Raw genomic sequence first — 112742 nt, 5'->3', positions numbered from 1 at the left:
GCGACCTCTGACGGACGCGGACACGGACGCGAACGGGGCCGCAGCCGCCCCCAGGGCGGCCGCGGCCCCGTAGGGACTGCGGGTCGGACTCCGGCGTCAGACTCCGGCGTACGAGTGCTTGCCGTTCAGCAGGATGTTGACGCCGTAGTAGTTCCAGATCCAGCACGCGAACGCGAACAGCGCCAGGTACGCGGCCTTGCGGCCCTTCCATCCGGCCGTGGCACGGGCGTGCAGGTAGCAGGCGTAGGCGACCCAGGTGACGAAGGACCAGACCTCCTTGGGGTCCCAGCCCCAGTAGCGGCCCCACGCGTCGCCCGCCCAGATCGCGCCCGCGATGATCGTGAAGGTCCACAGCGGGAAGACGGCCGCGTTGATGCGGTACGAGAACTTGTCCAGCGAGGCCGCCGAGGGCAGCCGCTCCATGACCGAGGTGGCGAAGCGGCCCGGCGCGCCGCCGCCCGCGAGCTTGCCCTCGTAGGCGTCGCGGAACAGGTACAGGACCGCGCCGGCCGCACCGATGTAGAAGACCGCGCCGCAGAAGATCGCGGTGGAGACGTGGATGTACAGCCAGTACGAGTGCAGCGCCGGGACCAGCTGGTCGCTGTCCGTGTAGAGCACGGTGGTGGCGATGCCCAGGTCGAGCAGGACCGTGGTGACCAGGAACAGGCCGAGCCAGCGGACGTTCTTCTTCAGCACCAGGAGCGCCAGGTACGCGCCGACGGCCACCGTGGAGAAGGTGATCGAGAACTCGTACATGTTGCCCCAGGGGGCCCGCTCCACGGACATCGCGCGGGCCAGGACGCCACCCGCCGACAGCAGGAAGCCCAGCGTGGTCAGCGAGACCGCGATCCGCCCGTACAGGTCGCCCTGGACGGTGCCGCCGGCCGCGCCGGGGCCGTCCGGGACGTCGCGGGTGCCGGCGGCGCTGCGCGTGACGACCTTCGGCTTGTCGAGGACCGCCGTGCCCCCCTTGCTCCGCACCTGGACCGCGGGCGCGTCCGCACCGGCCTTGGCCGCGGTGAGCGCGGCGGCCGTACGGCCCACCTTGCTGCGGCTGCCGAAGGTCCACTCGGCGATGTGCGCGAAGAAGGCGAGGGTGTAGACCGCCATCGACGCGTAGATGAGGTTGTTGCTGAGGTGGGCCAGACTTTCGTTGGCCGCGGCCGCGAGCTGCATCACGCGCGCTCCCCTTCGACTTCTTCGGCTGCTTCGGCAGGTGGTGCGACAGGTGGGGCGGGCGCCGCGCTCGGCGCCTGCTCGTGGAGCGCGCCGGCCAGCGCCGACAGCTCCTCGGGAAGCTTGGCGGACTCGCTGCGGCCGAGGCCCGCCATCTCGACGACGGTCACGCCGTCCTTCCCGGTGACCGCCCGGACCCAGATCCGGCGGCGCTGGATGAACAGGGAGCCCGCCAGGCCCCCGATGGCGGCGATGGCGCCCGCGAGGGCGAGACCGCTGCCGGGCTGCTGGGTGATCGAGAAGGTGGCCCAGCGCTCGATGCCCTCGAACTTCACGACACCCTCGCCGCCCGGCAGGTTCATCGATTCACCGACGGCCAGCCGCTGCTTGAAGAGGTTGCCGTCCTCGCCCTTGAACATCTCCATCTTGGAGGTGTTCAGCTGGTAGACGTTCTGCGGCAGGCCCGAGTCCACGCCGAGGCTGCCGTGGTACGCGTTGAGCGCGAGCCTCGGCGAGTCCAGCTCCGGGAACTGGGAGAACATCGTGCCGTGGCCCTCGCCCGCGAAGCTCGGCACGAACACGGCCTGGAAGCCGAGCTGCTCGGACTTCCCCTCCTTGTTCTTGTACCCGTCGGTGACCTTGACGGCGCCGGAGGAGGTCAGGTTGCCGTCCTGCGGCAGCATCGGCACGGCGTCCTTGTAGATCACCTTGCCGGTGGAGTCGGTCACCGAGATGACCGGCGCGTAGCCGTGGCCGAGCAGGTAGACCTTGGAGCCGTCCACCTCCAGCGGCTTGTTGACCTGGATCTCGCGCTTCTCCGGCGTGCCGTGCGCGCCGTTGGTGAAGGTGACGTACGCCTTGAAGTCGCGCGGGGTGCCCTTCTGCGGGCCGCTGCGCTCGTAGGTGGCGTCGAACTTGTCCAGGGTGAAGGAGAACGGCGGCAGGTCCTCGGGGTCGAAGAGGCTGCCGGACTTGAAGTCGTCGTACTGGGTGAGCGTGTTCGAGAAGCCCTGGCCGCGCAGGACGAGCTTGCCGCCCTCGGACCGCAGGTACTGGCCCCAGGCGAAGGCGACCAGCATCACGATCAGCGCGATGTGGAAGACCAGGTTCCCGGCCTCGCGCAGATAGCCCTTCTCCGCGGAGACCGAGCCCGTGCCCGCCTCCGTACGGAAGCGGCGGCCGCCGAGCAGGGTCCGGGCGTACGACAGCACCTCGTCCGGGGACTTGTCCGTACGCCACGTCGTGTACGCGGGCATCCGGTCGAGCCGCCGGGGCGCGCCCGGCGGGCGGCCGCGGAGCTGGCCCACGAACTGCCAGGAGCGCGGCAGGATGCAGCCGATCAGCGAGATGAACAGCAGCAGGTAGATCGCGGAGAACCACACCGAGCTGTAGACGTCGAAGAGCTGGAGCTTCTCGGCGAGCCCGGCCCAGGAGGCGTGCTCCTTCTTCCAGGCGGCGACCTTCATCAGGTCGACCTGGTTCTGCGGGACCAGCGAGCCCGGGATGGAGGCCAGGGACAGCAGGAAGAGCAGGATCAGCGCCACCCGCATGGAGGTGAGCTGGCGCCAGAACCAGCGGGCCCAGCCGAACACACCGATGCCCACGGGCCCGCCGGGGGCGTCCTCCAGGGGTGCGGTGGACAGCTGCGCGCCCGCGGCCGCTTCGGCCGAGGCCTCCGCCGAGGCCTCGGCGGAGTCTTGCGGCGCCCCCAGGGGCGCGTTGTCGGTCGTACTCATGTCCGTGTAGTCCTCAGATCCCCACCGTGAAGCCTTGGGTCCAGCTCTGCATGTCGCTGACGATGCTGCTCCACATTCCTGTGACGAGCAGCAGGCCGGTCAGGATCAGCATGCCGCCGCCGATGCGCATCACCCACGCGTAGTGCTTCTTCACCCAGCCGAACGCGCCGAGCGCCTTGCGGAAGGCGAGTGCGGTGGCGATGAAGGGCAGTCCCAGTCCCAGGCAGAACACGACGGTCAGCAGCGCGCCGCGGCCCGCCGTGGCCTGGTCGAGGGAGAGCGTGTTGACGGCCGCGAGGGTCGGGCCCATGCAGGGGGTCCAGCCGACTCCGAAGAGCACGCCGAGCAGGGGCGCACCGACCAGGCCGGCGGTCGGCTTCTTGTGGAAGCGGAATTCGCGCATCGTCAGGCCGGGGATCGCGCCCATGAAGAACAGGCCGAGCACGATGACCAGGCCGCCCAGGACCCGGGAGATGAGGTCCTTGTTCTCGGCGAGGGTCTCGCCGAAGTAGCCGAAGAGCGCGCCGGTGGAGACGAAGACGGCGGTGAAGCCGAGGACGAACAGGCTCGCGCCGCCCAGCATCCGCCCGCGCCGGGCCTCGGCGAGGTCGGCTCCGCCGACGCCGGTCACGTAGGAGAGGTAGCCGGGGACCAGCGGCAGCACGCAGGGCGAGAAGAAGGAGACCAGTCCGGCCAGCAGCGCCAGCGGCAGCGCCAGCAGCAGCGCGCCGTTCAGGACCGTCGTGTTGACGCCGGTGACCCCGGCCTGTTCGGCGGCGAGGACTATCTGGGGGAGCTCGGTGACCACGAGGTCACTTCTCCGCGAGGACGGGCTCGATCATCGAGCGCAGCTGCTCCTCGTTGACCGCCGCCAGGGTGCGTGCGGCGATCCTGCCGTCCTTGTCGAGGACGATCGTGGAGGGGATGGCCTGCGGGTTCAGCGCGCCCTTGGGGAAGCGCAGGATCTGCTTGCCGTCCGGGTCGAAGAAGCTCGGGTAGGTGATCCCGTAGGTCTCTTCGAAGGAGGCGGCGTTCTGCTTGCTGTTGTCGCGGGTGTTGATGCCCACGAAGGCGACGTCCTTGCCCGCGTCCGCCATCTCCTTGGAGACCTTGGCGAAGTTCGGGGCCTCGGCACGGCACGGCGGGCACCAGGAGCCCCAGACGTTGAGGACGACGACCTTGCCCTTGAGGGTGGTGGTGTCCAGTGTCTTGCCGTCGACCGTCTCGCCGTCGAGCTTGGGCGCGTCGGTCCGGTCGGCCTTGGCGACGGTGGAGACGCCGTTGGTTCCGGTCACGTAGTTGCCCCCGGCGGAACCGGAGGCCTTGCTGCCGCCCGAATCGCCGCACGCCGTGAGGGTGAGGGCGCCGGCGAGGGTCATCGCGGTCAGCAGGAGGGCGCGGCCGCTGGTCGAGCGGCGGCTTCTTCGACTGACACGCGCGCGGCTAAGGCTCATGTGAAAAGTTTCGCATGACCGGATTGCGGATCTTCCGCGCCCCCCGAAGGTGTGTTAAGCCGCTGGTCAGGTGCGGGTCAGGCGCCCGTGAGATACGTGGCCCAGCCACCGGTCGGCGACTCGCCTGGACCCAACGTGCGCAGTTTGTCCAGAACCTTGGGGTTCTGGACGTCCAGCCAGTCGGTGAACTGCCGGAAGGATACGAGCCGTACGTCCTTTTTGTCCGCCATGCCCTTGAGCGCCTCCTCGACCGCGTCCATGTAGATCCCGCCGTTCCACTCCTCGAAGTGGTTGCCGATGAAGAGCGGCGCGCGGTTGGTCTCGTAGGCCCGCCTGAAGCCCCCGAGGTAGGCGGCGGTGGCCTGGGAGCGCCAGGCCGGGTAGTTGGACGGGGCTCCGCGGGTGGTGTTCTTGGACTGGTTCGCGAGGATGTTGTAGTCCATCGACAGCACCTCGAAGGAGTGCCCGGGGAAGGGCATCGACTGCAGCGGCAGGTCCCACAGGCCCCCGCGCTTGACCGGCCACTGCTGCAGCCCGCCGGGCGAGCTGGAGTCGTAGCGCCAGCCCAGCTTCCGGGCGGTCGGCAGCAGGCTGTCCTGGCCGAGCAGGCAGGGGGTGCGGGAGCCGGTCAGCTCCTTGCGGTAGTCGAAGGGCAGCGGTTCGAGGTCGGTGAAGCCGGTGTTGGTCCGCCAGTTGGTGACGAACGACACGGCCTGGTCGATCTCGCTCTGCCAGTCCTCGGGGGTCCACTTGCCGACCGAGCCGGAGCCGCCGCAGAAGTGGCCGTTGAAGTGCGTCCCTATTTCGTGGCCGTCCAGCCAGGCCTCGCGCACGCACTTGAGGGTGTTGCGGACGTTCTCGTCCTTGAGGTAGCCGATGCCGGAGGCCCCGACGGGGTTGTTCGGCGGCCGGTAGAGGTCCTTCTTGGACTCGGGCAGGAGGTAGAGGCCCGAGAGGAAGAAGGTCATCCCCGCGCCGTGGTCCTTGGCGAGCTTGAGGAACCGGGGGAAGAGGCCGTTGCCGATCTCGCCCGCGCCGTCCCAGCTGAACACCACGAACTGGGGCGGGGTCTCGCCCGGCTGGAGGGGTACGGGGGCGGGCGGCTGGTGGGGCTGCGGTCCGGTGTCGGCGGTGGAGCCGTCGCCGATCAGCCTGATCTGCGGCTCGCCCGGCTTGACGGTGCCGCCTCCCGCACCGGCCGCGGAGCCCTCGTTCACCTTCGGGCCCGAACCGCCCCGATCGGAACCCCCTACGGATCCGCACCCCGCGACGCCCATCGCGGCGGCCGCCCCCAGGCCGAGGCCGATCGCTCCTCTTCGACTGAAATCGCGCACATCGCTCATGAAAGTCACATAAGCGGACAAAGAGCCGGGAGCTGCCGCGCCACGCGATAACTCCCGACCATTTTGTATGAAATTAGGGCAAAGACGCGCCGTCCTGGGCACAGTCCGGGCGCACCCCGGGCCCGAACTAGCCCGCACTAGGCCCGAACTGGGCCCTTACTAGGCCCCGAACGCCTTGGACTTGCCCTTCACCGGCTTCGCCCCCGCGAGGAGATGCGCCGGGACCAGATCCCGAGCCGGCTCGCTGTAACCCACCGACACCAGCTTGTCGCCCTGGTACGTGAACGAGGTCAGCGAAGCCAGCGTGCACTGGCGGCGACGCGGGTCGTGCCACAGCCGCCGCTTCTCCGCGAAGCTCCGTACGATCCAGATCGGCAGCTGATGGCTGACCGCCACCGCCTCGTGGCCGCGGGCCGCGTCACGGGCGGTCTCGATCGCGCTCATCATCCGGACCACCTGCTCCACGTACGGCTCGCCCCAGGACGGCTTGAACGGGTTCGTCAGGTGCTTCCAGTTCTCCGGCTTGCGCAGCGCGCCGTCGCCGACCCCGAAGGTCTTGCCCTCGAAGACGTTGCCCGCCTCGATGAGACGGCCGTCGGTCGCCAGGTCCAGGCCGTGCGACTTGGCGATCGGCGCCGCCGTCTCCTGGGCCCGCTCCAGCGGGGAGGCCACGACGTGGGTCACGTCCCGGCTCTCCAGGTGCTCGGCGACCCGGTCCGCCATCTTGCGGCCCAGGTCGGAGAGGTGGTAGCCGGGACGGCGGCCGTAGAGGACCCCCTCCGGGTTGTGCACCTCGCCGTGGCGCACGACGTGCACGACGGTGATCTCGGCACTGCCTGCGGTCTTACCCGCGGTGCTGCCTTCGGTGCTCATGCGGTGGCCTCCGCGGCGGCTCGGGCGGCGGCCGGCAGGGCGGCCGCGATCCGCTCGATCGCCTTCTCGTCGTGAGTGGTTGAAACGAACCACGACTCGAACGCCGAAGGCGGCAGGTAGACGCCCTGCGCCAGCATCGAGTGGAAGAAGCCGTTGAAGCGGAAGGCCTCCTGCTTCTTCGCGTCGTCGTAGTTGCGGACCTCGTCCTCCGTGAAGAACACGGAGAACATGTTCGAGGCCGTCTGCAGCCGGTGCGCGACGCCCTCCTTGGTGAGCGCGGCCGTCACCAGCCCCTGGATCTCCTTCGACACCGCGTCGACCTTGACGTACGCCGCCTCGTCCAGCAGCCGCAGCTGCGCGAGACCGGCGGCGGTCGCGATCGGGTTACCGGAGAGCGTGCCCGCCTGGTAGACCGGACCGGCCGGAGCCAGGTGGCCCATCACATCGGCCCGGCCGCCGAACGCCGCCGCCGGGAAGCCGCCGCCCATGACCTTGCCGAAGGTCATCAGGTCGGGCTTGACCCCGTCCACGCCGTACCAGCCGGCCCGCGAGGTACGGAAACCCGTCATGACCTCGTCGGAGATGTACAGGGCGCCGTTCGCCCGGCACAGGTCGGCCAGGCCCTGGTTGAACCCCGCGCCCGGGGTCACCACGCCCATGTTGCCCGGCGCGGCCTCGGTGATCACGCAGGCGATCTCGCCGGGGTGCGCGGCGAAGGCCGCCCGCACCGCTTCGAGGTCGTTGTAGGGGAGCACGATCGTGTCCCCGGCCTGCGCGCCCGTCACGCCCGGGGTGTCCGGCAGCGCGAAGGTCGCGAGCCCGGAGCCGGCGGCGGCCAGCAGCGAGTCCACGTGCCCGTGGTAGCAGCCGGCGAACTTCACGATCTTGGCGCGGCCGGTGAACCCGCGGGCGAGGCGGATCGCGGACATGGTCGCCTCGGTGCCCGAGGACACCAGGCGGACCTGCTCCACGGGCTCGATCCGCGCGACGATCTCCTCGGCGAGCGCGACTTCCCCCTCACCGGGGGTACCGAAGGAGGTGCCGCGGACGACGGCGGCCTGGATGGCCTCCACCACGGCCGGGTGGGCGTGACCGAGAATCATCGGCCCCCACGAGCAGACCAGGTCGACGTACTCGCGCCCGTCGGCATCGGTCAGGTACGGACCGGTACCGGACACCATGAACCTGGGCGTTCCGCCCACGGCGCGGAAGGCGCGCACGGGAGAGTTCACGCCGCCAGGCGTCACGACGGACGCGCGGTCGAAGAGAGTCTGCGAGACTTTGGCTTCATACGGGTACGGGTAGCTCACACCAGCCATGGTCTCATCAGGCCGCGACTGACTTGCGGACGGGCGTTTCACCGCGCCGCCCCGGGGGAGGTCACTGCCATGATGATCAGGCTGCGTGGCGGGGGTCACGGGGCCGGGGCAGGCAAGACCAGTCGGGTGGAGATATGCAACGCGGTGGTGGACCGGGCGAGGGCACGGACGACCTCGATCCGCAGCGCGCCCGCGAACGTCGCCGCGGCAAGCACCGCCGCCGCGTCACGGACGCGGCCGAACCCGTACCGGGCCCCACGCAGGACCCCGACGGCCTCCCCAGGGGCCGCGGCATGGGCGTGACGTACAAGTACTTCGGCGCACCCGACGGCGCGACCGCCGCCCGCGTGCCGGTGACCATGCGGCCCGAGGAGCTGGGCGGGGACGAGCTCGGCATGGGCGGCCTGTTCAGCAAGATCAAGCCTGAAACGGTCGCCGCGATGGTCCTGACCGGCATCGAAGGCATACCCCTGCACAAGGTGCCCCCGCTGGAGCTGGTGGTCCTCCACCCCGACTACGCGGTCGTCAAGCTCCCCATGACCGTGGTCGACCCGCTGCGCGGCATCGGCGAGGAGTCGGTCGGCGCGGCCGCCTTCATCTGGTCCACGGTCCCCGACCGCGGCGGCCCCCGCGACGCCTTCAACGTCTACCAGCTGCTCCACGAGTGGCAGGACTTCTCCCACCGCCTCCACGAGGCCGGCCACCAGCCGTACTGCCTGGTCTGGCCCTGAGCCGTACCGCCTCCGACCCCGACCGTCGAGATCCGGCCATTGGGCCCCGCGACGCGGGTCGAAGGGGCGCTGCGGCGGGGGCGTGGATTCGCTAGGGTCGAAGCATGTCTGACATGTCTTGCCTTTGCTGGTGGCGCTCCTTCTAGGAGCGGCCACGGCATTCACATACCCCTGGGCCGCCGAACGGACGGCCCACCGGTATGCGCTCGTACGCTGCCGCCGTCGCCGGCCGACCCGTTCGGCGGTCTTCGACCGAGCAGCAGGAGAGCACGCATGACGACCACACCGGCGAAGACGACCACCTCGACCTCCTCGACGCCCCAGCAGACCGAGTCGGCCGAGCTGGCCGCGCCGACCGAGCAGGCCCCCCTCGACATCATCGGCGGGGCCCGGCGCCGCAGCGCGGAGCTGGAAGAGCAGATCCGCCTCGATCCCGGGCGGTTCCGGGTCCTGACCGGTGACCGGCCCACCGGCAGACTCCACCTGGGCCACTACTTCGGGACGCTCCAGTCCCGGGTCCGGCTCCAGAACGCCGGCGTGGACACCTTCCTGATCATCGCCGACTACCAGGTCCTCACCGACCGCGACGTCGCCGAGCGGCTCTCGGAGCACGTCGAGGACCTGCTCCTCGACTACCTGGCCGCCGGGATCGATCCGGCCCGCTCCACCGTCTTCGCACACAGCGCGCTGCCCGCCCTCAACCAGCTGCTGCTGCCGTTCCTGTCCCTGGTCTCGGTGGCCGAGCTGGGGCGCAACCCCACCGTGAAGGACGAGATCGCGCACTCCCGCCAGGCGGCGGTCTCGGGCCTGATGTTCACCTATCCGGTGCACCAGGCCGCCGACATCCTCTTCTGCAAGGCCAACCTCGTACCGGTCGGCCAGGACCAGCTCCCCCACCTCGAACTCACCCGGACCGTGGCCCGCCGCTTCAACGACCGCTACGGGCACCACCCGGACGGGGCCGCCGGCGCCGGCCAGGTCTTCCCCGAGCCCGAGGCCCTGCTGTCGGCGGCGCCGCTGCTGCTGGGCACCGACGGCACGAAGATGAGCAAGTCCCGCGGCAACGCCATCGCGCTCGCCGACACCGCGGACCGGACCGCCCGCCTGATCAAGGGCGCCAAGACCGACGGCGAGCGGCACATCACCTACGATCCGGCCGCCCGGCCCGAGGTGGGCAGCCTGCTGCTGCTCGCGGCGCTCTGCCAGGGCCGCGCCCCCGAGGAGATCGCGGCGGAGATCGGCGACGGCGGGGCGGCCGTGCTCAAGAGCGTCGTCACCGAGTCCGTGAACGAACACCTCGCCCCGCTGCGGGCCCGCCGCGCCGAGTACGCCCGCGACCTGGGCCACGTACGGCAGATCCTGCGCGAGGGCAACGAGCGGGCGAACGCGGTCGCCGAAGCCACCCTGGACGAGGTCCGGGAGGCCATGGGGACCCGGTACTGACGCCGACGCCTGCCGGTCCCCCGGCGCCTCCGGGGGCCGCAGGGCGCCTCCGGGCGCCCCCAGGGGCCTCAGGACACCGTCAGGGGCCTCAGGACACCGTCAGGACGATGCGGCCGCGGGCTCCGCCCTCCGCCAGGCGGGCGTGGGCCTTGGCAGCCTCCTCCAGGGGGAAGGTCTCCCCGGCCCGGAGCGTCAGCTCCCCCGCGTCGACCAGCGCCACCAGCCGGGCCAGGTGCTCGCCGTCCGCGGCGACCTCCTGCTCCACCACGCGGACGCCCCGCTCCGCCGCCGGGGCGCCGCCGGGGCGCAGGCCCACGTAGACCCCGCCGTCGCGGACGTGTGCCAGGGCCGCCTCGCCCAGTACCGCCGCATCGACCACGCCGTCCACCGGGCCGGCCGGGGCCGAGCCCCTCGGGACGAAGGCGGCCGCGCCGAGGGCGCGTACGAGGGCCTCGTCCGACTCGCCCGCCAGCGCCGTCACCACGTACCCGGCCCGCGCGGCCAGCTGCACGGCGAGTCCGCCGACCACCCCCGCCGCCCCGGTGACCAGGACCGAGGATCCCGGGGCGAGCCCCAGGAGGTCCACCGCACGGGCGGCGGTCAGCCCGCTCAGGGGCAGCGCGGCCGCGGCGACCGGGTCGGCCGAGGAGGGGGCCGCCGCGATCGCGGAGGCGTCGAGGACCGCGTACTGCGCGTGCGTGCCCAGCGGCTTGACCGGGCCGTAGTGCAGACCCACCACCCGATCGGACACCGTCCGGTCCGTGACGCCCTCGCCGAGCTCGTCGATCTCGCCCGCCACGTCCCAGCCGAAGCCGAGCCGCTGCCCCGCGCCGCCGAAGACCCCGGCGCGGACCGCGCCGTCGACCGGGTTCAGGCCGGCCGCGCGGACCCGTACGCGGACCTGTCCGGCGCCGGGCCGCGGGACCGGGACCCGTACGACCTCGATCTGCTCGGGTCCGCCGAATCCGTCCACGACCACGGCCTGCATGGTCCGGTTCGCTTCAATGTTGCTCATGATCGTTTCTCCCGCTCGCTGGTCGGCTCGTTCCGATGACCACTAACCTAGGGAGAGGTACTGTCGATTCGTAAGTACGCACTTCGAGGTGCGTACCCGACCCGGAAGTGAGCACCCATGGCCACCCGAACCGCCGCCGACCGCCGCGAAGAGGCGCGCACCGCCTACGACGCCTTCCTCAAGGAGTGCCCCACCAGCCAGCTCCTCGCGCGCATCAGCGACAAATGGGTCGGCCTCGTCCTCAGCGCCCTCGCCCAGGCCGAGGACCGGACCCTGCGCTACAGCGACCTCGGCCGCAAGATCCCCGCCGTCAGCCAGAAGATGCTCACCCAGACCCTGCGCTCCCTCGAACGCGACGGCCTCGTCACTCGCACCGTCACCCCCACCGTCCCCGCCCGCGTCGACTACCGGCTCACCGAACTCGGCGCGAGCCTCGGCTGTCTGTTCTCCTCCGTGAAGCATTGGGCCGAGAACCACTTCGACGAGGTCAACGCCCATCGCCAACTCCACGACCGGGCCACGGCGACCCCGTAGACCACCCCGTAGACCACGGGCCGCACCCAACCGGGAACCACCGGCAACCACCACGGACCACCGTCCCGGGGCATCAGCCAAATCCAGTGCCGGGGCCCACCCCGCAATGGCATGCTGGCCCCGTGAACGGACCCGGCATTCAGCTCACCCTCGCCCCCGAACTGCACGTGTTCGCCGCGCCCAGCCGGCGCGGCACGCGCGTACCGACCACGACCGACGGCGCCTCCAGCCTCGGCCACGTCGTCGAATCGGCCGGCGTCCCGCTCACCGAGGTCGGCCGGATCCTCGTCGACGGCGCCGAGGCACCCGTCTCCCACGTGCCCCGGGCCGGCGAATCCGTCGAGGTCTTCGGCGTCGACCGCCCCCAGCAGGTCCCGGGCGTCCCCGCCGTCGCACCGCTGCGCTTCCTCCTCGACGTCCACCTCGGCACCCTCGCCCGCCGCCTGCGCCTGCTCGGCGTGGACGCCGCCTACGAGAACGAGGACATCGGCGACCCGGCCCTGGCCACCCGCTCCGCCGCCGAGCAGCGCGTACTGCTCTCCCGCGACCGCGGACTGCTGCGCCGCCGCGAGCTCTTCGCGGGCGCGTACGTGTACAGCGACAACCCCGACGAGCAGGTACGCGACATCCTGGGCCGGTTCGCCCCCGCCCTCGCCCCCTGGACCCGCTGCACCGCCTGCAACGGCACCCTGCGCGAGGCCGACAAGGACAGCGTCGGCGACCGGCTGGAGCAGGGCACGCAGCGCTCGTACGAGGTCTTCGCGCAGTGCTCCGACTGCGAGCGCGTCTACTGGCGCGGCGCCCACCACGCCCGCCTGGAGCGGATCGTGGACGAGGCCCTCGCCGAGTTCGCCCCGGAGTCGGCAGCCCGGAAGGCATGAGCCGGGGCCGGCGAGCGACGCTCACCGGCCCCACGCCCGCGCCCCACATTCCGCGTCCCCGCGGCCCCGCCGTCCCACGTCAGAACGCGTACGTGTCGCCCGTGTCCAAGGCCAGCACCGAGAGCTCGTTGTTGGCGCGGTTCCGGTCGGTCGCGCCGCCGTTCCACCACGTGTCCACCCGCATCACCACCTCCGACGTGCGCTCCTTCAGCCCCAGCACCAACCCGATGTGCCGCCCCCGCCCGTGCAGCGGCAGCGCCCCGGTCTCGCACATCACCTCGCGCAGCCCGGCCCGCACGCAGCCCTCCGCAAGCTCCTGATGGTCCGCGAGATCCACCGACAGGCGCAGCCGTACGGTGGCGTTCGCCAGCGCCGACGGGCCGTCGTTCTGCGGAACCAGCAGGATCCGCAGCCTCCCGTCCGCCAGCGCGACCCGCCCGTGGTACGCCACGTCGGCCTCCGAACCGGACCGGGAGGACCCGGTCCACGAGGACCCCGCCCAGGCGTGCGCCACACCACCGGCCCCGCCGGCCACCCCTGCAACGCCGAGCACTACCAGCAGCCCGGCCATCACCACACTCCGTACGGCACCTCGGTGCACCGTGACCACCTCCTCGCGCGGACGCTAGCCACCCCACCCGTCCGCCAGTCGGACCATCACACGAATGAGGGCGAGCCCTTCACCCATCTGCCTGCGTAGGCTTCCAGCCATGGTGATCGCCCGCTCCGCCGCCCTCTTCGCCCTCGCCGCCCTCCTGGAGATCGGCGGCGCCTGGCTCGTCTGGCAGGGCGTCCGCGAACACAAGGGCTGGGCCTGGATCGGCGTCGGCGTCATCGCACTGGGCCTCTACGGATTCGTCGCCACCCTCCAGCCCTCGGGCGACTTCGCCCGCGTCCTGGCGGCCTACGGAGGGGTCTTCGTCGCCGGTTCCCTGCTGTGGGGCGTGATCGCCGACGGCTACCGGCCCGACCGCTGGGACATCGCGGGCGCCCTCGTCTGCCTCGTAGGCATGTCAGTGATCATGTACGCCCCGCGCGGCCGGTGACCACCGCCGCGACCGGCCTATGCTGGCGGAGATTCACCCGTACGAACACCCGAACACTTAATCCCCCGAACACCCGACCCACCACCGCACGAGGAGCCAGCTCATGAGCACGGCCACGGCCCCGGCCTCCATCCGAACCGCCGTAGTCACCGGCGCGAGCAGCGGCATCGGCGCGGCCACCGCCCGACAGCTCGCCGCGGCCGGCTACCACGTCGTCCTCACCGCCCGCCGCAAGGACCGCATCGAGGAGCTCGCCGCCGAGATCACGGCGGCCGGCCACCAGGCCACCGCCCACGCCCTGGACGTCACCGACCGCGCCGCCGTCGACGCCCTCGCCGCCTCGCTCGACCGCTGCGACGTGCTGATCAACAACGCCGGCGGCGCCATCGGGGCCGACCCCGTCGCCACCGGCGACCCCGCCGACTGGCGCACGATGTACGAGGTCAACGTCATCGGCACGCTCAACGTCACCCAGGCCCTGCTCCCGGCCCTGACCGCCTCCGGCGACGGCACGGTGGTCGTCCTGTCCTCCACCGCCGGCCACGCCACGTACGAGGGCGGCGCCGGCTACGTCGCCGCCAAGAACGGCGCACGCGTCCTCGCCGAGACCCTCCGCCTGGAGATCGTCGGCCAGCCCGTCCGCGTCATCGAGATCGCCCCCGGCCTGGTCAAGACCGAGGAGTTCGCGAAGACCCGCTTCCGCGGGGACACCGAGCGGGCCGAGAAGGTCTACGCCGGCGTGGCCGAGCCCCTCTCCGCCGACGACGTGGCCGACACCATCACCTGGGCGGTGACCCGTCCCAGCCACGTCAACATCGACCTCCTGGTGGTCCGCCCCCGCGCCCAGGCCTCGAACACCAAGCTCCACCGCGAGCTGTAACACCCGCGTCCTACGGGACGATCCCGGCCGCCTTCAGGTGCGGCACGAGGGCCGCCGGCTTCAGCCCGGCGGCCTTCGCCGCGTCCAGGGCCCGCTGCAGGTCCGCGCCGAGCGTCGGCGTGAAGTGCAGCAGCACGATGTCCCCGGAGTGCAGCTGCGGGGTGATGGGGGTCTCGCTCCACGTCGTGAAGTCGTAGGTCCAGGTGATCAGCGCCTTGACCCCGCACGCCTTCGCAGCCAGCCGGACATCGTCGTTGACGGCCCCGTACGGCGGCCGCAGCAGCTTCGGCGCCCGCCCGAAGGTGGCCGTCAGCTGGTCCTCCGCCCCGCACACCTCGGAGTCCTTGCCGGCGGCGTCGAGCGTGGTCAGGTCGGCGTGGTTGACCGTGTGGTTCTCCACGCTCACCCGCCCCTGCTCGACCAGGCCGGTGAAGTACGAGGTGTCGTACGAGGTCGCCCCCGGCAGCAGGAACAGCGACACGGGAATCCGCTGATCGACGAGGGTCTTGGCGACGGCCGGGTCATGCACCCACCCGTCGTCGATGGTGATGAACACGACCTTCTCGCCGGTCGGCACGTGCGACACGACGGGCGGCAGCCCGACACTCCGCCCGGCGGCGGCCTGAGCGGCGCCGGCGGGAGCCGGATCCCCCACCACGGCATCAGCAGCACCGACGGCCCCGAGGGCGAGCGACAACGACGCGAGCGCGGCAAGAACCACGCGGGATCTCCACATGCCGCACACCTTGGCCTAGACCAACTCCCGGCGTCAATCCCCTAGTAGGGAGTTCCCTCCGCCGAAAGCAACTCCGCACCACGGGAGTTGACCGTCACCACATCCGCCGGCCCCCGCTCCGGAACCTCGATCACCGCCGTCACCGCCCAGCGCCGGTCCGCGACCGACCAGTGCCGGTACCCGCCCATCATCCGCTCGGTGTCGCTCCCCTCCTTGAAGGCGAACCACGTCGTCCCCGTCTTGCCCTCCAGGTGCTCGGACATCACGTACGTACAGGTCACCAGCGAGGCACCGTCCGCCAGCCGCACCACCGGCAGGTCCCCGCCCGTGGGCGCGTAGGCGAAACTGCTCCGCACCAGCCCGTCGACCAGGTTGTCCTTCTCGTTGTACCGGTCGACCGCCCCGCTCGTGAGGTCACCCGACACGAAGTGCTCGCTCTCGCGCTTCCCTTCGGGGGCAGTGAAGCTCAAGTAGTCCCCGTACCGCCCGCAGGCCTTGCGGTCCTCGTCGGCCCGCGCCGAGAACACCGCACCCGCGACCACGTCCACCCCCGGACCCGAGATCTCCTTCTCCCGCATCAAGAGGTCCTTGCCCTCCAGGAACCGCGCCGGGGGCGCCCCCGCCTTGACCGGCGCCCCGAACACCCAGGAGGTCGCGGCCGCCTTCCACTCACCCCCCGCCTCGGCCTGCACGAAGTGGTGCACCGCCGTGGCACGCTCCTCCACGTACCCGTCGGCCTTGCTGAACACGACGAACGAGCGCGGATACCCCGGCTGTTCGCTCTCCGTCGGGATCACGAAGACGGGACGGGCGAAGTCCGTGTCCCCGTCCCTGACGATCGAGTGCAGGTTCTTGCGCGCGTGCCGCGCCTTGCTCTCCTCCAGCAGCGCCCCGGTCTGGATCTTGGAGATCGCCGCGAAATCGGCCTTCCCCTCGGCCACGGAGTTCGCCCACCCGAAGTTGTTGAACACCTTCTCGGCATCGGCAACGGAGATCACCCGCCCCTCGGGAGCGACCACCGCACCGGCCTTCGCATCCGCCTTGGCGTCCGCCCCCGACTTCCCGGCCGAACACCCCGCGACAGCCACCGCGACCACGGCCGCCACCCCGGCCCCCACCACCCGAACACTCCGCCGACCAGCCACAGAACCCACCACGACAGACCCCCCACGGGACACACGAACCGGAACGCCGCAGATCACATCACACCCGCGAACACCCACACCGGGCCACCCCGCAACGAACGCACATGTGACACCCCACCATGCGTTCGAGTGAAGCCGCCTCGAAGGCCCCTACGACGCTGGAGCCCATCCCTACGTTCGGTAACAACACAAACGGCCCCCGCCCGGGATGGCAGTCCCGGCCGAGGGCCTCACCGACGAGGAAAAGGACCTTCCCCATGGCTGACCAGGACCCTAGCGCCCCCGTGCGCTTCATGGACCTCCAAGACCCCCGCTACGCCTACATGTTCGGCTTCCTCCAGGCGGACGGGTACCTCACTCAAGGCAGAGGGCAGAAGAGCCAGCTCGCCACTGAGATCAACGTGCGCGACATCCACATCCTCCGCGAGTTTCAGCGGCTCACGCCCTACTACAGCTCCATCACCGAGCGCGTCCGGAGTACTAACTTCTCCGAACGCCATCACTCGGCGACCTGGTCCGTCTGCTCACTCGAAGCCCGGACCATCGTCAACGAGCTCGGCATCCCCTACGGCAAGAAATCCCTGATCATCAAGCCGCCGCGCATGGACTTCTCACGTCCCGACTACGTCCGCGGAATCATCGACGCGGACGGGTCCCTCGGCTGGACCGCTCAGGGAATCCCCTTCCTCTCCCTGACCTCGGCAAGCACAGCGATCGCCGCCTACCTGTGCCACTACGGCAAGAAGATCACCGGCAAGGAGCGCATCACCTCGCGCAACAAGCGGGATGGCGTGTACAACGTCTGCTACTACAGCGAGACGGCACAGCAACTCGCCGCACACTTCTACTACGACGGCTGCCTCGCACTGACCTGCAAAAAGACAAAGGCAGCCGCAATGCAGGACTGGGTTCGCCCTGTGGACATGAAGCTCGCCTCACCGCGACGCCGCTGGACCGCGCGGGATGACCAGCAACTACTGCGACTGAACGACCCTGGAGCAGCCAGCATCGCCCTGGACCGCACCGAGAAGGGCTGCGCCCTACGTCTGTGGCGCCTGCAAACCGGGCGGGTCTGAGCAGGACAACACTGAGGGCCCCGACCGTCTCCGGTCGGGGCCCTCTTCGATACCCCTGCATCCGGCGCAGGCTTCAGCCCTTGATGCAGATGACCTGCTTGAGCTTCGCCACGACCTCGACCAGGTCGGTCTGCTGGCCGATGACCTGCTCGATCGACTTGTACGCGCCCGGGATCTCGTCCACGACGCCCGAGTCCTTGCGGCACTCCACACCCTTGGTCTGCTCGGCGAGGTCCTTCGCCGAGAAGCGCCGCTTCGCGGCCGTACGGCTCATCTTCCGGCCCGCGCCGTGCGAGGCCGAGTTGAAGGACTTCTCGTTGCCGAGGCCCTTCACGATGTACGAGCCCGTGCCCATCGAGCCCGGGATGATCCCGAAGTCACCACTGCCGGCGCGGATCGCGCCCTTCCGCGTGACCAGCAGGTCCATGCCGTCGTACCGTTCCTCCGCCACGTAGTTGTGGTGGCAGCTGATCTCCTGCTCGAAGGAGACCTTGGCCTTGCGGAACTCCCTGCGGATCACTTCCTTGGACAGGCTCATCATCACGGCACGGTTGTACTTGGAGTACTCCTGCGCCCAGAAGAGGTCCTCGCGATAGGCCCGCATTTCGGGCGTGGCCGCGAGGAACACGGCGAGGTCCCGGTCGACCAAGCCCTGGTTGTGCGAGAGTCCGCGCGCCACTCCGATGTGGAAGTCGGCCAGCTCGTTGCCGATGTTCCGGGAACCCGAGTGCAGCATGATCCACACCGAATCGGACATATCAACGCAAAGCTCCCAAAAGTGGTTGCCTCCGCCCATAGTTCCCAATTGCCGCAAAGCTCGCTCGTGGCGGAACTTTACCGCGTCCGCGAGGTAATCGAAGCGCTTCCACAGGTCCTCGTACCCGTCCACCGAGAACCCGTACAGCCGCCCCGGATCCACCGCCTCCCGGTGCATCCCCGCGCCCACCGGGATCGCCCGCTCGATCTGGGAGCGCAGGCCCGACAGGTCGCCCGGGAGGTCGTTCGCCGTCAGGGAGGTCTTCACCGCCGACATTCCGCAGCCGATGTCGACGCCCACCGCCGCCGGGCAGACCGCGTCCTTCATGGCGATCACCGAGCCGACCGTGGCGCCCTTGCCGTAGTGCACGTCCGGCATGACGGCCAGGCCCTTGATCCAGGGCAGGCCGGCGGTGTTCTGGAGCTGGCGCATCGCGCTGTCCTCGACCGACGCGGGATCGGTCCACATCCGGATCGGGACCTTCGCCCCGGGCACTTCTACATATGACATCTCGGCCTCAATACCCCGTTAACCACAGAAAAGTCTTAATACGCAAAAAGCCTCGCTCATGGGCCCAAATACGACAGGGGACCGGCGCCGGCACCAGCGTGTGCGATAGACATTGTTTCCATCCGCGCCCCAGCCGCGGCAACGCAATTTCCCGAAGGGAGCCGGTGGAACGTGCAGCGCAAGACGGTACGTGGAGTCCTGCCAGGCCTCGCGATCCTGACCTTCCTGACGGCCGGACTCACCGCGTGCACCGACGGGGGCGGCGTCGGGATCACCAGCGACGCCAAGGCCGGGGACAGTGCCGGCTCGGTCGCGCAGCCCGGCAAGTACCGCAACCTGCCGATGCCGTGCAAAGCCGTGGACGCCAAGAAGGTCAAGGCGATGCTCCCGGCCGCCGACACCCTCACCCCCGAACAGCGGGACGCGCTCTACGCCGGCGTCGCGGACGCCTCGTACGACGCCGACCGGCGCGTCGGCTGCCGCTGGACCGCGCAGACTCCGACCGAGACCCGGCTGCTGTCGGTCGGCTTCGAGCGCGTGGTCTCGTACAACAGGGCCACCACCAGCGACGACGACAAGGCGCGGCAGGTCTACATCCGCCAGCTCACCGACGCCCACCTGCCCTTCCCGGGGCCGGTCACCAGCCCGGGTGCGAGCGCGAGCCCCACGCCCAAGCCCACCCCCAGCCCCGCCACGAGCGGCGGTACGAGTCCCGGCCCCGGCGCGTCCGCCTCGCCCTCCGGGTCCGGCTCGCCGTCCCCGTCGGCCCCGCCCGAGCTCGGCTCGCGCGTGCTCGAAGGGCTGGGGAACGAGGCCTTCCTCGACGACAAGCTCAGCGCGGCCGGGGCGACCGCCGTCCAGTCGCGGACGGTCCGGATTGTGTTCCGTACCTCGAATGTCATCGTCACCGTCGAGTACAGCGTCCAGCCCGCGCTGCCCGGCACGGTCCCGCCGAGCGGTGAAACCCAGGACAAAGCACGACAGTTGGCGCAGGCCCTCGTCGACCGGTTCAACGAGTAGCCGGGTCCGCCGGCCGGGGGTCGCGGGGTCCGCGGCCGCCCGGCGTGACGGCGCGCACAGCCGTCGGGGGCCGGGTCGGGCTACCGTTGCCGGGTCCCGCGCCCGTAACGAAGCCCCACAACGTCTGAAGGAATCATGCACCGATCAGCCTCGCGTCTCACCCGTGTCCTCGCCTGCGCAGCCGTTCCGGTGATCCTCACGGTCGCCGGCTGCTCGTCCGACTCGGGGAAGGACTCGGGCAGCGGCAGCTCCAAGAAGGCCGACGCGTCCTCGTCCGCCAAGCCCAGTGGCAAGCCCTCGGCCGCGCTGGAGAAGGCCGTGTACGCCAAGCTGCCCGAGCCGTGCAAGGCGGTCGCCGCGAAGACCATCGAGTCGCTCGTCCCGAAGGCCAAGGACGCCAACGGCACGGCGGCCAAGTCGAACGACCTCTCCAGCATCGCGAGCTGCACCTGGAACGGCCTGGACGAAGCCGGGCTGAAGGGCTCGCAGTACCGCTGGCTGTCGATCTCCCTGGTCCGCTACGACTCGCTCGCCTCGGTCGGCACCGGCAGCAAGCGCGCCGAGGGCGAGTACGCGAAGCAGGTCGAGAAGGCGAAGACCGTCGAGGGCGCGGAGAACGTGAAGGCGGAGGAGGCGGGTGGCATCGGCGACCAGGCCACCTCGGTCACCTTCACCACGAAGAAGGACGGCGACTTCTCCAACAACTCGGTCCTGGCCCGCGTGCACAACGTCGTGATCACCCTGGACTACAACGGTGCGGCCTACGAGGGCTCCGACGCCCCGGACCAGGCCAAGCTGCTCCAGGACGCCCTCGCGGCGATGAAGGAGGCCGTGGCCTCGGTGGACGCCGCCAACCAGGCGAAGGAGCCGGAGCAGTCGCCTTCCCCCTCGGCTTCTCCCTCGGCCTCGTAGCCTTCCCGCGCGGCCCGGCCCCGGGGGGCGGCCGGGGCGGCGGCGGGGTGGCGGGGTGGTGGCGGCGGACCGCTGACGTCCGGTCACCCGTACGCGCGTACGCTGTGCCTGCCGTAGCTCGACAAGGGGAGGGGATCGCGGGTGGCCGCGATGCAGCTGACTCGTACGCACCGGATATTGATCGGTGTCGTGGTCGCCGGAGCCGTAGTCATCGCCGGGATCGGTTTCGCGGGCTCGTACGCCGCCGTGCGCGCGCTCGCGATGCAGAAGGGCTTCGGCAACTTCTCGCTGGTCTTCCCGATCGGCATCGACATGGGCATCTGTGTCCTGCTCGCGCTGGACCTGTTGCTGACGTGGATCCGGATCCCGTTCCCGCTGCTGCGCCAGACGGCGTGGCTGCTGACGGCGGCGACGATCGCGTTCAACGGTGCGGCCGCCTGGCCGGATCCGCTGGGCGTGGGCATGCACGCCGTGATCCCGATCCTGTTCGTGGTCACGGTGGAGGCGGCCCGGCACGCGGTGGGCCGGATCGCGGACATCACCGCCGACCGGCACATGGAGGGCGTCCGCATCACGCGGTGGCTCCTGTCGCCCGTCCCCACCTTCAAGCTGTGGCGCCGGATGAAGCTGTGGGAGCTGCGTTCCTACGAGCAGGCCGTGGGCATGGAGCAGGACCGCCTGATCTACCAGGCCCGTCTCCAGGCCCGCTACGGGCGCTTCTGGCGGCGCAAGGCTCCGGTCGGCGCCCTGATGCCGCTCCGGCTGGCCCGTATCGGTGTCCCCCTGTCCCAGACGGCCCCCGAGGGCCTGGCGGCGGCCGGCATCGACCCGCTGGTCCTGCCTCCGGTGGCGGAGGCGGCGGCCGTGGCCGAGGTGGCCGGGTCGACGGGTTCGGTGCACCCGGCCCTTCTGGCGGGCTCCGGCGGGCCGGTCGACGGTACGGGCGCGGGTGCGGCGCAGACGCTGGAACAGTCGGCTCAGGCGCAGATTCAGGCGCAGATTCAGGCGCAGGCGCAGATGCAGGCCCAGATGCAGGCGCAGTTGCAGGCGCAGTTGCAGGCGCAGTTGCAGGCGCGGATGCAGGCGCAGGCGGCGGGCTTCGCGGTCGGGGGGCCTGGTCTGCCGTTCGGTCCCGAGACCGAGGCCGTGGCCGCGGCGCGTGCCCAGGCGCAGGCCGCGCCCTTCGCGGTGGACCCGACGGCCATGCCGGCCGCGCACAACAGCGCCTGGTTCGCAGCGCCTCTCGCCCCTCAGGCGGCGTACCAGGGCGGCTACAACCCGCAGTACGTCGACGGTCTGGAGCCGACGCCGGTCATGCCCCCGGCCGGCCCGGGTCCGGAGCAGTTCGAGCAGTTCGAGCAGCAGGGCCTGCAGGGGGTTCCGGTCCCGGCCCCCCGTCAGGAGCAGCACGAGGCGGACCTCGCGCGTCCCGGGTCGGAGTCGGAGTTCGGGTCGGAGCCGGGGCCGGAGCCCGACATCGACGACGTGAAGTTCGCCGAGGCCGCGTACGAGGTCTTCCGTGCGTTCCTCGACGAGTACTCCCAGTTCCCGACTCCGGAGCAGGTGGACATACACCTCTCGGACCGGCACGGGATCGTGCATCCGCGCAGTGCTTCGATGATCCGCCGCCTGATGCCGGAGCTGAAGCAGCGCTACCAGCGCGACCTGGAGAACGAGCACATCGCGTAGGCCGTGGGCCGCGTACCCGTAGGCCCGCAGCCCCGTAGACCCGTAGACCCGTGGACGCGGGAAGGGCCCGTACCCCCCGGCCGGGGGGGGGTACGGGCCCTTCTCACATCCGTGCGGTGCCTCAGGCGGCGAGCAGCTTGCGCACCCGCTCCGCCCCTACCGCGAGGAGCAGCGTGGGCAGGCGCGGTCCGGTTTCCCGGGTCACGAGCAGTCGGTAGAGCAGCGCGAAGAAGGTGCGCTGGGCGACCTTGAGCTCGGGCGTGGGCTTGGCGTCGGGCTCCAGGCCGGCCATGACCTTGGGTACGCCGTAGACGAGGGTGGTGAGTCCGTCGAGGGACCAGTGCGAGTCGAGGCCTTCGAGGAGTCGGCGCAGGGATTCGCGGCCTTCGTCGTCCAGGGAGGACAGCAGTTCCACGTCGGCTTCTTCGCGTACCAGCGTCCGCTGGTCGGCGGGTACCTGCGTGGTGATCCAGTTCTCGGCGCGGTCCAGTCGCGGTCGTACCTCGTCGAGCGAGGTGAGCGGCCGGTCCGGCTCCAGGTCGGAGAGGATCCGCAGGGTCTGCTCGTCGTGGCCGGCGGTGATGTCGACGACGGAGGCGAGCGTGCGGTAGGGCATCTGCCGCTGCGTGCGGGGCAGTTCGCCGGCGGCGGTGCGGACGGCGCGGGCGTGCGCGGCGGCGTCGGCCGGCAGCACGGACTCGTCGGCGACCTTGGCCTCCAGCTTGTCCCACTCGTCGTAGAGCCGCTGGATCTCCTGGTCGAAGGCGATCTTGAAGGACTGGTTGGGCTTGCGGCGGGCGTAGAGCCAGCGCAGCAGCTGCGGCTCCATGATCTTCAGCGCGTCGGCCGGGGTGGGGACCCCGCCCTTGCTGGAGGACATCTTGGCCATGCCGCTGATGCCGACGAAGGCGTACATCGGTCCGATCGGCTGCTCGCCGCCGAAGATGTGCACGATCTGGCCGCCGACCTGGAAGGAGGAGCCGGGCGAGGAGTGGTCGACGCCCGAGGGCTCGAAGATCACGCCTTCGTAGGCCCAGCGCATGGGCCAGTCGACCTTCCAGACCAGCTTGCCGCGGTTGAACTCGCTGAGCTTGACCGTCTCGGTGTACTCGTCCTCGGTGCAGACGTAGGTGAGCTCGGTGGTCTCGTCGTTGTAGGACGTCACCTTGGTGAAGTCCTTGCCGCACTGGCCGCAGTACGGCTTGTACGGGAAGTACCCGCCCTCGCCGACGCTGCCGTCGTCCTCGGCGGCGGCGCCCGAACCCTCGGCGGCTTCGAGCTCGGCTTCGTCGACCTGCTTCTGCTGGGGCTTCTTGCCGCCCGGCTTCTGCTTGGTGCGGTACTGGTCGAGGATCGCGTCGATGTCGTTGCGGTGCTTCATCGCGAACAGGACCTGGTCGCGGTAGACACCGGTCGTGTACTGCTCGGTCTGGCTGATCGGGTCGTACTCGACGCCCAGCTCGGCCAGCGATTCGACCATGGCGGCCTTGAAGTGCTCGGCCCACGTCGCGTACGCCGAACCGGCGGGCGCGGGGACGGCGGTCAGCGGCATGCCGATGTACTGGCCGTAGGTCTCGGGGTCCACGCCGGGGATGCCGGCCGGCACCTTGCGGTAGCGGTCGTAGTCGTCCCACGACAGGACGTGCCGTACCTCGATGCCCCGGCGGCGGATCTCGTCCGCGACCAGGTGCGGGGTCATGACCTCGCGGAGGTTGCCCAGGTGGATGGGGCCGGAGGGGGAGAGTCCGGACGCTACGACGACGGCTTTGCCCGGGGCTCGGCGCTCCGCCTCGGCGATGACCTCGTCCGCGAAACGGGAGACCCAGTCGGTCTCGGTGCTGCTCTGGGCGCTCTGAGCCACGACACGTCCTTCTATCTCGAATGCTGGCTTCTCGCCATTCTCCCAGACGGAAGCGGGCCCTTTGAGGTTGCCTGTCAGGCGGAGGTGAGCGGAGTGTCGGGGCTGAGCCGCTGCACGGCGGCGAGGACCTCGGGGCCGGTCGTACGGAGCTGCGCGGGCGCGAAGACGAGGGGGCTGCCGTAGCGCTTGAGGTTGCGGGCGGTGCGGCTCTCGTAGTGGCTGCGCAGGAGGGGGCCGGGGACCGGCGCCAGTACGACCCCCGGGCGGGGTACGAACACCAGGGGTGCCAGGGCTCCGTGCCGCTTGCCCGAGCCCTTGGGCGGCTTGCCCCAGTGGACGGCGCTGAGATCGGTCCACGGGACGGTGGGCTCTCCCTTGACGGTGACGCCTTCCTCGTCGAGGCGCAGCAGGCATCCCAGGGCCCGTCCCCGCAGGCCCACGACGATCGCGACGGCGAGCCCGACGACGACGATGACGGTGTCGACGACGCCGAGGACGAAGTCGGCGGTGCCGTGCGGGCTGATCAGCCTCCTGAAGGCGGGCAGCCCGACCACGACCAGCAGGATGAAGAGCGGCAGGCCGATCCCGGCGGCTCGGAGCTCCAGTGGGGTCCCGGCGGTCGGGCGGGGGGCTATCGACGTCATGATCGGAAATCTAGGGCTCGGCGCGCGCGGAGCGGAAGCCCTCTGGGCTGCGGGTAAATCTCGGATGCCGGACAGTCCTCCCATGGGATACTCGGGGTTTGTCGAACCCGGGCTCGCCCCCGGTACACGCAACCCTCACAGGAACGGCAGCTCATGGCCTCGGTCCCTTCCCTCGCTTCTTCCGTCAACCAGCGCGTCGCCGACGCACTCGCCTCCGCCCTGCCGGACGCCGGTGCGAGCGACCCGCTGCTGCGACGAAGCGACCGGGCCGACTTCCAGGCCAACGGCATCCTGGCGCTCGCGAAGAAGGCCAAGGCCAACCCGCGCGAGCTGGCGACGACCGTGGTCGAGTCCATCCCGACCGGTGACCTGATCCAGGAGATCGAGGTCTCCGGGCCCGGCTTCCTCAACATCACCATCACCGACCGGGCGATCGTCGAGACCCTGGCCGCCCGCGCCGCCGACGACCGCCTCGGCGTGCCGCTGGCCGCGAAGCCGGGTACGACGGTGATCGACTACGCGCAGCCGAACGTCGCCAAGGAGATGCACGTCGGTCACCTGCGCTCCGCCGTGATCGGCGCCGCGATGGTGGAGATCCTGGAGTTCACGGGCGAGAAGGTGGTCCGTCGTCACCACATCGGCGACTGGGGCACCCAGTTCGGCATGCTCATCCAGTACCTGATGGAGCACCCGCACGAGCTGGACCACCAGTCCGATGACGGCGCGGAGGTCTCCGGCGAGGAGGCCATGTCCAACCTCAACCGGCTGTACAAGGCCTCGCGCGGCCTCTTCGACTCCGACGAGGAGTTCAAGACCCGTGCCCGCGCCCGGGTGGTGGACCTGCAGGCGGGTGAGCCGGAGACGCTGGCGCTGTGGCAGCGGTTCGTGGACGAGTCGAAGATCTACTTCTACTCGGTCTTCAACAAGCTGGACATGGACATCCAGGACCCGGACGTCATCGGTGAGTCCGGCTACAACGACATGCTCGTGGAGACCTGCAAGCTGCTGGAGCAGTCGGGTGTCGCGGTGCGCTCGAACGGTGCGCTCTGCGTGTTCTTCGACGACGTCAAGGGCCCGGACGGCAACCCGACGCCGCTGATCGTCCAGAAGTCGGACGGCGGCTTCGGCTACGCGGCCACCGACCTCTCGGCGATCCGCGACCGCGTCGGCGAGCTGGGTGCCTCGACGCTGCTGTACGTGGTGGACGCGCGGCAGTCCCTGCACTTCAAGATGGTCTTCGAGACGGCCCGCCGAGCAGGTTGGCTGAACGAGGACACCAAGGCCGTGCAGCTGGCCTTCGGCACCGTGCTGGGCAAGGACGGCAAGCCGTTCAAGACCCGTGAGGGCGAGACGGTCCGGCTGGTGGACCTGCTGGACGAGGCCATCGACCGCGCCGCGGCCGTTGTGCGGGAGAAGGCCCAGGACCTGACCGAGGCCGAAATCGACGAGCGGGCGACCCAGGTCGGCATCGGCGCGGTGAAGTACGCGGACCTGTCCACCTCCGCCGCGCGCGACTACAAGTTCGACCTGGACCAGATGGTCTCGCTGACGGGTGACACGTCGGTGTACCTCCAGTACGCGTACGCCCGTATCAAGTCGATCCTGCGCAAGGCCGGGGACGCGAAGCCGGCCGCCCACCCGGAGCTGGCCCTGACGCCCTCCGAGCGGGCGCTGGGTCTGCACCTGGACCACTTCGGCGAGCTGCTCGCGGAGGCGGCGCAGGAGTACGCACCGCACAAGCTGGCGGCGTACCTCTACCAGGTGGCCTCGCTCTACACGACCTTCTACTCGGAGTGCCCGGTCATCAAGGCGGACACCCCCGAGCAGGTCGAGAACCGTCTGTTCCTGTGCGACCTGACCGCCCGCACCCTGTCCAAGGGCATGTCCCTGCTGGGCATCCGGACGCCCGAGCGCCTCTGACGCACGTAGGGGTGGGGCCGCGGGGAGCACGAGCTCCCCGCGGCCCCTTTTCCGTTTTCCGGCCGGTCGGCCGCCCACCCCCGTCCGGCCACTGTGACGCGGCGCACAGGGAACCTTCCGTCGTTCCGCCTCCTCTTGTGTGTGTTGGCAGACCACACCGAGGGGGAGTACTCATGGCACACACGACAGCGGCAGGTACGAGGACACGGGCGCCCGGCGCGACGGACACGTTCGCGGTGTCCACGCCGGGCACCGCCACCACACCGCCCTGGCGCAGGCGTTCGGGCACCGCCCTGGCCGCGCTCCTCGCCGTGGACGGCCTGGCGCACCTGTACTGGGCCACCGGCCTGACCTGGCCCGCCGCCGACGAGCGGGCGCTCTCCCTCGCCGTGCTCGGCATGCAGGGGGTGTCCTTCGCCCCGCCCGTGGTGCTGCCGCTCGCCGCGCTCACCCTGACCGGCGCGGCCGCCGTGCTCGCGCACTCCCGCGGCCGTGGCGGCCGGCCCGCCCGCCTGGTGACGGCGGCCGTCGCGGCGGGGCTGGGCGTACGGGGCCTCGCGGGCCTGGGCTGGGCCGCCGGTCTCCTCGACACCCCGCCGGACAGCCCCTTCGGAACCCTCAACCTCGCGCTCTACACCCCCGCCTGCCTCGCCTTCGGCTGGGCGGCCGCCGCACTGGCGCGCTCCCGGTGAACGGCCCGCCCGGACCCGGGACCCCGGCCGGCGGCCCCCTCACCCCCGCCGCCCGCGACCGCGGCGTCGCCCTCGCCCGCGCGGCCCGCGCCGGCAACACCCTGGCGCTGCACGACCTCCTCGACCACCTGACCCCGTACATCGCCCGGATCTGCACGCCGATCGCCCTCGCGGACGGCCCGGACGCCACGCAGGAGGCCCTGCTCGCCGTCTTCCGGGCCCTGCGCTCCCTGCGGGACCCCGAGACCCTGTACGGCTGGGTCCGGTCCATCGCGGTCCGCGAAGCCGTCCGCACCGCCCGGCGCGCGGCCCGCGACCGCCCGGCCGAGCTCGCCGACGTACCCGGCCGCGGCGACCCCCAGCTCGCCGCCGACATCGAGGACGTCCTGGCCCGCCTCTCGCCCGCGCACCGGGCCGTCCTCGTGCTGCGCGACGTCGAAGGCCTGGACGAGGAGTCCGCGGCCGCCCTGCTCGGTGTCCCCCCGGGTACCGCCAAGTCCCGGCTGCACCGGGCCCGTACGAGCTTCAGGAAGGCGTGGTTCTCATGACGTACGCAGTGGACTCCGTGGCCCGGCTGCGCATCATGGCCGCCGCGATCCCCGGCGCCAGGGTCGTGGAGACGGTCCTCCCCGGCCCCTTCGAAGCCGTCTGGGCGGTGATGTCCGACCTGGAAGGCGAATTCGGCCGCTTCCAGCCGGACATGCGCAGCGTCCGCGTGCTCCGCGTGACGGGCGACCGGGTGGAAGCCCTGGCCCGCAGCAAGTACGGCCCCCGCGCCCACTTCCGCGGGGTCCTGCGCCCCGGCTGGTGCTGGCTCCAGAGCCGCTTCCTGATCATCGGCATGGCGGCGGCACCGGCACCGGGCGGCGGCACCCGCATCGCCCTGACGGGCGGGGTACGGGTGCCGGGGCGCGGGGCGATCGTCCCGTTCGGGGCGAAAACGGAGCTGGAACAGGCTGCTTCCCTGCTGAGGGAAAGGACTTCGTGATCCCTCAGCGCCGCAGGGCCTCCGCCGGTTCGATGCGGGCGGCCCGCCAGGCCGGGTAGAGGCCGGCCAGGACTCCTGTGACCAGGCCCAGGAGGGGTGCCACCGCGACGGTGGCCGGGTGGATGACCGGGGTCCAGTCGCGGAGAACGGCGACGGCGACCACCGTCAGGGTGCCCAGCGAGGTGCCGACGAGCCCGCCGAGGGCGCCCAAGGCACCTGACTCCGCGAGGAACTGGGTGGTGATGTGACGGCCCCGGGCTCCGAGGGCGCGGCGCAGGCCGATCTCGCCGGTGCGTTCCAGGACGGCCACCAGGGTGGTGTTGGCGATACCGACGGCGCCGATGACCAGGCAGATCCCGGCCAGGACCAGGAAGAGCTGCTGAAGGTCGGACGTGACCCCGCTGCGCAGGGTCCGCGGGTCGGGCGGCGGTACGGCCTTGAGGTACTCGGGGTGGTCGGGGCGCAGCGCGGTGGGGGCGAGGCGGGCGACCTGCTGGGCGGCGCCGATGTCGGTGGCGATGAGCATGCTGGTACCGGCGCCCTGGGGCGGTCCCCAGAGTTCCTCCGCGGTGGTGCGGGGCACCATGACCGAGAGCAGGAGCTCCGCCTTGCGCTCCACGTCGTCGACGATCCCGATCACGGTGAACGGCTCGGAGCCGATGAAGACGGCCGGGCGGGTGTCCAGGGTGGTGATGCCGAGGCGGGCGGCCGTGCTCGCGCCGAGGACGGCCACGCGCTGCTTGGTGCGGGAGTGGTACTCGTCGTAGAGGCGGCCCTGGGCCATCCTCGCCCCGGCGGCCGACAGGACGCCGGGCGAGGCCGCGACCACCTCGATGCGTTCGCCCCCGTTGGCGCCGCCGACCGGGGCCGAGCGGACGGTGGTGGATCCCCCGAGGCGGACCGTGTAGTAGACGCCCGCGTGCCGGACTCCGTTGAGGTGCTCGACTCGGGCGTCGGCATCGGCCGGGAAGCCCTGTCCGGCGAAGGTGTTCTGCTGCTGGGCCACGTCCTCGACGGACACCTCGGTGGCCGTGAGCAGGTTGAAGCGGCTGTCGATCTGGGACGAGGTGGTGGCGGTCAGGCCGAGGACGGCGACGAAGGTGCCGACACCGAGCACCGTCCCGAGCGCCGTCAGGGCCGAGCGGGCCGGGCGCTGCAGGATCCCGGCGAAGGCCTCGGCGAGGGTGTCGCGGAGGGTGAGGCGGGAGGGTTCGACCTGGACGGCGGCAGCGGAATCCATTCGCCTCATGCGGTTGATGCGGTTGATGCGGTTGATGCGGTTCATACAGGTGCCTGTTCGCGCAGTACGCCGTCGCGTATCGCGACGGTGCGGCCGCCGTGCGCGGCGACCTCCTGGTCGTGGGTGATGACCAGGACGGTCATCCCGTCGGCGTGGAGCTCGTCGAGGAGGGCCAGTACGGTGTCGGCGTTGGCGGAGTCGAGGTTCCCGGTGGGTTCGTCGCACAGCAGCAGCGAGGGCCGGGCGACCAGGGCCCGGGCGATGGCCACCCGTTGGCGTTCGCCGCCGGACAGCCGGGAAGGCACCGCGGCGAGCCGGTGGCCGAGACCGACCCGGGTGAGCGCTTCCCTGGCCCGGGCCGAACGCTCGGTACGGGGCACGCCGTTGTAGAGCATGGCGAGAACCACGTTCTCCAGGGCCGAGCGGTGCGGCAGCAGGTGGAAGGACTGGAAGACGAACCCGATGCGGCGGCCGCGCAATGCGGTCCGGTCGCCGTCGCCGAGTGCGCCGGTGTCGATCCCGTCGAGGAGGTAGCGGCCCTCGGTGGGGGCGTCGAGCAGGCCGGCGATGTTGAGGAAGGTCGACTTGCCGGAGCCCGAGGGGCCGACGACCGTGACGAACTCGCCGCGCCGGATGGTGAGATCACACGGCTTGAAGGCCGCCACCGGCGGGGGGCCCGGGTACGTCAGGCCCGCCTGCCGGAATTCGATGACGGGCGGTGCGGCGTCCTCGTCGGTCATGACCCTCCGCCGCTCGTACCGCCACCGCTCGTGCTGCTACCGCTCGTACCGCCGCCGCTCTTCCCGCCCGTCCCCTTGTTCACGAAGCCCTGGTTGATCCCGGTGACCACCGAGTCGCCCTCCGCGAGGGTGCCCTCCGCGACCGGCCTGACCTCCACGTAGCCGTCGCCGGTGGTGCCCGGTCGGACCTCGACCCTGCGCTGGGTCCCCTTGCCGTCCACGACGGTGAGGACGGTGCGGCCGTCGACTCCCGCGGAGACCGCGGACACCGGGACGACCAGCGCGTTGCCGTCGGTCGCGGCCGCTTCCACGGTGAGCCGCACGTCCTGGCCGACGAGCTTGGTGTCCAGCGGGGCGAGGGGGCGTACGAGGAGCTCGTAGCCGCTCGGCCCACCCGGAGCGGGACCCTGCTGCCCCTGGCCTTGGCCCTGGTTCTGGCCACCGGTGGACCCGGTGCCCTGTCCGGGAGCCGGCGCCGACTGGGGGGCGTCCGCGACCGACAGGACCTCGGCGGCTGCCGTGATCCCGCTGATCTCGGAGAGGATCTCCACCTTCTGCCCGGCGCGGACCAGACCCTTCTGGTGCTCCTGGAGCTGCGCACGCACGACCAGCGCGCCGGAGGAGAGGGTGAGCGCGGTGCCGCTGACCGGGGAGCCCGGGCGAACGGCGACGGAGTCGGCGCGCGCGGGGAAGGACTCCAGGAAGACGACCTCGCCGGCCGGGAGCATCGGCCCGGCCGCCGCGCGGGCCTCGGTGAGGCGCTCGCGGGCCTTGCCCAGGTCCTCCTGCGCACGGGCCACCGACCGGGCGCCGTCCTGGCCGCCCCCCTTGCCGCCGGTGGCGCCGGAGCTGCCGGAGCCACCCGTGGTACCCGTGGCGCCCTTGCCGTCGCCGCCGGTGGCCCCCGCGCCCGTAGAGCCCGTAGAGCCGGAGGCACCCGCGGTCCCGGAACCGCCCGATCCGCTCCCCGATCCGCTCCCCGATCCGCTGTTCGCCGCCGCGCGGGCGTCCTCCACCGCGCGCTCGGCGGAGGTGACCGCGTCCTCGGCGCCCTTCACGGCCTCGCCGCGGTCGGCGACCGCGGGCAGCGGGTCGTAACCGATCGATCGGTAGAAGGAGTTCAGCGCCGCCTTCGTCCCCGCACCGAAGGTGCCCGCCTTGTCGGAGCCCGTGCCGTGGCCGAGCCCGGAGAGGGCCTTCTGCAACTGCTTCACGTCGTCACCGGTGGCTCCCGGCTTCAGGTCCCGGTACACGGGCAGCGCGCCGGGCAGCGCGAAGACGGGACGCCCGGACACCTCCAGCAGCACCTTGCCCGCCACGACCTCCTCGCCCTGCCGGACGGCGACCTTGGTGACCACGGGGGTTCCCGCGCCGTCCCCGCCCCGGGCCGTCGGGGTGAACTGGACGGCCTGGCCCGAGGTGACGGTCCCCCGCACGATGACGGTGTCCCGCAGCACGCGCTTCTCCACGCGCGCGATGAGTACGTCCATGGGCGGCGGCCCGGCCTCGGCCGCGGTCTGCGCCGGCGACTTGATCACCAGCGAGGCCGCGACCCCGGCCGCGGAGAGCAGCACCGCCCCGACGGCCACGGCCGCCACCCACTTGCGGCGCCGGGACAGCCCGGCGGAGGGCTCCTCGGAGCCCTCCGGGGCGTCGGCCGCTGTCGCCGCCACCGTGGACTCACCGGGATCGTCGAGATCCGTGGCCCCCGTCATCCGGCCGCACCGTCACCCATGTTCAGCGACTTGCCCCCGCCGTCGCACTTCTTCAGGGCCTCCATGCCTCCCGGCAGTTGCTTGAGGCCGAAGCCCTCCATGTCGTGCTCGCCGGTCTTCGGATCGGGATCGGGGAACTTCGGGAATCCGTTCGTGCGCATGCACGCGGTGATCTGGTTCGCCTTGGCGAGCTTCTCGGCGGTCGCCGGGGGGACCGACCGGCGGTCGTCACAGGCCGCCTCGGCCTCCTTGACCTTGGCCGGATCAGCCTTGCTCGAATCCACGACCGGAATACCGGAATCGGTTCCCTTCATCGGCAGGCCCTTTTCCTTCAAGCACTGGAAAAAGTCGGCCTGCTTGGGATCTACGGCCCCCTTGGCCTGTCCGGGCGGCGAGGCGGAAGGCGAAGAGGAGGGTGAAACGGAACCGCCCCCGCTGCATCCTGACAGCAGGAACAGGACAGAAAGTAAAGCTGGAACGGCCACGGATCGGGCCCGACGAACTGGCACAGCAGGCCTCCTAGGGCGCCTCGTATCTCCGCACCATAGATCAAAAAGAAGATCAAACGCCCTGTCCTCAGGGACAGTTGTGAACCCCTCTCAAGCGTGATCGACTCCTGCCGGTCAGGGTCGGACCGCAAGCGGCCCGACCCCGGCCACCGAAAGCAACGACGATTACCGAAAGGCAAATCTGATGAAGATGCGTAATTCGCTGCGTGCCGTCGCGGCCGCCGGCCTGGTCCTCGGCGCCGTCGCCGTCAGCGCCGGTTCCGCCTCCGCCGCCGCCAAGGACGGCTGGCTCACCAGCGGGGAGCTCGGCCTGTTCTGCTACACGAACCAGGGGAACTCCGTCTTCGACCTCTACAGCGGAGACGAGAACTTCCAGGACGACTACTTCAAGGGCTCGCAGAGCTGCGCCGGGCACACCACCAACGACTGGACCGAGTCCTTCTCGAACCAGGACTCCTACGTCTGGGACGTGTACTCGGACTGGAAGGGCCAGGGTGACCGCGGCTACATCAACCCCGGTACCCGGGCCAACCTCGGCGACAAGTGGTTCGACAAGGTCTCCTCGGCCTACCCCCGCTAAACACATCCAGCAAGAGCGCAAGCGCACATGAGAAACGGCAGCTCCGCCCGTAAGCGCCGGGCGGAGCTGCCGCTTCCGTCATCCTAGCCGTCCCGCATCGGAGCCACCATGTTCTCGCCGCGTTCCGCCCGCCCCGTCCGCCCCGCCTTCGCGGCCTCCGTGGCCTCCGTGGCCGCACTGGCAATAGTCCTGACCGGGTGCACGCAGTCGGGGGGCGGCGACTCCGGCAAGGAACCCGCGATCGGCCAGGTACCGACACTGCTCGAAAGCCGGAACCTCACCTTCCCGATGACCGCGTACGTCCCGGACAGCCGCCAGCAGGATCTCCTCCTCCAGGCCCAGGACGTGCTCACCGACCAGTGCATGAAGCGCTACGGCTTCCGCTTCCAGATCGCGCGCAAACCCTCACCTCCGGAGGAGTACACCCGGCGGTACGGGCTCTCCGATCCCGCCGAAGTGGCCCAGTACGGCTACGACAACCCGCCGCGGACCTCCTCCAAGTCCCCGCAACCGGCCGCCGGTCCGAACGAGGACCTCGTACTGCACGGGCTGCAGGTGGACCCCTCCGTACAGATCCCGCAGACCCAGGAGGAGGCCGATAAGTCCGACCTGGCGACCACCACCGTCGGCGGGCAGAAGGTACCGGCGGGCGGATGCGCACGCGAGAGCGCCCTCAAGCTCCTGTCACCCACCAAGGACACGGTGGACTACACGGTCCCGCAGACGTTCCGCTCGGACGGCTACGCCCGCTCCCAGAAGGACAGCAGGGTGGTCAAGGTGATCAAGTCCTGGAGCGAGTGCATGCAGAAGAACGGCTTCACCGTCGACAGCCCGATGGGCCCGCCCCCGGGGATCAACGACTCCAACCTGAGCAGCCCCCAGGCGATCTCCACGGCCAAGCAGGACCTGGAGTGCAAGAAGCAGACCAACCTGGTGGGCATCTGGTACACGGTCGAACTCGCCTACCAGAAGCGGGTGATCGAGCAGAACGCCGAGACCCTGGACCGGGTGAAGAAGCAGCTCGACGAACGCATGAAGCTCGCCGCCTCGCTGATCGCCGGCGCCTGACGCGTGAGCAACCGAAAAGCCCGGCCGCCCCGCGCCGAGGCCCGCCGCCGAAGGCGGAACCGCACCCTGGCCACCGCCGCCCTGACGGCGGCGGCCTGCGCCGGAGCGGGGGCCGCACTCGTGTTCCTGCCGCCCTCCCCTGACCCTGCGCGCCGGGCGGCACTGGGCAACGGGCCCACGCCTACGCCCAGTTCGAGCTCGGCCTCACCCTCGCCGCCCCCTCCTACCTCTCCCTCTCCCACCCCGTTGCCGTCGTCGTCGCCGTCACCCTCGCCGTCTTCCGGCACCGCCGTCCCCGACTCGGGACCGGGCACCTTCACGGTCGTACCGACCGAAGGCCGGGCGTACGGACAGGGGCGGATCCGGCGCTTCCGGGTGGAGATCGAGGACGGACTGCGATTACCCGGACCGCAGACCGCACAGGAAGTGGCCGCCGTCCTCGGGGATCCGCGCGGCTGGACGAGGAACACGGCGTACGGATTCCAGCTCGTGTCCTCGGGCCCCGTGGACTTCACCGTCAGGGTGGCCACGCCCACGACCACCGACCGGCTGTGCGAGGTGACCACGCCGGAGAGCCGCGGCGCCGTCAACTGCCGTACGGGTCATACGGTCGTGGTCAACCTGAAGCGCTGGGTCCAGGGGTCCCCGCAGTTCGACGGGCCGATCGCGCAGTACCGGGCCCTGATCATCAACCACGAGGTGGGCCACGAAATAGGCCGCGGTCACGAGGGCTGCGGCGCGCCGGGCGCGCCGGCCCCCGTGATGATGCAGCAGATCAAGGGCCTGGACGGCTGCCTGGCCAACGCATGGCCGTACGACGCGGCCGGCCGGTACGTCCAGGGCCCTCTCGTCCCCTGACCCCGCTCACTGACCGTCGGTGCCCGCCCCGCCGGGAACATGTCCTACGGGGCACGTGGCGATCCGGTGGTGCATGGCGAGCAGGCACATCTGCAGGCGGGAAATTCCCCCCAGCTTGAGCCGGATGTTGTCCAGGTGGAATTTCACGGTCCGGATGGTAATGCCGAGATCGTTCGACAGTTGTTCGTTCGTGGGACCGCAGGCCATTTCATCGAACATCTGAAGTTCGCGGTCGGTGAGCTCCGAAATTTGGAGGAACCCCCGATGAAGCCACTTGATCTCCTTGTCGCGTAACCCTAATTCGCCGCGCTCCAATTTTCCGAGCCTGCAGCACGGGCAGTCATAGCGGTTCTCCCCCGTCGGATCACCGTTGGTGCCGGAACTCACTACAGAATTCAATGCTCTCCTACCCGCACTCAATGAGCCGAGAACGAAACCATCACTTTAGCGCAGGGCTACACCGCAAGCCACACGATGAGAAGGTATCGACACCCGCCTCAAGCCACCTCCATCCATTCCTCCGAAAAGACACTTTCAGCGAACTCGGAACACCGAAGATCGAACACCACCCCACCGGGCCGAGCGGAGCTATTCGAGGCCGACCTCGCACCAGACCACCTTGCCGGGCGACCGGGGCAGCACCCCCCACGCGTCGGCGACCGCCTCGACGAGGAGGAGCCCCCGGCCGCCCTCCACGCCGGGCGCCCGGTTCAGGATCCGCGACAACCCGGGTCCGCTGTCGTGCACCTCGATCCGGACCGTCCCGTCGAAGGTGAGCAGCCGCAAGAGGTAGCCCCGCCCGCGCGGGACCCCGTGGCGCAGCGCGTTGGTCGCCAGCTCGCTCACGCAGAGCAACACGTCGTGCTGCCGGTCGGCCCTCCCCCACACGTCCAAGGTTTCACGTGTGAAGTGGCGCGCAGCTGCGACGGTTTGGGGTGAGCGCAGGTAGAGCCGGTCCTGCACGAGGGCTGGTTGAGTATGCAGATTCACCCGGCGATCGTCGCGTTACGTGACTAACGTGTGGCTCAGCGCCGACCCGTACTCAGCGATGAGTACGGGTCGGCACGGGGTAGTACAGCCGCGAAGGTGGGGAGTCCGCTGTCATGCCACCGAGGAAACGTGCACGGCCGAACGCGACGACCATGAAGATGGTCGGCAAGCAGGTGGCCGCAGCCCGCATCGCCAAGAACCTGACCCAGAAGCGGCTCGGAGAGCTGGTCAACCTGGACGCGGAGACCATCGCGTCGATCGAGCAGGGGCGGCGGGCGCTGATGCCGAACGTCGCGGAGCTGATGGATCACCATCTGGGGCTGCCGGGCGTCCTGACCGTGGCGGCCGAGGGAATGCCTGCCCTGGACGTGACACCGCCGTGGGCCGAGGAGTACATGGACCTGGAGTACAGCGCGATCGCACTCTCCTGGTTCGACAACCAGGTCGTACCGGGCCTGCTCCAGACGGAAACCCATGCCCGAGCCGTCTTCGCCTGCCGCGTCCCGGCCCACCCGGAGGCGGAGATCGAGTCGCTTACCGTCTCGCGCATCGCGCGCCAGCAGATCCTGCGCCGGGCCCATCCGCCGACGCTCAGCTTCGTCGTCTGGGAGGCGGTCCTACGGGACCGGTTGGGCGGGGACGAGGTGTATGCGGAGCAGCTGCGCCACCTGCGCACGTGCGCGGATCTGCCGGACGTCAGCCTCCAGATCATGCCCCTGGGCCGCACCTCTCACGCGGGCCTCAACGGCCCGTTCATCCTCCTGGAAACCCCGGACCACCAGCACCTCGCGTACACGGAAAGCCAGCGTGGCAGCCACCTGATCTCGGACCTGGATGAGGTCAGCATCCTCGCCCGTAAATATGCAATGCTGCGAACTCAGGCCCTCAACACCGAGCAGACGCGGGGCCTGTTGGACCGCCTGCTAGGAGAGCCATGAGCCCCACCACCTCACTGAAGTGGTTCAAGTCCAGCTACAGCGGCGACGAAGGCGGCGCCTGCCTGGAGGTGGCCGTCGCCTGGCGGAAGTCCACGTACAGCGGCAGCGAAGGCGGCCAGTGCGTAGAGGTCGCCACCTGCCCCGGCACCGTCCACGTGCGGGACTCGAAGGTCCCGCACGGGCCCGTGCTCGACCTGACCCCCGCCGCGTGGGCGGGACTCGCTCAGTGGGTCAGCGGATAGGAATGGCGGCCCGTCGCCGCGTCGATCTCGGTGTGGGCCTTCTGCAACATCTGGGAGGCGAGATCCATCAGCGCCCGCGCGCCGGCGATCTCCTCCCCGACTTTCAACTGATCCGGGTCAGAAGGGTGACGCATGGCGTAGCCGCGCGCCCGGACCTCGGACCCGTCTCCGAGCCTCACCAGGGCAGCCGCACTCGTGCGGTGCCCCTCCTCGGTGAATTCGATCTCCACATGCCATCCGACCAGTGTGGACATGGTGCATCGCCTCCAGGGGGTCGCCCCTATCCCTCCAGGGTGCGCTTGCCCGGGACACGATGCGAATCGGGGTGTGGGGTTGGCTTGGGCTGCGGGTGGGTCGGTGGCTTCGGCAGTCCCTGGGGGCGTCCCTCCAGTCCAGTGTCGTTCCGGGCCGGGCCGGTCCCTCAAGGGCGCTCCTGCGTCGCGTCGCTACGCGATGGCCTGCGGCCACCCTTGACCGACCGTCCCGTCCCGGAATGCCACAAGACTTCCGGGATCCCCCCGGGGGATGGCCGGGGGGTGTGAAGGGGAGGGACGGCCGTGGTCAGGGAGGTGCGGGGGCGGTCCCGCCGGTCAGCCGACGCCCGGACGGCCGGGAGGGGCCGCCTGGACAGGGTTGGGGCGCCGGGGAGTTCGGGACACCCACCCGACACCGATCGAGGACCCTTCCCGAGGCCATTGCCCGCCAACCCGCACGTAAGGACGACGACCAGCCCCTCCCACGCCCTGAGGCGCGACAGATCGCTACACAGTCCCACTCGGCTTAGCGACCGGCCGCCGTCTGTGGCTGGACATAAGCCGCCAACGGTCTGGGGGCGGCTGACGTCGAATAGCGACGATCAGACCGTCCGCAGGAGCGGCTGACGTCGTATGGCGACCATTGGACGGTGCGGGTGGGCGGCTGACGTCGAATAGCGACGATCAGACCGCCCGCAGGAGCGGCTGGGGTCACATGGCGACGATCAGACCGCCCGCAGGAGCGGCTGAGGTCATATAGCGACGATGAGACGGTCCGTAGTAGGGGTACAGGCCGCAGGCGATCACTGCCCGCGTCGCCAGGAAGGCGACTGCGGGCGTCATGTCACCTCAGGGTGCCGATCTCGTCCTCACACTCCGAGAGCTGATCGTTTGACTCCCACCCGACACCCAAAGTGGGACAAATGCACCCCATGGGTGGGGTTGGGCATGGACGGTCTGCAGCCGCGCCCCGGGAAGCACACCGGACGGCCGTGGGCGGCCTATGTCCAGCCACAGACGGCGGCCGGTCGCTATGCCGAGTGGCAGTGCGTAGCGATCTGATGCGCCTCAGGGCCCCGGAGGCTCATCTGGTCAACCGTGGGTGCGGGTTGGCGTGCGACGGCCTCGGGAAGGGTCCTCGATCGGTGTCGGGTGGGTGTCCCGAACTCCCCGGCGCCCCCAACCCTGTCCAGGCGGCCCCTCCCGGCCGTCCGGACGTCGGCTGACCGGCGGGACCGGGCCCGGGGCTGCGAAGGGTGCCCGCTCCTCCGTATGTCACCCCCCCGGCCATCCCCCGGGGGGATCCCGGAAGTCTTGTGTCGTTCCGGGACGGGACGGTCGGTCAAGGGTGGCCGCAGGCCATCGCGCAGCGACGCGACGCAGGAGCGCCCTTGACGGACCGGCCCGGCCCGGAACGACACTGGACTGGAGGGACGCCCCCAGGGACCGTCGAAGCCACCGACCCACCCGCAGCCCAAGCCAACCCCCACCCGCAGCCCCGCCCCGCCCCGCCCCCGAACTCACCGCTCAGCACTCACCGCTCACCGCTCACCGCTCAGCCCGCAGCCAGCCCGCGACCTCCGTGGCCCAGTACGTCAGGATCGTGTCCGCGCCCGCGCGCTTGATGCCGAGCAAGGTCTCCAGGATGGCGCGGTCGCGCTCGATCCAGCCCTTCTCGGCCGCCGCCTCGATCATCGCGAACTCGCCGCTGATCTGGTACGCGGCCACCGGGACGTCCACGGACTGCGCGACCCGGTAGAGGATGTCGAGGTAGGGGCCGGCCGGCTTGACCATCACCATGTCGGCGCCCTCCTCCAGATCGAGGGCGAGCTCGCGCAGCGACTCGCGGGCGTTCGCCGGGTCCTGCTGGTACGTCTTGCGGTCGCCCTGGAGCGAGGAGGCGACGGCCTCGCGGAAGGGGCCGTAGAAGGCGGAGGAGTACTTCGCCGTGTAGGCCAGGATCGAGACGTCCTCGTGCCCGGTCTCGTCCAGCGCGTCGCGGATGACTCCGACCTGGCCGTCCATCATTCCGCTCGGGCCCACCACGTGGACGCCCGCGTCGGCCTGGACCTGCGCCATCTCCGCGTAGCGCTCCAGCGTCGCGTCATTGTCCACGCGGCCGTGCTCGTCGAGGACACCGCAGTGACCGTGGTCCGTGTACTCGTCGAGGCACAGGTCGGACATGATGACGAGATCGTCGCCGACCTCCGCCTTCACGTCGCGGATGGCGACCTGGAGCATGCCGTCGGGCTCGGTGCCGGCCGTGCCGCGCGCGTCCTTGTTCTCGTCGGCCGGGACCCCGAACAGCATGATTCCGGAGACCCCCGCCTCGACCGCCTCCACGGCGGCCTTCCGCAGCGTGTCCCGGGTGTGCTGGACCACGCCCGGCATCGCCGAGATGGCGAGCGGCTCGCTGATGCCCTCCCGGACGAACGCCGGGAGGATCAGGTCCGAGGGGTGCAGCCGGGTCTCCGCGACCATGCGCCGCATCGCCGGGGTGGTGCGCAGCCGGCGGGGCCGCGAGCCGGGGAAGGATCCGTACGCGCTCATCTTCAGTCGCCTCTTCGAGCTTCGACAGCAGTCGGGACAAGCCTAGGGCCCTCCCCGCCCCGGCCCGGACGCGCCCGCGGTCGGACGGCCTACGGCAGGTCCAGCAGGGACCGGAAGACCACCACGTTCAGCAGCAGCAGAGCGGGCGCGGCGATCGCGATGCCCACGCGGCGGGCGGCGTTGGCGGTCCGCCACGGCAGGGCCCAGGACCACACCAGCAGCACCAGCCCTACCAGCAGCCCGACCCCGAAGACCGGCCAGGCGATGTCGAAGCTGGCCGCGAAGGCGTGGCCCTCCTCCGTGTCGCAGGAGTCGCAGGCCATCGGCGACAGGAGCGAGTAGACGAGTGACAGGAACGCGATCGGCAGCGTCAGCAGGGTGGACACCAGCGGGGCGATGAAGGCCCTGCGGTCCCGGTCGGGGGCGGGGACCGGAGCGAGGCCGGGGGCGGGGTCGTAGGCGGTCATGGGACCAGCCAACCCCGTCCGCCGCGCGCCCGGAACCCGTACGGCTACTCAGTGCCGTCTGGGTACGACGTGCCCGTGCCCCACCGGTCGGGCTCGTTCCGCCGCTGCCACCGCTCGAACTCCAGCGCCCGGTGGTCCGGCGAGGAGAGTCGGCCGAGCTCCTCCACCCGTGCGTAGGCACGCGGGGTGTCCGGGTGGTCCCGCAGGGCCAGCCCGTAGGCGCCGATCATCCGTGTCAGCCTGTCGTCCGCGTCGAGCAGGGACAGCAGCAGTTCCGTGGTGCCGGTCGTGCGGTCGGCGGACTCCGCCAGGCTGTCCGCGGCCGCGTGCCGCACCGGGCTCAGCGGGTCCCGGGCCAGGTCGCGGACGACGGCGCGGAGCGCGTCCGGATCCTCCCCCGTCGGCAGGAGGTGTTCGACAGCGGTGAGCCGCACCACGTGGTCGGGGTCGCCCGCCAGGACACGCAGTGCTGTGCGCGCCGTACCCGGAGGCGGCACGCCCAGACACTGCACGGCCGCCACCCGCACCCGGGGGTCCGGATGGCTCGTGTATCGGAGGCCGAGGGCCGCAAGCCGCGGGTGTTCCACCTCGTGCTGGAAGAGGGCCAGCAGTACCAGGGCGAGCACCTCGGGGTCCGGCTCCCCGTCGGCCCAGGCGGCGAGGAGCTCCCGGTCCTCCCCGTGGTGCGGATACTCGGCGACCCCTATGCCGAACTGCCTGGAGTACAGCCAGTCGGCGGCGAACAGCCGGTGCTCCCGGGACGGGTGGCCCCACAGCGGCGTCACCGTCTCCCGGGCACCGTCGAGCCCATGCCGCGATGCCGACCAGTCCACATGGGAGGGGTCGGGGTGCCGGACGGCACGGGACACCAGCTCCCCCGGCGGGACCGGCACGCCGAACACCCGCTCCAGGGTGGTCAGGACGGCTCCGTGACCACCCCGCACGGTCCGCCCGCCGAGGGTGAACTCCTCGACCTCGCACCACTCCTCCTCCACCAGCGCGGTCTCCGCCGGGCCCACCGCCCCCGTCAGCCGCCGCAGCTCCGCCTCCGTTCCCGCCGCGTACCACCGTCGGGCCGCGTCCAGCAGCCGTACCCGCTCCGCCTCCGGCAGCCGCTCCTCGGGCTTCGGCAGGAACTGGGACCACAGCAGTGCGCCGACCACTGCGCGAGAGCCGCTCTCGACGGCCCGCAGCAGCGGGGTCGTGCCGTCGGGGAGCGCCCGGTCCGGGTCGGCTCCCGCTCTCACCAACGCCCCCGCCGCCCGCCAGGCGTACGCCGCCACCGCGGCGCACAGCGGTGGAAGTCCTTGCGTGTCCGGGGCGTTCGGGTCCGCTCCCGCCCTCAGCAGCTCCTCCACCGCGTCGACGTCCCCCGACCGAACCGCGTCCCCCAGTGTCGTCATGCCCCGAACATGCCACAGGGCCCGGGCGCGCACCGCGCCCGGGCCCTGCGAAGAACCGGCTGCCTGGAACCGCCGGGCTCACATCACGTCGTACGACGCCTGCGCGCCCCCGGGCGCCGCTCGCTCGGCCGGTACACGCTCTCCCCGGCCTCCTTCGCGGCCTCGCGGCGCGCGGCCCCGTACGCGGCCAGGGCTTCGGCGAGCTTGCCGACGCTCGGCTCCGGCGACAGGACGTCGACCCGCAGGCCGTGCTCCTCCGCCGTCTTGGCGGTGGCCGGGCCGATGCACGCGATCACGGTGACGTTGTGCGGCTTGCCGGCGATGCCCACCAGGTTGCGCACGGTGCTGGAGGAGGTGAAGAGGACCGCGTCGAAGCCGCCGCCCTTGATCGCCTCACGGGTGTCCTGCGGCGGCGGCGAGGCGCGCACCGTCCGGTAGGCGGTGACGTCGTCGACCTCCCACCCGAGCTCGATCAGCCCGGCGACCAGGGTCTCGGTGGCGATGTCGGCGCGCGGCAGGAAGACGCGGTCGATCGGGTCGAAGACCGGGTCGTACGGCGGCCAGTCGTCCAGCAGGCCGGCGGCGGACTGCTCCCCGCTCGGTACGAGGTCGGGCTTGACCCCGAACTCCACCAGCGCGGCGGCGGTCTGCTCGCCCACGGCGGCGACCTTGATGCCCGCGAAGGCACGGGCGTCGAGCCCGTACTCCTCGAACTTCTCCCGTACGGCCTTGACCGCGTTCACCGAGGTGAAGGCGATCCACTCGTAGCGGCCGGTCACCAGGCCCTTGACCGCGCGTTCCATCTGCTGCGGGGTGCGCGGCGGCTCCACGGCGATGGTCGGCACCTCGTGGGGCACCGCGCCGTAGGAACGCAGCTGGTCGGAGAGCGAGGCGGCCTGCTCCTTGGTGCGCGGGACGAGCACGCGCCAGCCGAACAGCGGCTTCGACTCGAACCAGGACAGGTCCTCGCGCCGCGCGGCGGCGCAGTGCTCCCCGACCACGGCTATGACGGGCCGCGAGCCCTCCGGTGAGGGAAGGATTTTGCCCTGCTTGAACACCTGGGCGATGGTCCCCAGGGTGGCGCTCCAGGTGCGCTGGCGCGTGGTCGTGCCGGCCACGGTCACGGTGAGGGGGGTGTCGGGCTTGCGCCCGGCGCTCACCAGCTCGGCGGCGGCCGCCGACACCGTCTCCAGCGTCGCGGAGACGACGAGGGTGCCGTCGCTGGCGCCCACCTCGCTCCAGCAGCGCGCGGAGGCGTTGCGGGCGTCCAGGAACCGGACGTCGGCCCCCTGCTTGCTGCTGAGCGGCACACCGGCGTACGCGGGCACGCCGACCGCGGTCGCGACACCGGGGACGACCTCGAAGGGGATGCCTTCGGTCGCGCAGACCAGCATCTCCTCGGCCGCGTTCCCGTCGAGCCCGGGGTCACCGGTGACGGCACGCACGACCCGCCTGCCGGAGCGCGCGGCCTCCATGACAAGATTGGCGGCATCTCGGATCACCGGGACACCGGCGGCTGCTGACTTCTCGTCAGCGACCGTCAGCTGTGGCGTGTCCACCCCCGCGCGCGCATGCGCACGTACGACCTCGAGCACCTCGGGCTCGGCGATCAGTACGTCCGCGGCCGCCAGGGCCTCCACGGCGCGAAGCGTCAGCAGTCCGGGATCGCCCGGGCCGGCACCGAGGAAGGTGACGTGCCCGTGGACGGCGACGGCCGCACGTGCGGAGGTGGTTTGGCTTGTGGGGTTCAAAGCGACCGCTCCCCCATCAGACCGGCCGCGCCCTTCGCCAGCATCTCGTCCGCGAGTTCGCGGCCGAGCGCCATGGCTTCGTCATACGACTGGGGCACGGGACCGGTGGTGGACAGCTGCACCAGCGTGGAACCGTCGAGGGTTCCCACGACTCCACGCAGGCGCATTTCATTGACAGTCTGCCCGTCGGCCAGCAGGTCGGCGAGCGCGCCCACGGGGGCGCTGCAACCGGCCTCCAGGGCGGCGAGCAGGGCACGTTCGGCAGTCACGGCGGCCCGCGTGTACGGGTCGTCGAGCTCTGCGAGCGCGGCGATCAGGTCCGTGTCGGACGCGAGGCACTCCACGGCCAGGGCACCCTGGCCGGGTGCGGGCAGCACGTTGTCCACGGACAGCAGGTCGGTGGCTTCGTCTCCGCGACCGATCCGGTTGAGTCCGGCGGCGGCGAGGACCACGGCGTCGAGCTCGCCGTCCCGCACGAAGCCGATCCGGGTGTCGACGTTGCCGCGGATCGGGACGGTCTCGACGACCTTCCCCAGGCTCCGGGCGTACGCGTGGATCTGCGACAGCCGCCGCGGCGAACCGGTGCCGATGCGCGCACCGTCGGGCAGCTGCTCGAAGGTCAGGCCGTCGCGGGCGACGAGCGCGTCCCGGGGGTCCTCGCGCTGCGGCATGGCCGCGATGACGAGCTCGGCGGGCTGCGTGGTGGGCAGGTCCTTCAGCGAGTGCACGGCGAAGTCGACCTCGCCGCGTACGAGGGCCTCGCGCAGGGCGGTGACGAAGACGCCGGTGCCGCCGATCTGCGAGAGGCTCTCGCGGGACACGTCGCCGTAGGTCGTGATCTCCACGAGCTCGACGGGCCGGCCGGTGATCGCCCGTACCGCCTCGGCGACATGCCCGGACTGGGACATGGCCAGCTTGCTGCGCCGCGTGCCGAGCCTCAGCGGCTGGTCGAGACGTGGATTCATGATGCCCGTCCTGAGTCGTGGTTCTTGTCAGCCTCGTCGGCCCGGCTGACGGAGGCCACCGTCTGCGGGTCGAGATCGAAGAGTTCGCGCAGCGCCTCGGCGTACCCGGCGCCGCCGGGCTCGCTCGCGAGCTGCTTGACGCGCACGGTCGGCGCGTGGAGGAGCTTGTCGACGACGCGCCGCACGGTCTGAGTGACCTCGGCCCGCTGCCGTTCGTCGAGGTCGGGCACGCGCCCGTCGAGCCGCGCCACTTCCATGGCGACGACCTCGGCCGCCATGGCGCGCAGGGCGACCACGGTGGGCGTGATGTGCGCGGCGCGCTGGGCGGCCCCGAACGCGGCCACCTCCTCGGCGACTATCGCGCGCACGGCATCGACGTCGGCGGCCATGGGCGCGTCGGCGGAGGCCTCGGCCAGCGACTCGATGTCCACGAGCCGGACCCCGGGGATCCGGTGCACGGCGGCGTCGATGTCGCGCGGCATGGCGAGGTCCAGCAGCGCGAGCCGTACGGGCTGCGCGTCCACCTGGCTACGGGCCCCCTTGCGCGGCTGCCGCTGCGCGGCGGCCTCGCCCTGGTCGGCCCAGGTCCCGTGGAGTTCCAGCGAGCTGGCGTCGACCCCGGTCAGCGCGGCCCGCCCGTCGGCGGTCCGTGCCGGATCGGAGGCGAGCGCGTCGAGCCCGACGGGACACCCGTCACGGTCCTCGACGGCGACCTTGCTCCGCACGGCCCCGGCATCGGCGATCCGCTGCCCACCGGCCGAAGCGGCGGCCAGCCGCGCGACGAGCTCGGCGTCGACCAATTGCAGCCCCGCCAGGGGGCCCCTCCCAGCGGTAGCTGGGGGAGTTTGAGGCGCGGGGGTCCGGGGGCTGGCCCCCGGCAACGGCGCCGCACCGGCATCGGGTCCGGGGCGAAGCTCCGGGGAACGGCGGAAGGGCGGGTAGGGGACAGCCCCCGCAGGGCGAGACCCCACGGCGGCGGCCACGTCGTCCCCGGTCAGCACCAAGCCAGTGGCACCCGTGCAGGACACGACCACATCGACTCGTGTCAGCTCATCCGCGACACCGGACATCGACACGGCCGAAGCCGCCACCCCGGTGCCCGAGGCAACCAGAATCTCGGCCAACCGCTCCGCCCGCTCGGCGGTCCGGTTCGCCACCACGATCTCGGTGATGCCGACCCGCGCGAGCGTCGCCGCCGCCAGCGAGGACATCGACCCGGCACCGATGACGAGCGCCCGCTTCCCCGCGGCCCACTCCCCCACCGGCGAGTGCACGGCGAGCTGCTCCAGCCCGAAGGTCACCAGCGACTGTCCGGCCCGATCGATCCCGGTCTCGGAGTGCGCCCGCTTGCCGACGCGCAGCGCCTGCTGGAAGAGGTCGTTGATCAGGCGCCCGGCGGTGTGGAGCTCCTGCCCCAGCGCCAGCGCGTCCTTGATCTGCCCGAGGATCTGCCCCTCGCCGACCACCATCGAGTCCAGCCCGCACGCCACCGAGAAGAGGTGGTGGACGGCCCGGTCCTCGTAGTGCACGTAGAGATACGGAGTGAGCTCTTCGAGAGCCACCCCGCTGTGCTGCGCCAGCAGCGTCGACAGCTCGGCGACACCGGCGTGGAACTTGTCCACGTCCGCGTACAGCTCGATGCGGTTGCACGTGGCGAGCACCGCCGCCTCGGCCGCCGGCTCCGCGGCCAGCGTGTCGTGCAGCAGCTTGATCTTGGCATCGGCGGACAGCGAGGCCCGCTCCAGCACGCTCACGGGCGCGCTGCGGTGGCTCAGCCCTACGACGAGCAGACTCATGCCGGCATCACCGCCGGTACGTCGCCCTCCGGGCCGTTCTTGCGCGCGACGGCGGCCGCACGCCCGGCGGGCGGCACGACGGCCGCGGCCGGGGCCGCGCCGGTACCGGCGCCGCCCACCGCGGCGGGGCCGCCGGCGGCGGCAGCCGCGGCGGCTTCCTCGCCGGCCTTGCGCTGCTCGTGGAAGGCCAGGATCTGCAGCTCGATCGACAGGTCGACCTTGCGCACGTCGACGCCGTCCGGCACGGAGAGCACCGTCGGCGCGAAGTTCAGGATGGAGGTCACGCCCGCGGCGATGAGCCGCTCGCTCACCTGCTGGGCAGCCCCGGCCGGGGTCGCGATGACCCCGATGGAGACGCCGTTCTCCTCGATGATCTTCTCGAGGTCGTCGGTGTGCTGTACGGGCATGCCGGCGACCGGCTTGCCGGCCATGGCCGGGTCGGCGTCGATGAGCGCCGCCACGCGGAAGCCGCGGGACGCGAAGCCGCCGTAGTTGGCGAGGGCCGCGCCGAGGTTACCGATTCCGACGATGACGACCGGCCAGTCCTGGGTCAGGCCGAGCTCGCGGGAGATCTGGTAGACGAGGTATTCCACGTCGTACCCGACGCCGCGGGTCCCGTAGGAGCCGAGGTAGGAGAAGTCCTTGCGGAGCTTCGCGGAGTTGACTCCGGCGGCCGCCGCGAGCTCCTCGGAGGAGACCGTGGGTACCGATCGCTCGGAGAGCGCGGTGAGGGCGCGCAAGTACAGCGGAAGCCGGGCGACAGTGGCCTCGGGAATACCTCGGCTGCGGGTCGCCGGTCGGTGAGTTCGGCCAGTTGCCACGATGCTCCTGCGGGATGAGCGGGGCTGCAGGTGGCCACTTGTCCCAGGACCACCCCGTCGAATGCAGGCTATGTCTTTGTGAACGCGTGCACAAAGATTGTGTCCGCTTTGTCCGAGCAAAGTGACCGGGGTCACGCGCCTCGGACAAGCGGAGCGGGAACCACCGACACGCCGAACCCGTTCAAATCCCAAAGGGGGCAAAGCAGCACACACTCCTCACCGAAACGCCCCCGAGACGCTATAAATCGCCCACGATCGTAACCGGCCGAGCGGTCAAGCCTGCAATGCCCGTCGGAGCCGGTCAGGGTTCACCCTCCAGAAGGTGTGCTGTTCGCCGTCCACCAGCACCACGGGAATCTGCTCCCAGTGCAGCCGGTAGAGCTCCTCGTCCTGCGAAATATCCTTCTTCTCCCACTGCGCCCCCGTCTCGGCGCACACCTTCTCCACCACTTCCTCGGCTTCATCACAGAGATGACACCCCGGCTTCCCGATGAGCGTGACCACCCGCTCCTCGGGACGCTTCTTTCCGGCACGGCGCAGCAAAGGACTCATGTCCCCATTCTCCCGCGCCCGCGCACCGGCCGGTCCTGCCCGGAAACCCAGGGCATACGAAGAGTTCACGCCGCCGATTCGCATCGGTTCGGGAACTCCCGAACACAGTGGCTATGCTCGCGTCATGGCCGCTCTGGGATGGCTCACCCCCCGTAGGCGCTCCGCCACCGCGCGGAGCGTGCTGGCAGGCGAGGCCTCGGCCGAGGCCGCCCGCAAGACCGCGCTGGCCGAAGACGATCTCGACGCCCTGGGCCCGGACGCCCCCGAAGCGCCGCGGACCCGGGCCCGCAGGCGCGCCCGGGAAGCCGAAGCCCCGCAGGCCGTCGAGCCGCAGGCCGTCGAGCCGGAGGCCGAGGACGAGCCCGAGGACGAGTTTCCCGTCGCGGGGGACGACCTGGCCGCCGCCTTCTTCGACCTCGACAACACCGTCATGCAGGGCGCCGCGATCTTCCACTTCGGCCGCGGCCTCTACAAGCGGGAGTTCTTCCGCCGCCGCGAACTCGCCCGCTTCGCCTGGCAGCAGGCCTGGTTCCGGCTGGCCGGCGTCGAGGACCCCGACCACATGCAGGACGCCCGCGACAGTGCGCTGTCCATCGTCAAGGGTCACCGGGTCTCCGAACTGATGTCCATCGGCGAGGAGATCTACGACGAGTACATGGCGGAGCGGATCTGGCCCGGCACCCGCGCCCTGGCCCAGGCCCACCTCGACGCCGGCCAGAAGGTGTGGCTGGTGACGGCCGCCCCCGTGGAGACCGCCACGATCATCGCCCGCAGGCTCGGCCTGACCGGGGCCCTGGGCACCGTCGCCGAGTCCGTGGACGGGATCTACACCGGCCGGCTGGTCGGGGAGCCGCTGCACGGCCCCGCCAAGGCGGAGGCGGTGCGCGCCCTGGCCACGGCCGAGGGCCTGGACCTCGCGCGCTGCGCCGCGTACAGCGATTCACACAACGACATTCCGATGCTGTCGCTGGTCGGACATCCTTACGCGATCAATCCCGACACAAAACTGCGCAAGCATGCCCGCGCCCACGATTGGCGCCTGCGCGACTATCGGACCGGTCGCAAGGCCGTGAAGGTCGGCATCCCGGCCGCCGCCGGGGTCGGCGCGATCGCGGGCGGCGCGGCCGCCGCGATCGCCCTGCACCGCCGCCGCAAGTAGCGCCTACGGGGCCCTGCACGGCCCCCGCCCGCCCGCCGGGCCCGCCACCGCGGCCCGCCCCGTGGCCAGGGACATTCGCTCAGGTCTACCCGCGCCCCCGGCGCGGCACTCCGCGCTACCCGACTCGGTCGCGAGCGCCTGCGGAAGCAGCCATTCCGCGCACCCAACCGATCAAGAAGCGATCACCAACTGCTACTGAATATGCCCTCGACACGCAACAGAAGTGTCGGAACCGGTGATTTGAGCAACTGGGTGTAGCGCTGCCTGTACGAAGCGTTATTCTCCTCAAACGCATGCCACCGCCCATCTGTCGCCACGACGGGTGAACGGTCCCGCACTGCACGTGATGGAAGCTCTGCCTCTGGGAGTCCCGTGTACCCACCTGTCGGGGTTGACGCCTCGGGCCTGGCTACGCTGCGCGCAACGGTCATCGACCACCTGCGCGGCTTCGTCCCCACCGCGTACGCCGTCCCCGCCTTCGCCGCCGCGGTCCCCGCCGGACTCGGCCCGGCCGGTCCTTGCTATGCCCTGACCGACGGCGGAGCAACGGTGGGCAGACGTGGACGCACCGGCGCCGCGGCCACCGCAAGCTCAGCCGCCGGGACCACCGCCCCCGCCGCCCGCCGCCCCACCGCGGACAGCGACCAGGCCCGCATGATGGACCTGGTCGAGCGCGCCCAGGCCGGCGAGGCCGAAGCCTTCGGTCGCCTGTACGACCAGTACAGCGACACCGTCTACCGCTACATCTATTACCGCGTGGGCGGCAAGGCGACCGCGGAGGATCTCACCAGTGAGACCTTCCTGCGCGCGCTGCGCCGCATCTCCACCTTCACCTGGCAGGGCCGCGACTTCGGCGCCTGGCTCGTGACGATCGCCCGCAACCTGGTCGCCGACCACTTCAAGTCGAGCCGCTTCCGCCTGGAGGTCACCACAGGCGAAATGCTCGACGCCAACGAAGTGGAAAGGTCCCCCGAGGACTCCGTCCTGGAGTCCCTCTCCAACGCGGCCCTGCTGGAAGCCGTACGGAAACTCAATCCGCAGCAGCAGGAGTGCGTGACCCTGCGCTTCCTGCAGGGCCTCTCGGTCGCCGAGACGGCCAGGGTGATGGGGAAGAACGAGGGCGCCATCAAGACGCTCCAGTACCGGGCGGTGCGCACGCTGGCCCGCCTCCTCCCCGACGACGCCCGCTGACGCCACCTCCCCTCTCACATTCGGTATGCCTCCCTGATGACATTGATGACACCGACGACGCTGTGGTCCGATCATCCTTCGTCCGTAACCCAAGTGCCACGCCGCTCGTTGTGGGGAATGCAGGCTCCCTGTGGACAAGCCCTGCCCGAAGCCGCTCACCCGAAAGGGTGGATGTGCTCAAGGAAGGCAACCTTCCGGACACCTTGGGGAGTCGATCGTCATGACGAGAGGAGGTGCCGCCAGTGATCGCGAACGTGACTCCGCACCGGCGGGCGAACGCCTTCGCCCTGGCCCTGGAGGATCGGACCCCGTCCGACCTTTCGGAACCGGACCCGGCGGCCGAGCAGTCCGAGGCACCTGCCGAACCTGCCGACCACGACCGGTTGTTGGCCCTGGCGAGCGTGCTCGGCGAAAGAATGCCGCGCCCAGTGCTGGATCCCGAGGTCAAAGTGGTGCAACGAGCTCAGCTCATTGCCGCCATGGAGACCATGGTGATGGAGGAAAGGGCCGGGGGCAGTGCCGCCTCGGACCCTCAAGTGCCCGAACAGCGGACCGGCCGCGGCGCCCACCGGGCGACCTCGCTCCGGAAAATGCGGCCCCGCTCCCGCTGGTCCAAGGGCATCGCAGCGGGCGGCCTCACCGTAGGTGTGGCCGCGGGGGCCTTCAGCGGCGTGGCCGCTGCGAGCACGGACGCCCTGCCGGGTGATCACCTGTACCCCGTGAAGCGGGGCATGGAGGACATCCGGCTCGGGATGGCCGCGGACGATTCGGACCGGGGCGAGCTCTATCTCGACCAGGCCTCGAACCGCCTGTCGGAAGCCCGGCGGCTGATGGAACGCGGCAGGCTGGGCCCGCTGGACCACGAGTCCCTCGGCGAGATCCGCCGGGCGCTCGCGGGCATGAAGCACGATGCCTCGGAGGGCCACCGGCTGCTCCAGGCCGCGTACGAACGGGACGGCTCGCTCGGCCCGATCCAGACCCTGTCCTCGTTCTCCCGCTCGCACCGCGACGCGTGGGACAAGCTCCGGGGCAACCTCCCCATGCAGCTCACGGACGTGGGCGGCGAAGTGGAGTCGGTCTTCCGGGCCATAGACGAAGACGTGGCGCCGCTCCAGAGCCTGCTCCCCAAGCCTCCCGAGCAGACCCGCGGCTCCGGCCCCTCCGCCAAGCCGAGCACCCCGGCGGGCAAGCAGCAGACGGCACCCACCCAGGGCGCTCCGTCCGCGACTCCCGCTCCGTCCGCGGGTGAACCCTCCGGCTCCGCGAAGACCCCGTCCCCGGGCGGTGGCCTCCTCGGAGGTACGGGCAACCTGCTGAACCCGCCCGCGGGCCAGCAGCCGACCCCGGCCGCGTCCGGCACCCCGGGCCACCCGCAGCCGGACATCACCCTCCCGCCGCTCCTCCCGGGCCTGCTCCCGGGCCTGGGCATCAAGGCGGAGGACGCGGACTAGCGCACCGGGACGAACGCACCCGGAACGAACGCCGGCGGGGCTGGATTCCAGCCCCGCCGGCGTTCGGCACGTCAGAAGAAGACGGACCTGCGCTGCACCAGCAGCTTGTACAGCGTGTGCTGGATCTGTTCGCGCACCTGATCCGTCAGGTTGAACATCAGCATCGGATCCTCCGCCGCCTCCGCCGCATAACCCGCGGTCTCGATCGGCTCCCCGAACTGGATCGTCCACTTCGTCGGCAGCGGCACCGCCCCGAGCGGCCCCAGCCACGGGAACGTCGGAGTGATCGGGAAGTACGGGATCCCCAGCAGCCGCGCCAGCGTCTTCGCGTTGCCGATCATCGGGTAGATCTCCTCGGCCCCCACGATGGAGCAGGGCACGATCGGCGTCCCGGCCCGCAGCGCGGTCGAGACGAACCCGCCCCGCCCGAACCGCTGGAGCTTGTACCGCTCGCCGAACGGCTTCCCTATCCCCTTGAAGCCCTCGGGCATGACGCCCACCAGCTCCCCGGCCTCCAGCAGCCGCTGCGCGTCCTCCGCACAGGCCAGCGTGTGCCCCGCCTTGCGCGCGAGCTCGTTCACCCCGGGCAGCATGAACACCAGGTCCGCCGCGAGCAGCCGCAGGTGCCGCTCCGCGGGGTGGTGGTCGTGCACGGCCACCTGGAGCATCAGCCCGTCCAGCGGCAGCGTCCCGGAGTGGTTGGCGACGATCAGCGCGCCGCCCTCCTTCGGGATGTTCTCGATGCCCTTGACCTCGACCCGGAAGTACTTGTCGAACAGCGGCCGCATCAGGGACATCAGGACCTGGTCCGTCAGCTCCTTGTCGTAGCCGAAGTCGTCGACCTCGTACTCCCCGGTGATCCGGCGCCGCAGGAACGCCAGCCCCCCGGCGATCCGCCGGTCCCAGCCCTCACCGGTCGCACCCGAGGGCTCCGGCACGGCCGCCACCACGGGCTCCACCGCCGGCTTCGGCTCGGGCGCCTCCGGCGCCACCCGCACCCGCCTCTGGGGCCGGCGCCGCGGCCGGTCCTCGTCGAACGGAATGACCTTGGCGTCCGCCACTATCGCTTCGCTCCCTCAGTCACATCACCAGCGTCTACCCCCAGCAGCCCCGCCACCCGGTCCACGGCCCGCCCCGCCCGCTCCGGCGGCAGCAGCCCGCTCCCCCGGCTCCGCGTGAAGTCGGCGAAGGTCTCGGCGGTCGTGTACATCGGCCGGAACCCCAGCACTTCGCGCATCTGGGTGGTCTCCACGACCCGCCCGTGCGTGAGGAGCCTTATCTGCTCCGGCGAGAAGTCCGTCGCCCCGACCGCCCGCAGCGCCGAGCCCACCCAGGTCACCCCGGGCAGCGGCAGCGGCAGCGCCGGCCGCCCGAGCCGCCGCGTGCACTGGGACAGCAGCAGCACCCCGTCACCCGCGATGTTGAAGGTCCCGCTGTTCAGGGTCCCGCGTTCGGGCTCTCCCGCCGCGAGCCGCAGCACGTCCAGGACGTCGTCCTCGTGCACGAACTGCAGGCGCGGGTCGTAGCCCAGCACGGTCGGGATCAGGGGCATCGAGAAGTATTCGGCGAGCGCCGAGTCGGCGAAGGGGCCGAGGATGTTCGCGAGCCGCAGTACGCACACGGCGACGTCGGGCCGCCTGCGCGCGAAGCCGCGTACGTACCCTTCGACCTCCACCGCGTCCTTGGCGAAGCCGGCCGCGGGCAGCGATTTGGGCTGCGTGGTCTCGGTGAAGACGGCCGGATCCTTCGAGGTGCCCCCGTACACACTGGTACTGGACTTCACCACGAGGCGGCGTACCGTCGGGGACTTCTGGCAGGCTCCGAGGAGCTGCATCGTCCCGATGACGTTGGTTTCCTTGACGGTGCTGTACGAACCCGAGCCCGCGCCAGTCGCCGCGCCGCCGGTCACCGCCAGGTGGACCACCGTGTCCACGTTGTTCTCGGCGAGCACACGGGCGATCGCCGACTGCCTGATGTCCGTACGGACGAACTCGGCCGATCCCAGCCGGTGCGGCGGCGTCACCGCGTCGACCGCGATCACCCGCTCGACCTCCGGGTCCCGCTGGATCCGCCGTACGAAACGGCCCCCCAGCTGCCGGGCAGCCCCGGTAACGAGCACGACCTTCCCCACGAGCTCAGCGCCTCCCTCGAAGAAGTCCCCCGGCTGCACCGCAGCCCCTCCACCAGGATGGTGGAGGGGCTGCGGAGAACACGTACAGCTGCCGTTTACTTCTTGTTACGACGCTGGACGCGGGTGCGCTTGAGCAGCTTGCGGTGCTTCTTCTTAGCCATCCGCTTACGCCGCTTCTTGATAACAGAGCCCACGACTACCCTCGCTCATCTCTCACTCGGTGCGGGGCGTCTGGGCCCACACGACCTACGTCGGCCTAGCCTACCCGCCCGAGCTCTGAGCTTGTAATCCGAGTGCTTCCGAGGGGTCGCCAGGTGCTCCCGGCCCTTGCCCTCAGGCCGATTCCACCCCCACGAAGGACTCGCGAAGGTACTCGTGCACCGCGTTTTCCGGGACCCGGAAGGACCGGCCCACCCGGATTGCGGGCAGATGTCCGTTGTGCACCAGGCGGTACACGGTCATCTTCGACACTCGCATCACCGAGGCGACCTCCGCCACGGTCAGGAACTGAACCTCACTGAGAGGCCTCTCGCCAGCAGCCATGACACACCTTGACCTTCCGCGCATGACGGGCACCGGCTTCCCCTCCGGTTACGCCCCGTCGTCGCACGCTCACTCCCCAGAGTAGGGGCGTGTGATACGAGTGGGGAAGAGGAGCTACGGCCACTCCTGTCCGCCCGGCAGCCGAGCCCGGTCGAGCACGTAACGGGTGAGCGGCAGGTAGTAGTCCGCGCGCACCGCGTCATCAAGCGGAACGACCACCGACACCTGCCCCTCGGCCTCCCCCACGAACAGCGCCGGATCATCCGTATCGGCCAGACCGATGGCCTCCACACCGAGCTGACCTGCGCCGCAGACCCACCCGTGATCCCCCACCACCAGCCCCGGCAGCGGCCCTCCGGCTTTCGCCAGCGCCCCCAGCGCGATGCGAACCGGCAGCGGCGAATGGCTGTGTGCGCCGGTCGCGCTCCCGGGCGCACGCCCGTCGCTTTCCCGCACCAGTGCGACCCCCCGTACGTAATCGATCCTGTGCCGACGTACGCCGAACCGGGTCTGCATGTCGACGACGGCCCCCCGCGCCGGGGTGAGGACATCACATCCCGCCGCCGACAGCGCCTGCGCCAACGTGGCGTAGAACCCCAGGAGCCGGTGCGGGTGACCGGTCCCGAACAGCACGGGCGCCCGTGCCCCGGCGGCCGCGCGCAGCCGCCCCGCGAAGGCCTCCAGCCCCGCCACCGTGCACTCCGGATCGATCACGTCCGGCCCGCTGACGTGCGCCGGATCCGCCGAGACCCCGCACTTGTCCGACATCAGCCGCAGGAGGTCACCCTCGCCCCAGCCCCACTCCGGATCCAGCCCCAGCAGCACCCGCGGATCGCGCGCCGCGAACAGCCGGTAGCTCCGCAGGCTCTCCTCCCGTGAAGTGGCGACGGGCCCGGCCAACCGGGCGGCCAGCAAATGCGCACGCAGCGCGCCGGTGCTCAACACGCTCCGATGCTGCCTCAACACATCTGCCGGATCACCAATTCCGGGGAACAGCCCCACAGTTGGCGTAAGACTTCCCGCCGTGTACGAATCGGCCGCCGGGGCTCAGGCCAGCATGCCGCGCAGCGGGAACACGGCCCGCCGAGTTGCCAGCACGGCCTGATCGGTACGGTCCGCCGGGTCGTAGCCCGCGTCCCAGTCCCGCCACAGCGGCGTCCGGCCGTCCGTCATCCGGGCCGGGGCCACCTGCCGGGTCCGCGCGTACGCCTCATCCCGCCAGGACGCCGGGATCGCCGTCTCGGGATCGATCGGCTTGTGACCGGCGATGGCCACCAGATGCGTCCACGACCGCGGTACGACGTCCACGACCGCGTACCCGCCACCGCCCAGCGCCAGCCAGCGGCCGTCCGCGTGCTCGTGCGCCAGCGCGTGACACGCCTCCTGGACCGCCCGCTGGGCGTCCAGCGACACCGCCAGATGCGCCAGCGGGTCCTCGAAGTGGGTATCGGCCCCGTGCTGGGTCACCAGCACCTGCGGCCGGAAGTCCGCCAGCAGCTCCGGCACCACCGAGTGGAAGGCGCGCAGCCAGCCCTCGTCCCCGGTCCCGGCCGGCACCGCGATGTTCACCGCCGAGCCCTCGGCCGACGGCCCGCCCGTCTCCTCGGGCCAGCCGGTCTGCGGGAACAGCGTGCGCGGATGCTCGTGCAGCGAGACGGTCAGTACCCGCGGGTCGTCCCAGAAGGCCGCCTGCACGCCGTCCCCGTGGTGCACGTCCACGTCCACGTACGCGACCCGCTCGGCCCCCAGCTCCAGCAGCCGGGCGATGGCCAGCGCCGCGTCGTTGTACACGCAGAACCCGGCCGCGCCGCCCGGCATCGCGTGGTGCAGCCCGCCGGCGAAGTTGACCGCGTGCTCCGCGTCCCCGCGCCAGATCGCCTCGGCGCCCGCCACCGACTGCCCGGCGATCAGCGCGGACGCCTCGTGCATTCCGTGGAAGGCCGGATCGTCCATGGTCCCGAGCCCGTACGAGCCGTCCGCGACCCCGGGGTCCGCCGACACCTCGCGCACGGCCGCCACGTAGTCCTCGCGGTGGACGAGGCGCAGCGTGGACTCCCCGGCCTGCCGCCCGGCCCGCACCTCGAGTTCCCGGTCGAGCCCGAAGGCCCGTACCAGGCCCATGGTCAGTGCCAGGCGCACCGGGTCCATCGGATGGCTGGGTCCGAAGTCATACTTCGTTACCGCCTCGTCCCACATCAACAGCCCTGTCACCGACTCGCCGCTCATGCCCGACACCGTATCGGGCGCCCTGCGCCCCGAACGAGCGGGCGTAGAAAAGAGTGACGAGGACGAGCACCATCGGCACGAGCATCGCGCCCCGGTAGTTCCAGGCGTCGCCGATCCCGCCGACGAGCGGCGCTCCGATCAGGAAGCCGACGTAGTTGAAGATGTTGAGCCGCGCGATCGCCGTGTCGGAGGAGTTCGGGAACAGCCGGCCCGCGGCGGCGAAGGTCTGGGGCACGATCACGCACAGCCCGATCCCCAGCAGCGTGAAGCCGAGCATCCCCGACCACGCCCCGGGCGCGGCCGCGACCACTGCGAAGCCGAGCGCGGCGACGACCGAACCGATCCGTACGACGGCCACGGCCCCGAAGCGGCGTACGCCCTGGTCCCCGACGGCCCGGCCGAGCAGGGTGGTCACCATGTAGACGTTGTAGGGCACGGTCGCGAGCTGCTCGGAGGAGCCCAGGACGTCCTGGAGGTACTTGGCGCTCCAGTTCGACACCGTGGAGTCCCCGATGTACGCGCAGGCCATCACCAGGCACAGCGGCAGCAGCAGCTTGAACCCGCCGGCCCCCAGCCCCTTCCCCTCACCGGCGGAGGCCTGCCCGGCCTCCTGGTCCACGTAGAACCGGCTGGCGAAGAGCGCAAGCGGCAGCAGGATCACCACGGCGGGCAGGTACGAGGTGAACAGCGCGAGGTGCCAGTGCGCCCCGGCCCAGGCGGCGGACGCGCCGACGATCCCGCCGAGGCTGTACGAGGCGTGGAAGCCCAGCATGATGCTGCGGCCGTAGGCGCCCTGGAGGCTGACCCCGAGCATGTTCATGGAGGCGTCGAGCGACCCCACGAACAGCCCGAACGCCCCGAGCGCCACCGCCGCCTGCCACATCTCGTCGCCCGCGCCGGCCGCGAGGAGCGCCAGCAGGACGAGCGGCTGCGCCCACCGCAGTACGGTGCTGGGCGCGATCCGCTTCACCAGGTGCTCGGTGACGACGCTGGAGAGCCCGGCGAGGATCGGCACGGCGGCCAGGAAGGCCGGCAGCAGCGCGTTGGATATGCCGTACCGGTCCTGGATGGCGGGGATCCGTGTCACGAGCAGGGCGAAGGTCACGCCCTGCACGAAGAAACTGAAGCCTAGGGCCCCGCGCCCGCGGCTCAGCCGCGCGTCTGCTGTCATGGCGGCTCAGCGTAGGCGCCGGTCCTACCGGTGGGTAGAGCGATCACATATCGATTGGGTCAGTGATCGAATCCGCCGGTGTAGCCGCCCTCCAGGCCGAGCAGTCCGAGCAGCTGGGCCATGTCCCCGAAGTATCCGGTGGCGCCGGGCAGCCGGTCCGCGGGCATCATCGCGGTGTAGGCGAAGACGTCCATGCCCGCGGCGATGGCGGCCTGGACGCCGAGCGGGCTGTCCTCGACGACCACGCAGCGGGCGGGGGCGACGCCCATCTGGTCGGCGGCGTGCCGGAACAGGTCCGGGGCCGGCTTGCCCTTGCCCACGTCCTCGGAGCTGAAGATCCACTCCTCTTCGAACCACTCGTCCAGCCCGGAGGCCCGGTGCCCGACGCGGATCCGTTCGTGGCTCCCGGAGGAGGCGAGGCAGTAGGCCGTGCCCGTCTCGACGAGTGCGGCCAGTACGTCCCCGACTCCGGGCACGGGCTTGAGCTCCCGCTCGAAGGCCGCGAAGGTGCGCGCGTGCAGCGTCTCGTCGAAGTCGTCCGGCAGCACCCTCCCGGTCCGCTCCCGTACGAGGTCGTGCACCCGGTGCACCGCGGCTCCCATGTAGTCGCGCAGCGACTCCTCGTACGTGGTCGGGTGCCCCAGCTCGGTCAGATACCCGGCGAGGATGCTGTTGGCGAGCGGCTCACTGTCCACCAGCACGCCGTCGTTGTCGAAGATGACGAGGTCGTAGCCCATGCGACAACCCTACGAGCCGTCAGCACCAATCCATCCGGACCCCATGCCGGGCATCCGCAGGACATCCGAAGAACCTCGCCCCCGCCTGCTCGCCCATTCCGGTGACCGTTCATCGCGCGGGCCGCCCGACACCCCTGTCGGAGACTCTGTCGGAACCCCTGTCGATCGGAACCCCTGTCGAACGGAACGCGGTCAGCGCCCGGCGTCGGCCGCGACCGAGTCGATGACGCCCCGCCAGGTCCGGCGGTAGCCCTCGCGGAGCGGCCCGCCGGCCAGGTCGAGGACGTCCCGGGCCGCGTCGATCAGCGCCGCCGGGTCCCCCGAGACACACAGCCACAGGTGCCCGTCGAGCAGCGCGGCCCCCCGCTCGCCGTCGGCTTCCCGAAGCCGCCTCGGGAGCCACTTCCCGCCCCCGTTCCATGCCCTGTGGTGGTCGAGGAGCAGATCGGCGGCGCCGCCCAGGACCACCCCGGCCACGGCGATCCGCTCGACGGGATCCTGCACGTCACCCAGATCGTCCAGCGCGTCCGTGAGCCCGTACCGCTTCGTCTCCAAGGTCTCGGGATCCAGCGCCGCCGGCCCCTGCCGCAGGTCCGCTTCGGCCAGTGCCCGCGCCCGGCCGGCCGCGCCGTCCCGGTCGACCAGGACCAGACCCGAGGCGTACATGGTCTGCAGGACGGCCCGCCGGCTGGCGAGATCCGCCGCGAAGAGCTCGGCGAGGCCGGTCCGGGTCTGGACGAACAGCTCCACGACCCGCCCTTCGACGCGGAGCGTCTCCCGGTAGGTCTCGCCGTCGTCGGCGACGAGCACCGCGATGTCCAGGTCACTGCTCGCGGTCGCCCGCCCCGCGGCCGTGGATCCGGCCAGGATCACGGCGAGGGCTTCGGGGAAACGGTCGCGCGCGATGCGCCGCGCCAACTCGATGGGGTCTACATCCAGGTCCATGCCGATCAGGCTTCCACGAACCCCGGCCGCCGGCCACGGATTTTGTACCCCTTGCTGAAAAAGGGCTGTGAACGCAGAAAAGCCCCGTACCAGTTCCCTGGTACGGGGCTTTCTACAATGATTGTTCGGCGGCGTCCTACTCTCCCACAGGGTCCCCCCTGCAGTACCATCGGCGCTGAAAGGCTTAGCTTCCGGGTTCGGAATGTAAACCGGGCGTTTCCCTAACGCTATGACCACCGAAACACTATGAAGTTAACCAACCGGATATGAACACAGTTCGTTACTTCAGAACTAACACAGTGGACGCGAGCAACTGAGGACAAGCCCTCGGCCTATTAGTACCAGTCAGCTCCACCCGTTACCGGGCTTCCACATCTGGCCTATCAACCCAGTCGTCTACTGGGAGCCTTACCCTCTCAAGGAGGTGGGAATACTCATCTTGAAGCAGGCTTCCCGCTTAGATGCTTTCAGCGGTTATCCCTCCCGAACGTAGCCAACCAGCCATGCCCTTGGCAGGACAACTGGCACACCAGAGGTTCGTCCGTCCCGGTCCTCTCGTACTAGGGACAGCCCTTCTCAATATTCCTACGCGCACAGCGGATAGGGACCGAACTGTCTCACGACGTTCTAAACCCAGCTCGCGTACCGCTTTAATGGGCGAACAGCCCAACCCTTGGGACCGACTCCAGCCCCAGGATGCGACGAGCCGACATCGAGGTGCCAAACCATCCCGTCGATATGGACTCTTGGGGAAGATCAGCCTGTTATCCCCGGGGTACCTTTTATCCGTTGAGCGACGGCGCTTCCACAAGCCACCGCCGGATCACTAGTCCCGACTTTCGTCCCTGCTCGACCCGTCGGTCTCACAGTCAAGCTCCCTTGTGCACTTACACTCAACACCTGATTGCCAACCAGGCTGAGGGAACCTTTGGGCGCCTCCGTTACTTTTTGGGAGGCAACCGCCCCAGTTAAACTACCCATCAGACACTGTCCCTGATCCGGATCACGGACCGAGGTTAGACATCCAGCACGACCAGAGTGGTATTTCAACGGCGACTCCACCATGACTGGCGTCACAGCTTCAAAGTCTCCCACCTATCCTACACAAGCCGAACCGAACACCAATATCAAACTATAGTAAAGGTCCCGGGGTCTTTCCGTCCTGCTGCGCGAAACGAGCATCTTTACTCGTAGTGCAATTTCACCGGGCCTATGGTTGAGACAGTCGAGAAGTCGTTACGCCATTCGTGCAGGTCGGAACTTACCCGACAAGGAATTTCGCTACCTTAGGATGGTTATAGTTACCACCGCCGTTTACTGGCGCTTAAGTTCTCAGCTTCGCCACACCGAAATGTGACTAACCGGTCCCCTTAACGTTCCAGCACCGGGCAGGCGTCAGTCCGTATACATCGCCTTACGGCTTCGCACGGACCTGTGTTTTTAGTAAACAGTCGCTTCTCGCTGGTCTCTGCGGCCACCCCCAGCTCAGGAAGCAAGTTCCTTCACCAGTGATGGCCCCCCTTCTCCCGAAGTTACGGGGGCATTTTGCCGAGTTCCTTAACCATAGTTCACCCGAACGCCTCGGTATTCTCTACCTGACCACCTGAGTCGGTTTAGGGTACGGGCCGCCATGAAACTCGCTAGAGGCTTTTCTCGACAGCATAGGATCATCCACTTCACCACAATCGGCTCGGCATCAGGTCTCAGCCTTATATGAGGGACGGATTTGCCTACCCCTCGGCCTACACCCTTACCCCGGGACTACCACCGCCCGGGCTGGACTACCTTCCTGCGTCACCCCATCGCTTACCTACTACAAGTCTGGTTCGTCGGCTCCACCACTTTCCTTTCCCCGAAGGGTCCGGAACGGCTTCACGGACTTAGCATCGCCTGATTCGATATTGGGCGTTTCAAAGCGGGTACCGGAATATCAACCGGTTGTCCATCGACTACGCCTGTCGGCCTCGCCTTAGGTCCCGACTTACCCTGGGCAGATCAGCTTGACCCAGGAACCCTTAGTCAATCGGCGCACACGTTTCTCACGTGTGTATCGCTACTCATGCCTGCATTCTCACTCGTGAACCGTCCACAACTAGCTTCCGCTGCTGCTTCACCCGGCACACGACGCTCCCCTACCCATCACAGCGGGCGTTGGCCCTATTGCTGCAATGACACGACTTCGGCGGTACGCTTGAGCCCCGCTACATTGTCGGCGCGGAATCACTTGACCAGTGAGCTATTACGCACTCTTTCAAGGGTGGCTGCTTCTAAGCCAACCTCCTGGTTGTCTCTGCGACTCCACATCCTTTCCCACTTAGCGTACGCTTAGGGGCCTTAGTCGATGCTCTGGGCTGTTTCCCTCTCGACCATGGAGCTTATCCCCCACAGTCTCACTGCCACGCTCTCACTTACCGGCATTCGGAGTTTGGCTAAGGTCAGTAACCCGGTAGGGCCCATCGCCTATCCAGTGCTCTACCTCCGGCAAGAAACACGTGACGCTGCACCTAAATGCATTTCGGGGAGAACCAGCTATCACGGAGTTTGATTGGCCTTTCACCCCTAACCACAGGTCATCCCCCAGGTTTTCAACCCTGGTGGGTTCGGTCCTCCACGAAGTCTTACCTCCGCTTCAACCTGCCCATGGCTAGATCACTCCGCTTCGGGTCTAGAGCGTGCAACTCAATCGCCCTATTCGGACTCGCTTTCGCTACGGCTTCCCCACACGGGTTAACCTCGCTACACACCGCTAACTCGCAGGCTCATTCTTCAAAAGGCACGCAGTCACGACCGTTATTCCGAAGAATAACGGCGACGCTCCCACGGCTTGTAGGCACACGGTTTCAGGTACTATTTCACTCCGCTCCCGCGGTACTTTTCACCATTCCCTCACGGTACTATCCGCTATCGGTCACCAGGGAATATTTAGGCTTAGCGGGTGGTCCCGCCAGATTCACACGGGATTTCTCGGGCCCCGTGCTACTTGGGAGATTCTTAAGCAAGCCGCTGATGTTTCGTCTACGGGGGTCTTACCCTCTACGCCGGACCTTTCGCATGTCCTTCGACTACATCAACGGTTTCTGACTCGCCGACCGGCCGGCAGACCGATCAAAAGAATTCCCACAACCCCGCATGCGCAACCCCTGCCGGGTATCACACGCATACGGTTTGGCCTGATCCGGTTTCGCTCGCCACTACTCCCGGAATCACGGTTGTTTTCTCTTCCTGCGGGTACTGAGATGTTTCACTTCCCCGCGTTCCCTCCACACTGCCTATGTGTTCAGCAGTGGGTGACAGCCCATGACGACTGCCGGGTTTCCCCATTCGGACACCCCCGGATCAAAGCTCAGTTGGCAGCTCCCCGGGGCCTATCGCGGCCTCTCACGTCCTTCATCGGTTCCTGGTGCCAAGGCATCCACCGTGCGCCCTTAAAAACTTGGCCACAGATGCTCGCGTCCACTGTGTAGTTCTCAAGCAACGACCAGCCACCCATCACCCTCACCTACTAGAAGTGAAGTTCACTGGGGCCGGCATCGCAGAAGATAAGACCTTACGGCCGTACCCTCAGATACCCAACAACGTGCCAAGCACGATCCCCGCCACTCAAACTGTTTTCCACGCCGAAGCAGTACTCACAGAAGGTTTTGGAAACCGTGCCAACTAATCAACGTTCCACCCTGAGCTGACCGTGCAGAACGTTTGTCTGCAATCGGTACTGTGCTCCTTAGAAAGGAGGTGATCCAGCCGCACCTTCCGGTACGGCTACCTTGTTACGACTTCGTCCCAATCGCCAGTCCCACCTTCGACAGCTCCCTCCCTTACGGGTTGGGCCACCGGCTTCGGGTGTTACCGACTTTCGTGACGTGACGGGCGGTGTGTACAAGGCCCGGGAACGTATTCACCGCAGCAATGCTGATCTGCGATTACTAGCAACTCCGACTTCATGGGGTCGAGTTGCAGACCCCAATCCGAACTGAGACCGGCTTTTTGAGATTCGCTCCACCTCACGGTATCGCAGCTCATTGTACCGGCCATTGTAGCACGTGTGCAGCCCAAGACATAAGGGGCATGATGACTTGACGTCGTCCCCACCTTCCTCCGAGTTGACCCCGGCGGTCTCCTGTGAGTCCCCATCACCCCGAAGGGCATGCTGGCAACACAGGACAAGGGTTGCGCTCGTTGCGGGACTTAACCCAACATCTCACGACACGAGCTGACGACAGCCATGCACCACCTGTATACCGACCACAAGGGGGGCACTATCTCTAATGCTTTCCGGTATATGTCAAGCCTTGGTAAGGTTCTTCGCGTTGCGTCGAATTAAGCCACATGCTCCGCTGCTTGTGCGGGCCCCCGTCAATTCCTTTGAGTTTTAGCCTTGCGGCCGTACTCCCCAGGCGGGGAACTTAATGCGTTAGCTGCGGCACCGACGACGTGGAATGTCGCCAACACCTAGTTCCCAACGTTTACGGCGTGGACTACCAGGGTATCTAATCCTGTTCGCTCCCCACGCTTTCGCTCCTCAGCGTCAGTAATGGCCCAGAGATCCGCCTTCGCCACCGGTGTTCCTCCTGATATCTGCGCATTTCACCGCTACACCAGGAATTCCGATCTCCCCTACCACACTCTAGCTAGCCCGTATCGAATGCAGACCCGAGGTTAAGCCTCGGGCTTTCACATCCGACGTGACAAGCCGCCTACGAGCTCTTTACGCCCAATAATTCCGGACAACGCTTGCGCCCTACGTATTACCGCGGCTGCTGGCACGTAGTTAGCCGGCGCTTCTTCTGCAGGTACCGTCACTTTCGCTTCTTCCCTGCTGAAAGAGGTTTACAACCCGAAGGCCGTCATCCCTCACGCGGCGTCGCTGCATCAGGCTTTCGCCCATTGTGCAATATTCCCCACTGCTGCCTCCCGTAGGAGTCTGGGCCGTGTCTCAGTCCCAGTGTGGCCGGTCGCCCTCTCAGGCCGGCTACCCGTCGTCGCCTTGGTGGGCCATTACCCCACCAACAAGCTGATAGGCCGCGGGCTCATCCTTCACCGCCGGAGCTTTTAACCCCCGCCCATGCAGGCAGGAGTGTTATCCGGTATTAGACCCCGTTTCCAGGGCTTGTCCCAGAGTGAAGGGCAGATTGCCCACGTGTTACTCACCCGTTCGCCACTAATCCACCCCGAAGGGCTTCATCGTTCGACTTGCATGTGTTAAGCACGCCGCCAGCGTTCGTCCTGAGCCAGGATCAAACTCTCCATGAATGTTTACCCGTAATCGGGTGCACACGCACTTAGAGCGGGACAGTCATGTCGGAATAAGACCGACCGTCCACTGCGTCCTCGCTGTGTAATTGCCTGCAAGCATCACGGCAGAACCGCGACCTCACAGGTCTTTTTCAAAGGAACCTCATCCACCGAGGTGGACGGGGTATCAACTTTTTGGCGTTGATTTTTGGCACGCTGTTGAGTTCTCAAGGAACGGACGCTTCCTTTGTACTCACCCTCTCGGGCTTTCCTCCGGGCGCTTCCTTCGTTGTTCTTGCGTTTCCGACTCTATCAGAGTCGGTCTCGCTTGTTTTTCGCCTTCCAGGTTTTGCGCTTTCGCGCTTTTTCCCTTTCCGGCGAGTCCGACTCTATCAGATCCTTTCGGGCCTGACTCCCAGTCAGCGGGGTTTGTCGTTGGGGCTGTTGGGCCCTTGCGACGAGTGAGACAGTAGCGGATTCCTTGCCCCCGAACCTAATCGGGGGCCGCGTTCGAGAACGCGGATTCCTCATTCGCAAATACGCATGAAAACAGAGACGACGGAGTGCGTCGCTCGTTCGAATGTGTAGTGCGGGATGGCCGTCCGGGGACCGACCGGGGTCGGCGCTCACTTCGGACAACTCGAAGAACCTTACGGATCCGGCACAGGTGTGTCAACCCCTGCCTTGGCGTCACCCTGAGGGGCGCCCGGGTGGGCGGTACGGGGCCCGGCGTGGCCCCGTACCGCCCGGGTGTCAGCTGTTGCCGGAGGCCAGTTCGCGGCTGCGGTCGCGGGCCGCTTCGAGGGCGGCGATCAGGGCGGCGCGGACTCCGTGCTTCTCCAGCTCCACGATCGCGTTGATGGTGGTGCCGGCCGGGGAGGTGACGGCCTCGCGGAGCTTGACCGGGTGTTCCCCGCTGTCGCGGAGCATGACGGCCGCGCCGATGGCGGCCTGCACGATCAGGTCGTGGGCCTGGGCGCGGGGCAGGCCCAGGAGGATGCCCGCGTCGGTCATGGCTTCGACGAGGAAGTAGAAGTAGGCCGGGCCCGAGCCGGACAGGGCGGTGGCCGCGTCCTGTTGGGATTCGGGGACGCGCAGGGTCTTGCCCACGCCTCCGAAGATCTCCTCGGTGTGCAGGAGGTGCGCGGATGTGGCGTGGCTGCCGGCCGAGATGACGGACATGGCCTCGTCGACCAGGGCCGGGGTGTTCGTCATGACGCGGACGACCGGGGTGCCGGGGGCGAGCCGCTCCTCGAAGAAGGAGGTCGGGATGCCGGCCGCGCCGCTGATGACCAGGCGGTCGGCGGGGACGTGCGGGGCGAGCTCTTCGAGGAGCTTGCCCATGTCCTGCGGCTTCACGGTGAGGATGAGGGTGTCGGCGCGCTTGGCGGCCTCGGCGTTGCTGACGGCCTCGACCCCGTAGCGGGTGCGGAGCTCCTCGGCGCGCTCCGCGCGGCGGGCGGTGACGAGGAGCTTGGAGGCGGGCCAGCCGCCGCGGATCATTCCGCTGAGCAGGGCCTCGCCGATCTTGCCGGTACCGAGGACTGCGACTGTCTGGGTCATGCCTTCATCTTTGCATCCGGGTGCGGAGGGGCGGTTCGGTGTCCGCAGTGCGGTCAGGCCTTGGGAGTCAGGGCGTGCGGCGGCGCAGGGTGGCGGCGCCGAGGGTCAGGACGAGGAGGGCGCACCCGGCGACGACGAAGGCGTCGCGCAGGAAGTCGGTGGTCATGTCGGTGTGGGTGAGGACCTGGGTCATGCCGTCGACGGCGTAGGACATGGGCAGGACGTTCGAGATCCCCTCCAGGACCGGCTGCATGGTGTCGCGCGGGGCGAAGAGGCCGCAGAGCAGCAGCTGCGGGAAGATCACGGCCGGCATGAACTGGACGGCCTGGAACTCGGACGCGGCGAAGGCGGAGACGAACAGGCCGAGGGCCGTGCCGAGGAGTGCGTCGAGCAGGGCCACGAGCAGCAGCAGCCACGGGGAGCCGACCACGTCGAGGCCGAGGACCCACAGGGCGACGCCGGTGGCGAGCAGGGACTGGATGACGGCCATGGCGCCGAAGGCGAGTGCGTAGCCGGCGATGAGGTCGCCCTTGCCGAGCGGCATGGCCAGGAGGCGTTCCAGGGTGCCGGAGGTGCGCTCGCGCAGGGTGGCGATGGAGGTGATCAGGAACATCGTGATCAGCGGGAAGATGCCGAGGAGGCTGGCGCCGATGTTGTTGAAGGTCCAGGGGCTGCCGTCGAATACGTAGCGGAGCAGGATCAGCATCAGGACCGGGACCAGCAGCATCAGGGCGATGGAGCGGGGGTCGTGGCGGAGCTGGCGCAGGACGCGGGCCGCGGTGGCGGTGGTGCGGGCGGTGCTCATCGGGTGCTCCCCTGGGCTTCGGCGGCGGTGACGGAGGCGTGGGCGGCCGCGGCATCGGCTGCCGCTGCATAGGCGGCTGCTGCATCGGCGGCTGCGGCGTTGGCTTCGTCCACGAGGCGCAGGAAGCCTTCCTCGACGGTGTCGGCGTGCATGCGGGTGCGCAGGGCGTCCGGGGTGTCCTGGGCGAGGATGCGGCCCTCGCGCATGAGGAGGAGGTCGTGGCAGCGCTCGGCTTCGTCCATGACGTGGGAGGAGACGAGGAGGGTGGCGCCCCGGGTGGCGGCGAGGTCGTGGAAGAGGTTCCACAGGTCGCGGCGCAGGACGGGGTCGAGGCCCACGGTCGGCTCGTCGAGGACGAGGAGCTCGGGGCTGCCGAGGAGGGCGACGGCGAGGGAGACGCGGCTGCGCTGGCCTCCGGAGAGGTTCCCGGCGAGGGCGGTGGTGTGGGTGGTGAGGTCCACGTCGGCGATGGCGCGGGTGACGGCCTCGCGGCGGCGGTCGGCGGCGGCGCGGCCGGGGTCGAGGATCGCGGCGAAGTAGTCGAGGTTCTGCCGGACGCTGAGGTCGTCGTAGACGGAGGGCGCCTGGGTGACGTAGCCGATGCGGGAGCGGAGCTCGGGGTGGCCGGCGGGGCGGCCGAGGACGTCGAGGGTGCCGGTGACGTGGGCCTGGGTGCCCACGACGGAGCGCATCAGGGTGGACTTTCCGCAGCCGGAGGGGCCGAGGAGGCCGGTGATGCGGCCGCGGGGGACGTCGAAGGTGAGGGCGTCGAGGACGGTGCGGGGGCTGCGGCCGGTGCCGCGGCGGACGGTGAGGTCGCGGGCTTGGACGGCGGCGGCCCCTGGGTTATTCATCATGTGATGAATAATGCTCCCGACTGTGCCCCTTAGCAAGCCTGCGGGGGCTGATTCCGGGGGCTACTTCTTGCGCTTGGGGCGGCGGGCGGCCGGGTTGCCGGTACGGGAGCTGCGGCGCCGGGCGAATTCGGCCGTGGCGTGCTCGTACTCGGTGCGGCGCAGCTTCTCGCCGGGTGCTTCCACGAAGCAGCGCAGGAAGTAAGCGATGAGGCTGCCGATGAAACCGATCGCCTTGAGGCCCTTGAGGGCGGCCTCGTCGGAGGACGGGGCCTGGCGGCGGCTGAAGGAGTCCCAGGTCTTGGCGAAGGCGATGGAGCTCGCGATCGCGAAGAGGACGACGACCGAGATGCTGAGGAACGGTCCTACGTTGCCGATCTCCAGGCCCTCGTAGGAGAAGCGGAGCAGGAAGGCGCCGACGACGGCGATGACCAGCGCGACGACCGCCGCCGCGACGCGGCGCAGGCCGTAGCCGCCGTCGTGGTTCACCCAGGTGGTGCCGAAGAACCGGATCTGCTCGGGCTCGGGGCCGGTGGGTACGGGCGGCTGCGCCGGGGCTTCGGCCTCGGCGGCCGGCTCGACGGGGGTCTGGTCTCGCTGGTCGTCGCTCACACCAGCGATTATCCCCCGTCGGCCGGCGCCGGCCCGGGGCGTCTCATTGGTCAGACCCCGAGAGCGACCCGGATGGACCTCAGGCGCAGTGGTTGGCGACGTAGCCGTCGGCGCCGGTCTTGACGTAGGCGTCGGAGACGAAGAGGCCGTTGCCGATGCAGTCCCAGATGCGCGAGGTCCCGTACGGGCCGCTGACGTTCTCGCCGTCCGTCTGGCAGCGGATCGTCACGGAGGCGCCGTACGGCAGGACCTTCTCGATCGAGTAGTTCGTGCCGGGGCCGCTGCGGACGTTCACCCGGTAGCCCGGCGCGACCGGAAACGTCTGGTAGCCCGACCCCCCGGACAGGCTCTCGATCTGGCTCATTTCGTTCTCAACGGACATACGAAATCTCCCCCCTTGGGTGTTGCTGTGCGCAACTCGCGCAGGGTAGCAGGACCTTGGAGATTCACACGGACCATCGACTAGGCTCCGGCGGGGGTGGTGAGCGGTGCATTCGCTGCGGACGGACTACGTGGGGTTTCCGGAGTACGCCGGGCAGTACCGGCTTGAGTCCGTGCTCGGCTCCGGCGGGATGGGTGTCGTCCACCTGGCCACCTCCGAGTCGGGGCTGAAACTCGCCGTCAAGATCGTGCACGCCGAGCATGCCGTGGACCCCGAGTTCCGGGCCCGGTTCCGGCAGGAGGTCACGGCCGCCCGGCGGGTGAGCGGAGCCTTCACCGCTCCCGTCGTGGACGCGGACCCCGATGCCGAACGGCCTTGGATGGCCACGCTGTTCATCGACGCCCCGACGCTTTCCGAGCGGGTACGGGAACGCGTGCTCGGCCCGCGGGAACTGGCGCGGCTCGCCGCCGGCCTGGCGGAGGCCCTGCGCGACATCCACCGGGCCGGTGTGGTGCACCGGGACCTCAAGCCCAGCAACGTGCTGATGGCCCCGGACGGGGTGCGAGTCATCGACTTCGGGATCTCGCGGCCGGCCGACAGCGATCTGCGCACCGAGACGGGCAAGCTGATCGGCACCCCGCCGTTCATGGCTCCGGAGCAGTTCCAGCGGCCGCGGGAGGTGGGGACCGCGGCCGACGTGTTCGCCCTGGGGGCCGTACTCGTCCACGCGGCGACCGGACGCGGGCCGTTCGACTCCGACAGCCACTACCTGGTGGCGTACCAGGTGGTGCACAGCGAGCCCGATCTGACCGGGCTGCCGGAGCTGCTCGTACCGCTCGTCGCCCAGTGCCTGGCCAAGGATCCGGTCGAGCGGCCGACCGCGGACTCGCTGATCGCGGCGTTGCGGGCGATGGCGTACCCCACCGACGAGGACACCCACAGCTTCATCCCGCGGCCGCGGGACCCGGTGGCCGCGGAGCAGGACACCCACCGTCGGGACCGGATCGACACCGCGGACCCGGCCGCCGCCCGGAAGCCGGGGCGCCGACGGCGGAACCGGGTGGCCCTGGCGGCGGGACTGGGGCTGCTGCTGGCGGGCGGATCCGCGGCGGGCTGGGTGTGGTCCGGCGGGGAGGACGGGGAGGGCGCACCGCCCGGGCGGCTGGCCGCGAAGGACACCGGCTCCCAGGTGCCAGTGGCACGGAGCGTCACCCCGTGGGAGCGGCCGATGGGCGACCGCGCGTCGGCCTGTTCCTGGGAGGCGGCCGCCCTCTACTGCTCGGGGTCCGGCCTGACGGCCGCACGGATCGACCCCGCCGACGGGAAGGTGCTGTGGTCCCTGCCGGCGCCGCAGGCGGCGGGCAAGACGGCCGCGCCGCTGTACGGCGGCGGCCTGGTCCTCGCCGTGCCGGCGGGCAGCAGGCTGCTCCAGGCGCTCGATCCGGCGACGGGCGCGGAGCGGTGGCGCCACAGCCTCCCGTCCGGCGCGAAGGTCGTGGCCGCAGGGTCGCGCGCGCTGGTCACGGGCGGGGACGGGAAGACCACCGCTCTGGACGCGGCCACCGGGACCGCGCAGTGGACGAAGGCAATCGGCGGGGTGGGTTCCGTCTGGTGTGCGGGCCCGGAGCAGGCCGGCGGGGTCGGCGCGCTCTACGTCTCCACCCCGGCCGCCGACGGGAAGTCCACGCAGGTCGCGGAGGTGGACCCGGCGAGCGGGGCGGTACGGACGCAGGTGCGGGTGCCCGGGACGGTGGAGCCCTTCGGGGTGGCGGGCGGCAGCCTGCACCTGCTCGACAGCGACGCGGAGCTGATGACGCACTCGGTGGTGCGCATCGACCTGCGGTCCCACGCGGTGCGGGTGACCCGGCTGTCGGTGCCGATGCTCCAGGCCCAGGCGGCGGCCGGGCCCGACGGGGTGGCGTACGTCTTCGGCACCTCCGGCGCGCTGGTCGCCGTGGGCGGGGAGCGGGAGCAGTGGCGGCTGGAGACCGGGGTCACCGCGGCTTCCCGGCCCGTGCCCGCCGACGGCCGGGTGTACCTGACCGCGCTCGACGGCCGGCTTCTGGCCGTGGACGCGGCCGGTGTGCGGCTGGCCGGGCAGACGAAGCCCCGTATGGGCGGCGAGCGGCAGGCGGCCAGTCTGCCCGCGCCCGTCGTCGGGGACGGCCGGGTCTACGCCTCGGCGCCGGACGGGACCGTCTTCGCCGTGCCCTCGGGGGATCCCGCCGGGTGGTGAAACGGGTCCGGCCCCGCCCTGGGTTTCGGGGCGGGGCCGGATCACACGTGGTGCGTGGCGCGTGATGCGTGGTGCCGGGCGGGTCAGCGCTCCAGGAGCGAGACGTCGCGGACGGCGCCCTTGTCGGCGCTCGTCGCCATCGCGGCGTAGGCGCGCAGGGCCGCCGAGACCTTGCGCTCGCGGTTCTTCGGGGCGTAGACGCCGCCGAGGGCCGCGTGGCGGGCCGCGATGGTGGCGTCGTCCACGAGGAGCTCGATCGAGCGGTTCGGGATGTCGATCCGGATGCGGTCGCCGTCCTCGACGATCGCGATGTTGCCGCCCGAGGCCGCCTCCGGTGAGGCGTGGCCGATGGAGAGGCCGGAGGTGCCGCCGGAGAAGCGGCCGTCCGTGACCAGGGCGCAGACCTTGCCCAGGCCGCGGCCCTTGAGGAAGGAGGTCGGGTACAGCATCTCCTGCATGCCGGGACCGCCGCGCGGGCCCTCGTAGCGGATGACGACCACGTCGCCCGCCTTGATCTCCTTGCGGAGGATCTTGTCGACGGCCTCGTCCTGCGACTCGCAGACCACGGCCGGACCCTCGAAGGTCCAGATCGACTCGTCGACGCCGGCGGTCTTCACGACGCAGCCGTCGACGGCGATGTTGCCGCGCAGGACGGCGAGCCCGCCGTCCTTGGAGTACGCGTGCTGGACGGAGCGGATGCAGCCGCCCTCGGCGTCGAGGTCCAGGGTGTCCCAGCGCTCGGACTGGGAGAAGGCGGAGGCGGAGCGCTGGCAGCCGGGGGCCGCGTGCCACAGCTCCATGGCCGTGTCGGTGGCGGTGCCCGAGCGGGCGTCCCACTTCGCGAGCCAGTCTTCGAGGTTGTCCGAGTGGACCGAGGTGACGTCCTTGTTCAGGAGTCCGCCGCGGTGCAGCTCGCCGAGGATGGCGGGGATGCCGCCGGCCCGGTGGATGTCCTCCATGTAGTACGTGCCGCCGGGCGCCACGTTCGGCGCGACCTTGGACAGGCACGGGACGCGGCGCGAGACGGCGTCGATGTCGGTGAGGTCGTACTCCAGGCCCGCTTCCTGCGCCGCGGCCAGCAGGTGCAGGATCGTGTTGGTGGAGCCGCCCATGGCGATGTCGAGGGCCATGGCGTTCTCGAAGGCCTCGCGGGTGGCGATGTTGCGCGGCAGGACGGAGTAGTCGTCCTGCTCGTAGTGGCGCTTGGTGATCTCGACGATCGTACGGCCGGCGTCCTCGTAGAGGGCGCGGCGGGCGGTGTGCGTGGCGAGGACCGAGCCGTTGCCGGGGAGCGCGAGGCCGATGGCCTCGGCGAGGCAGTTCATCGAGTTGGCCGTGAACATGCCGCTACAGGAGCCGCAGGTGGGACAGGCGTTCTCTTCGATGCGCAGGACGTCTTCGTCGGAGACGTTCTCGTTGGAGGCGTCGACCATGGCGTCGATCAGGTCGAGCTTGCGGACGGTGCCGTCGACGAGGGTGGCCTGCCCGGCCTCCATCGGGCCGCCCGAGACGAAGACGACCGGGATGTTGAGGCGCATGGCGGCCATCAGCATGCCGGGGGTGATCTTGTCGCAGTTGGAGATGCAGATCAGCGCGTCGGCGCAGTGCGCCTCGACCATGTACTCGACCGAGTCCGCGATGAGGTCGCGGGAGGGCAGGGAGTACAGCATGCCGCCGTGGCCCATGGCGATGCCGTCGTCGACCGCGATGGTGTTGAACTCGCGGGGGACGGCGCCGGCGGCCAGGATGGCGTCGGAGACGATGCGGCCGACCGGGGCCAGGTGGGTGTGGCCGGGGACGAACTCCGTGAAGGAGTTGGCGACCGCGATGATCGGCTTCCCGATGTCCGCGCTCGCTACGCCCGAGGCGCGCATCAGCGCACGTGCGCCTGCCATGTTGCGGCCGTGGGTGACGGTGCGGGACCTCAGCTCGGGCATCGGGTTCACTCCCCATGAGTGCGGCGGCGTGCATCCGCCTGCCGCGACTGTGGATATGGCTCTTACGAGGCTACGCCCCCTGCCCGCGATCCGGACGGGCTGTCCGGATGCCGGGACGGGTGGCTCAGTACTCGGTCACTCTTCGGTCAGGTAGCGCTGGAGGGTGGGGGCCACCAGTTCGATGATGGTCTCAGGGTCCGCCGACGCGAGGGGCTCGACCTGGACGACGTAGCGCAGGATCGCGATGCCGACCATGTGGGAGGCGGCGAGCTCGGCGCGGAAGGTCGGGTCGGGGACGTTGAGGTCGGCCGCGATCCGCTCCAGGAGCCGGTGCAGGATCAGCCGGCGGAGCACCTTCGCGGCGGCCTCGTGGGTGAGCGCCGAGCGGATCACGGCGAGCAGCGGGGTCCGGGTGACCGGGTTCTCCCAGACGCCGAGGAAGTAGCGGGCGAGGCGCTCGCCGATGCCGTCGGGGCCGGCGCCGATGATCGCGGGCAGGACGAGGGCCGGCTCCATGCTGACCTCGATCGCGGCGGCGAAGAGATCGTCCTTGCTGCCGAAGTAGTGGTGCACCAGGGCCGGATCCACGCCGGCCGCCTTGGCGATCCCGCGTACGGAGGTCTTGTCGTAGCCCCGTGCCGCGAACTCGGAGCGCGCGGCCAGGCGGATCCGCTCCTGGGTGCCGGGGCCTTCCTCGGCCTCGTCCTGGCGGGGGCGGCCGGGGCCGCGGCGGGGGCGCTGCGCGGGCTCGGTCACGGGCGCGGGGTCTCGACCGGGGCGATGCCGGCCGCCAGGTGCAGACGGGTGAAGGCCAGGGCTTCGGCGAGGTCCGCCTCGCGCTCCGCGGAGGACATCGCGCGGCGGGTGTTGACCTCGATGACCACGTGCCCGTCGAAGGCGGTGGTGGCGAGCCGCTCCAGCAGCTCGGCGCAGGGCTGGCTGCCGCGGCCGGGGACGAGGTGCTCGTCCTTGGCGGAACCGTTTCCGTCGGCGAGGTGCACGTGGGCGAGGCGGTCGCCCATCCGGTCGATCATCGCGGTGGCGTCGGTCCGGGCGGTCGCGGTGTGGGAGAGGTCGACGGTGAAGTGGCGGTAGTCGTCCTTGGTGACGTCCCACTCGGGCGCGTAGGCGAGCATCTCGCGGTCGCGGTAGCGCCAGGGGTACATGTTCTCGACGGCGAAGCGGACGTCGGTCTCGTCCGCCATCCGCCAGATTCCGGTGACGAAGTCGCGGGAGTACTGGCGCTGCCAGCGGAAGGGCGGGTGCACGACGACGGTGGACGCGCCGAGCTTCTCGGCCGCCGCCTGGGCGCGCTGCAGTTTGGTCCAGGGATCGGTGGACCAGACGCGCTGCGTGATGAGGAGGCAGGGGGCGTGGACGGCCAGGATCGGGACCTCGTGGTGGTCGGAGAGCCGGCGCAGGGCGTCGATGTCCTGGCTGACCGGATCCGTCCAGACCATGACCTCCACGCCGTCGTATCCGAGGCGCGCGGCGATCTCGAAGGCGGTCGCCGTCGACTCCGGGTAGACGGAGGCCGTGGAGAGGGCGACTTTCGCGGTCGGGATCCGGACTGGTTCTGCCACGGGGACAGGGTATCGGGGTCGCCCCCTCGGGGGTTCCGGGGCTCCGCGTCCCGGCCCCCGCGTCGGCGCCGTACGCCGGGCCCTACGCCGGGCCCTGCGTCGGAAGGTGGTCCAGGCGGCGGAGGATGACGCCCTCGCGCAGGGCCCAGGGGCAGATTTCCAGGTTGTCCACGCCGAGCAGGTCCATCGCGCCCTCCGCGACCAGCGCACCCGCCAGGAGCTGGTTGGAGCGACCCTCCGAGACGCCCGGGAGGGCGGCCCGCTGGGCCGTGGTCATCGCGGCGAGGCGCGGGACCCACTCCTCCAGGGACTTGCGGGTCAGGTCCCGCTGGACGTAGAGGCCGTCGGCGGAACGGGCCGCGCCCGCGATCCGCGCCAGCTGCTTGAACGTCTTCGACGTCGCCACCACCCGGTCCGGGGTCCCGAAGCGGCTGAACTCGCCGACCGTCCGGGCGATCTGCGCCCGAACGTGGCGCCGCAGGGCCCGGATGTCGGCCGGATCCGGCGGGTCGCCCGGCAGCCAGCCCGACGTCAGGCGGCCCGCGCCCAGCGGGAGGGAGACGGCCGCGTCGGGGTCCTCGTCGATGCCGTAGGCGATCTCCAGCGAGCCGCCGCCGATGTCGAGTACCAGCAGCTTCCCGGCCGACCAGCCGAACCAGCGGCGCGCCGCCAGGAAGGTCAGGCGCGCCTCGTCCTCGCCGCTCAGGACGGGCAGTTCGATGCCCGTCTCGGCCTTGACCCGGCGCATGAGCTCGTCCGCGTTGGTGGCCTCCCGTACCGCGCTGGTCGCGAAGGGGAGCAGGTCCTCGCAGCCCTTGTCCTCGGCGGCCTGCACCGCGTCCCCGATGACGGAAACCAGCCGCTCCACGCCCTCCGGCGTCACCGCGCCGTGTTCGTCGAGCAGCTCCGCCAGCCGAAGTTCCACCTTGTGCGAGTGCGCCGGGAGCGGGCGCGCGCCGGGGTGCGCGTCCACCACCAGCAGATGGATCGTGTTCGAACCCACATCAAGGACACCGAGTCTCATGGGAGGAAACGCTACTGGGCCGAAGGCGTAGGGGTGGAGTAAGGGGCGCTTAGGCTGGGGTTTGTGCCAAATACGAAGAAGGCCAACAAGTCCAAGTCCGGGTCGGACAAGACGAAGCCCCCGAAGCCCGGGAAGGGCTCGCAGGCCTCGAAGACGAAGAAGGACCTCGTCGCCGACGAGAAGGGGCTCGACTTTCCCCGGGCCTGGGTGGAGTTTCCCGACCCCGCCGACGAGGAGCAGATCTTCCGCTGCGACCTGACCTGGCTGACCTCCCGCTGGACGTGCATCTTCGGCAGCGGTTGCCAGGGCATCCAGCCGGGGCGGGCGGACGACGGCTGCTGCACGCTCGGCGCCCACTTCTCCGACGAGGACGACGAGAAGCGGGTCGCCGAGAACGTGGCGCGGCTGACGCCGGAGGTGTGGCAGTTCCACGACGTCGGCAGCGAGACGGGGTGGACGCAGCACGACGACGACGGGGAGAAGCAGACCCGGCGCTGGGATGGCGCCTGCATCTTCCTCAACCGGCCCGGGTTCGCGGCCGGGGCCGGCTGTTCGCTGCACATCCTGGCCGTGCGCGAGGGCAAGGAGCCGCTGGAGACGAAGCCGGACGTGTGCTGGCAGCTGCCGATCCGGCGGACGTACGACTGGATCGACCGGCCGGACGACACGCGCGTGCTCCAGGTGACGATCGGCGAGTACGACCGGCGCGGCTGGGGTCCGGGCGGCCACGACCTGCACTGGTGGTGCACGTCGGCCACGTCCGCGCACGGCGCCGGCGAGCCGGTCTACGTGTCCTACCGCCCCGAGCTGACGGAGCTGATGGGCAAGGAGGCCTACGAGGCCCTGGTCGCGCTCTGCGAGGCGCGCCTGGCCTCGCTGCTGCCGATGGCCCCGCACCCGGCGGATCCGGTGCCGCCGGCCTGATGCCCGTGCTAGGCCGGGGGCGCGGGGGGAGGGGCCGGTGAGGCCGCTCCCCCCGTCGGGCTCGGCGTGGGGGTGGGGGTGGGCGTGGGAGTCGGCGTCGGCGTCGGTGTGGGGGTCGCGGTCGGCGTGGGGGTTGGCGTCGGCGTGGGTGTGGGGGTGGGCGTCGGGGTCGGCGTGGGAGTCGGGGTCGGCGCCGGGCGGCCGCGGCCCTGGATGGAGATCACCGCGCCGCCCGGATCCACTCCGACCCGGGCGGTCCAGGCCCCCACGGGCTGGGTTTCGAAGTCCACGTTGATCCGTAGGGTGACCGATTCTCCTGGGGCCAGCCGCCCCGAGGTCTGGCTGGCCCGCAGCCACGGGGCGTCGGACCACAGCCGCCAGTCGACCGGGGCTCCGCCCGAGGCGGTGAGCGTCAGCAGGGTGGTGGAACCCTGGGAGGAGGCGCTCGCGCTCAGCCGGCCGGGGGCCCCGGGTCCGGCGGGGGTGGCGGACGGCGGGGCGCCGCTGCTGATGACCTCGACGGAGACGTCGGGGGCCGCGCTGCCCGGGGCGAAGTCGGGGTCGCCGGCGACGACGGCGGCGTTGCCCGCGTTCTCATAGGCCGCCAGCGGGCGTCCGTCGGTGCGCGGCTGCGGGAGCTCCGCCTCGCTCGCCGAGATGCGGGTGGCTCCGCTCCCGACGGGTTTCCCGGTGTCCGGGGCGGCCCGGTACGCCGCCCAAAGGGCCAGGACCGGGGCCGCGACGACGGTGGCGACCACGGTGGTGGTCACGGCGCGGGCGCGCAGCCGGTCGCGGCGGGCCGCGCGGTCCTTGGGGTCCATGGGGAAGCCGGTGCGGTCGAAGCGCGGGCCGGATCCGCTGCCCCGGCGGCCGGTGCCGGAGCCGAGCATCGCGGCGCGCAGGGCGGTGCGCGGGGCCGGGACCAGCGGGAGGCCGGGGGTGCCGATGTCGCCCGAGCCGGGCCAGGGAGCGCCGACGCCGACGCGTTCGGCGACCCGGCGGCAGCGCGGGCAGTCGTCGACGTGGCGTACGAGCTCGGCGCGCAGGGACGAGGACAGCAGTACGTTGCCCGCGCCGCCGTCCGCGCCGCCTTCGCCGCCGTCGCCGGTGAGCCGGGCCACGGTCGGGCAGTTGCCGGTTTCCACGACGGCGAGGGCGGCGCGGGTGCGCTCGACCTCGCAGGCGGCTCCGGAGAGCAGTTCGCGGGCGGCGGCCGGGGGCGTGCTGAGGACGGAGGCGAGTTCGCCGATGCCCAGGCGGTGGCGGACGGCGAGTTCGAGGGCCTCGCGCTGCTCGGGGGTGGTGCCGGCCGCCTCGGGCCAGGCGAGCCGGGCGAGCTCGCTGCGGCGGTGGGCCGCCGAGGTGTCGGACGCGGAGGCCGAGGAGGCGGAGGAGGAGGCGGAAGCGGCGGTCGCGGTCGCCGCATCCGGCGCACGGTCCCGGCTCATGTGCTCCGGCGCACGCCGGGCGGAATGCGCTCCCCCGTACCCGTGCCCGTAGCCCGGTCCGTATCCGTGCCGCGTGCGCCGTCGCTCCGCCAGTCGGCGCAGGCAGGCCCAGCGGGCCAGGGCGTAGAGCCAGGCGCGCCGGGCCCCTTCGTCGGGGCAGCGGCCCGGGTGCCGTTCGGCGACGGCAAGGACGTCGCCGAGGACGTCGGTGGCGGTGTCGTGGTCGCACAGGACCGAGAGGCAGTACGTGAACAGGCCGTCCAGGTAGGGCTCGTGCCGGAACGGTGGCGGCTGCTGCTCCGCCTTCGTCCCCTCGGTGGGCGTGCGCCCGTGCGCCCGGTGTGCGCCGGTGCGCGATGCGAGGTCTCCCTGGTTGCTGCTGTTCACTCGGCGACCGTAGGCGGCGCGCCGGTGATGCCCCGGAAGCCTTCACCACTTTTAGCCCTTACGGGTGAACAGATCGGCATCGCACTGACAGCGCCCCTGACGCCGCACGCCAACGCGGGCACCGGAGGGTGCACGGCCGCGAGCGGCGGTGGAGGGCGGCGGACGACGGCGGGACGGGGCTGTCGGTGGCGGCGGCTACGGTGGGCCGCATGGCTGCCCGTACATCTCGTTCATCCGCCAAGGACCGGCCGTCCTACCGTTGCACCGAGTGCGGGTACTCCACCGCCAAATGGCTCGGCCGGTGCCCCGAGTGCCAGGCCTGGGGCACCGTGGAGGAGCTGGGCGGCGCGCCCGCCGTGCGGACCACCGCCGCGGGCCGGGTCACCACGGCCGCCGTGCCGATCGGGCAGGTCGACGTACGGACGGCGACCGCCCGCAGCACCGGCGTGAGCGAGCTGGACCGGGTGCTGGGCGGCGGGCTGGTCCCCGGCGCGGTCGTGCTGCTCGCGGGCGAGCCGGGCGTCGGCAAGTCCACGCTGCTGCTCGACGTCGCGGCCAAGGCCGCCAGCGACGAGCACCGCACGCTGTACGTCACCGGCGAGGAGTCGGCGAGCCAGGTGCGGCTGCGGGCCGACCGGATCAACGCGCTCAGCGACCACCTCTTCCTGGCCGCCGAGACCGATCTCTCTGCCGTCCTCGGACACCTCGACGCCGTGAACCCCTCGCTGCTGATCATGGACTCCGTACAGACGGTGGCCTCCCCCGAGATCGACGGCGCGCCCGGCGGCATGGCCCAGGTCCGGGAGGTGGCCGGGGCGCTGATCCGGGCCTCCAAGGAACGCGGGATGTCCACGCTGCTGGTCGGCCACGTCACCAAGGACGGGGCGATCGCCGGTCCCCGGCTGCTGGAGCACCTGGTCGACGTCGTACTGAGCTTCGAGGGCGACCGGCACGCGCGGCTGCGCCTCGTGCGCGGCGTGAAGAACCGGTACGGCACCACGGACGAGGTCGGCTGCTTCGAGCTCACCGACGAGGGCATCAACGGACTCGCCGACCCGAGCGGGCTGTTCCTGACCCGCCGGGCCGAGGCCGTCCCGGGCACCTGCCTGACGGTGACGCTGGAGGGCAAGCGGCCGCTGGTCGCCGAGGTGCAGGCGCTGACGGTGGACTCGCAGATCCCCTCGCCGCGCCGGACCACCTCGGGGCTGGAGACCTCGCGGGTCTCGATGATGCTGGCGGTACTGGAGCAGCGCGGCCGGATCACGGCGCTGGGCAAGCGGGACATCTACACCGCGACCGTGGGCGGCGTGAAGCTGACCGAGCCGGCCGCCGACCTGGCCGTCGCGCTGGCGCTGGCCTCGGCCGCCAGCGACGTACCGCTCCCGAAGAACCTGGTCGCCATCGGCGAGGTCGGGCTCGCGGGCGAGGTGCGGCGGGTGACGGGCGTACAGCGGCGGCTCGCGGAGGCGTACCGGCTGGGCTTCACGCACGCGCTGGTGCCGGTGGACCCGGGGAAGGTTCCGGCCGGGATGAAGGTGACCGAGGTCGCCGACATGGGCGACGCGCTACGGGTCCTGCCGCGCGGGCGGTCGCGCTCGGCGGACAAGGACCGGGACGCGGGCTAGGACGTCCGGCCCGCGACCCGGATCCGGCGCTGCGGGGCAGGTCAGAGGGTCCGTACGGGGGCCTCCGCGGACGGCGGTGGTCAAGGGACGGCGGGCGCACGGGCCGCGCCGGTAGACTTTGCGCTGGTCCGCCCGGCCGTACGCAGGCGGTACAACCCGCGACCGGAGGAGTGCAGTGGCAGCCAAGGACGGGGCAGCAGCATCCGGGAAGTCGGGCGCGAGCTCCAAGCAGGAGGCCATGATGCGTGCCTCGCTGAGCGCGGTCGCACCCGGTCAGCCGTTGCGCGACGGCCTCGAACGGATCGTCCGGGGCAACACCGGCGGGCTCATCGTCCTCGGCATGGACAAGTCCGTCGAAGCGATGTGCACGGGCGGTTTCGTCCTGGACGTGGAGTTCACCGCGACCCGCCTGCGCGAGCTGTGCAAGCTCGACGGCGCGCTGATCCTGGACAAGGACCTCACCAAGATCCTGCGGGCGGGCGTGCAGCTGGTTCCGGACGCGTCCATCCACACGGAGGAGACGGGCACCCGGCACCGGACCGCGGACCGCGTCTCGAAGCAGTGCGGCTTCCCGGTGGTCTCGGTGTCGCAGTCGATGCGGCTGATCGCGCTGTACGTGGACGGCGAGCGGCGCGTGCTGGAGGAGTCCGGGGCGATCCTGTCGCGGGCGAACCAGGCGCTGGCCACTCTGGAGCGGTACAAGCTCCGCCTGGACGAGGTGGCGGGCACGCTGTCCGCGCTGGAGATCGAGGACCTGGTGACGGTCCGCGATGTCACGGCGGTGGCGCAGCGGCTGGAAATGGTCCGCCGGATCGCGACGGAAATCGCGGAATACGTGGTCGAGCTGGGCACGGACGGCCGACTGCTGTCGCTCCAGCTGGACGAGCTGACGGTCGGGATCGAGCAGGAGCGCGAGCTGGTCATCCGGGACTACGTGCCGGAGCCGACGGCGAAGCGGTCGCGGACGGTGGAGGAAGCGCTGCCCGCGCTGGACGCGCTGACCCATCCGGAGCTGCTGGAACTGGCGATCGTGGCGAAGGCGCTGGGATACACGGGTTCGCCGGAGACCCTGGACTCGGCGGTGTCCCCGCGGGGCTACCGGCTGCTGGCGAAGGTTCCCCGGCTGCCGGGCGCGATCATCGAGCGGCTGGTGGAGCACTTCGGCGGCCTGCAGAAGCTCCTCGCTGCCAGCGTGGACGACCTCCAGACGGTCGACGGGGTCGGCGAGGCCCGTGCCCGCAGCGTCCGCGAGGGGCTGTCCCGGCTCGCGGAGTCCTCGATCCTGGAGCGGTACGTCTAGGACTCGGCTGAGCGCCGGCGGGGCTGGATTTCAGCCCCGCCGGCGTTTGAGGCGCGGGGGTCCGGGGGCGGAGCCCCAGGCCACGGCGCCGCGCCGGTCAGTCCTGCTTGAGCACGAACGAGGTCCGCGCAACCGGCATCCCCGGGGACTTGACCTCGACCACGTACGTGTCCGCGGCCGCGGCCCCCGCCGGAGGCGACTGGCACTGGTTCGCCGCGCTGAAGTGCCGGTCCCATTCCAGGGATTGCTTCGTCTCGCCCTGCGAGGGCACGCGGAAGAACACGTTGCCCGCGCCCGTCGGGCAGTCCGCCGAGGACCAGACCGACTTGGTGTTGCTCGTCTGAGTGATGGTCAGGACGGCCTGCTTCGGGCCGAGATCGACCTTGCACGTGGTGCCGGAGACATTGCGCGCGATGAGTTCGAGCCGGGGCTTCTCGTTCGCCTCGTACACGTTCTTCACGCTCTTGACCTCCCACTGCAGCGCACCCGTCGAGCACGTGGGCAGCGGAGAGTCGGCCGGGACGCTCTGGGCGGCGCCCGAGCCGCCGGAGCCCACGGAGCCGCCGCCGTCCGCCGCGCCGGGATCGCCGCCCGGTTCGCCGTTCTTGCCGGGGCCCGTACCGGGGCTCGCGCTCGGGTCGGCGCCCGTGCCCGTACCGCTGCCGGCCGTGCCCGACTCGCCGCGCCCGCCCGGGGCCTGACTGATCGCCGGGCCGGAACCGGAAGGTCCGGGGGTGATCTGGGTGACGGGATCGGAGCCGCCGCGGCCCTTGCCGTTGGTGCCCGACGTCCCGCCGCCGGAGCTGACGGTCCATACGGCGAGGAGCGCGAGGAGCGCGGCAACGGACGCCAGCACGGCCCTCCGTCGCCAGTAGATGGAGGAGGGGAGCGGCCCGACCGGATTGCGCAGAGATCCCACGGACGGAACTTTACGAGAGTTCGGAGTGCGATCCGTGCCCCACATGCCGCCCAGACGGCTTGTTTTGCCGATGATCATCTCGCCGGGACCGCCGGGAGCGACCGGAACCGGCCAGGCCTTGATGAGGGCGTTATTCCACTTTGGGTACCGTCGGTGACCATGGACAGCTCCGGCCTCTATCTCGACATCACCGATTTCGCCCACTCGACCCCCGCGTGGGTGCAATCGGCCTTCGAGGTCTGGACGGAGTACGGTCTGTTCGTCTTCGGCGCCCTCTTCATAGCCGTGTGGTGGCGCGCGCGCAGCGGGCGCGATCCCCGCGGCGTCGCGCTCGCCGTCCTCGCGCCGCTCGCCACGGCCCTCGCGTACGTGGCCTCTGAGCTGGTGAAGTCCAGCGTGGACGAGGAGCGCCCCTGCCGGGCCGTGGCCGGAGCGGCGGCCTCGCTCATCAAGTGCCCGGCCACCGGCGACTGGTCCTTCCCGAGCAACCACTCCGCCATCGCGGGCGCCGCCGCGGTCGCACTGGCCCTGGCGGTGGGCCGCCTCGCGCTGCTGACCGTTCCGCTCGCGCTGCTGATGGCCTTCTCCCGCGTCTTCGTCGGCGTCCACTATCCGCACGACGTGGCGATGGGTCTGCTGCTGGGCGCCTGCCTCGGCGCTCTCGCCGTCCTCGCCCTCACCGGTCCGACCAGTAGGATCATCGCCGCCATGCGGGCGAACGGCGGGCGCGCGGCCGTCCTGATCGCCGGACCGGGCCCGGCACGGTAGGGGCGAAACGTGCCAGGATGCCGTCTGCCATGACTGCATCCTCATCCTCAACGTTCCCCTCCGCCGCCGCGCTGCACTCCCCGGTCATCGCGTGGTTCGACGGACATGCCCGCGACCTGCCCTGGCGCCGCCCCGAGGCCGGCCCCTGGGGGGTGATGGTCAGCGAGTTCATGCTCCAGCAGACCCCCGTCAACCGGGTCCTGCCGGTGTACGAGCAGTGGCTGGCCCGCTGGCCCCGCCCCGCCGACCTGGCCGCCGAGGCCCCCGGAGAGGCCGTACGGGCCTGGGGGCGGCTCGGTTATCCGCGCCGGGCCCTGCGCCTGCACGGTGCGGCCACCGCGATAACGGAGCGGCACGGGGGCGACGTTCCGCGCGAGCACGCGCAGCTGCTGGCGCTGCCCGGGATCGGCGAGTACACGGCGGCCGCCGTGGCCTCCTTCGCGTACGGGCAGCGGCACGCGGTCCTGGACACCAACGTGCGCCGGGTCTTCGCGCGCACCGCGACCGGGGTCGAGTACCCGCCGAACGCCACGACCGCCGCCGAGCGGCGCCTGGCACGGGCCCTGCTGCCCGAGGACGAGGAGACCGCGGCCCGCTGGGCGGCGGCCTCGATGGAACTCGGGGCCCTGGTCTGCACGGCCAAGAGCCCGGACTGCGCGCGCTGCCCCGTGGCCGGACTGTGCGCGTGGCGGCTGGCCGGGAAGCCCGCGCACGAGGGGCCGCCGAGGCGCGGGCAGACGTACGCCGGTACGGACCGGCAGGTGCGCGGCAAGCTCCTCGCGGTACTGCGCGAGGCGGTCGGCGCGGTGCCGCAGTCGGTCCTCGACACGGTCTGGGGCGAGCCCGTACAGCGGGCCCGGGCCCTGGACGGGCTGGTCTCGGACGGGCTGGTGGAGCCGCTGGCCGGGCAGATGTACCGGCTTCCGGCCGGGCCCGCGGCGCAGGACCGGCCGGCGATCCCGGCGGAGGCACCCACGGCAACCGGAAGCTGACTCCATGATTCCGCTTGACCCGGAGAAACCCCAGCTCACAGCCACTGTTACATAACCTACGGGTGTCCGTGCGCCCACCGAAGGCTGACTCGCACAGGCCCGTGACACGGCCTCCGTAACGTCGAACCCGTAAGGCAGCGGATGAGCGGGTGGACGGGTAGCGGAGGCGGTCTCAGATGGCGCACGGCGAGGTACTCGAATTCGAAGAGTACGTACGCACTCGGCAGGACGCGCTGCTGCGCAGTGCCCGTCGCCTGGTCCCGGACCCGACCGACGCGCAGGACCTCCTGCAGACCGCCCTCGTACGCACCTACGGCCGCTGGGACGGCATCTCCGACAAGTCGCTCGCCGATGCCTACCTGCGCCGCGTCATGATCAACACACGTACCGAGTGGTGGCGTGCCCGCAAGCTCGAAGAGGTTCCCACCGAGCAGCTCCCCGACGCCTCGGTCGAGGACGGCTCCGACCAGCGCGCCGACCGCGCCCTGCTGATGGACATCCTCAAGGTGCTCGCGCCCAAGCAGCGCAGCGTGGTCGTGCTGCGACACTGGGAGCAGATGAGCACCGAGGAGACGGCCGCGGCGCTCGGCATGTCGGCGGGAACCGTGAAGAGCACTCTGCACCGCGCGCTGGCCCGCCTCCGGCAGGAGCTGGAGAGCCGGGACCTGGACATGCGCGCGCTGGAGCGCGGTGACCACACCACCAGGTACGAAGGGCGTGAGCGGTGCGCGGCCTGACTGGCCACAAACGGAACGGCCCCGATCCGAGCTCGCGTGGAGCGGGCGGACGTGAGCCCCGCGGCGGAGGCCTGACGGGCAAGGGCTCGGTGGTACTCATGTCGGCGGGGACGGTCGTCCTCGCCGGCACTGTGCTGTTCGCGGCCGGCTGCTCCACCGGGGGCACCGGCCTGCGGGACGGCGGCCCGGCCCGCACCGAATCGGTGGCCAAGACCGGCGCGCCCTCCACGGCCCCCACCGATCAGGACGGGACGGCCAGCACCACTCCGGCTGCTCCGCAGGCCTCCGGCAAGACGGGCAAGAAGATCGACCCGATCGAGCTGATCAAGGCGGATCCCAAGGTCAGCGCCGAGATCAAGCGGGACCTGAAGCCCTGCACGGGCAAGGAGTACCCGGTCGACGTCAGCTACGGGAAGGTGACCGGCGGCCCGGCCGTCGACATCGTGGTCAACGTCCTGTCCTGCGCCGACGCCCTGGGCCGCGGCACGTACGTGTACCGCTCGGACGACGGGAAGTACGAGAATGTCTTCGCCGACGAGCAGCCGCCCGTCTACTCCGAGATCGACCGGGGCGACCTGGTCGTGACCAAGCAGACCTACGCGAAGAGCGAGGCGCTCGCCTATCCGTCGGGCGAGGACGTGGTCACGTACCGCTGGAACGGGGAGAAGTTCACCGAGCAGGACCGCGTGCACACCGACTACAGCAACGTGGTCGACGGCGGGGCGGCCCCCGCTCCGGCCGTCAGCCCGAAGAGCTGACGGCCACAGACCGAGTACGAGTACGAGTACCGAGGCGAGACGAGGCTCCCGAATGGCCGAGACCCATGTCCTGTTCGTGGAGGACGACGACGTCATCCGTGAGGCCACGACCCTGGCGCTGGAACGCGACGGGTTCGTGGTCACCTCCATGCCCGACGGACTGTCCGGCCTGGAGTCCTTCCGGGCGAACCGGCCCGACATCGCCCTGCTCGACGTGATGGTGCCCGGCATGGACGGCGTGAGCCTGTGCCGCCGCATCCGCGACGAGTCCACGGTCCCGGTGATCATGCTGTCGGCCCGCGCCGACTCCATCGACGTGGTCCTGGGCTTGGAGGCGGGCGCCGACGACTACGTCACCAAGCCCTTCGACGGCTCCGTCCTCGTCGCCCGCATCCGCGCGGTCCTGCGCCGCTTCGGCCACGCCGGCGGCCCGCAGGGCGGCGGATCCGGCGGCGACGGCGAGGGCGACGACGACGAACGCGGGGTCCTGGTCTTCGGCGACCTGGAGGTCGACACGGAGGGCATGGAGGTCCGCAAGGCGGGTGCCTCGGTGGCGCTGACGCCCACCGAGATGCGGCTGCTGCTGGAGTTCTCCACCTCCCCCGGTACCGTCCTGTCCCGCGACCGGCTGCTGGAGCGGGTCTGGGACTACGACTGGGGCGGCGACACCCGCGTAGTGGACGTCCACGTCCAGCGCCTGCGCACCAAGATCGGGCAGGACCGGATCGAGACGGTCCGGGGCTTCGGATACAAGCTGAAGGCCTGATGCCTTGAGAAGAACGAACGCGGGAACGAACGCGGGAACGGACACGGGGGCGAGCACGGGGATGAAGCGGGCATGAAGCGTTTCACCCTCCGCACCGGAATCCGCTGGAAGATCACGCTCGCCATCGCTTCCGTCGGCGCGCTCACCGCCATCGCCCTGAGCCTGGTGGTGCACAGCGCTGCCCGGGTGTCGATGCTGGAGAGCGCCCGTGAGGTACAGCTGGACCGCGTCCAGTTCATCTCCCGCAACGCCGAGGCCGGCCGCAAGCCGCCCATGGGCGCCAAGCTCAACGACCCCGACCTGCCGGCGGACCTGCGCGAGAAGGCCCGCTCCGGGCGGCGCGGCACCTACATCCAGGAGAACCCGCACGGGCTCCCCGAGGTGTGGGCAGCCGTACCCCTCGGCAACGGGCAGGTGCTGTCCCTGCACACCCAGTTCCGGGAGAGCGCCAACATGGTGCGCGACCTGGACCGGGCCCTGGTCGTCGGCTCCCTCGCCGTGGTGATCGGCGGCTCCGCGCTCGGCGTCCTCATCGGCGGACAGATCTCGCGCCGGCTGCGCAAGGCCGCCGCGGCCGCGCAGCGGGTGGCGCACGGGGACCCCGAGGTACGGGTCCGGGACGCCGTCGGCGGCGTCGTGCGCGACGAGACCGACGATCTGGCACGGGCCGTCGACGCGATGGCCGACGCGCTCCAGCAGCGGCTGGAGGCCGAGCGGCGGGTGACCGCCGATATCGCGCACGAGCTGCGCACCCCGGTGACCGGCCTGCTCACCGCGGCGGAACTGCTGCCTCCGGGCCGGCCGACCGAGCTCGTACGGGACCGCGCGCAGGCCCTGCGCGCGCTGGTCGAGGACGTGCTGGAGGTGGCCCGGCTGGACAGCGCGTCTGAACGGGCGGAGCTCCAGGACGTGGCGCTGGGCGAGTTCGTGAGCCGCCGGGTCAACTCCCTGATGCCGGAGGCGACCGTACGGATCGTCGCGGACGAGATCGTCAGCACCGACCCGCGCCGCCTGGAGCGGATCCTGGGGAACCTCCTCGCCAACGCCGCGCGGTACGGGCGGGCGCCCGTCCAGGTCGACGTCGAGGGCCGGGTCGTACGGGTCCGGGACCACGGACCGGGCTTCCCCGAAGCCCTGCTGCGCGAGGGGCCGAGCCGCTTCCGGACCGGGTCGACCGACCGCGCCGGGGTGGGACACGGGCTGGGGCTGACCATCGCGGAGGGGCAGGCCCGGGTGCTGGGCGCCCGGCTGACGTTCCGCAACGTGGCGGCCCCGGGCGGCTTCGTCCAGGGCGGCACGGCGGCGGGGGCGGTCGCGGTGCTGTGGCTCCCGGAGCACGCGCCGACGGCCACGGGCAGCTTCCCGGTCGTGCGGCCCTAGGGCTGTGGCCGGGAAGGTTCGCCGGGGCGGGTCTTGACCGGGCCTTGACCGGGTCCTGACCGGGTCCTGACGGGTCGTGAGCCGCCCTGATCGGGTCCGTATCGCGACCGGCAGCTGTTCGATTGCGGACGCCGATGTTTTAGCATCCGATCCATGACTGACGGTACGGATCGCCCGCAAAACCCCCAGCCCGCACCCGGGGCCCCCGGCAACGGCGGCTACGGATACCCGCAGGGGCAGATACCCGCAGGCGGGTACGGCTATCCGCAGGCCGGCCAGCCCGGGGGCTACGGCTACCCGCCCGCGCCCGGCGCACCCGGCGGTCCCGGCGCACCCGGTGCCCCCGGCGGCTTCGGCCCGCCGGAAGGCGGCCAGGTCCCGCCCGCCGGATACGGCTACCCGCAGCCGGGCCCGTACCAGCAGGGTCCGTACCAGCAGGTGCCGCCCGCACCCGGTCCGTTCCAGCCCCCGGCCGACGAGCCGGACTGGAACGCGCTGGCGGAAGGGGCCGAGCAGGACCGGCGCAAGAAGCGGCTGTGGGCGGTCATCGGCGGGGCGACGGTACTGGCCCTGCTCGCCGGCGGCGGGGCGTTCCTGCTGCTCGGCGACGACAAGGGCTCCGACGACGCCAAGCCGCAGGCGAGCGACTCGCCTTCGGCCTCCGCCTCGCCCTCCCCCTCGGTGAGCGGGTCCAAGGCGCCGGTGGACAACACCCCGACCGTCGCGGACGACCCGACGTCCCTGCGCGACCGCAGCGGCAAGGCCCCGCTGAAGATGGGTCCGGAGGCTTCCGCGGTCCCGGTCGAGAAGCGCTTCGAGTTCCGTGCGACCGGCACCCCGAACTCGTACGCGGAGTCCCAGAAGGCCCTCGTCGACGTGTCGAAGAGCTTCACCGTCTCGGCCCGGGTCTCGAACAGCGCCTCGAAGGGGCGGCAGATCGCCGTCAGCCAGGGCAACGAGAAGACGTTCTCCTTCGAGCTGGGCTCGGACGAGGTGAACGGCAAGCCGGCGTGGATCTTCCGGGTCCAGACGAACAAGGAAGGCGCGGACAACACCACGCAGACCGTCGTGGCCGAGGGCCGCCCGATGGACAACACCCTGACGGAGCTGACCGCCACCTACAACGCCTCGACCAAGATGATCACGCTGTTCGTGAACGGCAAGCAGATCAACGAGGCCAAGGTCCCCGGCATCTACAAGGCCCCCGGGCCGCTGGAGCTGGGCCGCACCCGCGCCCAGGGCAACTGGGCCGGGGCCTGGGCCGGCGGCATGGACAGCCTGCGGGTCTTCCGGATCGCGCTGTCGCCGGAGCAGGTGGACGACCAGAAGGCGGGCAAGATCGACTCCTCGATCAAGCCGGTCGGGTCCTGGCTGCTGTTCTGATCCGGCCGAATGGGCCGGACCGATCTGACGGGTCAGACGCGTCAGACGGTGACGCCAACCTTGCGCAGGAAGGCGACCGGGTTCACGGCCGAGCCGTAGTTCGGGGTGGTCCGGATCTCGAAGTGGAGGTGCGGGCCGCTCGAATTGCCGGTGTTGCCGGAGAGGGCGATCTGCTGGCCCATCGAGACCTTCTGGCCGATCCTGACCTGGATCCTCGAGAGGTGCGCGTACTGCGAGTACGTGTTGTTCGCGTGCTTGATCACGATGGCGTTGCCGTACGCCGGACCGTCGCCGCCGCCGTTCGGGCCGGCCTTGACCACGGTGCCCGCCGAGACGGCGTCGACCGGGGTGCCTACGGGGACGGCGAAGTCCTGGCCGGAGTGCTTGTGCGACCACATGGTGCCGCCCTTGCCGAAGGTGGCGGAGAGCGTGTAGCTCGACACGGGCTTCTCCCAGGCGACGGCCGGCTTCGCGGCGACCGCCGCGGCCTGCGCGGTGGCCTGCTGGGCCACGAGCTCGGCGGTGCCCGTCAGGGCGGTCTGGGCCTCGTCGGCGAAGGCGGCGGTCGTCCCGGCCCCGAGTGCCAGGGCCGCACCGAGAGCGGTGGCGCCGATGGCCATACGGGTACGACGGGTGATGACGCGCTTCGCGGACATGGAGGAACCTCCGGGGCCGGGGACGGGGACGGGCAAGAAAGGACCCGGCACGCTGAGCGGGCGCCGGGCTTGCTTGCCCAACCTTGGTAACCCGGGGCCCCCGGCTTCCCCAAACCCCCCGATTACTACCGGGCCTCGTAGATGCACCGAGGGCTGTCCGTCCTGTTGACCGCGTCTTCACTGGGGTTGGGGTGGGGCAAATCGGACCCTTGGATCTACGAATGTTCCTAGTAGGTCCGATTTGCCCTGTGCGGCTTGTCACCGGCGCGGGACCTCTGCGCCCCCGCTCCGGGACCAAAGCCCTGCGCCCCGTTCCACCCGGAGCTACGCTCACGCCTCGTGGACGCATCCGTGCTCGGGATCCGGCTGGCCTCGGGGGTCGTGACCCCCCTCGTGAAGAAGCTCTTCCGGGGGGAGGGGGCCGGCGCGGGACTCGTGGACCGGCCCGTGCGGATCTCCTCCTACGTCTCCCTGCGCGAGCAGCGCGTCCTGTCGCGGGAAGACCTGCGCCGGCTCGCGGACAAGCTGGTCGCGGAGGCCTTACGGGCCCCCGGCGAGCGCCCGCTCCCGCCCGGCGAGGAGACGGGGGTCGCGGCCGCGCTCGCCGCCACCCTGTACGCGCTCGGGGACATCGCCCTGGAAGACGTACAGGCGGTGGAGATGGGCCCCCGGGCCTTCGCCGCCGAGCTGCGCAGGGCCGCGCCCGCGACGGGCCTGGGGCGGGACGCCGAGCTCTTCCACGACCGGCTGCTGGAGCTCACCTGCCTGCACGTCCTGCACTTCTTCACCACGCGCTCCACCTTCGTCCCGGCCTCCCTGGTCGAACAGGCCCGCCGCCAGGCCGAGGCGATCGACAAGATCGACGCCCTGATCGCGCGGATCCCCCGCCAGGACGCCCGGGACACGGAGTTCGAGCGCAGGTATCTGGCGTACCTCGTCGAACGGCAGAGCACCCTGACGATCTTCGGGCTGGACCTGCCCCCGGGCTCGGACCGCTGGCCGCTGGATCTGGCGTACGTGAGCCTCCAGGCGGCCGCCGGCCCCCACCACACCGGCGGCACCGGCCCCCGAGGCGGTAACGGGGCCACGGGCCCGGACCACGCGTTCCACGGCGCTCCCGCCACCGCCGAGGAGACCCTCGCGCGCTGCGAACGGGTCCTGCTGCGCGGCGAGGCCGGCTCAGGCAAGACCACCCTCATCCAGTGGCTGGCCGTCTCCACCGCCCGGGACGCGGACCCCGCCGGTGCCTCGGGCGGGCGGATCCCCTACGTGCTGCCCTTGAGGACCCTCACGCGGCACGGGGAGCGGCTGCCCGCCCCCGAGGACTTCCTCGCCGCCACGGCGCTGAAGGGGCGCCCGCCCGAGGGATGGGAGGACCGGGTGCTGCGCGACGGGCGCGGCCTGGTCCTCGTCGACGGCATCGACGAGATCCCGGAGGCCGAGCGGGCCCGCGCCCGCAACTGGCTCGCGGACCTGATCGCCGCCTACCCCGGCAACCGCTGGCTGGTCACCTCCCGCCCCTCGGCGGTGCGTCAGGGCTGGCTCGCCGACGACGGGTTCACCGAGCTGACCCTCTCCCCCATGAACCGGACCGAGGTCGCGGGCTTCGTCACCCGCTGGCACCGGGCGGCCGAGGAGCCCGACGATGAGCTCCGCGGACAGCTGCTGGACTCCCTGCGCACCAAACCGGACCTGGCCCGGATCGCCACCAACCCGCTGCTGTGCGGGCTGATCTGCGCCCTGCACCGCGAGCGCCGGGGCTTCCTCCCCTCGGGCCGCAAGGAGCTGTACGCGGCCGCCCTGTCGATGCTCCTGTACCGCCGGGACCGGGAGCGGGACCTGCGGCTGCCCTTCCTGGAGGAGGAGCCGCAGATCCAGCTGCTGCAGCGGCTCGCGTACTGGCTGATCCGCAACGGCCGGGCCGAGATCGGCCGAGCGCGGGCCGAGGGGCTCATCGCGGCCGCGCTGCCCGCCGTACCGGCCGCACAGGCCCTGGGAGACGCCCAGGCCGTCCTACGGCACTTCGTGGAGCGGACGGGGCTGCTGCGGGCCCCCACGGAGGACACCGTCGAGTTCGTCCACCGCACCTTCCAGGACTTCCTGGGGGCCGGGGCGGCCCTGGACGAGGGGGGCCTCGGCGAACTGACCCGGCACGCGGACGACGACCAGTGGGAGGACGTCATCCGCATGGCGGTCGCCCAGGGCCGCCCCCGGGACCGCGCGGCGATCATCGGCGACCTCCTGGTCCGCGGATCGGACCGCTCGGTGCTGCTGGCCCTGGCCTGCCTGGAGTACGCGGCGGAGCTGGAGCCGGAGCTGCGGGAGGAGGTCCGGAGCACCGCCGGGCGGCTGATCCCGCCCCCCGATCTCGTGGTGGCACGCATCCTGGCGAGCTGCGGTCCCCTGGTCCTGGACCTGCTGCCCGGCCCCGCGGAGGCGGCGGACGACGAAGCCGCGTTCCTCACGGTCGTCGCGGCGGGCGGGGCGGGGACGGACTTCGCCATCCCCTTCCTGGCCCGCTTCGCCGACCACCCGTCGCCGAAGGCGCGACACGAGCTGGTCGCACTGTGGCCGGCCTTCGACAGCCGCCTCTACGCCGAGGAGGTTCTCGCCCGCATCACCCCGCCACCACACGAGCTGCTGGCCGCCTCGGACGCCGACCTGGAGGCACTCGGGGCGTGTCTCCCGCAAGTACGCGGCCTGCGCGTGGTCGACGGCGTATCCGAGGTGGCCCTGAAGCGGTATCTGAGCCGGGCCCTGCTCCACCGCCTGGAGCTCTTCGACGTCCCTCTGACGGACCTCGACTGCCTGCAAGGGCAGCACTCGCTGCACAGCATCCAAGCAGACCGTTGCTACGGGCTCCACGACTTCGACGGGCTGACCGGACTACCCCTGGAGACCGTTGACCTGGCCTTGACAGGGCCTACGTCGGTGGGCTCCCTGACCCGGTCCTGGCCCAGGCTCCGCAGCCTCACCCTGAGCGGCTGGTACGGCGCCTGGTCCCTCGACGACCTCGCCCCCGGCGTCTCCCTGACCCGACTCGGTCTCACCGAGCCCCCGACGTCCTGGAGCGGACTGGACCGCCACCCGGAGCTGACGGCGCTCTCGGCCCATGCGGGCCTGGACCGGGACGGCTGGGAGGCCCTCGGGCATCTGGAGCACCTGACCCACCTGGTGGTGAGCAGCCTCGCCGAGATCCCCGACAAGCTGTGCCTGCCCACCGTGCGCTTCCTGAAGACGGACCGCCCGGGCGACGGCCGCCCGCTGGTCCGCCACTTCCCGAACCTGGTCTAGGCCGTCTCTTTCGGATCTTGCCGTAGGCAAAAGGGGCGGCCCCGGAACCTGTCGGTTCCGGGGCCGCCCCTTTTGCACGGTCGATCCGCGGCTATCGGCTACGCACCCTTGGAGAGGTCCGGGCCGGAGCCGGTGGCCTCGATCGGGGGAAGGTCCGAGATCGGGGTCTTCTCCTCGCCGCGGAAGGTGAACTTGGCTTCGTCGCCCTCACCCTCCTTGCCGACGACCACGATGTGACCGGGGCGCAGCTCGCCGAAGAGGATCTTCTCCGACAGGATGTCCTCGATCTCGCGCTGGATCGTGCGGCGCAGCGGACGCGCACCCATGATCGGGTCGTAGCCGCGCTTGGCGAGCAGCGCCTTGGCCTCGGCACTGAGCTCGATGCCCATGTCGCGGTCCTTGAGGCGGTCGTCCACCTTGGCGATCATCAGGTCGACGATCTGGACGATGTCTTCCTCGGTGAGCTGGTGGAAGACGACGGTGTCGTCGACACGGTTGAGGAACTCGGGCCGGAAGTGCTGCTTGAGCTCTTCGTTGACCTTCGCCTTCATCCGGTCGTATCCGGTCTTCGTGTCGCCCTGGGCCGCGAAGCCCAGGTTGAAGCCCTTCGAGATGTCCCGCGTACCCAGGTTGGTCGTCATGATGATGACCGTGTTCTTGAAGTCCACGACCCGGCCCTGGGAGTCGGTCAGACGACCGTCTTCCAGGATCTGGAGAAGGGAATTGAAGATATCCGGGTGCGCCTTCTCGACCTCGTCGAAGAGGACGACGGAGAACGGCTTCCGGCGGACCTTCTCGGTCAGCTGGCCGCCCTCTTCGTAGCCCACGTAGCCGGGGGGCGAACCGAAGAGACGGGAAACCGTGTGCTTCTCGCTGAACTCCGACATGTCGAGGGAGATCAGCGCGTCCTCGTCGCCGAAGAGGAATTCGGCGAGCGTCTTGGAGAGCTCGGTCTTACCGACACCGGACGGACCGGCGAAGATGAACGAGCCACCGGGACGCTTCGGGTCCTTCAGACCCGCACGGGTGCGGCGGATCGCCTGGGAGAGCGCCTTGATGGCGTCCTTCTGGCCGATGACGCGACGGTGGAGCTCGTCCTCCATGCGCAGGAGTCGCGAGGACTCCTCCTCGGTCAGCTTGAACACCGGAATGCCGGTCGCGGTCGCCAGGACTTCGGCGATGAGCTCGCCGTCGACCTCGGCGACGACGTCCATGTCGCCGGCCTTCCATTCCTTCTCGCGCTTGGCCTTCGCCGCCAGCAGCTGCTTCTCCGAATCACGGAGGGAAGCCGCCTTCTCGAAGTCCTGGGAGTCGATGGCCGACTCCTTGTCGCGACGCACGTTCGCGATCTTCTCGTCGAACTCGCGGAGGTCCGGCGGCGCGGTCATCCGGCGGATGCGCATCCGGGAGCCGGCCTCGTCGATCAGGTCGATCGCCTTGTCCGGGAGGAAGCGGTCCGAGATGTACCGGTCGGCCAGGGTGGCCGCCTGCACGAGCGCCTCGTCCGTGATGGAGACGCGGTGGTGGGCCTCGTAGCGGTCGCGCAGGCCCTTGAGGATCTCGATGGTGTGCTGGAGGGAAGGCTCCGCCACCTGGATCGGCTGGAAGCGGCGCTCGAGAGCGGCGTCCTTCTCAAGGTGCTTGCGGTACTCGTCGAGCGTCGTGGCACCGATGGTCTGGAGCTCACCACGGGCCAGCATGGGCTTCAGGATGCTGGCGGCGTCGATCGCGCCCTCGGCGGCACCCGCACCCACGAGGGTGTGGAGCTCGTCGATGAACAGGATGATGTCGCCGCGGGTGCGGATCTCCTTGAGGACCTTCTTGAGGCGCTCTTCGAAGTCACCGCGGTAACGGGAACCGGCGACCAGGGCACCCAGGTCAAGCGTGTAGAGGTGCTTGTCCTTGAGGGTCTCGGGGACCTCGCCCTTGACGATCGCCTGGGCCAGGCCCTCGACGACGGCGGTCTTGCCGACGCCGGGCTCGCCGATGAGGACCGGGTTGTTCTTGGTCCGGCGGGAGAGCACCTGCATGACCCGCTCGATCTCCTTCTCGCGCCCGATGACCGGGTCGAGCTTGGATTCGCGAGCGGCCTGCGTGAGGTTGCGGCCGAACTGGTCCAGGACGAGCGAGGTCGAGGGCGTGCCCTCGGCCGGGCCGCCGGCAGTGGCCGACTCCTTGCCTCCGCCGGAGTAGCCGGAGAGCAGCTGGATGACCTGCTGCCGGACTCGGTTGAGATCGGCGCCCAGCTTCACGAGGACCTGGGCGGCGACGCCCTCGCCCTCGCGGATCAGGCCGAGCAGGATGTGCTCGGTGCCGATGTAGTTGTGGCCGAGCTGGAGGGCCTCTCGGAGCGAAAGCTCCAGGACCTTCTTCGCCCGCGGGGTGAAGGGGATGTGGCCGGACGGGGCCTGCTGCCCCTGGCCGATGATCTCCTCAACCTGCTGGCGAACAGCCTCGAGCGAAATCCCGAGGCTCTCCAAGGCCTTAGCGGCGACACCCTCACCCTCGTGGATCAAGCCCAGGAGGATGTGCTCAGTGCCGATGTAGTTGTGGTTGAGCATCCGGGCTTCTTCCTGAGCCAGGACGACAACCCGCCGCGCGCGGTCGGTGAACCTCTCGAACATCGTTTATCGCTCCTCAGAGCGGTCGGGCAGTTCGGGGTCGGTCCCCGCCCTGTCCTTCCGCATGCTAGTCCCGCGGGGCGGGACAGCTCATTCCAACTGCCGACATCCGTCCGCGGCTCACCCTCACGTCCGTGGGAAAACCCGGCTGTAAGTGCCGACAACTGCTCCAACCCGATGGTGGGAGACGATGTTCCCGCAGGCCAGGCAGATACCCACAACACGTGTACGCCGATGGCGAACGGAAGCCGGTCCGGGGCGCCTCAAATCAGCGTGTCGGCCCCGATCCACTAGGAATGTCTTACCCGTAAGGACTGACACTCCATGCATGTGACGCCGGTTCCCTCCGCTACGGGCGAACACGTTTCCGTCCCGAATGTGAGACTCCGACCCCACGGAGGTTTACGTTCCGCATTCACACGAGTGCGGTACGTCACATCGCGCGTAACCCCGGAGCGTTTCGGGAGTTGCTCCGGTCATGGCTCTCACCGCGCCGCCCGTCACCGTCCCGCTCCCCCGCGCCCCGTCCGGGAGCGAGGACGATCCGGCGTCCTGGTACGAGCGCGTGCTCGGCTGGACCGTCGCCGCGGGACCGCCCGTACAGCTGGTGACCGGAGTGCGGTTCGACGTACTGGAGCTGCCGGCCGATGCCGGGACCGCGGTGCTCCGCAGACGCGTCGCCACGGGCCCGGTGGCGGTCATGGGCCGCAGGATGCGGTTCCTGGTGGCCGCGGGGGCCGCCGACGAGCTGGACGGGCTGCTCGACTGGCTGGAGTGGGGCGGGATCGCCCTGGACCTCACCGCCCTGGGTGCGGGCGGCCGGATCACCGCTCCGGCGCCTCCGGGACACCCTGTGGGGCCGGAGGGAAGCCCTCGGGGGGCCGCTGTGTGGCTGCGGCCCCCCGAGCAGAGGTGTGAGGTGCTGCTACCCGCCCTGCCCGGTGCGGGGCAGGGCGCCGGGCCCGCGGGCGGGCCCGATCTCGTACGCCTGGTCGCGGCCGCGGCGACGGAATGCCACCGGGCGCGACTTCGGCGCACCGTCCGGACGGGCCGGACCGATCAGGCGGAAGCCTTCTCGTAGGCGTCGCGGATCTCGGCGGGAACGCGACCGCGGTCATTCACGCTGAAGCCGTTCGTCTTGGCCCAGGCGCGAATGACGGCGGTGTCCGGGTTACCGGCCGCCGCCGCGGAACGGCCCTTGGCGCGGCCGGTGGCGGCGGCACGGCCACCGATGCGGCGACCGCCCTTGGTGTACGGGTCGAGCAGGCCGCGGAGCTTTTCAGCGTTGGCGGTGGTGAGGTCGATCTCGTAGGTCTTGCCATCCAGAGCGAACGTCACCGTCTCGTCCGCCTCGCCGCCGTCGAGGTCGTCGACAAGAAGGACCTGAACCTTCTGTGCCACCGGGATTTCCTTTCATCGAAAAGCAGTACACGGAAAGGAAACCGCTTTTGCCTGGAAAACACAAACCCCCAGCGAGAGGTTCGGGTCCGCAACGGGTTGGGAAACGTACGCGATTCGGACATAGGCCACACGCACGGGAGCCCGGGGGAAATCGGCTTGATCGGTCAGAGGTGCAGAAGCATCCGACTGTTGCCCAAGGTGTTCGGCTTCACTCGTTCGAGACCGAGGAACTCGGCGACACCCTCGTCATAGGAACGCAGCAGCTCCATGTAGACATCGGTCTCGACCGGGGTCTCGCCGATCTCGACGAACCCGTGCTTGGCGAAGAAGTCCACTTCGAAGGTCAGGCAGAAAACCCGGCTCACACCGAGCCTGCGGGCCGTCTGCAACAGTTTGTCGAGCACCTGGTGGCCGACTCCGGCACCCTTCAACTCCCGGTCGACCGCAAGAGTGCGGACTTCGGCGAGGTCTTCCCACATCACGTGGAGTGCGCCGCAGCCCACGACCTGGCCGTCGGTATCGCGTTCGGCGACCCAGAACTCCTGGATGTCCTCGTAAAGGACCACCGGGGCTTTGTCGAGCAGGATGCGCTGCTGCACGTACTGGTCGAGCAGGCGGCGCAGCGCGTGAACATCACCTGTGCGCGCTCGGCGGATCGTCACTGTTTTTGCATGTGCAGCGGAAAACTCACCCATGGCCCGGACGTTATCGTCCCCGGTCGGCCGGCTGTCCGCCGGAGTCGCCTTCGGCGGACTCCGCGGACTCCGCGGGATCGTGGGTCTCCTCCGCCGGCTGCACGATCCGTACGGCGTCCCGGAGGGACTCCCGCTGCTCGGGCGACATCATGCCGAAGAAGGCCACCAGGGCGGCGGCGGGGTTGTCGCTCGTGGACCAGGCTTCGTTCATCAGTGCGGCCGAGTAGGCGGCACGGGTGGAAACCGCCGTATATCGATAGGCGCGGCCTTCCGCTTCCCGGCGAACCCAGCCCTTCTGATGAAGATTGTCCATAACGGTCATGACCGTGGTGTACGCGATGGAGCGTTCCTGCTGAAGGTCTTCCAGGACTTCGCGAACGGTGACCGGGCGGTTCCACTGCCACACCCGCGTCATGACTGCGTCTTCGAGTTCTCCCAAGGGGCGAGGCACAGCAGCACGATAGTGCGGGATGTGGGGAATTGCCCGGCCATTCGGGCGGCAAGGCGCAAGAAAAATTCGGGGGTCCCCCCGACTCGATCGGACAGGGGTCCCCGACGTGGTCAGGGGGAGTACGGCTCCGAGGCCGTACTCCCGCCCCTCTCCCGAGGGGTTACCGCCTACTGCTGGGAGGGGGACGCCTGCGACTGGCGGGCGGCGTCGGCGCGGGCGAGCACGGCGTCGACCACCGCGTCCTCCTTGGCCTTGTTGGCACCGCCCTGACTCTTCACGATCGTCACGACGAGAGCGATGAAGAACACGGCCATCACGAAGGGGGGCACGAGCGCGGAAACGTAGTCCATGCCCCCAGCCTAGCTAGCCGACCGCGCGCCCGGCCGCCGGGGGCGGGGTGGGCTTGCGGCGCGGCGGGAAGACCTCGCCCGGCGTCGGAATGGGCCGCGCGGGCCGGTCGTCGGGCTGCGGCTGCCCGGGTTCCTTGTCCTTGTCCTTGTCCTTGTCCTTGTCCTTGTCCTTGTCCTTGTCCTTGTCCTTGTCCTTGCCCGAACCGGAGCCCGAGCCCGAGCCGGAGCCCGAGCCGGAGCCCGTGCCCGGCCCGGCGTCCGCACCCACGCCGCCCGCCAGGGACAGCAGCCGGGTGCGCGGCAGGGGGGTCATGGACAGCCGGCGGCGCACCGAGCGCTCCGCGACGCCCTGCGCCCGGTCCAGCAGGGCTGCCGCGACCGGATTGGCGCGCAGCGCCCGCAGGGCGGCGAGGTCGTCGGGCACCGGCTCGTATCCGGCGGCCAGGGCGTCCTGGAGCAGCTCCAGGTAGCCCGAGAGGCTCCCCGGCAGCGCGGCTCTGTATCGGGCCAGGTCGGCGAGGAGGAACTCTCTGAGCCGCTCCGCCTCCTGGACCGCGTCGTCCACCGACGCCGCGAGGCGCAGGCAGTCCTGGACCTCGACCGGCGTCAGGGGGGCCGTCGAGGACTGAAGGGCGTGAGCGAGCGAACGCCTGAGCATGTGAAGCTCTTCAGCGCTGAACGCCATGCCGCCGCGGGATCCGTAGGGCGTGGGCATGGGCCGAAGATACGCGCTAATCGGACAAAACCCCTTGAGTGGACACGCGCGCGGCGCGGCGTATTCGCCGCGCAAGGCCTTTGGGCCGCCAAGGGCTCAGACGGTTTCCTTGACCGTCCGGAGGAATTCCGCCCAGGCCGCGCGGGTGGTGGCCATCACCAGATGGGCCGGGTCCGCCCGGTCCGCCACCCGCACCAGGGCCCCGGGGGCGGAGGCGACATATACGCAGGCGGTGCCGTCACCGCAATAGGACGACTTCTGCCATTCGGGCCGAGCGGGCCGAGCTGTCATCGTGTCTCCTCCGTTCACAGGCGCGTGCGGCGCCGTGGACGAGCTCCCGGTATTTCTCGTGGGGCGACGGTATCCCCGGGACTGGCCCACTCCGGCCATTTCTGCGGAAAATACTTCGGCGGACCCCGGGCGGAGCGTATGGGACCGGGGCCGCGCCCGGCCCCGGCGGGAACCCGCGCTCGGGCGCGGGTCCGGCCGGGGGGACGCGGTCCGGCTACTCGAAGTTCGGCGCGTTGCGCTCGTAGACCAGCCGCAGGCCGATCAGGGTCAGCCAGGGCTCGTGGTCGTCGATGACCGAGGCCTCGCCCAGGACGATCGGGGCCAGGCCGCCCGTGGCGATGACGCGGACGTCGTCCGGGGCGCCGTTCGGGCCGGCCAGCTCCTTGGCCATGCGGGTCACGATCCCGTCGACCTGGCCCGCGAACCCGTAGACCACGCCGGACTGCATCGCCTCGACCGTGGACTTGCCGATGACGTTGCGCGGGCGGGCCAGCTCGATCTTGCGGAGCTGGGCCCCGCGTACGCCGAGGGCCTCCATGGAGATCTCGATGCCCGGGGAGATCACCCCGCCCACGTACTCGCCCTTCGCGGACACGGCGTCGAAGGTGGTCGCCGTACCGAAGTCGACGACGATCGCGGGGCCCCCGTAGAGCTCGACGGCCGCGACCGCGTTGATGATGCGGTCCGCGCCGACCTCCTTCGGGTTGTCCATCAGGATCGGGACGCCCGTCTTGATGCCGGGCTCCACGAGGACCGCGGGGACATCGCCGTAGTAGCGGCGGGTGACCTCGCGGAGCTCGTGCAGGACGGAGGGGACCGTCGAGCAGATCGCGATGCCGTGGATGCCGTCGCCGAGCTCGTTGCCGAGCATCGGGTGCATGCCCATCAGCCCCTGCATCAGCACGGCCATCTCGTCGGCCGTACGGCGCGGGTCGGTCGAGATGCGCCAGTGCTCGACGATCTCGTCACCGTCGAACAGGCCCAGGACCGTATGGGTATTGCCCACGTCGATGGTGAGGAGCACGGGTTACACCGCCTCGCGCAGATCGAGGCCGATGTCCAGGATCGGGGAGGAGTGCGTGAGGCCGCCGACCGCCAGGTAGTCGACGCCCGTCTCGGCGTAAGCGCGGGCGTTGTGCATGGTGAGGCGGCCCGAGGACTCCAGCACCGCGCGGCCGTGGACCAGCGCCACCGCCTCCTCGGTCTCGATCGGGGTGAAGTTGTCGAGCAGGATCAGGTCGGCGCCCGCGTCCAGGGCCTCGCGGACCTGCTGGAGGGTGTCCACCTCGACCTCGATGGGCAGGTCCGGGAACTGCTCGCGGACGGCCTTGAACGCCTCGCGGACGCCGCCCGCGGCGATCACGTGGTTGTCCTTGACCAGCGCCGCGTCGGAGAGCGACATCCGGTGGTTGACACCGCCGCCGCAGCGCACCGCGTACTTCTCCAGGCAGCGCAGGCCGGGGGTGGTCTTGCGGGTGTCGCGGACCTTGGCCTTGGTGCCCTCCAGCTCGTCGGCCCAGGCGCGGGTGGCCGTGGCGATGCCCGACATCAGGCAGAGCAGGTTCAGGGCGCTGCGCTCGCCGGTGAGCAGGTCGCGGGTGCGGGCCCGTACCGACAGCAGGACCTGGCCCGGCTCGACGCGGTCCCCGTCCTCGGCGTGCCGCTCCACCTCGAAGGCGTCGGTGCAGACGACGGACAGGACGGCCTCGGCGACGCGCAGGCCGGCGACGGTGCCCGCCTCGCGGGCGGTGAAGTCGGCGGTGGCCACGGCGTCCTCGGGGACGGTGGCGACGGTGGTCACGTCGACCCCGCCGTCCAGGTCCTCGGAGATCGCCATGTGCGCGATGTCCTCGACCTCGATCGGGTCCAGGCCCGCGTCCACGAGCAGCTGGGCCAGCGCCGGGTCGAGACCGGTCTCCTCGCCCTCGCCGCAGGCGCAGTCGTCGCCGCAGCCGCCCTCGCTCTGCCCGACGAGGGGGAGTTCGTTGTGCTCGTGCTCGTTCTCGTGCTCGTGCGTGCTCACGGTTACTGCTCCAGGCTGTCGGTGCTCAGGGGGATCTGTACGGAAGGGAAGTCCGCCGAGTCGGTGGGCGTGACGACCAGGGCCCGCCGCCTTGCCTCCGACAGGCGTACCACGAGGTGGCGGCGCCAGGCGGCGTCGTCCCGGTCGGGGTGGTCCTCGCGCCAGTGGCAGCCGCGGGTCTCCGCGCGCCGCTGGGCGGCGGCGACCAGGACCCGGGCCACGCACAGCAGGTTGGTGGCCTCCCAGGTCTCGGTGCCGGGGACGGCCGTCTTGCCCTGGGACTCCAGCTTGGTGAGGGCCGTCGTGTAGAGGCCTTCGAGGGCGGCGGCGGCCCGGCTCAGCGACTCGGCGGAGCGGAGCACGCCCGCGCCGTCGGTCATGATGCGCTGGATCTCGTACCGCGCCTCGGCGGGCTGGAGGGGGCCGGTGGCCGGGACGGGGATGCCGGGGCCGTTGCCGGTCGGCGGGTTCCCGATGATCTCGTCGGCGATCCGCTCGGCGAAGACCAGGCCCTCCAGCAGGGAGTTGGAGGCGAGCCGGTTCGCGCCGTGCACCCCGGTGCAGGCGACCTCCCCGCACGCGTACAGGCCGGGGACCGTGGTGCGGCCGTGCAGGTCGGTCCGGACGCCGCCGGAGGCGTAGTGCGCGGCCGGGGCGACGGGGATGGGCTCGGTGACCGGGTCGATGCCGTGCGAGCGGCAGGCGGCCAGGATGGTCGGGAAGCGCTGCTCCCACATCCGGGCGCCGAAGTGCCGGCCGTCCAGGTACATGTGCAGCGTGCCCTGCTCCTGCATGCGGCGCGTGATGCCCTTGGCGACGATGTCGCGGGGGGCGAGCTCGGCGAGCTCGTGTTGGCCGAGCATGAAGCGGACGCCGTCGGCGTCGACGAGGTACGCGCCTTCGCCGCGGACCGCCTCCGACACCAGGGGCTGCTGGCCTTCGGCGTCGGGGCCGAGGAACAGCACGGTGGGGTGGAACTGCACGAACTCGAGGTCGGAGACCTCGGCTCCGGCGCGCAGCGCGAGCGCCACCCCGTCGCCGGTGGAGACGGAGGGGTTGGTGGTCGCGGAGAAGACCTGTCCCATGCCGCCGGTCGCGAGGATGACGGCGGGCGCGTGGACGGCGCCGACCCCGTCGTGCTGGCCCTCGCCCATGACGTGCAGGGTGACGCCCGCGGTACGGCCCTGCGCGTCCTGGAGGAGGTCCAGGACGAGGGCGTTCTCCACGGTCTCGATGCCCGCCGCCTGGACGGCTTCGACGAGGGCGCGGGAGATCTCGGCGCCGGTGGCGTCGCCGCCCGCGTGCGCGATGCGGCGGCGGTGGTGGCCGCCCTCGCGGGTGAGCTCTATCTCGCCGGTCTCGGCGGAGGTGTCGAAGACGGCGCCGGCCGCGATGAGGCGGCGCACGGCGTCGGGGCCCTCGGTGACCAGGAGCCGGACGGCGGCCTCGTCGCACAGGCCCGCGCCCGCGACGAGGGTGTCCTCCAGGTGCTGCTCGGGGGTGTCCCCGTCGCCGAGGGCGGCGGCGATGCCGCCCTGGGCCCAGCGGGTGGAACCGTCGTCGAGGCGGGCCTTGGTGACGACGACCGTACGGCGGCCCGCGGCGGCGCAGCGCAGTGCGGCGGTCAGGCCCGCGACTCCGGATCCGACGACCACGACGTCGGCGTCCACGGACCAGCCGGGGGCCGGGGCGTGCAGCCGTATGCCGGTGCCGGGGCCGGGGGCCTGGTCGGTGCCGGGGCCGGTGCCGGTGCCCGCTGTTTCGGGACCTCTGCCTGGGGTGCTCACGCGTGTGCTCCGAACTCCAATGGAATGTTGTCGATCAGCCGGGTCGTGCCCACTTTCGCGGCGACGGCCAGCACTGCCTGCCCGCTGAAGCCTGGGCCGGCATCGGTGAAGTCCTGCGGGTCCACCAGCGCCAGGTAGTCCAGTACGAGGGGCGGCTCGTGCCGGGCCGCCTCCACCAGGACGTGTCGCGCGGCGGCCCGTACGGCGTCCGGCAGTCCGGCTCCCGGGACCCCCGCGACGGCCGCCGAGACGGCGTGCGCGTCGGCGGAGGCGCGGATCTCGCCGAGCCGGGCCAGGCCGGTGGCCCGCTCGTCGCCGGCCGGGGTCCCCTGGGCCTCGGCGCGGTCCAGCAGCGCGGCCTGGGCGGCGAGCCGGTCGCGCCCGGCGAACAGGGCGCGGGACAGGGCGAGGGCGGTGCGGCGCTCCACGGGCGAGAGGTAGCGGTTGCGCGAGGACAGCGCGAGCCCGTCCTCCTCGCGGACGGTCGGTACGCCGACCACCTCCACGGGGAAGTTCAGGTCGGTCACCATCCGCCGGATCAGCGCGAGTTGCTGCGCGTCCTTCTGGCCGAAGAGGGCCAGGTCGGGGCGGGTGAGGTGGAGGAGCTTGGCGACGACGGTCAGCATGCCGTCGAAGTGGCCGGGGCGGGTGGAGCCTTCGAGGCGCTCGCCCATCGGGCCGGCGCTGATCCGCACCTGGGGGTCGCCGCCGGGGTAGACCTCCTCGACGGCGGGGGCGAACACGGCGTCGGCGCCGGCCGCTTCGGCCAGCGCCAGGTCGGCATCGAGGGTGCGGGGGTAGCGGTCGAGGTCCTCGTTCGCCCCGAACTGGAGGGGGTTGACGAAGACGGTGACCACGACCTGCCCGTCGGGGCCGGCCTGGGCGCGGGCGGCGCGGACCAGGGTGGCGTGGCCCTCGTGGAGGGCGCCCATGGTCATGACCACAGCGCGGCGGCCGGTGGCGGCGGCGCGGGGGAGCTCGTGGAGCTCGGCGGCGGTGTCGAGGAGGATCATCGGTCACCGTCTCCCAGGCCGTCGCGGCCTTCGTCGCCGTCGTGGCCTTCGTGGCCGTCGTGGCCGCCGGGGCCGCCGAGTCGGAGGTCCTCGGCGCTGTCGGCGAGGACGCCGAGGAGGTCCTCGGCGAGTTCGGGCTTGAGCAGACCGTGCGCGAGCGCCCGGTCCGCGGTGGTGCGGGCCATCGCGAGGTATCCGGCGACCGTGCCCGGGGCGTGCTTGCGCAGCTCCGAGACGTGCGCGGCGACCGTGCCGGCGTCGCCCCGGGCCACCGGGCCGGTCAGGGCGGCGTCACCGGACCGCAGGGCGTTGTCGAGGGCCGCGCCCAGCAGCGGGCCGAGCATCCGGTCGGGGTGTTCGACGCCCGCCTTGCGCAGCAGTTCCATCGACTGGGCGACCAGGGTGACCAGGTGGTTCGATCCGAGGGCGAGGGCCGCGTGGTAGAGCGGGCGGTTCACCTCGGCGATCCACTCGGGCTCCCCGCCCATCTCGATGACCAGGGCCTCCGCGGCGAGCCGCAGCTCGTCGGGGGCGGTCACGCCGAAGGAGCAGCCGGCCAGGCGCTGTACGTCCACCTCGGTGCCGGTGAAGGTCATCGCGGGGTGCAGGGCCAGCGGGAGCGCGCCCGCGCGGCGGGCCGGGTCCAGCACGGCGACCCCGTAGCGCCCGGAGGTGTGGACGAGGAGCTGGCCGGGGCGGACCGCGCCGGTCTCGGCGAGGCCCTGCACCAGCGGGGGCAGGGCGTCGTCGGGGACGGTCAGCAGGACGAGGTCGGAGGCCTGGAGGACCTGCGCGGGCGATACGACCGGCACGTCCGGCAGCATCCGCTCGGCGCGCCGGCGCGAGGCGTCGGAGACTCCGGACACGGCCACGGGCCGGTGTCCGGTCTGCTGCAGGGCACGGGCCAGCGCGGGGCCGACGCGGCCTGCTCCGACTACACCGACGGAGAGCCTGGCCGGGCGCTCCGCCTGGGGGGTTGTGTTCACGCGGGGAAGGCCTTCCGTTCCAGTCCGCGGGGGGTACCGGACGATACGCCGCCATGCTAAGCGGTCGCGGGGAGGTGGGGCACGCCTCCGGGCGGCGTCGAGGCGTGCCCCACCTCCCCGCGACCGCTCGGCCCCTGCCCGTGCCGGCCGGTCGGCGATGATCGAGGCATGAGCGAGGACGTGGAAGCGGTGGCGGAGCGGGTGCCGGAACAGGCGGCCGAGGGGACCGCCGGGGGGAACGCCGAGCAGGTGGCCGAGCGGCTCGTGGCGGCCGGGCGGGCGGCTGCGCGCAAGCTGTCGCACAGCATGCGGGAGCAGACCGTCGCCGGGTTGCTGGCGGACCTGGGGGACCTGGCCCCGGATCCCGACGAGCCGGGCGACATCTACGGCGACGGGGTCGTGGCCCGGCTGGAACGGCGGGTCGCGGAGCTGCTGGGGACCGAGGACGCGGCGTTCTTCCCGACCGGGACCATGGCCCAGCAGATCGCGCTGCGCTGCTGGGCCGGCCGGACCGGGAACCCGGTGGTCGCCCTGCACCCGATGAGCCATCCGGAGCGCTGGGAGGGCGGGGCGCTGTCCACGGTCTCCGGGCTGCGGACCGTCCACACGACGGGCGAGCCGCGCCAGCCGACGGCTTCGGAGATCGCCGAGCTGCCGGAGCCGTTCGGGACGCTGATGCTGGAGCTGCCGCTGCGGGACTCCGGTTTCCTGCTGCCCACGTGGGAGGAGCTGTCGGCCCTGGTGGCCACCGCCCGGGAGCGCGAGGCGGTCGTCCACATCGACGGTGCCCGGCTGTGGGAGTCCACGGTCCACTTCGACCGCACCCTCCCGGAGATCGTGGAGCTGGCGGACTCGGTGTACGTCTCCTTCTACAAGTCGCTCGGCGGCATCAGCGGCGCGGCCCTCGCCGGGTCCGCCTCCCTCGTCTCGGAGGCCAGGGTCTGGCGCCACCGGTACGGGGGCCAGATCTTCCGCCAGTTCCCTGCCGCGCTCTCCGCCCTGGCCGGGCTGGAGCGGGAGCTCCCGAAGCTCCCCTCCTACGTCGCGCAGGCGCGGGTGGTGGCGTCCGCCCTTTCCGCGGCCCTGGGCTCGTCCCCCGAGGTCCCCTGGTTCCGGATCAATCCGGAGGTCCCGCACACCCACCAGTTCCAGGTGTGGCTCCCGTACGACGCGGACCGCCTCACGCGGGCGGGCGTCCGGCTGGCGGAGGAGACGGGCACGCTCCTCTTCCGCCGCTGGTCCCCGGACGGCCCGCCGGGCCTGTCGGTGACGGAGCTGGAGGTCACCGAGCCGGGCCTGTCCTGGACGGCGGCGGACGTGACGGAGGCGGTACGGGGCTTCGTGGCCCGCCTGTAGCCCGCGCCCGCCGGAGCCTTGCGACCCCGAAAGGTTCGACGTACAGTTTCCTGTACAACTAAGAGGAGGTAGGCCATGAAGACAATGACGTACTCCGAGTCCCGCGCCCGGTACGCCGAGGTACTCGACGCGGTCAACGACGACCGCGAAGAGATCGTGATCACGCGTGCCGGACACGACCCGGTCGTCATCGTTTCCCTGGAGGACTACCAGTCCTTGAAGGAGACGGCGTACCTGCTGCGGAGCCCGGCGAACGCCAGGCGGCTGCTGGCCTCGATCGACCGGCTGGAGAGCGGCGAGGGCGCCGTGCGGGAGCTGGCGGCGGAATGAAGCCGGTCTGGGACGAATCCGCATGGGACGACTACCTGTGGTGGCAGGCCCAGGACCGGAGACTCCTGAAGAGAATCAACACGCTGATCGCGGACGTGACGCGCAACGGCAACGAGGGCATCGGCAAGCCCGAACCCCTCAAGCACGGCTTCCAGGGCTACTGGTCCCGCCGGATCAACGATGAGCACCGCCTCGTCTACAAGATCGTGGACGACACGGTCCGCATCGCCGCGTGCCGCTATCACTACGAAAGCTGAGCAAGGAGCCGCCCGCGCCGTCCGCGAGCGCCGTCCGGGCGTCGGCCGTACGGCCGCGTTCGGGTGGCCCGCTGGGGCGAAGGCGGGTGCGTCCCGTCATTCGCGCGGCCGGCGCACCGGCAGAATGATGCGATGAGCGTGACCATCGACATCACCGGGCTCCCCGCGGAGCGGATCGGCTTCGCGCCGTCCCCGCTCGCGGAGCTCTGCATGGCGTTGCACGCGCTCTCCCAGCCCGGCCACCACCCCGGGCTCGCCTCCTGGACCGCCACCACCGCAGCCTCCCTGGATCCGTGCATCGCGGACCGGCTGCTGGAGGGCGATTTCATGTGGCGCAGCTCCTTCGCCGACCTCTTCATGGCTTACGCGGGGATTCCGGGCGGCTCCGGCCGGCCCGGCGCGACGCTGGCCGACGAACTCGACGTGCTCGACCGGCTGGACGACGAACGGTTCGTGACGGCGGCGCTGGAGCACTGCCGGCTGGCGTTCTACGGCGAGGCCGGCGGGCCGTCCCCGCTCACCGACCCCCGTACCCGGGCCAAGGCACTGGAGTCGGCGTCCGCGCGCGGGCCCCGCCAGCTGGAATTCGCGGTGCGGGTGCTCGACGACACCGCGGCGGTCCGGGTGTGGCTGCGGCGGCTCGCGGAGGACTGCGACGAGGCCTTCTTCGCGGAGACCTGGCGGCGGATCGAGCCCCGGCAGAGCGCGGACGCCCGCCACAAGACGGAGCTGCTGCGGCACAAGGGGCTGCCCGCGGTGCTCAAGGAGGTCTCCTCGGCGCTGAGCGTCGACGAGGGGCTGACCACCGTCACCGTGGACAAGATGGTGCACGGGTCCACGACCGCCACCGATCCCCGAATAGGCGACGGCCTGCTCTTCGTGCCGACGAACTTCGGCTGGCCGCACCTGCTGGTGCTGCACGCCCCCGGTTGGCGTCCGGTCATCCACTACCCGCTCGGCTCCCCCGAACTGGCCTCTTCCCCGGGGTCGGTGGAGCTGCTCCAGCGGCGCATGGAGGCCCTGGCCCATCCGATGCGGATGATGCTGTGCCGCAGCCTGGCGCGCGCGCCGTACACGACCGGCGAGCTCGCGGCCGCGTACGGGATCACCGCGCCGGAGGTGTCGCGCCATCTGGCGGTGATGAAGAAGGCCGGGCTCCTCAAGACCCGCCGTCAGGGTCGCTACGTCCAGCACCAGTTGGATCTCGCGGCGGTCGCACGGATCGGCTCCGATTTCATCGAGGGCATCTTGCGGTAGTTCCGTGCTGCCGCTCAGCGGCCGTACGAACAGCGGGCGTTGGCCGGTTTCCGGCGGCCCGGATTCACCGATATACGGATTTCACGACCCGGAATCAGTGAAAACCCTGGCTTTGCCCACTGTTTAGTGTTTAACGTGCGTCCACCACTCCCCCACGCAACACGTCTCATCTGCACCTGCTCCCGCACCTGCGCCTGCACTTGCACCTGCACCTGCACCTGCCGTGGAAGGACTCTGTATGCCCGCACGCCGTATAGCCGCAGCCACCGCCGCCCTGGCCGCCGCGGCCCTCGTCTCCCCCCTGCTCCTCGCCGGACCGGCCGGAGCCACCGGCAGTCCCCAGAGCGATGCCGCCAGGGGCGACGCGCTGGCCAAGAAACTGGTCAAGGAGGCGACCGGCAAGGGCGCCAACAACCACCTGAAGGTCCTGCAGGCCATCGCCGACTACAACAAGGGCACCCGCGTCGCGGGCTCCAAGGGCCACGAGCAGTCGGCCAAGTACGTCGAGGCCGTCATGAAGGCGGCCGGGTACAAGGTCACCCGGAACGAGTTCGACTTCGTCTACGTCCAGACGATCGCCGAGACCCTGAAGGTCAACGGCGCGGGCGGCCGCGACATCCCGGTCAAGCTGATGACCTACACCGCCAGCGGCCCGGCGAACGGCGTGACGGCCCAGGTCGCCGTCGTCCCCGTCGACGCGGACGGAACCAACGGCTGCGACCCCGGCGACTTCGCCGCGGGCGCCTTCACCGCCAGGATCGCCCTGATCAAGCGCGGCGGCTGCACCTTCGCGGCCAAGCAGCAGAACGCGGCGGCGGCCGGCGCGGTCGGCGCGGTCATCTACAACAACACGGCGGGCGCCCTCAACGGCACCCTCGGCGGGCCGGACGCGGGCAAGGTCCCGACCGGCGGCGTCTCCCAGGAGGAGGGCGAGAAGCTCGCCGCCGAGGCCACGGCCGGACCGGTCCAGGTCACCCTCGACATCCGGGAGTTCCGGGAGAACCGCAAGACGTTCAACGTCATCGCGGAGACCCGCGGCGGCGACGAGAACAACACCGTCTTCCTCGGCGCGCACCTCGACTCCGTCGCGGCGGGTCCGGGCATCAACGACAACGGCTCGGGCTCGGCCGGCATCCTGCAGGTCGCGCAGCGGCTCGCGAGCAGCCAGACGAAGATCAAGAACAAGGTCAAGTTCGCCTGGTGGTCGGCGGAGGAGTTCGGCCTGCTCGGCTCCGAGGCGTACGTCGGCGGTCTGACGGACGCACAGAAGAAGCAGATCAAGCTCTACCTCAACTTCGACATGATCGCCTCGCCCAACGCCGCGTACTTCGTCTACGACGGCGACGACTCGGACAAGGTCGGCTCGGGCCCCGGCCCCGAGGGCTCCGCGCAGCTGGAGAAGGGCATCACCGACTTCCTCGACGGCCGCGGCATCCCGCACGAGGGCTCCGACTTCACCGGGCGCTCGGACTACGGCCCGTTCATCGACGCCGGCATCCCCTCCGGCGGCACCGACACGGGCGCCGAGGGCATCAAGACGGCCGAGCAGGCCGCGAAGTTCGGCGGCCAGGCCGGCGTCGCGTACGACGTGAACTACCACGGCAAGGGCGACACGATCGCGAACATCGACCAGAAGGCGCTCGACATCAACGTCGACGTCATCGCGAACGCGGTCGGCCACTACGCGTACGACCTCGCCCCGCTGTCGCAGCCGGTCGTCTCGAAGCCGACCACCGGCTCCGGCACGGGCGGCGGCCTGCGCCCGGGTCACGACCACGACGTGACGAAGTAGGCACCACCGAAAAGCCGGTACGAAGGGGTGGGCGGGGGCAGCGGCCCCCGCCCACCCCTTCGCGGTGACGGGCCGAAGGGGGCGACCTAGAACAGCGGGAGCTGGCCCGGGTGCGGAGACAGGGTGAAGCCGTCCAGGGTCGGGGCCGAGGCGCCGAGCATCACCCGGGCCCGGGAGCCCGGGCAGGACACCAGGTCGCCGCGCCCCCGGCCGGACGGCGGGTCGTGGCGGGCGATCCGCCCTGCGGTGACGGCGCAGTCGCGGCCGCATGTGGGGCAGGCTCTGCGCGGTGAGTGGGACATGGCCCCAAGTCTGCCCTCAGGTGCGGCGGGTCTCCAGCCAGGCCTCGTGGGCGGCGTCCACCCGCGTCCACAGCGCGGCCCGGTCGACGGGGGTCAGATCGTCGAGCTCCCGCCCGAAGACGCCTTCCAGTACGGCGTAGAACTCCTCCGGGCCCTCCAGCACCCGTTCCGCGGTGTCCTTCGGACCGATCCGGCTCAGCACCCGGCCGCGCAGCACGTCGATGCCTTCCGCGTCGCGCCGCAGGGCCGCGAAGGCCCGTACGAAACCGGACTCCTCGGAGGTCGACAGCCGGACGTGCTCGGCCTCGAAGTCGGCCGTCTTCGCGGGCGCGGAGAGGAAGTTGACGACGGCGGCGGAACTGCCCGGGTTTCGGTAGGTCCAGCCCCGCGCGTCCAGCCGCTCCAGGGCGTAGTCGAACCCGCCCTGCCGGTACGCGCCTTCGCGCAGCGGCAGCGGCTCGTACGGGCCGTCGCCCAGCCCGGCGTCCACGAAGTACTCCGCCCCGTCCACGCAGACGGTGAGCGCGAGGTGGTTGCCGCTCACGGGCCCGGCCCCGGCGTCGGAGCCGTCCGCGGATTCCGCGTCCGGCTCCGGCTCCGCGAGTACGCCGCCGAGGTGCCGCGTGACCGCGTAGCCGAGGTGGTCCAGGAGCGCCGCGAAGGCCCCGTTGAGGTGGAAGCAGTACCCGCCGCGCCCGGCGGCGAAGCGGCGTACCGACAGCCCCGGGTCGATGCCGACGGACCGGCCGAGCTGGATGTCGACGTTCTCGTACGGGACGCGCTCCAGGTGGGCCCGCTGGAGGGCGAAGAGCCCCTCGGCCGACGGCGCGCCGAGGGGTCCGGTGATGCCGAGCCGGGCCAGGTAGGACGCGAACGCGTCCCCCGGTATGCCGGCGCTCATGCCTGAGGTCATGACGGCAGCCTAGGAGCTCGGGGCCTCGGGTGCCGTTATTTGTCGATGTCCCCCACCACGAAGAACAGCGAGCCGAGGATCGAGACCATGTCCGCGACCAGCTGTCCGGGCAGCAGCACGGCCAGGGCCTGGATGTTGTTGTACGAGGCCGAGCGCAGCTTGAGCCGGTACGGGGTCTTCTCGCCCTTGGAGACCAGGTAGTAGCCGTTGATCCCGAGCGGGTTCTCGGTCCACGCGTACGTCTCGCCCTCGGGCGCCTTCAGCACCTTGGGGAGGCGCTGGTTGATGGGGCCGGGCGCCAGGTCGTCCATCCGGTCCAGGCAGGCGACCGCCAGGTCGAGCGCATTGTGGGTCTGCTCCAGCAGGACCTCGAAGCGGGCCAGGCAGTCGCCCTCGGTGCGGGTGACGACCTTCAGGACGTCCTGGAGCTCCCCGTAGGCGAGGTAGGGCTCGTCGCGGCGCAGGTCGAAGTCGACGCCGGAGGCGCGGGCGATCGGGCCGGAGACCCCGTACGCGTGCACGGCCTCGGCGGACAGGACGCCGACGCCGCGGGTGCGGGCGCGGAAGATCTCGTTGCCGCGGACCAGCTTGTCGTAGACGTCCATGCGGGTGTTCACGTCGGCGATGGCGGCGCGGGCCCGGCCGAGCCAGCCGGCCGGGAGGTCCTCCTTGAGGCCGCCGACCCGGTTGAACATGTAGTGCATGCGGCCGCCGGAGATCTCCTCCATGACGGCCTGGAGCTCCTCGCGCTCGCGGAACGCGTGGAAGATCGGGGTGATCCCGCCCAGCTCCAGCGGGTACGAGCCGAGGAACATCAGGTGGTTCAGCACCCGGTTCAGTTCGGCGAGCAGGGTCCGCATCCACACGGCCCGCTCGGGGACCTCCATGCCGAGCATCCGCTCGACGGCCATGACCACACCGAGCTCGTTGGAGAACGCGGACAGCCAGTCGTGGCGGTTCGCGAGCATCACGATCTGCCGGTAGTCGCGGGCCTCGAAGAGTTTCTCGGCGCCGCGGTGCATATAGCCGACCACCGGCTCGGCGCTGACGATGCGCTCGCCGTCCAGGACGAGCCGCAGGCGCAGCACGCCGTGCGTGGAAGGGTGCTGGGGGCCGATGTTGAGCACCATGTCGGTGCTCTCCGCAGCTCCGCCGATGCCGACCGTGGTCTCCGTCATGCGCGCATTCTCTCAGCCATAGGCTGGGGGGATGGAAACGGGGACATTGGGTGAGACGGGCCGACCCGAGTGGGTGGGGCTGCCG

Annotated in this window: 107 protein-coding genes and 3 rRNA genes (2 of these 110 running past the window's edge); 42 read left to right on the top strand and 68 right to left on the bottom strand. The window is 70.7% G+C overall.

Annotated features, from left to right (window positions below):
- On the top strand, positions 1-11 hold the 3' portion of the coding sequence (locus tag AC3IYJ_RS22775) for a hypothetical protein (protein ID WP_489396625.1). 535 nt of this gene lie to the left of the window's left edge; only the last 11 of its 546 coding nucleotides appear in the window; its start codon lies beyond the left edge, outside the window; it ends in the stop codon at positions 9-11.
- Positions 12-96: 85 nt separating this feature from the next.
- Here the strand turns inward: AC3IYJ_RS22775 and ccsB are convergent, their stop codons facing one another.
- From ccsB to hemL, 7 genes are all read right to left on the bottom strand, one after another.
- A complete protein-coding gene (gene ccsB, locus AC3IYJ_RS22770) occupies positions 97-1176 on the bottom strand; it encodes a c-type cytochrome biogenesis protein CcsB (protein ID WP_489402892.1) in 1080 nt (359 codons plus the stop codon).
- Entirely contained in the window at positions 1176-2912 is a 1737-nt protein-coding gene (resB, locus tag AC3IYJ_RS22765) for a cytochrome c biogenesis protein ResB (protein WP_489396624.1), read from the bottom strand. Before resB ends, ccsB begins: the two co-directional genes overlap by 1 nt.
- Before the next feature lie 13 nt (positions 2913-2925).
- Positions 2926-3720: a cytochrome c biogenesis CcdA family protein gene (locus AC3IYJ_RS22760; RefSeq protein WP_489396623.1), complete on the bottom strand. Its 795-nt coding sequence runs from the start codon at positions 3718-3720 to the stop codon at positions 2926-2928.
- Between the two features lie 4 nt (positions 3721-3724).
- The gene (locus AC3IYJ_RS22755; RefSeq protein WP_489396622.1) at positions 3725-4366 is read right to left on the bottom strand and encodes a TlpA family protein disulfide reductase; all 642 of its coding nucleotides are present in this window, start codon (positions 4364-4366) and stop codon (positions 3725-3727) included.
- 77 nt (positions 4367-4443) lie between these two features.
- Complete coding sequence (locus AC3IYJ_RS22750; RefSeq protein WP_489402891.1) at positions 4444-5700, bottom strand: polysaccharide deacetylase family protein; 1257 nt, start codon at positions 5698-5700, stop codon at positions 4444-4446.
- 168 nt (positions 5701-5868) lie between these two features.
- Positions 5869-6582: a histidine phosphatase family protein gene (locus AC3IYJ_RS22745; RefSeq protein WP_489396621.1), complete on the bottom strand. Its 714-nt coding sequence runs from the start codon at positions 6580-6582 to the stop codon at positions 5869-5871.
- Positions 6579-7901 carry a glutamate-1-semialdehyde 2,1-aminomutase gene (gene hemL, locus AC3IYJ_RS22740; protein ID WP_489396620.1) on the bottom strand — a complete coding sequence of 441 codons (1323 nt, stop codon included), beginning with the start codon at positions 7899-7901 and terminating at the stop codon, positions 6579-6581. Before hemL ends, AC3IYJ_RS22745 begins: the two co-directional genes overlap by 4 nt.
- 293 nt (positions 7902-8194) lie before the next feature.
- Between hemL and AC3IYJ_RS22735 the strand changes: the two genes are divergently transcribed.
- Both AC3IYJ_RS22735 and trpS read left to right on the top strand, forming a co-directional pair.
- The gene (locus AC3IYJ_RS22735; protein ID WP_267724140.1) at positions 8195-8632 is read left to right on the top strand and encodes a hypothetical protein; all 438 of its coding nucleotides are present in this window, start codon (positions 8195-8197) and stop codon (positions 8630-8632) included.
- Between the two features lie 273 nt (positions 8633-8905).
- Complete coding sequence (gene trpS / locus AC3IYJ_RS22730) at positions 8906-10075, top strand: tryptophan--tRNA ligase (RefSeq protein ID WP_489396619.1); 1170 nt, start codon at positions 8906-8908, stop codon at positions 10073-10075.
- Between the two features lie 88 nt (positions 10076-10163).
- Here trpS and AC3IYJ_RS22725 read toward each other — a convergent pair whose 3' ends face one another.
- A complete protein-coding gene (locus AC3IYJ_RS22725) occupies positions 10164-11063 on the bottom strand; it encodes an NADP-dependent oxidoreductase (protein WP_489402890.1) in 900 nt (299 codons plus the stop codon).
- A 144-nt stretch (positions 11064-11207) separates the two neighbouring features.
- Here AC3IYJ_RS22725 and AC3IYJ_RS22720 point away from each other — a divergent pair, with 144 nt between their 5' ends.
- A complete protein-coding gene (locus AC3IYJ_RS22720) occupies positions 11208-11624 on the top strand; it encodes a winged helix-turn-helix transcriptional regulator (protein ID WP_489396618.1) in 417 nt (138 codons plus the stop codon).
- Between the two features lie 122 nt (positions 11625-11746).
- On the top strand, positions 11747-12505 hold the full coding sequence (locus AC3IYJ_RS22715) for a Mut7-C RNAse domain-containing protein (protein ID WP_489396617.1): 759 nt from the start codon (positions 11747-11749) through the stop codon (positions 12503-12505).
- Between the two features lie 79 nt (positions 12506-12584).
- Here AC3IYJ_RS22715 and AC3IYJ_RS22710 read toward each other — a convergent pair whose 3' ends face one another.
- Positions 12585-13106, bottom strand: coding sequence for a hypothetical protein (locus tag AC3IYJ_RS22710; RefSeq protein WP_489396616.1), 522 nt, complete (start codon positions 13104-13106; stop codon positions 12585-12587).
- Positions 13107-13215: 109 nt separating this feature from the next.
- On the opposite strand from AC3IYJ_RS22710, the gene AC3IYJ_RS22705 reads away from it, so the two are divergent.
- Together AC3IYJ_RS22705 and AC3IYJ_RS22700 are read left to right on the top strand one after the other, a co-directional pair.
- The gene (locus AC3IYJ_RS22705; RefSeq protein WP_489396615.1) at positions 13216-13551 is read left to right on the top strand and encodes a YnfA family protein; all 336 of its coding nucleotides are present in this window, start codon (positions 13216-13218) and stop codon (positions 13549-13551) included.
- A 103-nt stretch (positions 13552-13654) separates the two neighbouring features.
- Entirely contained in the window at positions 13655-14431 is a 777-nt protein-coding gene (locus tag AC3IYJ_RS22700; protein ID WP_489396614.1) for an SDR family NAD(P)-dependent oxidoreductase, read from the top strand.
- A 10-nt stretch (positions 14432-14441) separates the two neighbouring features.
- On the opposite strand, the gene AC3IYJ_RS22695 is transcribed toward AC3IYJ_RS22700, so the two are convergent.
- Entirely contained in the window at positions 14442-15167 is a 726-nt protein-coding gene (locus tag AC3IYJ_RS22695) for a polysaccharide deacetylase family protein (protein WP_489396613.1), read from the bottom strand.
- Between the two features lie 41 nt (positions 15168-15208).
- On the bottom strand, positions 15209-16288 hold the full coding sequence (locus AC3IYJ_RS22690; RefSeq protein WP_489396612.1) for a DUF8094 domain-containing protein: 1080 nt from the start codon (positions 16286-16288) through the stop codon (positions 15209-15211).
- Positions 16289-16569: 281 nt separating this feature from the next.
- On the opposite strand from AC3IYJ_RS22690, the gene AC3IYJ_RS22685 reads away from it, so the two are divergent.
- The gene (locus AC3IYJ_RS22685; RefSeq protein ID WP_489396611.1) at positions 16570-17388 is read left to right on the top strand and encodes a hypothetical protein; all 819 of its coding nucleotides are present in this window, start codon (positions 16570-16572) and stop codon (positions 17386-17388) included.
- Between the two features lie 73 nt (positions 17389-17461).
- Here the strand turns inward: AC3IYJ_RS22685 and AC3IYJ_RS22680 are convergent, their stop codons facing one another.
- Entirely contained in the window at positions 17462-18655 is a 1194-nt protein-coding gene (locus AC3IYJ_RS22680) for an RtcB family protein (RefSeq protein WP_489396610.1), read from the bottom strand.
- Between the two features lie 171 nt (positions 18656-18826).
- Here AC3IYJ_RS22680 and AC3IYJ_RS22675 point away from each other — a divergent pair, with 171 nt between their 5' ends.
- The 3 genes from AC3IYJ_RS22675 (at position 18827) to AC3IYJ_RS22665 (ending at position 22276) form a co-directional block, all read left to right on the top strand.
- Positions 18827-19675, top strand: a complete 849-nt coding sequence (locus tag AC3IYJ_RS22675) for a DUF3558 domain-containing protein (protein WP_489396609.1) — start codon at positions 18827-18829, stop codon at positions 19673-19675.
- A 135-nt stretch (positions 19676-19810) separates the two neighbouring features.
- Positions 19811-20587: a DUF3558 domain-containing protein gene (locus AC3IYJ_RS22670; RefSeq protein ID WP_489396608.1), complete on the top strand. Its 777-nt coding sequence runs from the start codon at positions 19811-19813 to the stop codon at positions 20585-20587.
- Between the two features lie 141 nt (positions 20588-20728).
- The gene (locus tag AC3IYJ_RS22665; protein ID WP_489396607.1) at positions 20729-22276 is read left to right on the top strand and encodes a DUF2637 domain-containing protein; all 1548 of its coding nucleotides are present in this window, start codon (positions 20729-20731) and stop codon (positions 22274-22276) included.
- A gap of 121 nt (positions 22277-22397) precedes the next feature.
- On the opposite strand, the gene lysS is transcribed toward AC3IYJ_RS22665, so the two are convergent.
- Both lysS and AC3IYJ_RS22655 read right to left on the bottom strand, forming a co-directional pair.
- On the bottom strand, positions 22398-24137 hold the full coding sequence (gene lysS, locus AC3IYJ_RS22660) for a lysine--tRNA ligase (RefSeq protein WP_489396606.1): 1740 nt from the start codon (positions 24135-24137) through the stop codon (positions 22398-22400).
- A gap of 74 nt (positions 24138-24211) precedes the next feature.
- Positions 24212-24781 (bottom strand): hypothetical protein, encoded by a 570-nt coding sequence (locus tag AC3IYJ_RS22655; protein ID WP_489396605.1) that lies wholly within the window; start codon positions 24779-24781, stop codon positions 24212-24214.
- Between the two features lie 153 nt (positions 24782-24934).
- Here AC3IYJ_RS22655 and argS point away from each other — a divergent pair, with 153 nt between their 5' ends.
- From argS to AC3IYJ_RS22635, 4 genes are all read left to right on the top strand, one after another.
- A complete protein-coding gene (gene argS / locus AC3IYJ_RS22650; protein ID WP_489396604.1) occupies positions 24935-26701 on the top strand; it encodes an arginine--tRNA ligase in 1767 nt (588 codons plus the stop codon).
- 173 nt (positions 26702-26874) lie between these two features.
- Positions 26875-27393 carry a DUF3995 domain-containing protein gene (locus AC3IYJ_RS22645; protein WP_489396603.1) on the top strand — a complete coding sequence of 173 codons (519 nt, stop codon included), beginning with the start codon at positions 26875-26877 and terminating at the stop codon, positions 27391-27393.
- Positions 27390-27941 carry an RNA polymerase sigma factor gene (locus AC3IYJ_RS22640; RefSeq protein WP_489396602.1) on the top strand — a complete coding sequence of 184 codons (552 nt, stop codon included), beginning with the start codon at positions 27390-27392 and terminating at the stop codon, positions 27939-27941. Before AC3IYJ_RS22645 ends, AC3IYJ_RS22640 begins: the two co-directional genes overlap by 4 nt.
- The gene (locus AC3IYJ_RS22635) at positions 27938-28381 is read left to right on the top strand and encodes a hypothetical protein (protein ID WP_489396601.1); all 444 of its coding nucleotides are present in this window, start codon (positions 27938-27940) and stop codon (positions 28379-28381) included. Before AC3IYJ_RS22640 ends, AC3IYJ_RS22635 begins: the two co-directional genes overlap by 4 nt.
- A gap of 4 nt (positions 28382-28385) precedes the next feature.
- Here the strand turns inward: AC3IYJ_RS22635 and AC3IYJ_RS22630 are convergent, their stop codons facing one another.
- Genes AC3IYJ_RS22630 through AC3IYJ_RS22615 form a run of 4 tightly spaced genes read right to left on the bottom strand, consistent with a single transcriptional unit; the run spans position 28386 to position 32390 of the window.
- A complete protein-coding gene (locus tag AC3IYJ_RS22630; RefSeq protein ID WP_489402889.1) occupies positions 28386-29630 on the bottom strand; it encodes an ABC transporter permease in 1245 nt (414 codons plus the stop codon).
- A gap of 32 nt (positions 29631-29662) precedes the next feature.
- Complete coding sequence (locus AC3IYJ_RS22625) at positions 29663-30361, bottom strand: ABC transporter ATP-binding protein (RefSeq protein WP_489396600.1); 699 nt, start codon at positions 30359-30361, stop codon at positions 29663-29665.
- A complete protein-coding gene (locus AC3IYJ_RS22620) occupies positions 30358-32076 on the bottom strand; it encodes an efflux RND transporter periplasmic adaptor subunit (protein WP_489396599.1) in 1719 nt (572 codons plus the stop codon). Before AC3IYJ_RS22620 ends, AC3IYJ_RS22625 begins: the two co-directional genes overlap by 4 nt.
- A complete protein-coding gene (locus AC3IYJ_RS22615) occupies positions 32073-32390 on the bottom strand; it encodes a hypothetical protein (RefSeq protein ID WP_489396598.1) in 318 nt (105 codons plus the stop codon). Before AC3IYJ_RS22615 ends, AC3IYJ_RS22620 begins: the two co-directional genes overlap by 4 nt.
- Positions 32391-32769: 379 nt before the next feature.
- Between AC3IYJ_RS22615 and AC3IYJ_RS22610 the strand changes: the two genes are divergently transcribed.
- From AC3IYJ_RS22610 to AC3IYJ_RS22600, 3 genes are all read left to right on the top strand, one after another.
- Positions 32770-33165, top strand: coding sequence for a hypothetical protein (locus tag AC3IYJ_RS22610; RefSeq protein ID WP_489396597.1), 396 nt, complete (start codon positions 32770-32772; stop codon positions 33163-33165).
- A gap of 108 nt (positions 33166-33273) precedes the next feature.
- Entirely contained in the window at positions 33274-34233 is a 960-nt protein-coding gene (locus AC3IYJ_RS22605) for a hypothetical protein (protein WP_489396596.1), read from the top strand.
- Positions 34234-34479: 246 nt separating this feature from the next.
- Positions 34480-35091 carry a DUF3152 domain-containing protein gene (locus AC3IYJ_RS22600; protein WP_489396595.1) on the top strand — a complete coding sequence of 204 codons (612 nt, stop codon included), beginning with the start codon at positions 34480-34482 and terminating at the stop codon, positions 35089-35091.
- A 6-nt stretch (positions 35092-35097) separates the two neighbouring features.
- Here AC3IYJ_RS22600 and AC3IYJ_RS22595 read toward each other — a convergent pair whose 3' ends face one another.
- Positions 35098-35478 carry a helix-turn-helix domain-containing protein gene (locus tag AC3IYJ_RS22595; RefSeq protein WP_489396594.1) on the bottom strand — a complete coding sequence of 127 codons (381 nt, stop codon included), beginning with the start codon at positions 35476-35478 and terminating at the stop codon, positions 35098-35100.
- A gap of 201 nt (positions 35479-35679) precedes the next feature.
- Entirely contained in the window at positions 35680-36081 is a 402-nt protein-coding gene (locus AC3IYJ_RS22590; protein ID WP_489396593.1) for an ATP-binding protein, read from the bottom strand.
- 113 nt (positions 36082-36194) lie between these two features.
- Between AC3IYJ_RS22590 and AC3IYJ_RS22585 the strand changes: the two genes are divergently transcribed.
- Positions 36195-37019, top strand: a complete 825-nt coding sequence (locus AC3IYJ_RS22585) for a helix-turn-helix domain-containing protein (RefSeq protein WP_489396592.1) — start codon at positions 36195-36197, stop codon at positions 37017-37019.
- On the top strand, positions 37016-37261 hold the full coding sequence (locus AC3IYJ_RS22580) for a DUF397 domain-containing protein (protein WP_489396591.1): 246 nt from the start codon (positions 37016-37018) through the stop codon (positions 37259-37261). Before AC3IYJ_RS22585 ends, AC3IYJ_RS22580 begins: the two co-directional genes overlap by 4 nt.
- Here the strand turns inward: AC3IYJ_RS22580 and AC3IYJ_RS22575 are convergent.
- The 9 genes from AC3IYJ_RS22575 to AC3IYJ_RS22535 all read right to left on the bottom strand — a co-directional run bounded on the left by AC3IYJ_RS22575 (position 37243) and on the right by AC3IYJ_RS22535 (position 47820).
- On the bottom strand, positions 37243-37515 hold the full coding sequence (locus AC3IYJ_RS22575; RefSeq protein ID WP_489396590.1) for a DUF1876 domain-containing protein: 273 nt from the start codon (positions 37513-37515) through the stop codon (positions 37243-37245). The genes AC3IYJ_RS22580 and AC3IYJ_RS22575 overlap by 19 nt on opposite strands.
- Positions 37516-39063: 1548 nt before the next feature.
- Entirely contained in the window at positions 39064-40065 is a 1002-nt protein-coding gene (gene hemB, locus AC3IYJ_RS22570) for a porphobilinogen synthase (RefSeq protein WP_489396589.1), read from the bottom strand.
- 89 nt (positions 40066-40154) lie between these two features.
- On the bottom strand, positions 40155-40532 hold the full coding sequence (locus AC3IYJ_RS22565) for a hypothetical protein (RefSeq protein ID WP_489396588.1): 378 nt from the start codon (positions 40530-40532) through the stop codon (positions 40155-40157).
- 44 nt (positions 40533-40576) lie between these two features.
- Entirely contained in the window at positions 40577-41935 is a 1359-nt protein-coding gene (locus tag AC3IYJ_RS22560; RefSeq protein ID WP_489396587.1) for a HEAT repeat domain-containing protein, read from the bottom strand.
- Positions 41936-42018: 83 nt separating this feature from the next.
- Positions 42019-43686: a bifunctional uroporphyrinogen-III C-methyltransferase/uroporphyrinogen-III synthase gene (locus tag AC3IYJ_RS22555; RefSeq protein WP_489396586.1), complete on the bottom strand. Its 1668-nt coding sequence runs from the start codon at positions 43684-43686 to the stop codon at positions 42019-42021.
- A complete protein-coding gene (hemC, locus tag AC3IYJ_RS22550; protein WP_489396585.1) occupies positions 43683-44651 on the bottom strand; it encodes a hydroxymethylbilane synthase in 969 nt (322 codons plus the stop codon). Before hemC ends, AC3IYJ_RS22555 begins: the two co-directional genes overlap by 4 nt.
- Entirely contained in the window at positions 44648-46447 is a 1800-nt protein-coding gene (locus AC3IYJ_RS22545; RefSeq protein ID WP_489396584.1) for a glutamyl-tRNA reductase, read from the bottom strand. The genes hemC and AC3IYJ_RS22545 overlap by 4 nt, the downstream gene beginning before the upstream one ends.
- The gene (locus tag AC3IYJ_RS22540; protein WP_330297917.1) at positions 46444-47268 is read right to left on the bottom strand and encodes a redox-sensing transcriptional repressor Rex; all 825 of its coding nucleotides are present in this window, start codon (positions 47266-47268) and stop codon (positions 46444-46446) included. Before AC3IYJ_RS22540 ends, AC3IYJ_RS22545 begins: the two co-directional genes overlap by 4 nt.
- 273 nt (positions 47269-47541) lie before the next feature.
- A complete protein-coding gene (locus AC3IYJ_RS22535; RefSeq protein WP_489396583.1) occupies positions 47542-47820 on the bottom strand; it encodes a glutaredoxin family protein in 279 nt (92 codons plus the stop codon).
- A 124-nt stretch (positions 47821-47944) separates the two neighbouring features.
- Here AC3IYJ_RS22535 and AC3IYJ_RS22530 point away from each other — a divergent pair, with 124 nt between their 5' ends.
- From AC3IYJ_RS22530 to AC3IYJ_RS22520, 3 genes are all read left to right on the top strand, one after another.
- Complete coding sequence (locus AC3IYJ_RS22530) at positions 47945-48979, top strand: HAD family hydrolase (RefSeq protein WP_489396582.1); 1035 nt, start codon at positions 47945-47947, stop codon at positions 48977-48979.
- 372 nt (positions 48980-49351) lie between these two features.
- Entirely contained in the window at positions 49352-50170 is an 819-nt protein-coding gene (locus AC3IYJ_RS22525) for an ECF subfamily RNA polymerase sigma factor, BldN family (protein ID WP_489396581.1), read from the top strand.
- A gap of 242 nt (positions 50171-50412) precedes the next feature.
- Complete coding sequence (locus AC3IYJ_RS22520; protein WP_489396580.1) at positions 50413-51621, top strand: DUF5667 domain-containing protein; 1209 nt, start codon at positions 50413-50415, stop codon at positions 51619-51621.
- Between the two features lie 71 nt (positions 51622-51692).
- Here the strand turns inward: AC3IYJ_RS22520 and AC3IYJ_RS22515 are convergent, their stop codons facing one another.
- The 17 genes from AC3IYJ_RS22515 to AC3IYJ_RS22435 all read right to left on the bottom strand — a co-directional run bounded on the left by AC3IYJ_RS22515 (position 51693) and on the right by AC3IYJ_RS22435 (position 68804).
- Positions 51693-52682 (bottom strand): lysophospholipid acyltransferase family protein, encoded by a 990-nt coding sequence (locus tag AC3IYJ_RS22515; RefSeq protein WP_489396579.1) that lies wholly within the window; start codon positions 52680-52682, stop codon positions 51693-51695.
- Positions 52682-53752: an NAD-dependent epimerase/dehydratase family protein gene (locus AC3IYJ_RS22510; protein ID WP_489396578.1), complete on the bottom strand. Its 1071-nt coding sequence runs from the start codon at positions 53750-53752 to the stop codon at positions 52682-52684. The genes AC3IYJ_RS22515 and AC3IYJ_RS22510 overlap by 1 nt, the downstream gene beginning before the upstream one ends.
- Before the next feature lie 95 nt (positions 53753-53847).
- Positions 53848-53946: a 30S ribosomal protein bS22 gene (locus AC3IYJ_RS22505; RefSeq protein WP_003948845.1), complete on the bottom strand. Its 99-nt coding sequence runs from the start codon at positions 53944-53946 to the stop codon at positions 53848-53850.
- A gap of 139 nt (positions 53947-54085) precedes the next feature.
- A complete protein-coding gene (locus AC3IYJ_RS22500) occupies positions 54086-54295 on the bottom strand; it encodes a helix-turn-helix domain-containing protein (RefSeq protein ID WP_162688852.1) in 210 nt (69 codons plus the stop codon).
- Positions 54296-54409: 114 nt separating this feature from the next.
- Positions 54410-55240 (bottom strand): phosphatase, encoded by an 831-nt coding sequence (locus AC3IYJ_RS22495; RefSeq protein ID WP_489396577.1) that lies wholly within the window; start codon positions 55238-55240, stop codon positions 54410-54412.
- A gap of 102 nt (positions 55241-55342) precedes the next feature.
- The gene (locus AC3IYJ_RS22490) at positions 55343-56491 is read right to left on the bottom strand and encodes an acetoin utilization protein AcuC (RefSeq protein WP_489402888.1); all 1149 of its coding nucleotides are present in this window, start codon (positions 56489-56491) and stop codon (positions 55343-55345) included.
- Entirely contained in the window at positions 56463-57692 is a 1230-nt protein-coding gene (locus AC3IYJ_RS22485) for an MFS transporter (protein ID WP_489396576.1), read from the bottom strand. The genes AC3IYJ_RS22490 and AC3IYJ_RS22485 overlap by 29 nt, the downstream gene beginning before the upstream one ends.
- Before the next feature lie 59 nt (positions 57693-57751).
- Positions 57752-58429 (bottom strand): HAD family hydrolase, encoded by a 678-nt coding sequence (locus tag AC3IYJ_RS22480; protein WP_489396575.1) that lies wholly within the window; start codon positions 58427-58429, stop codon positions 57752-57754.
- 192 nt (positions 58430-58621) lie between these two features.
- Entirely contained in the window at positions 58622-59374 is a 753-nt protein-coding gene (locus tag AC3IYJ_RS22475; RefSeq protein WP_489396574.1) for a nucleotidyltransferase domain-containing protein, read from the bottom strand.
- Between the two features lie 123 nt (positions 59375-59497).
- Positions 59498-59615, bottom strand: a 5S ribosomal RNA gene (gene rrf / locus AC3IYJ_RS22470).
- A 74-nt stretch (positions 59616-59689) separates the two neighbouring features.
- Positions 59690-62813, bottom strand: a 23S ribosomal RNA gene (locus tag AC3IYJ_RS22465).
- Positions 62814-63099: 286 nt separating this feature from the next.
- A 16S ribosomal RNA gene (locus AC3IYJ_RS22460) occupies positions 63100-64624 on the bottom strand.
- Together the 16S, 23S and 5S rRNA genes form the textbook arrangement of a ribosomal RNA operon.
- A 735-nt stretch (positions 64625-65359) precedes the next feature.
- Positions 65360-66169, bottom strand: a complete 810-nt coding sequence (proC, locus tag AC3IYJ_RS22455) for a pyrroline-5-carboxylate reductase (RefSeq protein WP_330297905.1) — start codon at positions 66167-66169, stop codon at positions 65360-65362.
- 67 nt (positions 66170-66236) lie between these two features.
- Complete coding sequence (locus AC3IYJ_RS22450; protein WP_489396573.1) at positions 66237-66974, bottom strand: ABC transporter permease; 738 nt, start codon at positions 66972-66974, stop codon at positions 66237-66239.
- Positions 66971-67831: an ABC transporter ATP-binding protein gene (locus tag AC3IYJ_RS22445; RefSeq protein WP_489396572.1), complete on the bottom strand. Its 861-nt coding sequence runs from the start codon at positions 67829-67831 to the stop codon at positions 66971-66973. The genes AC3IYJ_RS22450 and AC3IYJ_RS22445 overlap by 4 nt, the downstream gene beginning before the upstream one ends.
- A 60-nt stretch (positions 67832-67891) precedes the next feature.
- Entirely contained in the window at positions 67892-68440 is a 549-nt protein-coding gene (locus AC3IYJ_RS22440; RefSeq protein WP_489396571.1) for a hypothetical protein, read from the bottom strand.
- 79 nt (positions 68441-68519) lie between these two features.
- The gene (locus AC3IYJ_RS22435) at positions 68520-68804 is read right to left on the bottom strand and encodes an SH3 domain-containing protein (RefSeq protein WP_489402887.1); all 285 of its coding nucleotides are present in this window, start codon (positions 68802-68804) and stop codon (positions 68520-68522) included.
- Positions 68805-68928: 124 nt separating this feature from the next.
- On the opposite strand from AC3IYJ_RS22435, the gene AC3IYJ_RS22430 reads away from it, so the two are divergent.
- A complete protein-coding gene (locus AC3IYJ_RS22430) occupies positions 68929-71058 on the top strand; it encodes a protein kinase domain-containing protein (RefSeq protein WP_489396570.1) in 2130 nt (709 codons plus the stop codon).
- A gap of 83 nt (positions 71059-71141) precedes the next feature.
- Here the strand turns inward: AC3IYJ_RS22430 and ilvD are convergent, their stop codons facing one another.
- From ilvD to AC3IYJ_RS22410, 4 genes are all read right to left on the bottom strand, one after another.
- Complete coding sequence (gene ilvD / locus AC3IYJ_RS22425) at positions 71142-72995, bottom strand: dihydroxy-acid dehydratase (RefSeq protein WP_489396569.1); 1854 nt, start codon at positions 72993-72995, stop codon at positions 71142-71144.
- Positions 72996-73130: 135 nt separating this feature from the next.
- Positions 73131-73751 (bottom strand): TetR/AcrR family transcriptional regulator, encoded by a 621-nt coding sequence (locus tag AC3IYJ_RS22420; RefSeq protein ID WP_489396568.1) that lies wholly within the window; start codon positions 73749-73751, stop codon positions 73131-73133.
- Positions 73748-74578 (bottom strand): sugar phosphate isomerase/epimerase family protein, encoded by an 831-nt coding sequence (locus tag AC3IYJ_RS22415; RefSeq protein ID WP_489396567.1) that lies wholly within the window; start codon positions 74576-74578, stop codon positions 73748-73750. The genes AC3IYJ_RS22420 and AC3IYJ_RS22415 overlap by 4 nt, the downstream gene beginning before the upstream one ends.
- 82 nt (positions 74579-74660) lie before the next feature.
- Positions 74661-75602 carry a Ppx/GppA family phosphatase gene (locus AC3IYJ_RS22410; protein WP_489396566.1) on the bottom strand — a complete coding sequence of 314 codons (942 nt, stop codon included), beginning with the start codon at positions 75600-75602 and terminating at the stop codon, positions 74661-74663.
- A gap of 63 nt (positions 75603-75665) precedes the next feature.
- Here AC3IYJ_RS22410 and AC3IYJ_RS22405 point away from each other — a divergent pair, with 63 nt between their 5' ends.
- The gene (locus AC3IYJ_RS22405) at positions 75666-76526 is read left to right on the top strand and encodes a DUF3109 family protein (RefSeq protein ID WP_489396565.1); all 861 of its coding nucleotides are present in this window, start codon (positions 75666-75668) and stop codon (positions 76524-76526) included.
- 8 nt (positions 76527-76534) lie between these two features.
- Here the strand turns inward: AC3IYJ_RS22405 and AC3IYJ_RS22400 are convergent, their stop codons facing one another.
- Positions 76535-78361 (bottom strand): RNA polymerase sigma factor, encoded by a 1827-nt coding sequence (locus AC3IYJ_RS22400; RefSeq protein WP_489396564.1) that lies wholly within the window; start codon positions 78359-78361, stop codon positions 76535-76537.
- 209 nt (positions 78362-78570) lie between these two features.
- Between AC3IYJ_RS22400 and radA the strand changes: the two genes are divergently transcribed.
- Together radA and disA are read left to right on the top strand one after the other, a co-directional pair.
- On the top strand, positions 78571-79986 hold the full coding sequence (radA, locus tag AC3IYJ_RS22395; protein WP_489396563.1) for a DNA repair protein RadA: 1416 nt from the start codon (positions 78571-78573) through the stop codon (positions 79984-79986).
- A gap of 175 nt (positions 79987-80161) precedes the next feature.
- A complete protein-coding gene (disA, locus tag AC3IYJ_RS22390) occupies positions 80162-81286 on the top strand; it encodes a DNA integrity scanning diadenylate cyclase DisA (RefSeq protein ID WP_384653339.1) in 1125 nt (374 codons plus the stop codon).
- Positions 81287-81383: 97 nt separating this feature from the next.
- Here the strand turns inward: disA and AC3IYJ_RS22385 are convergent, their stop codons facing one another.
- Complete coding sequence (locus AC3IYJ_RS22385) at positions 81384-82205, bottom strand: hypothetical protein (protein ID WP_489396562.1); 822 nt, start codon at positions 82203-82205, stop codon at positions 81384-81386.
- Positions 82206-82364: 159 nt separating this feature from the next.
- On the opposite strand from AC3IYJ_RS22385, the gene AC3IYJ_RS22380 reads away from it, so the two are divergent.
- The 7 genes from AC3IYJ_RS22380 (at position 82365) to AC3IYJ_RS22350 (ending at position 88989) form a co-directional block, all read left to right on the top strand.
- Positions 82365-82973, top strand: a complete 609-nt coding sequence (locus AC3IYJ_RS22380) for a phosphatase PAP2 family protein (RefSeq protein ID WP_489396561.1) — start codon at positions 82365-82367, stop codon at positions 82971-82973.
- Between the two features lie 29 nt (positions 82974-83002).
- Positions 83003-83965 (top strand): HhH-GPD family protein, encoded by a 963-nt coding sequence (locus AC3IYJ_RS22375; RefSeq protein ID WP_489396560.1) that lies wholly within the window; start codon positions 83003-83005, stop codon positions 83963-83965.
- A gap of 176 nt (positions 83966-84141) precedes the next feature.
- Positions 84142-84702 carry a SigE family RNA polymerase sigma factor gene (locus AC3IYJ_RS22370; RefSeq protein ID WP_489396559.1) on the top strand — a complete coding sequence of 187 codons (561 nt, stop codon included), beginning with the start codon at positions 84142-84144 and terminating at the stop codon, positions 84700-84702.
- 98 nt (positions 84703-84800) lie between these two features.
- Positions 84801-85460, top strand: coding sequence for a hypothetical protein (locus tag AC3IYJ_RS22365; RefSeq protein ID WP_489396558.1), 660 nt, complete (start codon positions 84801-84803; stop codon positions 85458-85460).
- Between the two features lie 52 nt (positions 85461-85512).
- Entirely contained in the window at positions 85513-86226 is a 714-nt protein-coding gene (cseB, locus tag AC3IYJ_RS22360; RefSeq protein ID WP_489396557.1) for a two-component system response regulator CseB, read from the top strand.
- Positions 86227-86298: 72 nt separating this feature from the next.
- Positions 86299-87606, top strand: coding sequence for a two-component system sensor histidine kinase CseC (gene cseC / locus AC3IYJ_RS22355; RefSeq protein WP_489396556.1), 1308 nt, complete (start codon positions 86299-86301; stop codon positions 87604-87606).
- 153 nt (positions 87607-87759) lie between these two features.
- A complete protein-coding gene (locus AC3IYJ_RS22350) occupies positions 87760-88989 on the top strand; it encodes a LamG domain-containing protein (protein WP_489396555.1) in 1230 nt (409 codons plus the stop codon).
- 41 nt (positions 88990-89030) lie between these two features.
- On the opposite strand, the gene AC3IYJ_RS22345 is transcribed toward AC3IYJ_RS22350, so the two are convergent.
- Complete coding sequence (locus AC3IYJ_RS22345) at positions 89031-89645, bottom strand: M23 family metallopeptidase (RefSeq protein WP_489396554.1); 615 nt, start codon at positions 89643-89645, stop codon at positions 89031-89033.
- Between the two features lie 339 nt (positions 89646-89984).
- Between AC3IYJ_RS22345 and AC3IYJ_RS22340 the strand changes: the two genes are divergently transcribed.
- A complete protein-coding gene (locus tag AC3IYJ_RS22340) occupies positions 89985-92939 on the top strand; it encodes an NACHT domain-containing protein (RefSeq protein ID WP_489396553.1) in 2955 nt (984 codons plus the stop codon).
- 98 nt (positions 92940-93037) lie between these two features.
- Here the strand turns inward: AC3IYJ_RS22340 and AC3IYJ_RS22335 are convergent, their stop codons facing one another.
- On the bottom strand, positions 93038-95563 hold the full coding sequence (locus AC3IYJ_RS22335) for an ATP-dependent Clp protease ATP-binding subunit (RefSeq protein ID WP_371617258.1): 2526 nt from the start codon (positions 95561-95563) through the stop codon (positions 93038-93040).
- 475 nt (positions 95564-96038) lie between these two features.
- On the opposite strand from AC3IYJ_RS22335, the gene AC3IYJ_RS22330 reads away from it, so the two are divergent.
- Positions 96039-96641, top strand: coding sequence for an SCO3374 family protein (locus AC3IYJ_RS22330; protein WP_489396552.1), 603 nt, complete (start codon positions 96039-96041; stop codon positions 96639-96641).
- Here AC3IYJ_RS22330 and AC3IYJ_RS22325 read toward each other — a convergent pair.
- The 11 genes from AC3IYJ_RS22325 to AC3IYJ_RS22275 all read right to left on the bottom strand — a co-directional run bounded on the left by AC3IYJ_RS22325 (position 96620) and on the right by AC3IYJ_RS22275 (position 105272).
- Complete coding sequence (locus AC3IYJ_RS22325) at positions 96620-96961, bottom strand: histone-like nucleoid-structuring protein Lsr2 (RefSeq protein ID WP_489396551.1); 342 nt, start codon at positions 96959-96961, stop codon at positions 96620-96622. The two genes, AC3IYJ_RS22330 and AC3IYJ_RS22325, sit on opposite strands and share 22 nt — an antisense overlap.
- Positions 96962-97125: 164 nt before the next feature.
- Positions 97126-97656 (bottom strand): amino-acid N-acetyltransferase, encoded by a 531-nt coding sequence (locus AC3IYJ_RS22320; protein ID WP_489396550.1) that lies wholly within the window; start codon positions 97654-97656, stop codon positions 97126-97128.
- 10 nt (positions 97657-97666) lie between these two features.
- Positions 97667-98107 carry a BlaI/MecI/CopY family transcriptional regulator gene (locus AC3IYJ_RS22315; protein ID WP_489396549.1) on the bottom strand — a complete coding sequence of 147 codons (441 nt, stop codon included), beginning with the start codon at positions 98105-98107 and terminating at the stop codon, positions 97667-97669.
- A 167-nt stretch (positions 98108-98274) separates the two neighbouring features.
- Positions 98275-98457 carry a hypothetical protein gene (locus tag AC3IYJ_RS22310; protein WP_489396548.1) on the bottom strand — a complete coding sequence of 61 codons (183 nt, stop codon included), beginning with the start codon at positions 98455-98457 and terminating at the stop codon, positions 98275-98277.
- A gap of 13 nt (positions 98458-98470) precedes the next feature.
- Positions 98471-99172, bottom strand: coding sequence for a hypothetical protein (locus AC3IYJ_RS22305; protein WP_489396547.1), 702 nt, complete (start codon positions 99170-99172; stop codon positions 98471-98473).
- Between the two features lie 96 nt (positions 99173-99268).
- Positions 99269-99463 (bottom strand): DUF397 domain-containing protein, encoded by a 195-nt coding sequence (locus AC3IYJ_RS22300; RefSeq protein WP_489396546.1) that lies wholly within the window; start codon positions 99461-99463, stop codon positions 99269-99271.
- Positions 99464-99677: 214 nt separating this feature from the next.
- On the bottom strand, positions 99678-100487 hold the full coding sequence (locus AC3IYJ_RS22295; RefSeq protein ID WP_489396545.1) for a type III pantothenate kinase: 810 nt from the start codon (positions 100485-100487) through the stop codon (positions 99678-99680).
- A 3-nt stretch (positions 100488-100490) separates the two neighbouring features.
- Complete coding sequence (gene nadC, locus AC3IYJ_RS22290; protein ID WP_489396544.1) at positions 100491-101486, bottom strand: carboxylating nicotinate-nucleotide diphosphorylase; 996 nt, start codon at positions 101484-101486, stop codon at positions 100491-100493.
- 2 nt (positions 101487-101488) lie between these two features.
- Positions 101489-103189, bottom strand: coding sequence for an L-aspartate oxidase (locus AC3IYJ_RS22285; protein WP_489402886.1), 1701 nt, complete (start codon positions 103187-103189; stop codon positions 101489-101491).
- 80 nt (positions 103190-103269) lie between these two features.
- Positions 103270-104286, bottom strand: coding sequence for a pantoate--beta-alanine ligase (gene panC, locus AC3IYJ_RS22280; RefSeq protein WP_489396543.1), 1017 nt, complete (start codon positions 104284-104286; stop codon positions 103270-103272).
- Positions 104283-105272, bottom strand: coding sequence for a Rossmann-like and DUF2520 domain-containing protein (locus AC3IYJ_RS22275; protein ID WP_489396542.1), 990 nt, complete (start codon positions 105270-105272; stop codon positions 104283-104285). Before AC3IYJ_RS22275 ends, panC begins: the two co-directional genes overlap by 4 nt.
- Positions 105273-105440: 168 nt before the next feature.
- Here AC3IYJ_RS22275 and AC3IYJ_RS22270 point away from each other — a divergent pair, with 168 nt between their 5' ends.
- The 5 genes from AC3IYJ_RS22270 to AC3IYJ_RS22250 all read left to right on the top strand — a co-directional run bounded on the left by AC3IYJ_RS22270 (position 105441) and on the right by AC3IYJ_RS22250 (position 110264).
- Positions 105441-106628 carry a threonine aldolase family protein gene (locus AC3IYJ_RS22270; protein WP_489396541.1) on the top strand — a complete coding sequence of 396 codons (1188 nt, stop codon included), beginning with the start codon at positions 105441-105443 and terminating at the stop codon, positions 106626-106628.
- Positions 106629-106703: 75 nt separating this feature from the next.
- On the top strand, positions 106704-106958 hold the full coding sequence (locus tag AC3IYJ_RS22265; protein WP_489396540.1) for a type II toxin-antitoxin system Phd/YefM family antitoxin: 255 nt from the start codon (positions 106704-106706) through the stop codon (positions 106956-106958).
- Positions 106955-107215 (top strand): Txe/YoeB family addiction module toxin, encoded by a 261-nt coding sequence (locus AC3IYJ_RS22260; protein WP_489396539.1) that lies wholly within the window; start codon positions 106955-106957, stop codon positions 107213-107215. The genes AC3IYJ_RS22265 and AC3IYJ_RS22260 overlap by 4 nt, the downstream gene beginning before the upstream one ends.
- Positions 107216-107353: 138 nt before the next feature.
- Positions 107354-108472: a DUF5937 family protein gene (locus AC3IYJ_RS22255; RefSeq protein ID WP_489402885.1), complete on the top strand. Its 1119-nt coding sequence runs from the start codon at positions 107354-107356 to the stop codon at positions 108470-108472.
- Between the two features lie 238 nt (positions 108473-108710).
- Positions 108711-110264 (top strand): M28 family metallopeptidase, encoded by a 1554-nt coding sequence (locus AC3IYJ_RS22250; RefSeq protein WP_489396538.1) that lies wholly within the window; start codon positions 108711-108713, stop codon positions 110262-110264.
- Between the two features lie 86 nt (positions 110265-110350).
- On the opposite strand, the gene AC3IYJ_RS22245 is transcribed toward AC3IYJ_RS22250, so the two are convergent.
- The 3 genes from AC3IYJ_RS22245 to AC3IYJ_RS22235 are packed head-to-tail and all read right to left on the bottom strand — an operon-like array spanning position 110351 to position 112657.
- Entirely contained in the window at positions 110351-110566 is a 216-nt protein-coding gene (locus AC3IYJ_RS22245; protein WP_489396537.1) for a hypothetical protein, read from the bottom strand.
- Positions 110567-110582: 16 nt separating this feature from the next.
- Complete coding sequence (locus AC3IYJ_RS22240; protein WP_489396536.1) at positions 110583-111479, bottom strand: arylamine N-acetyltransferase family protein; 897 nt, start codon at positions 111477-111479, stop codon at positions 110583-110585.
- Positions 111480-111514: 35 nt separating this feature from the next.
- Complete coding sequence (locus AC3IYJ_RS22235) at positions 111515-112657, bottom strand: NADH-quinone oxidoreductase subunit D (RefSeq protein ID WP_489396535.1); 1143 nt, start codon at positions 112655-112657, stop codon at positions 111515-111517.
- Between the two features lie 31 nt (positions 112658-112688).
- Between AC3IYJ_RS22235 and AC3IYJ_RS22230 the strand changes: the two genes are divergently transcribed.
- Positions 112689-112742, top strand: partial view of a PH domain-containing protein gene (locus AC3IYJ_RS22230; RefSeq protein ID WP_489396534.1) — the beginning only. It continues 438 nt past the right edge of the window; only the first 54 of its 492 coding nucleotides appear in the window; its start codon is at positions 112689-112691; its stop codon lies beyond the right edge, outside the window.

This window comes from Streptomyces sp. GL_140 (assembly GCF_057834465.1).
The sequence above is the reverse complement of the archived record's forward strand: the minus strand, read 5'-3'. Positions and strand labels throughout refer to the sequence as shown.

Bases quoted from the DNA above. Each gene is read 5' to 3' on its own strand.
- hemB (WP_489396589.1), bottom strand. From the start codon at position 40,065: ATGAGCGCGTACGGATCCTTCCCCGGCTCGCGGCCCCGCCGGCTGCGC.
- AC3IYJ_RS22485 (WP_489396576.1), bottom strand. From the start codon at position 57,692: ATGACAGCAGACGCGCGGCTGAGCCGCGGGCGCGGGGCCCTAGGCTTC.
- panC (WP_489396543.1), bottom strand. From the start codon at position 104,286: ATGATCCTCCTCGACACCGCCGCCGAGCTCCACGAGCTCCCCCGCGCC.
- AC3IYJ_RS22670 (WP_489396608.1), top strand. From the start codon at position 19,811: ATGCACCGATCAGCCTCGCGTCTCACCCGTGTCCTCGCCTGCGCAGCC.
- AC3IYJ_RS22380 (WP_489396561.1), top strand. From the start codon at position 82,365: ATGGACAGCTCCGGCCTCTATCTCGACATCACCGATTTCGCCCACTCG.
- AC3IYJ_RS22445 (WP_489396572.1), bottom strand. From the start codon at position 67,831: ATGATGAATAACCCAGGGGCCGCCGCCGTCCAAGCCCGCGACCTCACC.
- AC3IYJ_RS22685 (WP_489396611.1), top strand. From the start codon at position 16,570: ATGGCTGACCAGGACCCTAGCGCCCCCGTGCGCTTCATGGACCTCCAA.
- AC3IYJ_RS22320 (WP_489396550.1), bottom strand. From the start codon at position 97,656: ATGGGTGAGTTTTCCGCTGCACATGCAAAAACAGTGACGATCCGCCGA.
- AC3IYJ_RS22625 (WP_489396600.1), bottom strand. From the start codon at position 30,361: ATGACCGACGAGGACGCCGCACCGCCCGTCATCGAATTCCGGCAGGCG.
- AC3IYJ_RS22435 (WP_489402887.1), bottom strand. From the start codon at position 68,804: ATGAGCCAGATCGAGAGCCTGTCCGGGGGGTCGGGCTACCAGACGTTT.
- AC3IYJ_RS22615 (WP_489396598.1), bottom strand. From the start codon at position 32,390: ATGAAGGGAACCGATTCCGGTATTCCGGTCGTGGATTCGAGCAAGGCT.
- AC3IYJ_RS22700 (WP_489396614.1), top strand. From the start codon at position 13,655: ATGAGCACGGCCACGGCCCCGGCCTCCATCCGAACCGCCGTAGTCACC.
- trpS (WP_489396619.1), top strand. From the start codon at position 8,906: ATGACGACCACACCGGCGAAGACGACCACCTCGACCTCCTCGACGCCC.
- AC3IYJ_RS22305 (WP_489396547.1), bottom strand. From the start codon at position 99,172: ATGCCCACGCCCTACGGATCCCGCGGCGGCATGGCGTTCAGCGCTGAA.
- AC3IYJ_RS22410 (WP_489396566.1), bottom strand. From the start codon at position 75,602: ATGAGACTCGGTGTCCTTGATGTGGGTTCGAACACGATCCATCTGCTG.
- AC3IYJ_RS22365 (WP_489396558.1), top strand. From the start codon at position 84,801: ATGTCGGCGGGGACGGTCGTCCTCGCCGGCACTGTGCTGTTCGCGGCC.
- AC3IYJ_RS22500 (WP_162688852.1), bottom strand. From the start codon at position 54,295: ATGGCTGCTGGCGAGAGGCCTCTCAGTGAGGTTCAGTTCCTGACCGTG.
- cseB (WP_489396557.1), top strand. From the start codon at position 85,513: ATGGCCGAGACCCATGTCCTGTTCGTGGAGGACGACGACGTCATCCGT.
- AC3IYJ_RS22475 (WP_489396574.1), bottom strand. From the start codon at position 59,374: ATGGACCTGGATGTAGACCCCATCGAGTTGGCGCGGCGCATCGCGCGC.
- hemC (WP_489396585.1), bottom strand. From the start codon at position 44,651: ATGAATCCACGTCTCGACCAGCCGCTGAGGCTCGGCACGCGGCGCAGC.
- AC3IYJ_RS22235 (WP_489396535.1), bottom strand. From the start codon at position 112,657: ATGACGGAGACCACGGTCGGCATCGGCGGAGCTGCGGAGAGCACCGAC.
- AC3IYJ_RS22335 (WP_371617258.1), bottom strand. From the start codon at position 95,563: ATGTTCGAGAGGTTCACCGACCGCGCGCGGCGGGTTGTCGTCCTGGCT.
- AC3IYJ_RS22240 (WP_489396536.1), bottom strand. From the start codon at position 111,479: ATGACCTCAGGCATGAGCGCCGGCATACCGGGGGACGCGTTCGCGTCC.
- AC3IYJ_RS22725 (WP_489402890.1), bottom strand. From the start codon at position 11,063: ATGCAGGCCGTGGTCGTGGACGGATTCGGCGGACCCGAGCAGATCGAG.
- proC (WP_330297905.1), bottom strand. From the start codon at position 66,169: ATGACCCAGACAGTCGCAGTCCTCGGTACCGGCAAGATCGGCGAGGCC.
- AC3IYJ_RS22620 (WP_489396599.1), bottom strand. From the start codon at position 32,076: ATGACGGGGGCCACGGATCTCGACGATCCCGGTGAGTCCACGGTGGCG.
- AC3IYJ_RS22375 (WP_489396560.1), top strand. From the start codon at position 83,003: ATGACTGCATCCTCATCCTCAACGTTCCCCTCCGCCGCCGCGCTGCAC.
- AC3IYJ_RS22490 (WP_489402888.1), bottom strand. From the start codon at position 56,491: ATGTGGGACGAGGCGGTAACGAAGTATGACTTCGGACCCAGCCATCCG.
- AC3IYJ_RS22605 (WP_489396596.1), top strand. From the start codon at position 33,274: ATGTTCTCGCCGCGTTCCGCCCGCCCCGTCCGCCCCGCCTTCGCGGCC.
- AC3IYJ_RS22695 (WP_489396613.1), bottom strand. From the start codon at position 15,167: ATGTGGAGATCCCGCGTGGTTCTTGCCGCGCTCGCGTCGTTGTCGCTC.
- AC3IYJ_RS22635 (WP_489396601.1), top strand. From the start codon at position 27,938: ATGACGTACGCAGTGGACTCCGTGGCCCGGCTGCGCATCATGGCCGCC.
- AC3IYJ_RS22350 (WP_489396555.1), top strand. From the start codon at position 87,760: ATGACTGACGGTACGGATCGCCCGCAAAACCCCCAGCCCGCACCCGGG.
- AC3IYJ_RS22300 (WP_489396546.1), bottom strand. From the start codon at position 99,463: ATGACAGCTCGGCCCGCTCGGCCCGAATGGCAGAAGTCGTCCTATTGC.
- AC3IYJ_RS22680 (WP_489396610.1), bottom strand. From the start codon at position 18,655: ATGTCATATGTAGAAGTGCCCGGGGCGAAGGTCCCGATCCGGATGTGG.
- AC3IYJ_RS22575 (WP_489396590.1), bottom strand. From the start codon at position 37,515: ATGTCCACACTGGTCGGATGGCATGTGGAGATCGAATTCACCGAGGAG.
- AC3IYJ_RS22265 (WP_489396540.1), top strand. From the start codon at position 106,704: ATGAAGACAATGACGTACTCCGAGTCCCGCGCCCGGTACGCCGAGGTA.
- AC3IYJ_RS22755 (WP_489396622.1), bottom strand. From the start codon at position 4,366: ATGAGCCTTAGCCGCGCGCGTGTCAGTCGAAGAAGCCGCCGCTCGACC.
- AC3IYJ_RS22565 (WP_489396588.1), bottom strand. From the start codon at position 40,532: ATGACCGCCTACGACCCCGCCCCCGGCCTCGCTCCGGTCCCCGCCCCC.
- AC3IYJ_RS22545 (WP_489396584.1), bottom strand. From the start codon at position 46,447: ATGAGTCTGCTCGTCGTAGGGCTGAGCCACCGCAGCGCGCCCGTGAGC.
- hemL (WP_489396620.1), bottom strand. From the start codon at position 7,901: ATGGCTGGTGTGAGCTACCCGTACCCGTATGAAGCCAAAGTCTCGCAG.
- AC3IYJ_RS22585 (WP_489396592.1), top strand. From the start codon at position 36,195: ATGCCACCGAGGAAACGTGCACGGCCGAACGCGACGACCATGAAGATG.
- AC3IYJ_RS22260 (WP_489396539.1), top strand. From the start codon at position 106,955: ATGAAGCCGGTCTGGGACGAATCCGCATGGGACGACTACCTGTGGTGG.
- AC3IYJ_RS22480 (WP_489396575.1), bottom strand. From the start codon at position 58,429: ATGGGCTACGACCTCGTCATCTTCGACAACGACGGCGTGCTGGTGGAC.
- AC3IYJ_RS22630 (WP_489402889.1), bottom strand. From the start codon at position 29,630: ATGAGGCGAATGGATTCCGCTGCCGCCGTCCAGGTCGAACCCTCCCGC.
- AC3IYJ_RS22450 (WP_489396573.1), bottom strand. From the start codon at position 66,974: ATGAGCACCGCCCGCACCACCGCCACCGCGGCCCGCGTCCTGCGCCAG.
- AC3IYJ_RS22720 (WP_489396618.1), top strand. From the start codon at position 11,208: ATGGCCACCCGAACCGCCGCCGACCGCCGCGAAGAGGCGCGCACCGCC.
- AC3IYJ_RS22330 (WP_489396552.1), top strand. From the start codon at position 96,039: ATGGCTCTCACCGCGCCGCCCGTCACCGTCCCGCTCCCCCGCGCCCCG.
- AC3IYJ_RS22270 (WP_489396541.1), top strand. From the start codon at position 105,441: ATGAGCGAGGACGTGGAAGCGGTGGCGGAGCGGGTGCCGGAACAGGCG.
- AC3IYJ_RS22735 (WP_267724140.1), top strand. From the start codon at position 8,195: ATGGGCGTGACGTACAAGTACTTCGGCGCACCCGACGGCGCGACCGCC.
- AC3IYJ_RS22610 (WP_489396597.1), top strand. From the start codon at position 32,770: ATGAAGATGCGTAATTCGCTGCGTGCCGTCGCGGCCGCCGGCCTGGTC.
- ilvD (WP_489396569.1), bottom strand. From the start codon at position 72,995: ATGCCCGAGCTGAGGTCCCGCACCGTCACCCACGGCCGCAACATGGCA.
- AC3IYJ_RS22560 (WP_489396587.1), bottom strand. From the start codon at position 41,935: ATGACGACACTGGGGGACGCGGTTCGGTCGGGGGACGTCGACGCGGTG.
- AC3IYJ_RS22655 (WP_489396605.1), bottom strand. From the start codon at position 24,781: ATGACGTCGATAGCCCCCCGCCCGACCGCCGGGACCCCACTGGAGCTC.
- AC3IYJ_RS22580 (WP_489396591.1), top strand. From the start codon at position 37,016: ATGAGCCCCACCACCTCACTGAAGTGGTTCAAGTCCAGCTACAGCGGC.
- cseC (WP_489396556.1), top strand. From the start codon at position 86,299: ATGAAGCGTTTCACCCTCCGCACCGGAATCCGCTGGAAGATCACGCTC.
- resB (WP_489396624.1), bottom strand. From the start codon at position 2,912: ATGAGTACGACCGACAACGCGCCCCTGGGGGCGCCGCAAGACTCCGCC.
- AC3IYJ_RS22245 (WP_489396537.1), bottom strand. From the start codon at position 110,566: ATGTCCCACTCACCGCGCAGAGCCTGCCCCACATGCGGCCGCGACTGC.
- AC3IYJ_RS22370 (WP_489396559.1), top strand. From the start codon at position 84,142: ATGGCGCACGGCGAGGTACTCGAATTCGAAGAGTACGTACGCACTCGG.
- AC3IYJ_RS22345 (WP_489396554.1), bottom strand. From the start codon at position 89,645: ATGTCCGCGAAGCGCGTCATCACCCGTCGTACCCGTATGGCCATCGGC.
- AC3IYJ_RS22310 (WP_489396548.1), bottom strand. From the start codon at position 98,457: ATGGACTACGTTTCCGCGCTCGTGCCCCCCTTCGTGATGGCCGTGTTC.
- radA (WP_489396563.1), top strand. From the start codon at position 78,571: ATGGCTGCCCGTACATCTCGTTCATCCGCCAAGGACCGGCCGTCCTAC.
- AC3IYJ_RS22645 (WP_489396603.1), top strand. From the start codon at position 26,875: ATGGCACACACGACAGCGGCAGGTACGAGGACACGGGCGCCCGGCGCG.
- AC3IYJ_RS22745 (WP_489396621.1), bottom strand. From the start codon at position 6,582: ATGAGCACCGAAGGCAGCACCGCGGGTAAGACCGCAGGCAGTGCCGAG.
- AC3IYJ_RS22705 (WP_489396615.1), top strand. From the start codon at position 13,216: ATGGTGATCGCCCGCTCCGCCGCCCTCTTCGCCCTCGCCGCCCTCCTG.
- AC3IYJ_RS22530 (WP_489396582.1), top strand. From the start codon at position 47,945: ATGGCCGCTCTGGGATGGCTCACCCCCCGTAGGCGCTCCGCCACCGCG.
- argS (WP_489396604.1), top strand. From the start codon at position 24,935: ATGGCCTCGGTCCCTTCCCTCGCTTCTTCCGTCAACCAGCGCGTCGCC.
- AC3IYJ_RS22535 (WP_489396583.1), bottom strand. From the start codon at position 47,820: ATGAGTCCTTTGCTGCGCCGTGCCGGAAAGAAGCGTCCCGAGGAGCGG.
- ccsB (WP_489402892.1), bottom strand. From the start codon at position 1,176: ATGCAGCTCGCGGCCGCGGCCAACGAAAGTCTGGCCCACCTCAGCAAC.
- AC3IYJ_RS22250 (WP_489396538.1), top strand. From the start codon at position 108,711: ATGCCCGCACGCCGTATAGCCGCAGCCACCGCCGCCCTGGCCGCCGCG.